The 102,630-nt window shown below is 55.0% G+C and carries 94 protein-coding genes, 2 tRNA genes, 1 other RNA gene, 3 pseudogenes and 1 other annotated feature (1 of these 101 only partly in view); of the genes and pseudogenes, 40 read left to right on the forward strand and 60 right to left on the reverse strand.

Translation table 11 applies throughout. From position 1 onward, the window contains the following. Positions 1–476, reverse strand: the 5' portion of a protein-coding gene (gene cysB / locus LRM19_RS07975; protein ID WP_008502814.1) for an HTH-type transcriptional regulator CysB. It extends 499 nt beyond the left edge of the window; the window shows 476 of its 975 coding nt (coding positions 1–476); it begins with the start codon at positions 474–476; the stop codon falls past the left edge of the window. Between the two features lie 187 nt (positions 477–663). Continuing rightward, positions 664–3,261, reverse strand: coding sequence for a type I DNA topoisomerase (gene topA, locus LRM19_RS07980; RefSeq protein ID WP_249576666.1), 2,598 nt, complete (start codon positions 3,259–3,261; stop codon positions 664–666). A 399-nt stretch (positions 3,262–3,660) separates the two neighbouring features. Between topA and LRM19_RS07985 the strand changes: the two genes are divergently transcribed. After that, a complete protein-coding gene (locus LRM19_RS07985) occupies positions 3,661–3,912 on the forward strand; it encodes a YciN family protein (RefSeq protein ID WP_003856804.1) in 252 nt (83 codons plus the stop codon). A gap of 34 nt (positions 3,913–3,946) precedes the next feature. Here LRM19_RS07985 and sohB read toward each other — a convergent pair whose 3' ends face one another. Continuing rightward, a complete protein-coding gene (gene sohB, locus LRM19_RS07990) occupies positions 3,947–4,993 on the reverse strand; it encodes a protease SohB (RefSeq protein ID WP_271368143.1) in 1,047 nt (348 codons plus the stop codon). A 251-nt stretch (positions 4,994–5,244) separates the two neighbouring features. Between sohB and LRM19_RS07995 the strand changes: the two genes are divergently transcribed. Further along, a complete protein-coding gene (locus LRM19_RS07995) occupies positions 5,245–6,006 on the forward strand; it encodes a YciK family oxidoreductase (protein ID WP_127731299.1) in 762 nt (253 codons plus the stop codon). Then, on the forward strand, positions 6,003–6,593 hold the full coding sequence (cobO, locus tag LRM19_RS08000; protein ID WP_045908891.1) for a cob(I)yrinic acid a,c-diamide adenosyltransferase: 591 nt from the start codon (positions 6,003–6,005) through the stop codon (positions 6,591–6,593). The genes LRM19_RS07995 and cobO overlap by 4 nt, the downstream gene beginning before the upstream one ends. 35 nt (positions 6,594–6,628) lie before the next feature. On the opposite strand, the gene rluB is transcribed toward cobO, so the two are convergent. From rluB to rnm, 3 genes are all read right to left on the reverse strand, one after another. Beyond that, positions 6,629–7,504 carry a 23S rRNA pseudouridine(2605) synthase RluB gene (gene rluB / locus LRM19_RS08005; protein ID WP_023312076.1) on the reverse strand — a complete coding sequence of 292 codons (876 nt, stop codon included), beginning with the start codon at positions 7,502–7,504 and terminating at the stop codon, positions 6,629–6,631. 96 nt (positions 7,505–7,600) lie between these two features. Continuing rightward, positions 7,601–8,221: an L-threonylcarbamoyladenylate synthase gene (locus LRM19_RS08010; RefSeq protein WP_003856793.1), complete on the reverse strand. Its 621-nt coding sequence runs from the start codon at positions 8,219–8,221 to the stop codon at positions 7,601–7,603. Beyond that, a complete protein-coding gene (gene rnm, locus LRM19_RS08015) occupies positions 8,218–9,099 on the reverse strand; it encodes an RNase RNM (protein ID WP_271368149.1) in 882 nt (293 codons plus the stop codon). Before rnm ends, LRM19_RS08010 begins: the two co-directional genes overlap by 4 nt. A gap of 139 nt (positions 9,100–9,238) precedes the next feature. Here rnm and trpL point away from each other — a divergent pair, with 139 nt between their 5' ends. From trpL to yedF, 8 genes are all read left to right on the forward strand, one after another. Continuing rightward, a complete protein-coding gene (gene trpL / locus LRM19_RS21200) occupies positions 9,239–9,283 on the forward strand; it encodes a trp operon leader peptide (protein WP_106993556.1) in 45 nt (14 codons plus the stop codon). Then, positions 9,260–9,354: a sequence feature (Trp leader region), on the forward strand. (Overlaps the previous gene by 24 nt.) 23 nt (positions 9,355–9,377) lie before the next feature. After that, positions 9,378–10,940 (forward strand): anthranilate synthase component 1, encoded by a 1,563-nt coding sequence (locus LRM19_RS08020; protein ID WP_271368150.1) that lies wholly within the window; start codon positions 9,378–9,380, stop codon positions 10,938–10,940. After that, positions 10,940–12,535 (forward strand): bifunctional anthranilate synthase glutamate amidotransferase component TrpG/anthranilate phosphoribosyltransferase TrpD, encoded by a 1,596-nt coding sequence (trpD, locus tag LRM19_RS08025; protein ID WP_271368151.1) that lies wholly within the window; start codon positions 10,940–10,942, stop codon positions 12,533–12,535. The genes LRM19_RS08020 and trpD overlap by 1 nt, the downstream gene beginning before the upstream one ends. Positions 12,536–12,538: 3 nt before the next feature. Next, positions 12,539–13,897: a bifunctional indole-3-glycerol-phosphate synthase TrpC/phosphoribosylanthranilate isomerase TrpF gene (trpCF, locus tag LRM19_RS08030; protein ID WP_271368153.1), complete on the forward strand. Its 1,359-nt coding sequence runs from the start codon at positions 12,539–12,541 to the stop codon at positions 13,895–13,897. Positions 13,898–13,907: 10 nt separating this feature from the next. Further along, entirely contained in the window at positions 13,908–15,101 is a 1,194-nt protein-coding gene (gene trpB, locus LRM19_RS08035; protein ID WP_024907111.1) for a tryptophan synthase subunit beta, read from the forward strand. Further along, positions 15,101–15,910, forward strand: coding sequence for a tryptophan synthase subunit alpha (gene trpA, locus LRM19_RS08040; protein ID WP_252093087.1), 810 nt, complete (start codon positions 15,101–15,103; stop codon positions 15,908–15,910). Before trpB ends, trpA begins: the two co-directional genes overlap by 1 nt. Before the next feature lie 181 nt (positions 15,911–16,091). Next, positions 16,092–17,303, forward strand: a complete 1,212-nt coding sequence (yedE, locus tag LRM19_RS08045; protein WP_115875447.1) for a selenium metabolism membrane protein YedE/FdhT — start codon at positions 16,092–16,094, stop codon at positions 17,301–17,303. Continuing rightward, a complete protein-coding gene (gene yedF / locus LRM19_RS08050; RefSeq protein WP_003856774.1) occupies positions 17,300–17,533 on the forward strand; it encodes a sulfurtransferase-like selenium metabolism protein YedF in 234 nt (77 codons plus the stop codon). The genes yedE and yedF overlap by 4 nt, the downstream gene beginning before the upstream one ends. 156 nt (positions 17,534–17,689) lie before the next feature. On the opposite strand, the gene LRM19_RS08055 is transcribed toward yedF, so the two are convergent. The 3 genes from LRM19_RS08055 to LRM19_RS08065 form a co-directional block, all read right to left on the reverse strand. Continuing rightward, the gene (locus LRM19_RS08055; RefSeq protein ID WP_158285465.1) at positions 17,690–17,899 is read right to left on the reverse strand and encodes a hypothetical protein; all 210 of its coding nucleotides are present in this window, start codon (positions 17,897–17,899) and stop codon (positions 17,690–17,692) included. 145 nt (positions 17,900–18,044) lie between these two features. Further along, a complete protein-coding gene (gene ompW, locus LRM19_RS08060; protein WP_115875450.1) occupies positions 18,045–18,677 on the reverse strand; it encodes an outer membrane protein OmpW in 633 nt (210 codons plus the stop codon). 114 nt (positions 18,678–18,791) lie between these two features. Beyond that, on the reverse strand, positions 18,792–19,067 hold the full coding sequence (locus tag LRM19_RS08065; protein ID WP_168707998.1) for a hypothetical protein: 276 nt from the start codon (positions 19,065–19,067) through the stop codon (positions 18,792–18,794). Between LRM19_RS08065 and LRM19_RS08070 the strand changes: the two genes are divergently transcribed. From LRM19_RS08070 to yciA, 4 genes are all read left to right on the forward strand, one after another. After that, positions 18,960–19,364, forward strand: coding sequence for a YkgJ family cysteine cluster protein (locus LRM19_RS08070; protein ID WP_021240310.1), 405 nt, complete (start codon positions 18,960–18,962; stop codon positions 19,362–19,364). The two genes, LRM19_RS08065 and LRM19_RS08070, sit on opposite strands and share 108 nt — an antisense overlap. A gap of 25 nt (positions 19,365–19,389) precedes the next feature. Further along, positions 19,390–20,133 (forward strand): YciC family protein, encoded by a 744-nt coding sequence (locus tag LRM19_RS08075; protein WP_033145752.1) that lies wholly within the window; start codon positions 19,390–19,392, stop codon positions 20,131–20,133. A 56-nt stretch (positions 20,134–20,189) separates the two neighbouring features. Further along, the gene (locus tag LRM19_RS08080) at positions 20,190–20,729 is read left to right on the forward strand and encodes a septation protein A (protein WP_025756566.1); all 540 of its coding nucleotides are present in this window, start codon (positions 20,190–20,192) and stop codon (positions 20,727–20,729) included. Between the two features lie 104 nt (positions 20,730–20,833). Then, a complete protein-coding gene (gene yciA, locus LRM19_RS08085; protein ID WP_008502796.1) occupies positions 20,834–21,229 on the forward strand; it encodes an acyl-CoA thioester hydrolase YciA in 396 nt (131 codons plus the stop codon). Between the two features lie 38 nt (positions 21,230–21,267). Here the strand turns inward: yciA and tonB are convergent, their stop codons facing one another. Further along, complete coding sequence (gene tonB / locus LRM19_RS08090; protein ID WP_271368234.1) at positions 21,268–21,990, reverse strand: TonB system transport protein TonB; 723 nt, start codon at positions 21,988–21,990, stop codon at positions 21,268–21,270. A 220-nt stretch (positions 21,991–22,210) separates the two neighbouring features. On the opposite strand from tonB, the gene LRM19_RS08095 reads away from it, so the two are divergent. Next, on the forward strand, positions 22,211–22,507 hold the full coding sequence (locus LRM19_RS08095) for a YciI family protein (protein ID WP_023327637.1): 297 nt from the start codon (positions 22,211–22,213) through the stop codon (positions 22,505–22,507). A 108-nt stretch (positions 22,508–22,615) separates the two neighbouring features. Further along, a complete protein-coding gene (locus tag LRM19_RS08100; RefSeq protein WP_271368161.1) occupies positions 22,616–24,832 on the forward strand; it encodes a phosphoglycerol transferase I in 2,217 nt (738 codons plus the stop codon). A gap of 45 nt (positions 24,833–24,877) precedes the next feature. Here the strand turns inward: LRM19_RS08100 and leuE are convergent, their stop codons facing one another. Then, on the reverse strand, positions 24,878–25,513 hold the full coding sequence (gene leuE / locus LRM19_RS08105) for a leucine efflux protein LeuE (RefSeq protein WP_271368162.1): 636 nt from the start codon (positions 25,511–25,513) through the stop codon (positions 24,878–24,880). 110 nt (positions 25,514–25,623) lie between these two features. Then, on the reverse strand, positions 25,624–25,797 hold the full coding sequence (locus tag LRM19_RS08110; RefSeq protein WP_086379783.1) for a YciY family protein: 174 nt from the start codon (positions 25,795–25,797) through the stop codon (positions 25,624–25,626). A gap of 144 nt (positions 25,798–25,941) precedes the next feature. On the opposite strand from LRM19_RS08110, the gene cls reads away from it, so the two are divergent. Together cls and LRM19_RS08120 are read left to right on the forward strand one after the other, a co-directional pair. After that, complete coding sequence (cls, locus tag LRM19_RS08115) at positions 25,942–27,402, forward strand: cardiolipin synthase (protein WP_008502791.1); 1,461 nt, start codon at positions 25,942–25,944, stop codon at positions 27,400–27,402. Between the two features lie 33 nt (positions 27,403–27,435). Beyond that, the gene (locus LRM19_RS08120; protein WP_006810881.1) at positions 27,436–27,765 is read left to right on the forward strand and encodes an HI1450 family dsDNA-mimic protein; all 330 of its coding nucleotides are present in this window, start codon (positions 27,436–27,438) and stop codon (positions 27,763–27,765) included. Between the two features lie 31 nt (positions 27,766–27,796). Here the strand turns inward: LRM19_RS08120 and LRM19_RS08125 are convergent, their stop codons facing one another. From LRM19_RS08125 to LRM19_RS08155, 7 genes are all read right to left on the reverse strand, one after another. Continuing rightward, positions 27,797–28,666 carry an ion transporter gene (locus LRM19_RS08125; protein ID WP_181574057.1) on the reverse strand — a complete coding sequence of 290 codons (870 nt, stop codon included), beginning with the start codon at positions 28,664–28,666 and terminating at the stop codon, positions 27,797–27,799. A gap of 14 nt (positions 28,667–28,680) precedes the next feature. After that, positions 28,681–29,685 (reverse strand): murein tripeptide/oligopeptide ABC transporter ATP-binding protein OppF, encoded by a 1,005-nt coding sequence (gene oppF, locus LRM19_RS08130; RefSeq protein ID WP_045404928.1) that lies wholly within the window; start codon positions 29,683–29,685, stop codon positions 28,681–28,683. Continuing rightward, positions 29,682–30,695 carry an ABC transporter ATP-binding protein gene (locus LRM19_RS08135; protein WP_045404931.1) on the reverse strand — a complete coding sequence of 338 codons (1,014 nt, stop codon included), beginning with the start codon at positions 30,693–30,695 and terminating at the stop codon, positions 29,682–29,684. The genes oppF and LRM19_RS08135 overlap by 4 nt, the downstream gene beginning before the upstream one ends. 11 nt (positions 30,696–30,706) lie before the next feature. Then, positions 30,707–31,615, reverse strand: a complete 909-nt coding sequence (gene oppC, locus LRM19_RS08140) for an oligopeptide ABC transporter permease OppC (RefSeq protein WP_008502787.1) — start codon at positions 31,613–31,615, stop codon at positions 30,707–30,709. 12 nt (positions 31,616–31,627) lie between these two features. Further along, positions 31,628–32,548, reverse strand: a complete 921-nt coding sequence (gene oppB, locus LRM19_RS08145; RefSeq protein WP_008502786.1) for an oligopeptide ABC transporter permease OppB — start codon at positions 32,546–32,548, stop codon at positions 31,628–31,630. Positions 32,549–32,632: 84 nt separating this feature from the next. Further along, on the reverse strand, positions 32,633–34,264 hold the full coding sequence (oppA, locus tag LRM19_RS08150) for an oligopeptide ABC transporter substrate-binding protein OppA (RefSeq protein WP_271368167.1): 1,632 nt from the start codon (positions 34,262–34,264) through the stop codon (positions 32,633–32,635). A 770-nt stretch (positions 34,265–35,034) separates the two neighbouring features. Continuing rightward, positions 35,035–35,682 (reverse strand): YchE family NAAT transporter, encoded by a 648-nt coding sequence (locus LRM19_RS08155; RefSeq protein ID WP_008502784.1) that lies wholly within the window; start codon positions 35,680–35,682, stop codon positions 35,035–35,037. 478 nt (positions 35,683–36,160) lie between these two features. On the opposite strand from LRM19_RS08155, the gene adhE reads away from it, so the two are divergent. After that, positions 36,161–38,839 carry a bifunctional acetaldehyde-CoA/alcohol dehydrogenase gene (gene adhE, locus LRM19_RS08160; protein ID WP_059446810.1) on the forward strand — a complete coding sequence of 893 codons (2,679 nt, stop codon included), beginning with the start codon at positions 36,161–36,163 and terminating at the stop codon, positions 38,837–38,839. Between the two features lie 68 nt (positions 38,840–38,907). Here the strand turns inward: adhE and tdk are convergent, their stop codons facing one another. Then, entirely contained in the window at positions 38,908–39,522 is a 615-nt protein-coding gene (gene tdk, locus LRM19_RS08165) for a thymidine kinase (protein ID WP_271368168.1), read from the reverse strand. A 549-nt stretch (positions 39,523–40,071) separates the two neighbouring features. On the opposite strand from tdk, the gene hns reads away from it, so the two are divergent. After that, positions 40,072–40,485: a histone-like nucleoid-structuring protein H-NS gene (gene hns, locus LRM19_RS08170; protein ID WP_008502781.1), complete on the forward strand. Its 414-nt coding sequence runs from the start codon at positions 40,072–40,074 to the stop codon at positions 40,483–40,485. Between the two features lie 202 nt (positions 40,486–40,687). Here hns and galU read toward each other — a convergent pair whose 3' ends face one another. From galU to rssA, 3 genes are all read right to left on the reverse strand, one after another. Then, positions 40,688–41,596 carry a UTP--glucose-1-phosphate uridylyltransferase GalU gene (galU, locus tag LRM19_RS08175; protein WP_008502780.1) on the reverse strand — a complete coding sequence of 303 codons (909 nt, stop codon included), beginning with the start codon at positions 41,594–41,596 and terminating at the stop codon, positions 40,688–40,690. 200 nt (positions 41,597–41,796) lie between these two features. Then, positions 41,797–42,810 (reverse strand): two-component system response regulator RssB, encoded by a 1,014-nt coding sequence (gene rssB / locus LRM19_RS08180; RefSeq protein WP_127731313.1) that lies wholly within the window; start codon positions 42,808–42,810, stop codon positions 41,797–41,799. Between the two features lie 91 nt (positions 42,811–42,901). Then, positions 42,902–43,804: a patatin-like phospholipase RssA gene (gene rssA / locus LRM19_RS08185; protein ID WP_271368170.1), complete on the reverse strand. Its 903-nt coding sequence runs from the start codon at positions 43,802–43,804 to the stop codon at positions 42,902–42,904. A 113-nt stretch (positions 43,805–43,917) separates the two neighbouring features. Between rssA and LRM19_RS08190 the strand changes: the two genes are divergently transcribed. The 5 genes from LRM19_RS08190 to LRM19_RS08210 all read left to right on the forward strand — a co-directional run bounded on the left by LRM19_RS08190 (position 43,918) and on the right by LRM19_RS08210 (position 45,804). After that, a complete protein-coding gene (locus LRM19_RS08190; protein WP_111965930.1) occupies positions 43,918–44,376 on the forward strand; it encodes a YchJ family protein in 459 nt (152 codons plus the stop codon). A 46-nt stretch (positions 44,377–44,422) separates the two neighbouring features. Further along, the gene (purU, locus tag LRM19_RS08195; RefSeq protein WP_023312104.1) at positions 44,423–45,265 is read left to right on the forward strand and encodes a formyltetrahydrofolate deformylase; all 843 of its coding nucleotides are present in this window, start codon (positions 44,423–44,425) and stop codon (positions 45,263–45,265) included. Positions 45,266–45,424: 159 nt separating this feature from the next. Then, positions 45,425–45,509 (forward strand) — tRNA-Tyr (locus LRM19_RS08200). A gap of 35 nt (positions 45,510–45,544) precedes the next feature. Beyond that, positions 45,545–45,629, forward strand: a tRNA-Tyr gene (locus LRM19_RS08205). 44 nt (positions 45,630–45,673) lie between these two features. Further along, positions 45,674–45,804, forward strand: a non-coding RNA gene (locus LRM19_RS08210) — RtT sRNA. Positions 45,805–45,904: 100 nt separating this feature from the next. Here the strand turns inward: LRM19_RS08210 and LRM19_RS08215 are convergent. Then, a complete protein-coding gene (locus LRM19_RS08215; protein WP_271368173.1) occupies positions 45,905–46,348 on the reverse strand; it encodes an Lrp/AsnC family transcriptional regulator in 444 nt (147 codons plus the stop codon). Between the two features lie 107 nt (positions 46,349–46,455). On the opposite strand from LRM19_RS08215, the gene LRM19_RS08220 reads away from it, so the two are divergent. Then, positions 46,456–47,352: a DMT family transporter gene (locus LRM19_RS08220; protein WP_271368235.1), complete on the forward strand. Its 897-nt coding sequence runs from the start codon at positions 46,456–46,458 to the stop codon at positions 47,350–47,352. Here LRM19_RS08220 and narI read toward each other — a convergent pair. From narI to LRM19_RS08245, 5 genes are all read right to left on the reverse strand, one after another. Further along, a complete protein-coding gene (gene narI / locus LRM19_RS08225; protein ID WP_271368174.1) occupies positions 47,349–48,026 on the reverse strand; it encodes a respiratory nitrate reductase subunit gamma in 678 nt (225 codons plus the stop codon). The genes LRM19_RS08220 and narI overlap by 4 nt on opposite strands. Further along, complete coding sequence (narJ, locus tag LRM19_RS08230) at positions 48,026–48,736, reverse strand: nitrate reductase molybdenum cofactor assembly chaperone (protein WP_271368176.1); 711 nt, start codon at positions 48,734–48,736, stop codon at positions 48,026–48,028. The genes narI and narJ overlap by 1 nt, the downstream gene beginning before the upstream one ends. Continuing rightward, a complete protein-coding gene (gene narH / locus LRM19_RS08235) occupies positions 48,733–50,268 on the reverse strand; it encodes a nitrate reductase subunit beta (protein ID WP_271368177.1) in 1,536 nt (511 codons plus the stop codon). The genes narJ and narH overlap by 4 nt, the downstream gene beginning before the upstream one ends. Beyond that, on the reverse strand, positions 50,265–54,008 hold the full coding sequence (locus LRM19_RS08240; protein ID WP_271368178.1) for a nitrate reductase subunit alpha: 3,744 nt from the start codon (positions 54,006–54,008) through the stop codon (positions 50,265–50,267). The genes narH and LRM19_RS08240 overlap by 4 nt, the downstream gene beginning before the upstream one ends. 381 nt (positions 54,009–54,389) lie before the next feature. Then, the gene (locus tag LRM19_RS08245) at positions 54,390–55,787 is read right to left on the reverse strand and encodes a NarK family nitrate/nitrite MFS transporter (protein WP_271368179.1); all 1,398 of its coding nucleotides are present in this window, start codon (positions 55,785–55,787) and stop codon (positions 54,390–54,392) included. Between the two features lie 309 nt (positions 55,788–56,096). On the opposite strand from LRM19_RS08245, the gene narX reads away from it, so the two are divergent. Both narX and narL read left to right on the forward strand, forming a co-directional pair. Beyond that, entirely contained in the window at positions 56,097–57,893 is a 1,797-nt protein-coding gene (narX, locus tag LRM19_RS08250) for a nitrate/nitrite two-component system sensor histidine kinase NarX (RefSeq protein WP_271368180.1), read from the forward strand. Continuing rightward, on the forward strand, positions 57,886–58,536 hold the full coding sequence (gene narL, locus LRM19_RS08255) for a two-component system response regulator NarL (protein WP_008499531.1): 651 nt from the start codon (positions 57,886–57,888) through the stop codon (positions 58,534–58,536). The genes narX and narL overlap by 8 nt, the downstream gene beginning before the upstream one ends. 3 nt (positions 58,537–58,539) lie before the next feature. On the opposite strand, the gene LRM19_RS08260 is transcribed toward narL, so the two are convergent. From LRM19_RS08260 to nasR, 7 genes are all read right to left on the reverse strand, one after another. Further along, positions 58,540–59,946 carry a YchO/YchP family invasin gene (locus LRM19_RS08260; protein WP_271368181.1) on the reverse strand — a complete coding sequence of 469 codons (1,407 nt, stop codon included), beginning with the start codon at positions 59,944–59,946 and terminating at the stop codon, positions 58,540–58,542. Between the two features lie 47 nt (positions 59,947–59,993). After that, positions 59,994–62,519, reverse strand: a complete 2,526-nt coding sequence (locus LRM19_RS08265; RefSeq protein ID WP_271368182.1) for a nitrate reductase — start codon at positions 62,517–62,519, stop codon at positions 59,994–59,996. Further along, complete coding sequence (gene nirB / locus LRM19_RS08270; RefSeq protein WP_271368183.1) at positions 62,516–66,502, reverse strand: nitrite reductase large subunit NirB; 3,987 nt, start codon at positions 66,500–66,502, stop codon at positions 62,516–62,518. The genes LRM19_RS08265 and nirB overlap by 4 nt, the downstream gene beginning before the upstream one ends. Before the next feature lie 13 nt (positions 66,503–66,515). Then, positions 66,516–67,304 carry an ABC transporter ATP-binding protein gene (locus LRM19_RS08275; protein ID WP_033145769.1) on the reverse strand — a complete coding sequence of 263 codons (789 nt, stop codon included), beginning with the start codon at positions 67,302–67,304 and terminating at the stop codon, positions 66,516–66,518. A gap of 9 nt (positions 67,305–67,313) precedes the next feature. After that, positions 67,314–68,192: a nitrate ABC transporter permease gene (gene ntrB / locus LRM19_RS08280; protein ID WP_271368184.1), complete on the reverse strand. Its 879-nt coding sequence runs from the start codon at positions 68,190–68,192 to the stop codon at positions 67,314–67,316. Positions 68,193–68,194: 2 nt separating this feature from the next. Next, on the reverse strand, positions 68,195–69,442 hold the full coding sequence (locus tag LRM19_RS08285) for a CmpA/NrtA family ABC transporter substrate-binding protein (protein ID WP_223579138.1): 1,248 nt from the start codon (positions 69,440–69,442) through the stop codon (positions 68,195–68,197). A gap of 227 nt (positions 69,443–69,669) precedes the next feature. Next, the gene (nasR, locus tag LRM19_RS08290) at positions 69,670–70,854 is read right to left on the reverse strand and encodes a nitrate regulatory protein NasR (protein WP_271368186.1); all 1,185 of its coding nucleotides are present in this window, start codon (positions 70,852–70,854) and stop codon (positions 69,670–69,672) included. Between the two features lie 72 nt (positions 70,855–70,926). Between nasR and LRM19_RS08295 the strand changes: the two genes are divergently transcribed. The 3 genes from LRM19_RS08295 (at position 70,927) to LRM19_RS08305 (ending at position 73,622) form a co-directional block, all read left to right on the forward strand. Continuing rightward, positions 70,927–71,280 carry a DsrE/DsrF/TusD sulfur relay family protein gene (locus LRM19_RS08295; protein WP_271368187.1) on the forward strand — a complete coding sequence of 118 codons (354 nt, stop codon included), beginning with the start codon at positions 70,927–70,929 and terminating at the stop codon, positions 71,278–71,280. A 106-nt stretch (positions 71,281–71,386) separates the two neighbouring features. Further along, on the forward strand, positions 71,387–73,171 hold the full coding sequence (locus LRM19_RS08300) for a methyl-accepting chemotaxis protein (protein ID WP_271368189.1): 1,785 nt from the start codon (positions 71,387–71,389) through the stop codon (positions 73,169–73,171). Positions 73,172–73,382: 211 nt separating this feature from the next. Beyond that, entirely contained in the window at positions 73,383–73,622 is a 240-nt protein-coding gene (locus LRM19_RS08305) for a DUF1883 domain-containing protein (RefSeq protein ID WP_111965917.1), read from the forward strand. A gap of 30 nt (positions 73,623–73,652) precedes the next feature. Here the strand turns inward: LRM19_RS08305 and LRM19_RS08310 are convergent, their stop codons facing one another. Further along, the gene (locus tag LRM19_RS08310; protein WP_061097960.1) at positions 73,653–74,348 is read right to left on the reverse strand and encodes a gamma-glutamylcyclotransferase; all 696 of its coding nucleotides are present in this window, start codon (positions 74,346–74,348) and stop codon (positions 73,653–73,655) included. 177 nt (positions 74,349–74,525) lie between these two features. Next, positions 74,526–74,756, reverse strand: a complete 231-nt coding sequence (chaB, locus tag LRM19_RS08315; RefSeq protein ID WP_271368191.1) for a putative cation transport regulator ChaB — start codon at positions 74,754–74,756, stop codon at positions 74,526–74,528. A 270-nt stretch (positions 74,757–75,026) separates the two neighbouring features. On the opposite strand from chaB, the gene chaA reads away from it, so the two are divergent. Further along, positions 75,027–76,127 (forward strand): sodium-potassium/proton antiporter ChaA, encoded by a 1,101-nt coding sequence (gene chaA, locus LRM19_RS08320; RefSeq protein WP_039024239.1) that lies wholly within the window; start codon positions 75,027–75,029, stop codon positions 76,125–76,127. Positions 76,128–76,218: 91 nt separating this feature from the next. Here chaA and kdsA read toward each other — a convergent pair whose 3' ends face one another. The 6 genes from kdsA to hemA are packed head-to-tail and all read right to left on the reverse strand — an operon-like array spanning position 76,219 to position 81,522. Continuing rightward, positions 76,219–77,073 carry a 3-deoxy-8-phosphooctulonate synthase gene (kdsA, locus tag LRM19_RS08325; protein WP_104950756.1) on the reverse strand — a complete coding sequence of 285 codons (855 nt, stop codon included), beginning with the start codon at positions 77,071–77,073 and terminating at the stop codon, positions 76,219–76,221. A gap of 36 nt (positions 77,074–77,109) precedes the next feature. Next, a complete protein-coding gene (gene sirB1, locus LRM19_RS08330) occupies positions 77,110–77,919 on the reverse strand; it encodes an invasion regulator SirB1 (protein WP_024907069.1) in 810 nt (269 codons plus the stop codon). Positions 77,920–77,922: 3 nt separating this feature from the next. Next, positions 77,923–78,315 (reverse strand): invasion regulator SirB2, encoded by a 393-nt coding sequence (gene sirB2 / locus LRM19_RS08335; protein WP_111965916.1) that lies wholly within the window; start codon positions 78,313–78,315, stop codon positions 77,923–77,925. Next, a complete protein-coding gene (gene prmC / locus LRM19_RS08340; protein ID WP_271368195.1) occupies positions 78,312–79,142 on the reverse strand; it encodes a peptide chain release factor N(5)-glutamine methyltransferase in 831 nt (276 codons plus the stop codon). Before prmC ends, sirB2 begins: the two co-directional genes overlap by 4 nt. Continuing rightward, positions 79,142–80,224 carry a peptide chain release factor 1 gene (gene prfA, locus LRM19_RS08345; protein ID WP_021240360.1) on the reverse strand — a complete coding sequence of 361 codons (1,083 nt, stop codon included), beginning with the start codon at positions 80,222–80,224 and terminating at the stop codon, positions 79,142–79,144. Before prfA ends, prmC begins: the two co-directional genes overlap by 1 nt. Positions 80,225–80,265: 41 nt before the next feature. Further along, on the reverse strand, positions 80,266–81,522 hold the full coding sequence (hemA, locus tag LRM19_RS08350; RefSeq protein WP_024907067.1) for a glutamyl-tRNA reductase: 1,257 nt from the start codon (positions 81,520–81,522) through the stop codon (positions 80,266–80,268). A 201-nt stretch (positions 81,523–81,723) separates the two neighbouring features. On the opposite strand from hemA, the gene lolB reads away from it, so the two are divergent. From lolB to dauA, 4 genes are all read left to right on the forward strand, one after another. Beyond that, on the forward strand, positions 81,724–82,335 hold the full coding sequence (lolB, locus tag LRM19_RS08355; protein WP_047651182.1) for a lipoprotein insertase outer membrane protein LolB: 612 nt from the start codon (positions 81,724–81,726) through the stop codon (positions 82,333–82,335). Continuing rightward, positions 82,332–83,201, forward strand: a complete 870-nt coding sequence (gene ispE, locus LRM19_RS08360) for a 4-(cytidine 5'-diphospho)-2-C-methyl-D-erythritol kinase (RefSeq protein ID WP_271368198.1) — start codon at positions 82,332–82,334, stop codon at positions 83,199–83,201. Before lolB ends, ispE begins: the two co-directional genes overlap by 4 nt. A 125-nt stretch (positions 83,202–83,326) precedes the next feature. Continuing rightward, positions 83,327–84,274: a ribose-phosphate diphosphokinase gene (prs, locus tag LRM19_RS08365; RefSeq protein WP_003856663.1), complete on the forward strand. Its 948-nt coding sequence runs from the start codon at positions 83,327–83,329 to the stop codon at positions 84,272–84,274. Positions 84,275–84,398: 124 nt separating this feature from the next. Then, positions 84,399–86,078: a C4-dicarboxylic acid transporter DauA gene (dauA, locus tag LRM19_RS08370; protein WP_271368207.1), complete on the forward strand. Its 1,680-nt coding sequence runs from the start codon at positions 84,399–84,401 to the stop codon at positions 86,076–86,078. On the opposite strand, the gene LRM19_RS08375 is transcribed toward dauA, so the two are convergent. Both LRM19_RS08375 and ychH read right to left on the reverse strand, forming a co-directional pair. Continuing rightward, positions 86,064–87,122, reverse strand: a complete 1,059-nt coding sequence (locus tag LRM19_RS08375; protein WP_115875495.1) for a MerR family transcriptional regulator — start codon at positions 87,120–87,122, stop codon at positions 86,064–86,066. The two genes, dauA and LRM19_RS08375, sit on opposite strands and share 15 nt — an antisense overlap. A 122-nt stretch (positions 87,123–87,244) precedes the next feature. Next, on the reverse strand, positions 87,245–87,520 hold the full coding sequence (ychH, locus tag LRM19_RS08380) for a stress-induced protein YchH (protein ID WP_111965910.1): 276 nt from the start codon (positions 87,518–87,520) through the stop codon (positions 87,245–87,247). 274 nt (positions 87,521–87,794) lie between these two features. On the opposite strand from ychH, the gene pth reads away from it, so the two are divergent. Both pth and ychF read left to right on the forward strand, forming a co-directional pair. Further along, positions 87,795–88,379, forward strand: a complete 585-nt coding sequence (gene pth, locus LRM19_RS08385) for an aminoacyl-tRNA hydrolase (RefSeq protein WP_023336005.1) — start codon at positions 87,795–87,797, stop codon at positions 88,377–88,379. A gap of 126 nt (positions 88,380–88,505) precedes the next feature. Continuing rightward, the gene (ychF, locus tag LRM19_RS08390; RefSeq protein ID WP_010432886.1) at positions 88,506–89,600 is read left to right on the forward strand and encodes a redox-regulated ATPase YchF; all 1,095 of its coding nucleotides are present in this window, start codon (positions 88,506–88,508) and stop codon (positions 89,598–89,600) included. A gap of 61 nt (positions 89,601–89,661) precedes the next feature. On the opposite strand, the gene LRM19_RS08395 is transcribed toward ychF, so the two are convergent. From LRM19_RS08395 to LRM19_RS08410, 4 genes and pseudogenes are all read right to left on the reverse strand, one after another. Next, positions 89,662–89,847: a hypothetical protein gene (locus tag LRM19_RS08395; protein WP_271368209.1), complete on the reverse strand. Its 186-nt coding sequence runs from the start codon at positions 89,845–89,847 to the stop codon at positions 89,662–89,664. A gap of 12 nt (positions 89,848–89,859) precedes the next feature. Then, positions 89,860–90,087, reverse strand: coding sequence for a hypothetical protein (locus LRM19_RS08400; protein WP_271368210.1), 228 nt, complete (start codon positions 90,085–90,087; stop codon positions 89,860–89,862). 113 nt (positions 90,088–90,200) lie between these two features. Then, positions 90,201–90,764: a hypothetical protein gene (locus LRM19_RS08405; RefSeq protein WP_271368212.1), complete on the reverse strand. Its 564-nt coding sequence runs from the start codon at positions 90,762–90,764 to the stop codon at positions 90,201–90,203. 61 nt (positions 90,765–90,825) lie between these two features. Beyond that, positions 90,826–91,828 (reverse strand): annotated as a pseudogene (locus LRM19_RS08410) (RHS repeat domain-containing protein); the annotation flags it as partial. Between the two features lie 2 nt (positions 91,829–91,830). Between LRM19_RS08410 and LRM19_RS08415 the strand changes: the two are divergent. Next, positions 91,831–91,932, forward strand: a pseudogene (locus LRM19_RS08415) (DUF933 domain-containing protein); the annotation flags it as partial. A gap of 54 nt (positions 91,933–91,986) precedes the next feature. Here the strand turns inward: LRM19_RS08415 and LRM19_RS08420 are convergent. From LRM19_RS08420 to LRM19_RS08465, 10 genes and pseudogenes are all read right to left on the reverse strand, one after another. Further along, positions 91,987–92,281, reverse strand: a pseudogene (locus tag LRM19_RS08420) (YciI family protein). 99 nt (positions 92,282–92,380) lie between these two features. Next, entirely contained in the window at positions 92,381–92,746 is a 366-nt protein-coding gene (locus tag LRM19_RS08425) for a hypothetical protein (RefSeq protein ID WP_111966189.1), read from the reverse strand. Between the two features lie 16 nt (positions 92,747–92,762). Continuing rightward, positions 92,763–93,143 carry a hypothetical protein gene (locus LRM19_RS08430; protein ID WP_111966188.1) on the reverse strand — a complete coding sequence of 127 codons (381 nt, stop codon included), beginning with the start codon at positions 93,141–93,143 and terminating at the stop codon, positions 92,763–92,765. Between the two features lie 1,005 nt (positions 93,144–94,148). Beyond that, positions 94,149–94,640 carry a hypothetical protein gene (locus LRM19_RS08435; RefSeq protein ID WP_111966187.1) on the reverse strand — a complete coding sequence of 164 codons (492 nt, stop codon included), beginning with the start codon at positions 94,638–94,640 and terminating at the stop codon, positions 94,149–94,151. 2 nt (positions 94,641–94,642) lie between these two features. Then, entirely contained in the window at positions 94,643–99,052 is a 4,410-nt protein-coding gene (locus LRM19_RS08440) for an RHS repeat-associated core domain-containing protein (protein ID WP_271368213.1), read from the reverse strand. A 3-nt stretch (positions 99,053–99,055) separates the two neighbouring features. Continuing rightward, complete coding sequence (locus LRM19_RS08445; RefSeq protein WP_111964743.1) at positions 99,056–99,496, reverse strand: DcrB-related protein; 441 nt, start codon at positions 99,494–99,496, stop codon at positions 99,056–99,058. Between the two features lie 258 nt (positions 99,497–99,754). Next, positions 99,755–100,465, reverse strand: coding sequence for a hypothetical protein (locus tag LRM19_RS08450; RefSeq protein WP_271368214.1), 711 nt, complete (start codon positions 100,463–100,465; stop codon positions 99,755–99,757). Between the two features lie 3 nt (positions 100,466–100,468). After that, a complete protein-coding gene (locus LRM19_RS08455; protein ID WP_271368215.1) occupies positions 100,469–101,035 on the reverse strand; it encodes a hypothetical protein in 567 nt (188 codons plus the stop codon). A gap of 63 nt (positions 101,036–101,098) precedes the next feature. Continuing rightward, a complete protein-coding gene (locus LRM19_RS08460) occupies positions 101,099–101,596 on the reverse strand; it encodes a hypothetical protein (protein WP_271368216.1) in 498 nt (165 codons plus the stop codon). Next, positions 101,589–102,630 (reverse strand): type VI secretion system Vgr family protein (locus tag LRM19_RS08465; RefSeq protein ID WP_271368217.1); only part of this gene is annotated, 1,042 nt, incomplete at its 5' end. The genes LRM19_RS08460 and LRM19_RS08465, both read right to left, overlap by 8 nt.

Genomic DNA, 102,630 nt, shown 5'->3' on the forward strand with positions numbered 1-102,630 from the left:
ACCAGATCGTCATAGAGGTGAAGCGCTTCGGTGGCGATGGCAAAGTCTGCATTCCCCTTGGAAACGGCTTCAGCGATTTGTGTTGGCGACCCCTGGTGCATATGCAAAGAGACGCGAGGATAACGCTCTATAAAGCCTTTGATGACGCCGGGTAACGCATAGCGCGCCTGAGTATGCGTCGTGGCAATATACAGCGAGCCTTTATCCGGCCAGGTATGCTCCCCCGCCACAGACTTGATCGCATCGACTTTAGAGAGAACTTCCCGCGCAATGCGGATGATTTCCTGCCCCGCAGGCGTCACCTGGGTAAGGTGCTTACCGCTGCGGGCAAATATCTGGATACCTAGTTCATCCTCCAGCATACGAACTTGTTTGCTGATGCCCGGTTGCGAGGTATACAACCCCTCGGCGGTAGAAGAGACGTTAAGGTTATGATTCACCACCTCAACGATATAACGAAGCTGCTGTAATTTCATGCCAGACCATCCGATTTAGCGCATGCGGTCAATCGCTTAAGACGATTTAATAATAAGAAACAGGTTAACTATAACCACTATATCATTTATAGCCTGACTGTATAGTACGGAACAAAAAATAATAACAAGGCAATAAAAAAGGGCCGGAAATCCGGCCCTTTTACAGGTAAGTTACGGTAAGGGAAGATTATTTCTTGCCTTCAACCCATTTGCCATCGACAAAGAAGGCTGACCATCCGGTCGCTTTACCCTCTTTCTCTGCCGCAACATACTGCTGCTTGGTTTTACGGCTAAACCGCACCACGGTTTTGTTGCCTTCCGGATCCTGCTGTGGCGCGTCGGCCAGATAACGCAGTTTCTCAGGCAGACGATCGCGGAAGCGATGCAGCTCTTCCACCAGCGGCGCGCGCGTTTCACGCGATTTCGGGAAGGTGTTGGCGGCGAGGAAGACACCCGCAGCGCCGTCACGCAGCACGAAGTACGCGTCGGATTTCTCACAAGGCAGCTCTGGCAGCGGAACCGGATCTTCCTTCGGCGGAGCCACTTCGCCGTTTCGCAGAATTTTGCGCGTGTTTTTACAGTCGTCGTTGGTGCACGCCATGTACTTACCGAAACGCCCCATTTTAAGGTGCATTTCAGAACCGCACTTCTCACACTCCACAATCGGGCCGTCATAGCCCTTAATGCGGAACTCGCCCTCTTCGATCTCATATCCGTCACACGTTGGGTTATTACCGCAGACGTGCAGCTTGCGTTTTGGATCGATCAGGTAACTGTCCATTGCCGTGCCGCATTTCTTGCAGCGGCGTTTGGCACGCAGAGCATTCGTTTCCGCATCGTCACCTTCCAGCACGTTGAGAACTTCGTTCTCAGGCACCAGGTTGATGGTGGTTTTGCAGCGCTCTTTTGGCGACAGCGCATAGCCGGAGCAGCCAAGGAATACGCCCGTCGTGGCAGTACGGATCCCCATCTTGCGACCACAGGTTGGACAGTCGATGCTGGTCAGAACCATCTGGTTAGGCAGCATGCCGCCCTCTTCAGGATCCTTCTCCGCTTTTTCAAGCTGGTCGGTAAAGTCGCTGAAGAAGCTGTCGAGTACCTTTTTCCATTCCGCCTGGTGGCTGGCAACCTGGTCGAGGCTGTCTTCCATTTGCGCGGTGAAATCGTAATTCATCAGCTCGCGGAAGTTTGCTTCCAGACGGTCGGTGACGATCTCACCCATTTTTTCCGCATAGAAACGGCGGTTTTCAACGCGCACATAGCCACGATCCTGAATCGTCGAGATGATGGACGCGTAGGTCGAAGGACGACCAATACCGCGTTTTTCCAGCTCTTTCACCAGAGATGCTTCACTGAAGCGCGCAGGCGGCTTGGTGAAGTGCTGAGCAGGCACGAGGTCAACCAGCGAGAGTTCATCCCCTTTGTTCACCGCCGGCAGCGTTCGGTCTTCATCGCCTTTACGCAGCGCAGGCATCACTTTCGTCCAGCCGTCAAAACGCAGGATACGACCGCGAGCTTTAAGACGGAACTCACCCGCGCCTACGGTCAGCGTGGTGGAGTCGTACTGCGCTGGCGTCATCTGGCACGCCACGAACTGGCGCCAGATCAGCTGATACAGCTTCTGCGCGTCGGCTTCCATATCCTTCAGCGATTCAGCCAGGACAGAGACATCAGAAGGACGAATCGCTTCGTGCGCTTCCTGAGAGTTCTCTTTGCTGGCAAACTGGTTAGCGCTCTCCGGCAGGTATTTCTTACCGAAGTTGTCGCTGATGTAGCCACGCACCATATTGACCGCGTCCTGGCTCAGGTTGGTCGAGTCGGTACGCATGTAGGTGATGTAGCCCGCTTCATACAGACGCTGGGCCATCATCATGGTCTTCTTCACACCGTAGCCCAGACGCGTGCTTGCAGCCTGTTGCAGGGTGGAGGTGATAAACGGCGCACCAGGCTTACTGCTGGTCGGTTTGTCTTCACGTTCCAGCACCTGATAGCGTGCCTTTTCAAGCAGCGCCACGGCGGCCATGGTCTGGTCGCGGTTTTCCGGACGGAAAGGCTTATCGTTCTGATGGCTGACCTGCAGCGGCAGAGCGTCACCGCCCGGCGTGGTCACATTGGCGTCAACTTCCCAGAACTCTTCCGGGACGAAGGCTTTAATCTCGCGCTCACGCTCAACGACCAGACGCACGGCGACGGATTGCACACGCCCTGCGGACAGGCCACGGGCAATCTTCTTCCACAGCAGTGGAGAAACCATGTAGCCCACAACGCGGTCCATAAAGCGACGTGCCTGCTGGGCGTTTACACGGTCAATATTCAGTTCGCCCGGCTTCTCAAACGCCTGACGAATCGCATTCTTCGTAATTTCGTTAAACACTACACGGCTGTAGCGTTTGTCATCACCACCAATCACTTCCCGCAGGTGCCACGCAATGGCTTCCCCTTCGCGGTCAAGGTCGGTTGCGAGATAGATGTGGTCTGCTTTTTCAGCAAGCTGCTTCAGCTCGTTAACGACTTTTTCTTTCCCTGGAAGCACTTCATATTGTGCATCCCAGTTATGCCATGGGTTAACACCCATGCGGTTGACAAGCGCGCTACGTTCATCCTTTTTAGGCTTTTTAGCCCCTTTGGTGGAGGTAGAGTCTGCGCTCTTTTTGCTGGCTGAGCCACTGGTCGGCAAATCGCGGATATGACCAACGCTGGACTTAACCACGTAGTCATTACCCAGATACTTATTGATCGTTTTGGCTTTTGCCGGGGACTCAACGATGACGAGAGCTTTACCCATATTCACCTTTACCTAATTTAATTCTTCCAGGAATACGCCGCACGTTGATTTCCCTTCCGCTGACGACGAGCCAATGATATTGCGACTGCGTCAGGAGATATCAACCCCTTTGTCTTACCGGGCGTTAAAGAAAAGACGCCCAGGTGATTGAGTTCTCGGGTATTTTTCTCACATCTCGTGTAATTCGTGACGAATTCCCGGTTGAATGTCAAGCAATTCTGTTGCCAGAATGACGAAAGCGCACACTCTACCTGATAAAATTCGTTACGCAACTTTATTAGCATGCAAAAGCAAATCCCGCCAGCCAGGCCCCTGCAGCTTATCCCCTCACATTACAGGGAAAATTTGCCCCCAAAGCGCCCCCGGCGTAGACTATTGTCACTGTTTAAGGAGTGGATTATGCAGAATACGACCCAACCTATTGACCGAGCCTCTCTGCTTATCGAAGCAAACAAGCTTATCCGGGACCATGAAGATACGCTGGCGGGTATTGAAGCCACCGGCGTAGAACAGCGCAATGGGGTGCTGGTTTTCAGCGGCGAATACTTCCTTGACGAACAGGGGTTGCCGACCCCGAAAAGCACCGCCGTGTTTAACATGTTTAAATATCTGGCGCATACGCTTTCAGAGAAATATCACCTGGTCGATTAACGCAAAACGCGAGGCATAAGCCTCGCGTTTTTGTTTACAGCAGCGGTTTTTGTCCGCGCTGTAGCCAGCGCAGCAGCAGGCGGTCAGCACTTTCTGCCGCACTGTTGGTAAAGCGGTCCATCAGTCGTTTGCGCTGTGTAAAGCGCACGCCAACCAGTTCCCGGCCTTCCATCAGGTTGAGCAGAAGATCGTCGCTGGTTCCGACTTCATCCACCAGCCCTTTCTCCTGCGCCTGAACGCCGTACCAGTGCTCGCCAGTCGCGACCTGCTCAATGTCCAGCGTCGGGCGCATACGGTGCACAAAATCTTTAAAGAGATGATGCGTTTCGTTGAGATCCTCACGGAATTTTTGGCGCCCTTCCTCCGTATTTTCCCCCAGCAGCGTCAGGGTACGTTTGTACTGACCCGCGGTGTGAAGTTCAATATCAATCTCTTTATTTTTCAGAAAGCGGTTAAAGTTCGGGATCTGCGCTACCACGCCGATCGAGCCGATAATGGAGAACGGCGCGGCCACAATTTTGTCCGCCACGCAGGCCATCATGTAGCCACCGCTCGCTGCCACTTTATCTACGGCCACGGTCAGCGGGATCTGTTTTTCACGCAGGCGCTGCAGCTGTGAGGCAGCCAGCCCGTAACCGTGAACCACCCCGCCCGGGCTTTCAAGACGCACGACAACCTGATCCTGCGGTGTCGCCACGGCCAGAACGGCAGTCACCTCCTCCCGCAGAGAAGAAACCTCATGCGCATCCATGCTGCCTTTAAAATCGAGCACATAGACCCGTGGCGTGGCCTTATCCTGCGGCGCATTGAGTTTTGCTTTTGCTTTTGCCGCTTTAGCTTCCTGTTTATGCTTTTTCTTCTGCGCTTTCAGCCACAGTTTCTGTTGATGACTATCAAGCAGCGCCAGAGACATATCATCCTGCATCTCTTTATACTGCTCGCTCAGGCGGGTGATGCGTAACTCCCCACGCTGACGCTTGCGCTGCGTCAGGTTGACAATCAGAACGGCAACTACCGCAATGGCAACCACCACCGTCGCGATTTTGGCCAAAAACAACCCATATTGAGAAAGTAATTCCACGCGTTCCACCTTGATTTAACCACGAATCTTTCACGGCAGTGTACAACAGCCCTGCCCATGCGTCTCGCTCGTGACATTACCTCTGCGAGCCGCCTTCAGGAATCCCCGGGCTGGTCTTTAAATATTTGCAAATTGTTAATTTTACTGTAACGCGTCCTGTAGACTGATTGAATTATCAGGCGAATTCGGGCATAAAGCCGAAAAGTCATCATAAAGGCGCCATTGCGTTACCGGTCGCCTGAGGAGTCACCGTGCATTATCAACCGCAAAAAAATCTGCTGCAAAACCGGATTATTCTTGTCACCGGTGCCAGCGACGGGATTGGTCGCGAGGCGGCCCTGACATACGCCGAATATGGCGCGAACGTCATTCTGATTGGGCGCAACGAAGAAAAACTGAAAAGCGTCGCTCAGGAGATTGAGTCGGTATCTGGTACGCCAGCCCCGTGGTATACCCTCGATTTACTGACCTGCACGCCCGCAGTGTGCCAGGAATTAGCCCAGCGCATTAGCGCTCACTATCCGAGACTCGACGGCGTACTTCATAACGCCGGCTTGTTAGGTGAAGTGCGTCCGATGGATGAACAGGATCCTGATATCTGGCAGCAGGTGATGCAGGTCAACGTCAACGGCACTTTTTTCCTTACGCAGGCATTGCTTCCTTTATTACTCAAATCCGAGTCAGGGTCTCTGGTCTTTACCTCTTCCAGCGTTGGTCGTGAAGGACGTGCAAACTGGGGAGCCTATGCCGTATCCAAATTCGCGACCGAAGGCATGATGCAGGTACTGGCGGAGGAGTATCAAAGCCGCCATCTGCGCGTAAACTGCATTAACCCGGGTGGTACGCGCACCAAAATGCGCGCCAGCGCGTTCCCGAGCGAAGATCCGCAGAAGCTGAAAACCCCGGCAGACATTATGCCGCTCTATCTCTGGCTGATGGGCGACGACAGCCGCCGCAAAACCGGGATGACCTTCGACGCCCAGCCGGGCCGTAAACCAGGAATTTCGCAATGAGTGAAGAACGTCATCAGCAGCGCCAGCAGCGTCTGAAAGAACAGGTCGATGCGCGCGTCGCGGCAGCACAGGACGAGCGAGGGATCGTCATCGTCTTTACCGGCAACGGCAAAGGCAAAACCACCGCCGCGTTTGGCACCGCTACCCGCGCCGTCGGCCACGGGCAGAAGGTCGGCGTTATCCAGTTTATTAAAGGTGAGTGGCCTAACGGCGAGCGTAATCTGCTTGAGCCCCACGGGGTTGAGTTTCAGGTGATGGCGACCGGATTTACGTGGGACACCCAGAATCGTGAAACCGACACCGCCGCCTGTCTGGCCGTCTGGGAGCACGCTAAAAGAATGCTGGCCGATCCTTCACTCAATATGGTTCTGCTGGATGAGATCACCTATATGGTCGCCTACGACTATTTGCCGCTGGAAGACGTGCTTAATGCACTGAAAGACCGTCCCGCCCATCAGACGGTCATCATCACGGGCCGCGGGTGTCATCGGGATATTCTGGAGCTGGCAGATACCGTCAGCGAGCTGCGTCCGGTTAAACATGCGTTTGATGCGGGCATCAAAGCGCAAATTGGGATTGATTACTAAAGAAAAAAGCCCGGTGACTTCACCGGGCTTTTACGTTAACCGTTGTTATTACGGCTGCCGGAGCGGCGGCTGCTGCTCACCTGGCTGTGACGCTTCACCGCACGGCGAATCTGGTTCGCCTTCATGCGGCGACGATCTTTTTCCACCGCCACTTTAGAGGTGGTTTCCGGCGTCAGGCCGACCAGCTCGCGCAGGTAGTTGGTTTGGGTCAGATCCAGTTCGGTATAACCCCCACGCGGCAAACCTTTCGGCAGCAGGATGTCGCCGTAGCGGACGCGGATCAGGCGGCTAACCTGCACGCCTACCGCTTCCCAGAGACGACGCACTTCGCGGTTGCGGCCTTCGGTCAGGGTCACGTTGTACCACTGGTTAATGCCTTCCCCACCGGTAAACTTGATGGTTTTGAACGCCGCAGGACCGTCTTCCAGCTGAACGCCACGCGAGAGATCGCGCAGTTTATTCTCATCAACCTGGCCGAACACGCGCACCGCGTATTCACGTTCCACTTCACGGCTTGGATGCATCAGACGGTTTGCCAGTTCACCATCGGTGGTAAACAGCAGCAGACCGCAGGTATTCACGTCCAGACGACCAACGGCAATCCAGCGAGCGCCACGCAGTTTAGGCAGACGGTCAAACACCGTCGGGCGACCTTCCGGGTCATTGCGGGTACACAGCTCGCCTTCCGGCTTGTAGTAAGCCAGCACGCGGCAGATTTGTTCAGCGGACTCTTTCACGGAGATAAGATGACCGTCGATACGGATCTTCAGCCCCGGTACGATTTCTACGCGGTCACCCAGCGTGGCGATTTTACCATCCACACTCACGCGGCCCGCTTCAATAATGGCTTCGATTTCACGGCGTGAACCGTGGCCGGCACGCGCCAGCACTTTCTGTAACTTCTCGCTCATTGAGCTTCCTCAGGTGTCGCCTTCACAGGCGTCGAATCAGGTCAAAAGAGGGCTTAGCCCTGCTTTGATGGCCGCGTAGTATATCTGCTTATACCACTACAAGAAAGGCTTTACGTCACCCACGCCTTCTCGAATCACTTCCGGCGCATCTTCGGTTAAGTCGACCACGGTAGTGGGCTGCTGGCCGAGATAGCCGCCGTGAATAATTAGCTCGACCACCTTTTCCAGACGATCTTTGATCTCTTCCGGATCGGACTCGGTAAACTCGCTGCCGGGCAGCATCAGCGAGGTAGACAGCATCGGTTCGCCGAGGGTTTCCAGCAGCGCCTGCGCTATCGGGTTCGACGGCACGCGCATACCGATAGTCTTACGCTTTTCCTGCAGCAGGCGGCGCGGCACCTCTTTCGTCCCTTTCAGGATGAAGGTGTAGTTACCCGGCGTATTGTTCTTGATCAGGCGAAACGCCACGTTATCGACGTAAGCATAGGTCGACAGCTCAGAAAGATCGCGGCACATCAGGGTAAAGTTATGGCCGTCCGGCAGCTGGCGAATACGGCAAATACGCTCCATTGCCCCTTTGTCTTCAATTTTGCAGCCCAGCGCGTAGCCTGAATCGGTCGGGTAGACAATCACGCCGCCTTTGCGGACGATCTCCACCGCCTGGTTAATCAAACGTGGCTGCGGGTTATCCGGATGGATATAGAAAAACTGACTCATACTTCCCTCTCTTCAATTTGCTGCGGCTGTTCCCAGAGCTGCCAGACCGGCTCAACGCCAGCGGGCAGCCAGAGCTTGCGCCCAAGTTCGATCCACGCGCAGGGCTGATGAAAATCAGATCCCTGTGACCCAAGCAGGCCGAACTGGCGGGCATAGGTCGCGAGCTGGGCGCGCTCGTTGGGCGCCTGCTGACACTGGGCGACTTCCATCGCCTCGCCACCGCATTCGGCAAAATGTGCCAGCAGCCTTTTCAGCCATTTAGCAGAAAGATTATACCGGCCCGGATGGGCCAGCACGGCCTTACCGCCAGAATGATGAATCACATCAATAGCTTGTTTTATTGTACACCACTGTGGCGGAACGTATCCGGTTTTCCCGCGCGCCAGATATTTTTTAAAGACATCCGCCATCGTCGTGGCTTTACCCGCCTCAACCAGAAAACGGGCGAAATGACCGCGCGTGACCGCCCCGCCGTTCGCCAGCTTTTTGGCACCTTCCAGCGCGCCCGGAATATGCGCCTTTTCCAGACGCTCGCCGATCATCTCTGCGCGCTGGTTGCGGCGCGTTTTTTGTTCTTGCAAAAAGGCAGTAAGTGCCGGATGGTCTATATCGATGTTCAGGCCAACGATATGAATCTCATGGTTTTCCCAGACGGTCGAAATTTCGACGCCGGACACCAGATTGAGCGCCAGCCCGCGGCGGGCGATCTCGGCGCGCGCCGCCGGTATTGCATCCGTCGTATCGTGATCGGTTATCGCCAGCGTACCGACGCGCATTTCAACGGCACGATGAACCAGGGCTTCGGGTGTCAGCAGGCCATCAGAGGCCTGAGTATGGCTGTGTAAATCATAAATAATAGCGTAGGTGGTATCGCTCAAAGCACTTCCCATAACAGGTTGGAGACATCCGAAAACGCCATGATACCGACTTATATCGAAATTCTGAAATCAAGGGTTGACAACACGCCATCGAACTAGTTAACTAGTACGCAAGTTCACACGAGAAAGGTATCTGAAAATGACAGCGCATTTCACTCTGCACGGTTGGTGGCGTACTTCCTGATCTTCGGGCAGTGTCACGCGTCTGCGAAATGCAAACAGATACCCAGCCCGCTTCCAAGCGGGCTTTTTTTTGAACAGAAAATGAGAACAATATAATGCAAACAGCCAAACCACACCTCGAACTGCTGACCTGCGAGGCGGCCTACCGCCACAACCCGACAGCGCTGTTTCATCAGGTTTGCGGCGCACGTCCGGCGACGCTGCTGCTGGAATCTGCGGACATCGACAGCAAGGACGATCTCAAGAGCCTGCTGCTGGTCGACAGCGCGTTGCGCATTACCGCTCTAGGTGACACTGTCACAATTAAGGCCTTATCAGACAACGGCGCATCGCTGCTGCCACTGCTGGATGCCGCCCTGCCGTCAGGCATTGAAAACGAACGTCATCCAGAAATGCGTATTCTGCATTTCCCGCCGGTTAGCCAGCTGCTGGATGAAGACGCTCGCCTCTGCTCCCTGTCCGTCTTTGATGCCTTCCGCCTGCTGCAGAACCTGGTCACCGTTCCGCACGATGAGCGTGAAGCGATGTTCTTTGGCGGGCTGTTTGCCTACGATCTGGTCGCCGGCTTTGAAGATTTACCGGAAACCGAGCAGGGCAATCGCTGCCCGGACTATTGTTTCTATCTGGCCGAAACCCTGCTGGTGATCGACCATCAGAAACAATACACCCGCATTCAGGCCAGCCTGTTCACGCCTTCGACCGCTGAGAAAAACCGTCTTGAGCATCGCATCGCGCAGCTTCAGCAGCAGATGACGGAAGCGCCTCCTGCGCTTCCGGTGCAGCGAGTGGAAAAAATGACCTGCGATGTGAACCAGACCGACGATCAGTATGGCGCCGTGGTTCGCCAGATGCAAAAAGCGATTCGCGCCGGGGAAATTTTCCAGGTCGTGCCGTCCCGTCGCTTCTCGCTGCTCTGCCCGTCTCCGCTGGCGGCCTACGACGTGCTGAAGAAAAGCAATCCAAGCCCGTACATGTTTTTCATGCAGGACAACGAATTCACGCTGTTCGGCGCCTCGCCGGAAAGCTCGCTGAAGTACGACGCCACCAGCCGTCAGATTGAGATCTACCCGATCGCCGGAACCCGTCCACGCGGACGTCGCGCAGACGGCTCGTTGGATCGCGATCTCGACAGCCGCATCGAGCTGGAAATGCGTACCGACCATAAAGAGCTCTCCGAGCACCTGATGCTGGTTGACCTGGCGCGTAACGACCTGGCACGCATTTGCACCCCGGGCAGCCGCTACGTGGCGGATCTGACCAAAGTTGACCGCTATTCGTTCGTGATGCACCTGGTCTCTCGCGTGGTCGGTGAGCTGCGCCACGACCTCGACGTGCTGCACGCCTACCGCGCCTGCATGAATATGGGCACCCTGAGCGGTGCGCCGAAAGTGCGTGCCATGCAGCTGATTGCCGCCGCCGAAGGGCGTCGTCGCGGCAGCTACGGCGGCGCGGTGGGTTACTTCACCGCCCACGGCGACCTCGATACCTGCATCGTGATCCGCTCCGCCTATGTAGAAGACGGCATTGCCACCGTCCAGGCGGGAGCCGGGATTGTTCTTGATTCCGTTCCGCAGTCTGAAGCTGACGAAACGCGCAGTAAAGCCCGAGCGGTCCTTCGCGCCATTGCTACCGCACACCATGCACAGGAGATTTTCTGATGGCTGACATTCTGCTGCTCGATAATATCGATTCCTTTACCTACAACCTGGCAGATCAGCTGCGTGCGAATGGCCATAACGTCGTTATCTATCGCAACCACGTGCCGGCCCAGACCTTGATTGACCGTCTGGCAACCATGCAAAACCCGGTGCTGATGCTCTCTCCTGGGCCTGGCGCACCGAGCGAAGCGGGCTGTATGCCGGAGCTGCTGACCCGTATGCGCGGCAAGCTGCCGATTATCGGTATCTGCCTCGGCCATCAGGCGATTGTTGAAGCCTACGGCGGCTACGTTGGCCAGGCGGGAGAGATCCTGCACGGTAAAGCGTCCAGCATTGAACATGACGGCCAGGCAATGTTTGCCGGGCTGCCGAATCCGCTCCCGGTCGCGCGCTACCACTCGCTGATCGGCAGCAACATTCCCGCCGGGCTGACCATTAACGCCTCGTTTGAAGGGATGGTGATGGCGGTGCGTCACGACGCGGATCGCGTCTGCGGGATGCAGTTCCATCCGGAATCCATCCTGACCTCTCACGGTGCCTGCCTGCTGGAGCAGACGCTCGACTGGGCGTTACAGAAGCTGGAGCAGACCAACACCCTGCAGCCGATTCTGGAAAAACTGTACCAGGCGCAGACCCTGAGCCAGCAGGAGAGCCACCAGCTCTTCTCCGCCGTGGTTCGCGGTGAGCTGAAGCCGGAACAGCTGGCGGCCGCGCTGGTGAGCATGAAGGTCCGCGGCGAAAGCCCGCAGGAGATCGCCGGTGCCGCTACGGCCCTGCTGGAAAATGCCGCCCCGTTCCCGCGCCCGGACTATCAGTTTGCCGATATCGTCGGTACCGGCGGTGATGGCAGCAACAGTATCAATATTTCAACCGCCAGCGCCTTCGTAGCGGCAGCGTGTGGTTTAAAGGTCGCGAAGCACGGTAACCGCAGCGTGTCCAGCCGGTCAGGTTCTTCCGATCTGCTCGCCGCATTCGGCATTAATCTCGATATGAACGCCGAACGTTCCCGTGAAGCGCTGGATGACCTGGGCGTCTGCTTCCTGTTTGCGCCGAAGTATCACACCGGTTTCCGCCACGCGATGCCGGTTCGTCAGCAGCTTAAAACCCGCACGCTGTTTAACGTGCTCGGCCCGCTGATCAACCCGGCGCACCCGCCGCTGGCGCTGATCGGTGTCTACGGCCCGGAGCTGGTCCTGCCGATTGCCGAGACGCTGCGCGTGCTGGGTTACCAGCGTGCCGCCGTGGTGCACAGCGGCGGAATGGACGAAGTGTCACTGCATGCGCCGACGCTGGTGGCCGAACTGCGCGACGGTGAAATCCTGAGCTACCAGCTCGAAGCCGATGACTTTGGTTTAACTCCGTATCACCAGGAAGCGCTGGCAGGCGGTACCCCGGAAGAAAACCGTGACATTCTGACGCGCTTATTACAAGGTAAGGGAGAGGTCGCTCATGAGGCCGCCGTTGCCGCCAACGTCGCCATGCTGATGCGTTTGCACGGTGAGGAAGACCTGAAGGCCAACGTTCAAAAAGTTCTGGATGTACTGCGCTCCGGTGCAGCTTACGATCGCGTTACCGCACTTGCGGCAAGAGGGTAAAGAATGCAGACCGTTTTAGCGAAAATCGTTGCCGATAAGGCCATCTGGGTGGAAGCCCGCAAGCAACAGCAGCCGCTTGCCAGTTTTCAGAACGACGTCGTCCCTAGCAGCCGTCGTTTCTATGACGCCCTGCAGGGTGCGCGCACCGCGTTTATTCTGGAGTGCAAAAAAGCGTCCCCGTCCAAAGGCGTTATCCGTGACGATTTCGACCCGGCGCGCATTGCCGGTATTTATAAGCATCATGCCTCAGCCATCTCCGTGCTGACGGATGAGAAATATTTTCAGGGCAGCTTCGATTTTCTGCCGATCGTCAGCGGCATCGCGCCGCAGCCGATCCTGTGCAAAGACTTTATTATCGACCCTTATCAGATTTGGCTGGCGCGCTTTTACCAGGCCGACGCCTGCCTGCTGATGCTCTCGGTGCTTGACGACGAGCAGTACCGCCAGCTCTCTGCCGTGGCGCACAGCCTGAAAATGGGCGTGCTGACCGAAGTGAGCAACGAAGAGGAGCTGGAGCGCGCGATTGCGCTGGAAGCCAAAGTGGTTGGCATCAACAACCGCGATCTGCGCGATCTGTCAATCGACCTGAACCGCACGCGCCAGCTGGCGCCGCGTCTGGGCGCTGGCGTCACGGTGATCAGCGAATCCGGCATAAACAGCTACGCCCAGGTGCGCGAGCTGAGCCACTTCGCCAACGGTTTCCTGATTGGCTCCGCCATGATGGAACATGACGATCTCAATGCGGCAGTGCGTCGCGTGCTGCTGGGTGAAAACAAAGTCTGCGGCTTAACCCGCGAACAGGACGCCCAGGCCGCGTATGAAGCCGGAGCGATTTATGGCGGGCTGATTTTTGTGGATTCCTCTCCTCGCGCGGTGAGCGAAGAGCAGGCGCGTAAGATCATCGCCGCGGCACCGCTCAGCTATGTTGGCGTGTTCCGCAATGCGGATATCGCAGAGATGGTTGTAAAAGCCGACGCGTTATCCCTGAGCGCGGTGCAGCTGCACGGCGATGAGGATCAGGCCTATATCGATGCCCTGCGCGCCGCGCTGGCGCCGCAGGTACAGATCTGGAAAGCGCAAAGCGTTAGCGATACGTTGCCCCCGCGTAACCTGAACCACGTGGATAAATACGTCCTCGATAACGGCCAGGGCGGAAGCGGCCAGCGTTTTGACTGGTCTCTGCTGAACGGCGAAAAGCTGGACAACGTCCTGCTGGCGGGCGGATTAAGCCCGGACAACTGTGTAGAAGCCGCGAAAACCGGCTGCGCAGGCCTCGATTTCAATTCAGGCGTAGAGTCCCAACCGGGTATCAAAGATGCCAGCAAGCTGGCCTCGGTTTTTAAAACTCTGCGTGCATATTAAGGAAGAGAAGATGACGACATTACTTAACCCGTATTTTGGTGAGTTCGGCGGGATGTACGTCCCGCAAATCCTGATGCCCGCGCTGCGCCAGCTGGAAGAAGCGTTTGTCAGCGCGCAAAAGGATCCGGCGTTTCAGGCTGAATTTACCGACCTGCTGAAAAATTACGCCGGTCGTCCGACCGCGCTGACCAAATGCCGCAATCTGACGGAAGGTACGAAAACCACGCTGTATCTTAAGCGTGAAGACCTGCTTCACGGCGGCGCGCACAAGACTAATCAGGTGCTGGGCCAGGCGCTGCTTGCGAAGCGTATGGGCAAAACCGAAATCATCGCCGAAACCGGCGCAGGCCAGCACGGCGTGGCCTCGGCGCTCGCCAGCGCCCTGCTCGGCCTGAAATGCCGCATCTATATGGGGGCGAAAGACGTTGAGCGTCAGTCTCCGAACGTCTTCCGTATGCGCCTGATGGGTGCGGAAGTGATCCCGGTACACAGCGGCTCCGCGACGCTGAAGGATGCCTGTAACGAAGCGCTGCGCGACTGGTCCGGCAGCTATGAAACCGCGCACTATATGCTCGGAACCGCGGCGGGCCCGCACCCGTTCCCGACCATCGTGCGCGAATTCCAGCGCATGATCGGGGAAGAGACCAAAGCGCAGATCCTCGAAAAAGAGGGTCGCCTGCCGGATGCGGTGATCGCCTGCGTCGGCGGCGGGTCAAACGCCATCGGCATGTTCGCAGACTTTATCGACGACACCAGCGTGGGTCTGATTGGCGTTGAGCCTGCCGGTCACGGCATTGAATCAGGTGAACACGGCGCGCCGCTGAAGCATGGCCGCGTGGGGATCTACTTCGGCATGAAATCCCCGATGATGCAGACCGATGAGGGCCAGATTGAAGAGTCTTACTCTATCTCTGCCGGCCTCGACTTCCCTTCCGTCGGGCCGCAGCACGCCTATCTGAACAGTACGGGTCGCGCGGACTATGTCTCCATTACCGATGACGAAGCGCTGGAAGCGTTCAAAACGCTGTGCCGCAGCGAAGGGATCATCCCGGCCCTGGAGTCTTCACACGCTCTGGCCCATGCGCTGAAAATGATGAAAGACAATCCGGAAAAAGAACAGCTGCTGGTGGTAAACCTTTCCGGACGCGGTGACAAAGATATCTTCACCGTTCACGATATTCTGAAAGCACGAGGGGAAATCTGATGGAACGCTACGATAACGTATTTGCAGAACTGAAATCCCGCCAGGAAGGCGCGTTCGTTCCCTTCGTCACCCTGGGCGACCCGGGCCCGGAACAGTCGCTGAAGATTATCGACACCCTGATTGAGGCCGGTGCCGACGCGCTGGAGCTGGGGATCCCGTTCTCTGACCCGCTGGCGGATGGCCCAACCATTCAGAATGCGACGCTGCGCGCGTTTGCCTCTGGTGTGACGCCAACCCAGTGCTTTGAGATGCTGGCGGCAATTCGCCAGAAGCACCCGACCATTCCGATTGGCCTGCTGATGTACGCCAACCTGGTGTTCAACCGCGGTATCGATGAGTTTTACGCCGAGTGCGCACGCGTAGGCGTCGACTCCGTTCTGGTCGCCGACGTGCCGGTCGAGGAGTCCGCGCCGTTCCGCCAGGCTGCGATGCGTCACAACGTCGCCCCGATTTTCATCTGCCCGCCGAACGCGGATGACACACTGCTGCGCCAGATAGCCTCTTACGGGCGCGGCTACACCTACCTGCTCTCCCGCGCAGGCGTAACCGGTGCCGAGAATAAAGCCGCCCTGCCGCTGCATCATCTGGTGGAAAAGCTGGCCGAGTACCATGCCGCGCCGCCGCTGCAGGGCTTCGGGATCTCCTCTCCGGATCAGGTCACCGCGGCGATTGACGCGAAGGCTGCGGGTGCCATCTCCGGCTCTGCGATTGTGAAGATCATCGAGAAGAACGTGGACAAACCCGAGCAGATGCTGGCCGAGCTGAAAGCGTTTGTGACGGCCATGAAGGCGGCGACGCTTAAAGCCTGACCCCTCCACCGTCTGGCACCCCTGCCAGACGGTTACCCTTTCTTCCCCGCCATCAACAAAGGATTACGTCAAAATTGATCCTTTCGATATTTTCGGTGTGAATGGCTTTTCAAACTGTTATGTAAGCGTATGATCTGGACTCTTTTTTATCTTTAATCCTTCTGAGTTCAGAGGCTTATTCATGTCATGGCAATCCTTCAAACAGACTTACCTGGTTAAGTTCTGGTCACCCGTTCCGGCTGTTATCGCGGCTGGCATTCTCTCTACCTACTATTTCGGCATTACCGGCACCTTCTGGGCCGTGACCGGCGAGTTCACCCGCTGGGGTGGTCAATTGCTGCAGCTCGCTGGCGTGCATACCGAAGAGTGGGGTTACTTTAAACTCATCCATCTGGACGGCACGCCGCTTACCCGCATCGACGGGATGATGATCATCGGCATGTTCGGCGGCTGCTTCGCGGCGGCGCTGTGGGCAAACAACGTTAAGTTGCGTATGCCCAAAAGCCGGATCCGCATTCTTCAGGCAGTTGTCGGCGGTATCATTGCCGGGTTTGGCGCCCGTCTGGCGATGGGCTGTAACCTGGCCGCTTTCTTTACGGGGATTCCTCAGTTTTCGCTTCACGCCTGGTTCTTTGCCGTCGCCACGGCCATCGGCTCTTACTTTGGCGCAAAATTTACCCTGCTGCCGCTGTTTCGCATTCCAGTGAAAATGACCAAAGTCAGCGCAGCGTCTCCGTTAACCCAGAAGCCCTCTCAGGCACGCCGCCGTTTCCGTCTCGGAATGCTGGTCTTTTTCGCTATGGTGGCATGGGCGCTGTGTACGGCTCTGAACCAGCCCAAACTCGGTCTGGCGATGCTGTTCGGCGTGGGTTTTGGTCTGCTCATTGAACGCGCGCAGATCTGCTTCACCTCCGCGTTTCGCGATATGTGGATCACCGGCCGCACGATGATGGCGAAGGCGATTATCGCCGGGATGGCGGTCAGCGCCATCGGCATCTTCAGCTATGTTCAACTGGGCGTCGAACCGAAAATCATGTGGGCCGGCCCTAACGCGGTCATTGGCGGCCTGCTGTTCGGCTTCGGGATCGTGCTGGCCGGCGGGTGTGAAACCGGCTGGATGTATCGCGCCGTCGAAGGACAGGTGCACTACTGGTGGGTGGGTCTTGGAAATGTGATTGGCTCGACGGTCCTGGCGTACTTCTGGGACGATTTGTCCCCGGCGCTTGCCACAAGTTGGGACAAGGTCAACCTGCTGAGCACCTTCGGCCCTCTCGGCGGCCTGCTGGTCACCTACGCCCTGCTGTTGGTTGCTTTTTTACTGGTCGTCGCACAGGAGAAACGTTTCTTCCGCCGTGCGGGCGTTAAAACAGAAACGCAGGAGAATGCTGCATGAAAGAGATCGTGCCTGATTATCGTCTGGATATGGTTGGCGAGCCCTGTCCATATCCGGCGGTGGCTACGCTTGAAGCGCTACCGCAGCTAAAGAAAGGGGAAATTCTGGAGGTGGTGAGCGACTGCCCGCAGTCCATCAACAACATACCGCTGGATGCAAAAAACCACGGTTATACGGTGCTGGATATCCAGCAGGATGGCCCAACCATTCGCTATCTGATTCAAAAATGATCCCTAAGGGCCTCGCCAGGGGCCTTTATCGTATTGAATTATAAGACATCTTGATCCACGGCAAAAACGGGATTTTTGACTTAAGTAAAATCTCATTTCCCTTTTGAAGGAGGTTTTCGCGATTTGATGTATTTACGAGCTTTACTGGTTTTCGCCTTATTGATTCCCTTCCATGCGCTGTCCCTGAATTTCTCTTCCACCTTCCTGCGCCTTGATTGTCCGCAAAGAGGACTTGTCGAGGTTATTCTGCACGTCTATGACCATACCCAGGAACGGTGGCGCGGCCATTTTGAAACCGGCGCGGGACATAAACGTGCGGGTGATACCGAAATTATCCCGTTTGCCAATGGCGATATTCTCTTCCATTCCCTGTCCAGCGACGCTTTCAGCTATTTATATGATGGGGAAACGATCCTGAGGCACTGCGTAAAGCTTGATGAGCGGCCGGTTTATCCGTCGTTTTGAAGTGAGCAAAGCAAACTGGCCACCCTGTGGCCAGTTTGACGGGGGATCAGAAACGATAACCCGCAGAGAACATAAACACCCACGGATCCAGTCGCGTGTTGATGCTTTGCTGCTGACCGCCCGCCTTGAAGCGTACGTCCGTATCAATATCCATATACCAGACGGAGGCGTTAATTAACCAGTCGCGGTTAATCAGGTAATCCAGACCGACCTGCCCCGCCATGCCCCACGAATCTTTCAGGCTGAGGTCAGTCAGACCGGCCTCTTTACCGGTATCGTTAAACTTCTCGTCAAAGAAGGTGGTGTAGTTCAAACCAGCGCCAATATAAGGGCGCACCTTGCTGCTTGAGTCGCCAAAGTACCATTGCGCCATCAGCGTTGGCGGTAAATGGTGAACCGTTGCAATATCACCGGTTGCGCCCAGACCCACGCGATGACGGAACGGCGTTGCAGCAAGAAGCTCAACACCAACGTTTTCCGTCGCCATATAGGTGAACGTTAACCCTAACTGGGTGTTATTACTGACGTTAAAACCGCCCATACCCAGCACGTTATCCGATCCTTCAGTTGGGCGAACCGTAGCCGAACCGGCACGAATAAAGAATTCGCCTGCTTCATGCGCGTACGCGCCGCCAGAGAGACTGCTTAATACAAGGGCTGCCACCGCTAATTTTTTCATATCCGCTCCATCGTTGTGGTTTTAATCGCGGATGAGAATATACTCACAAAAGGGTAATAAGTGATCTGCCACAGATCACATTAAAACCAGTAACTTAACATTCATTGATCTGGGTTAATTTTTTGTGGCGCGTTCAAAAGCGATAAGTTGTTTCCATGTCAATTTTTGGCATTTCACGGTTACAAAATTTTCCCTTTCCCCCCTCTTGCTCTTCCTCTGGCGGCTGGATAATTTATCGCTCTCACAAATTGATTTGATGCGTTCTTCTTTTGCAGGTGTGCCATGAGTGATATCAACCCGTGCATGACGTGCGGAGCCTGTTGTGCGTATTTTCGAGTCTCTTTCTACTGGGCCGAAGCCAGCGATGGCGGCGGTACCGTTCCGGTTCATCTCACCGAGCCGTTAACCCCCTTTCTGCGCTGCATGAGCGGCACGAACCAAAAGCAGGCTCGCTGTGTGGCGCTACAGGGTGAGCCTGGGGTCTCTACCCGATGTTCCATCTATGAGGATCGCCCCAGCCCGTGCCGGGAATTTGCCATGTCGGGGGAAGATGGCCAGGTCAACGAAGCCTGCAATCGCGCACGCGCACGCGTGGGATTACCGCCGCTTTACAAAGATATGCTTTTCCATACAAGCCTTGATGCTGCCACAGCAGGTGCATCCGGTGTACAATTGCCGGCTAATTAACACCTGCAATACTCAAGGAGAGTGCATGTCTATCACGGCGAAGTCTGTCTACCGTGACACGGGAAACTTTTTCCGCAATCAGTTCATAACCTTTTTACTGATCGCGTTGCTTTGCGCCTTTATCACGGTGGTGCTGGGTCATGCGTTTTCACCGAGTGAAGAACAGATTGCCAGCCTGAGCCAGGGCGACCATCTTGCGGGTAGCGTGGGGTTGTTTGAGCTGGTGCAAAACATGACGCCGGAACAGCAGCAAATCCTGCTGCGCGCCTCTGCCGCGTCCACCTTCTCGGGCCTGATTGGTAATGCAGTTCTGGCGGGCGGCGTTTTGCTGATGATTCAGCTGGTATCGGCGGGTCACCGGGTCAGCGCCTTACGGGCGATTGGTGCCAGCGCGCCGGTCTTACCTAAGCTGTTTATCCTGATCTTTTTGACCACCCTGCTGGTGCAGATGGGGATAATGCTGGTCGTGGTGCCGGGCGTACTGCTGGCTATCGTGCTCTCGTTTGCGCCTGTGATGGTCGTGCAGGATAAGATGGGTATTTTTACCGCGATGCGCAGCAGCATCCGACTGGCATGGGCTAATATGCGTCTGGTGGCGCCTGCCGTGATCGGCTGGCTGCTCGCCAAAACGCTCCTGCTGTTGTTTGCGCCGAATTTTGCGGTATTAACGCCGAACGTTGGCGCGGTAGTGGCGAATACGCTGAGCAATCTGATTTCAGCGGTGCTGCTGGTCTATCTGTTCCGCCTGTATATGTTAATTCGTCAGTAATCCTGAGGCGGGTGGCATCGCTGCCTCCCGCCCCGCTCAGAAGATGGAATCACAGAATGAAGCAGTTTCTTGATTTTTTACCGCTCGTGGTCTTTTTTGCTTTTTATAAGCTGTACGATATTTATGCCGCGACCACTGCGCTGATCGTTGCAACGGCTGTGGTCCTGATCTATAGCTGGGTTCGCTACCGTAAAGTCGAAAAAATGGCGCTGGTCACCTTCGTCTTGGTCGCCGTATTCGGCGGACTGACTCTGTTCTTCCATAACGATGAATTTATCAAGTGGAAAGTGACCGTGATTTACGCCCTGTTTGCGGGCGCATTATTAATCAGCCAGTGGGTGATGAAAAAACCGCTGATCCAACGCATGCTGGGCAAAGAGCTGACGCTGCCTCAGGAAGTCTGGTCCCGTCTGAATATCGCCTGGGCGGTCTTCTTTATTCTCTGCGGTCTCGCTAACATCTATATTGCTTTCTGGCTGCCGCAGAATATTTGGGTCAACTTTAAGGTCTTCGGCCTGACCGCACTGACCCTTATCTTCACGCTGTTAAGCGGCGTATACATTTATCGCCACATGCCGCAGGACGACAAGCACTGATTAATGACTGACCAGAACGTCAGCGACAGGCGTTCTGGTCTATTCTCTCTGCTGTAAAATCATAGTAGCATCCCGCCTGAAGTCTTCCGTTACGAGTTAAAACAATGACAACAACTAACGCCCCGCAGGGCGAACTGGTTTTACGCACACTGGCAATGCCCGCTGACACCAATGCCAATGGCGATATTTTTGGCGGCTGGCTGATGTCGCAGATGGATATGGGCGGCGCAATTCTGGCAAAAGAGATCGCCCACGGGCGCGTGGTGACTGTGCGAGTGGATGGCATGACCTTCCTGCGCCCGGTTGCGGTAGGTGATGTGGTTTGCTGCTACGCTCGCTGCGTCAAACGCGGCAATACCTCTATTTCAATTAACATCGAAGTGTGGGTTAAGAAAGTCTCTTCTGAGCCGATTGGGCAGCGTTATAAGGCCACTGAGGCGCTGTTTATTTATGTCGCAGTGGACAGCGAGGGTAAACCTCGTCAACTTCCTCAGGCCTGATCGACAGGTAAAAAAAAGCCTCCTTTCGGAGGCTTTTTTTATTCCATCTGCGCCCCGCCGTTCAGGCGGAAAACGATATTCACAATCAATCCGCTGCCCGGCTTGCCTGGCTCATAACGCCATCTGCGCATTGCAGATTTCACTTCGCGCTCAAACATATTAGAAGGCTGAGCGGACAAGATTTCCACGTTATCCACTCGGCCATCCGCAGTCACGTCAAATTTCACCCTTACGCGGCCTTCAATACGCAAGGCCTGAGCTCGCGCCGGATACTGAGGCTGGTTGCGGCTTACGGCACGCGGGCCCGCTGGCGCACTAACCGTTGGCTTTGATGTCGTTGCCGTATTGTTCATCACTGGACGTGAAGGCGCTGCATTTTCAACCGGCTGGGTCGCACGCGGTTCAACCGGACGTTCCTCACGTTTCGGACGCTCCTCCACCTTCTTCACCGGCTTTGGCTTCGGCTGAGGTTTTGGCTTCGGTTCAGGCTTGTGGATCACCACCGGCGCTTCCTTCGGTGGCTCCGGAACGGGCTCGGGTTCTGGCTCAGGTTCAGCCACCGGCTGTGGTGGTGGAGGGACAACCTGCGGCGGTTCAAGATCCGCTGGCGAGACCATCGTTACCGAAATCGGCTGCGCGGGCGCGGGCATTTCAATAACCTGATGAACCGAGGTATACAGCAAACCCGCAACAACGGCACCGTGAATCACGACAGAAAGCAGCGTCGGCCAGGGAAAGCGGCGAGGTAAATCAAGGGTCATCGAAGTCATATTCATCAACGTTAAAAAACCGAACTATGATTTTAAATGCAAATAGCAATCATATTCAATAAGACACTATGCTCTGGCGCAACTTTAGCGCCTGAGAGGCCAAAAAAGACGCAGTCAGATCAGGGTATTAACATTGTTTTTATTTTACATTGCAGTCGTTTGCCCTTTCACATAACGTAACTGACACTTTTACCGGTTAAGGAGCTTCGCCGTGTTTTACGTAATTTACTCTGAAGATGTTGCTGATTCGCTCGAAAAACGCCAGTCTGTGCGCCCTGCGCATCTGGCACGTTTGCAGCTGCTCCAGGATGAAGGCCGATTACTGACCGCTGGCCCCATGCCCGCAGTCGACAGCAACGATCCGGGTGCTGCCGGTTTTGCCGGCTCCACGGTTATTGCTGAATTTGAATCCCAGGAAGCCGCTCAGGCCTGGGCTGACGCAGACCCGTACGTTGCAGCGGGTGTGTATGCAAAAGTGACGGTGAGACCGTATAAGAAAGTGTTTTAAATCAATCGTGTAAATGTAGGGCAGCAAACTAACGTTGCATTGCCCTACTACCTTTTTGAATGAAAAAAGATATAATCCATTCATCTCTTTTACTTAGAAAAGTTTGTTATGGATTATATCTTATTAGTATTATTATTGGCCGTTTGTTTTGCTAATGCTACATTTATCAGAATCAAATCGATTGCGGTGGTTATTGCATTACTGATATTTGCTTTCTGGTTTATATCAAATATGTTTACCGGAAATGGTGTAAATGATGCAGTTTATTATCATCTGAGAAGTAATGTTCACGGGACGTCTATTGATGATATATTGCCTAAAGTTTTTGCAGCCAGCATATTTATTTTGATTTCTATAGCGATAATATTTGCGTCATTCAAATTTCGAAAAAAATTGCCACGGCGCAATGCCACATTCTATAATGTTTTATTTATTTCATCCCTTTTATTTTTCGTTTTTCAATCTAATGCAACCCAAAATATATACAACTCGCTTCAGAACTTATCCTATGGGAATGGTGTAAAAGTGGCCAGGCAGTATAACAGCGTTGATTACGAAATGAATAAAAAGTACAACTATGTTTTTATTTATGCTGAGAGCCTTGAACGTTCACTGAGAAACATTGATGGCATCAATTATATACCACAAATAAGTAAACTTGCAGATCAATATCTTGAATTCACTGACATACGTCAAATTCCGGGTATGGGGTGGACAATGGCAGGTATGGTCAATACCCAATGTGCTATTCCATTAGTCCTCCCTCAAGGTAATTCAGCGAATAATATGTCACATTTCTTGGGTGGGGCTGATTGCATTGCAACACATTTGAAAAAAAGTGGATACACTACGGAATTTATACGTGGGAGTGATAAAGAATTTGCTGGAGGGGATAAGTTCTTTTCTCAGCATGGCTGGATTTATCAACATGATAAACAATATTTGCTTAATCATCACGTAGTAAATCAAAATGACATTAGCGGATGGGGTGTTCATGATGATTCGCTCATTGACCATGTATATAATGAATTTGAAAAGTTATCGACCTCAAAAGATAATTTTCTCCTCTCATTCTTAACCGTCAATACTCATCCGCCAGCAGGTACCTATTTATCTGCTTGTGATGGACATATTAATGCTGCCATCACTAACCCTATGTTTAAATCAGCAAGTTGTTCTGATTATCTTATTGGTACATTTATTAAAAAAATCATCGACTCAGACCATTTTGACAATACAATCATTGTTCTTGTTTCAGATCATTTGATGATGGCTAACGCTGCTAGTAAAGAGCTTGACAGCATTCAGGACAAGCGTAGGAACAATTTTATTATTATAAAAAAAGGAATTAAACCCACTAAAATCGCCAAACCAGGAACATTGCTGGATGTCTGGCCGACTATACTTGATATCTCTTCGGCTGATAAACCTGATTTTGGATTTGGTCACAGTTTACTTCGGAATGAAAAAAGCCAGATTTTACAATCATGGGAAAAATCTAAAAACATTAGTGATTATCTAGGGTTTTCGTCTTCACTATGGAATTACCCTTCCCTAAATGATAAATTCTCATTTAAAGATGGCAAATTGACAATTGGCCAACAAGAATACAAATGGCCTCTCTTCGGAACCGCTGATAAGAATAAAAACATCAAGAGCATTTATTTTGAAGCCTTTGCCTTAAACGCGCAAAGAATTACTGCCGAAGATAATATTCTTTTTTATATAAATAATTGTTCAGTAACATCGAAAAGTAAACAAGGCTTATGTGGTTATGAACTAACACATAATAGTACGACACAGTACCAAATAAATGAAAAAGGTATTTTCAATAGAAGAGAGCTTAACGCTGTATCTCCTTTATTTTCTCAGGAACTTATCGGCATTTCGTCTGGGCCACTTAATGTCCAGACAGGCATTAATGATAATATTCAAGAGCAAACCATGCCATATGGGATTAATTTTTACAAACTTGAAGGAGAAAATAAAAAAATAAAACTCTTGGCCAATTTTAACACATGCAATAACGTTCCAGTTGATGTGAATGCAGTAAAAAACTTGATTGGTAAAGATAGTTCGACTCTCATCATTGCTTCAAATGAGTCTGTTTTTTGTATCCCTTATGAAACCAGACCATCAGTTAATGAATTATTGCGCGCGAATGCGGCTACTGACCTGGCCCCCAGACAGCAAATAATAGGAACTTATACTAAAAGCGATACTAAGTTCATTTTAGGGAGCCCTGATATCCCATTAGATGTGTTTATAAACAAAACAAATTATAAACTCAACGAGTTATGTACCATTTTCAAAGACTGTAGCTAATTTTTATAATCTGTTGAAAGGCTCCTTCAGGAGCCTTTCAAACCATCAATGCAGCGACGCTAACCTCGCCGCAAATCCGACAAATAGCAGCCCTATCAGCCCGTTCCCCAGCTTTGCCAGTTTCTTTTTTGTTTTCAGATAACGTGTGACAAACGCGCCGGAGAAGATCAGGAAGCTCATGTACATAAAGCTTATCAACTCCAGCGTCGTCGCAAGGATCAGGAAAGAAGTGCCGGTACTCTTCGCATTCACGTCAATGAACTGAACGAAGAACGATACGTAGAACAGAATCGCTTTGGGGTTGGTCAGGCTTAACACCAGGGAACGTTTCATGATCATACTGGCAGGTTCGGGGCCGCTCTCATGCGCGTTTTTTTGACGGTTTACCACCGACCAGAGCATTTTGCCCCCCAGCCAGAGCAGATAGAAAGCCCCGAGATAGCGCACGATATTAAACAGTACCGGCGTGGTCTGGATTAATGCCGCGACGCCCGCCCAGGCGAGAAACATCAGCACCGCATCGCCAATAAATACGCCCATAGCGGCGAGATACCCTTTTTTAACACCGTGACCGATCCCGGTTTTTAGCACGAACAGGGTATTCGGTCCCGGCACCAGAACGATAAAAAATGCGCCAACAACATACGTCCAGAAATTCAGTACGCCAAACTCCGCAAACACTTCTCCCTCCTTTTGCTAAACACAACAGGAACAACGCTGCAAATACGCTATCCCCAAAAAATCAGACGCAATAAAATCAGCGGGCACCAGTTACGGTGCCCTCATGGTTCTCAGATATCCTGGACTGCGAACAGCAACGCATTGCGGTGCCGCGTCAATCCACATTTTCTGATGGCGTGAATACGCATATTGCGGCGGGATTGTGCTTCCAGCCAACGAGCCTTGCGACGACTCACCTGTCGCAACATGCGCCAGCGCCCTACTTCTGTTCTACTGCGCTTCATGTCTACAACTCTTAAACTAACTGAGCCGCCATTATAAACCCAACCCGGCAGCAAACCAGCGCTTTTACCTGGCGTTTTTATTTGCCAGATGAATCCTGATGCGTACACTCATAACAATACGCTTTCAAAAGGATTTTTTTACCTATGACAACCTTCTACACCGTGGTGAGTTGGCTGGTCATTCTGGGATACTGGCTGTTAATCGCGGGTGTGACGTTACGCATCCTGATGAAGCGCAGAGCCGTACCCTCTGCCATGGCCTGGCTTCTGATCATTTACATCCTCCCGCTGGTGGGAATTATTGCCTATCTCTCTTTTGGTGAGCTTCATCTGGGTAAACGCCGTGCCGAGCGCGCCCGTGCCATGTGGCCCTCCACCGCGAAGTGGCTGAACGATCTTAAAGCCTGCAAACATATTTTTGCCGAGGAGAACAGCAGCGTCGCCTCCTCACTGTTTAAGCTGTGCGAGCGCCGCCAGGGGATTGGCGGCGTTAAGGGCAACCAACTGCAGCTGCTGACCTCCTCCGACGACGTCATGCAGGCGTTAATCCGCGATATTCAGCTGGCTCGTCATAATATCGAGATGGTTTTTTATATCTGGCAGCCCGGCGGGATGGCTGACCAGGTCGCTGAATCGCTGATGGCCGCCGCACGGCGCGGCATTCATTGCCGCCTGATGCTTGACTCCGCGGGTAGCGTGGCATTTTTCCGCAGCCCCTGGGCGGGCATGATGCGTAATGCCGGGATCGAAGTGGTTGAAGCGCTGAAGGTGAATCTCCTGCGCGTGTTTCTGCGCCGGATGGATCTCCGCCAGCATCGCAAAATGATCATGATCGATAACTATATTGCCTACACCGGCAGCATGAACATGGTCGACCCGCGCTTCTTCAAACAGGACTCAGGAGTAGGTCAATGGGTTGATTTGATGGCGCGAATGGAGGGGCCGATTGCCACCTCGATGGGCATCGTTTATTCCTGCGACTGGGAGATTGAAACCGGCAAGCGTATCCTGCCGCCGCCGCCGGACGGCAATATTATGCCGTTTGAAGAGGCCAGCGGTCACACTATTCATACCATTGCTTCCGGGCCGGGCTTCCCGGAGGATTTGATTCATCAGGCGCTGCTGACGGCGACCTACTCGGCGCGTGAATATCTGATCATGACGACGCCCTACTTTGTCCCCAGCGACGACCTCCTGCACGCCATCTGTACAGCCGCGCAGCGCGGTGTCGATGTGAGCATCATTTTGCCGCGCAAAAATGACTCTCTCCTGGTGGGCTGGGCCAGCCGGGCATTCTTCAGCGAACTGCTGGCCGCCGGGGTGAAAATTTACCAGTTTGAAGGCGGATTGCTCCACACCAAGAGCGTGCTCGTCGACGGTGAGCTGAGCCTGGTGGGCACGGTCAACCTGGATATGCGCAGCCTGTGGCTCAACTTTGAAATCACGCTGGTCATTGATGATGCCGGCTTTGGCGGCGATCTCGCGGCGGTGCAGGATGATTATATCTCCCGCTCGCGTCTGCTGGATGCCAGACTGTGGGTAAAACGTCCGCTGTGGCAGAGAATTGCCGAACGACTGTTTTACTTCTTTAGTCCGTTGCTGTAAAACGTGCCCAACGATGTTAAACAGGTAGTCATCATGGAAATGGATCTGAACAATCGCCTGACCGAAGACGAAACGCTCGAGCAGGCCTATGACATTTTTCTCGAACTGGCGGTTGATAACCTCGATCCCGCAGACGTGATCCTTTTTAATCTGCAGTTCGAAGAGCGCGGCGGTGCCGAGCTGTTTGACCCTTCAGAAGACTGGGCTGAGCATGTGGATTTCGACCTGAACCCTGACTTTTTTGCCGAAGTGGTGATTGGGCTGGCAGATGAAGACGGTGGCGAAATTAACGATATTTTCGCTCGCGTCCTGCTGTGTCGAGAGAAAGACCATAAGCTGTGCCATATACTCTGGCGCGAATAATAAAAAAGGCTGCGATTGCAGCCTTTTTTATTTACTCCGGCAATTTATTGCCACAGCGATGACAAAACCGCGCGTCGTGATCATGTTCACCCTGCTGGCAATGAGGACACTTGCGCTGCTGCTTGCGGCTCTGAAACGCGCTGCTCATGTGTGTGGTAATAAGTCCAGTCGGAATGGCAATCACCGAATAGCCAATCAAAATCAGCACTGACGCCACAATGCGGCCCAGCGGCGTGTGGGGCGTAATATCACCATAACCCACGGTCGTGACGGTCACAATCGCCCAGTAGACGGAGGCATTGAGCGTCGTAAAGCCATATTTGGGACCTTCTATTAAATACATCAGCGCGCCGAAAACAATCATGACGATGGCAATAAACGAGTAGAACAGAATGAGCTGATGCCGTGCGCTGACGATTGCACTCCAGAACACGCGCAATGAGGGCATAAAACGCAGTAATTTCAGAATACGTAATACGCGAATAACGCGCATCGCTCGCCAGGCAAAGACATAGCTCAGGCTGATTTCCGGCCACAGCCACATGACGTAGAGCGGCAAAATGGTGGCTAAATCAATAAATCCCCAGAAGCTGAAAACATATCGGGCCGGGTTGGGCCAGGCTATTACCCGGAGGAGATATTCAGCGGTAAAAACCAGGGTAATCGCCAGCTCAAGCCAGACAAAGATGTGCCATTCGTCAAACGTCAGGTGATATTGCGTCCCGGCACCCGATTCAATAAAGATGACGACCACGCTGAGAAGCGCAAATAAACCGCAAAGACCTTCGAAGCGACGTCCGGATACCGTTTCAGGATCGAATAAAAAATGATAAAGCCGCCGACGGGCTGACGTTAATAAACGCGACACAGTAACCTCGCAAAAAATAAGGGCTGACATCATGTCAGCCCTTGCGATTATAACGGGTCTACTTTCAGGCAGGAAACCGCATGTCGGAAACTGCCTTCCAGAACTGGACGCGTTTTCGCACATTCCGGACCGGCCATTGGGCAGCGCGTGCGGAAGACGCAGCCCGACGGCGGGTTAATCGGTGAGGGCAATTCACCTTCCAGCAGCTGGATGGTCTTATTCTTTTCCAGATCCGGATCGGGGATCGGTACCGCCGACATCAGCGCTTTGGTGTAAGGGTGCAGCGGATTGTGGTACACCTCGTCATAGGTACCCAGCTCCACGGCGTGACCCAGATACATCACCAGCACGCGGTCTGAAATGTGTTTCACTACGGCCAGGTCATGCGCGATGAAGATCAGCGACAGCCCCATTTCACGCTGCAGCTTCTGCAGCAGGTTAACCACCTGTGCCTGAATGGACACGTCCAGCGCAGAAACCGGCTCGTCGCAGATAATCAGCTTCGGTTCGAGGATCAGCGCACGGGCGATACCAATACGCTGGCACTGGCCGCCGGAGAATTCGTGCGGGTAGCGGTTGATGAGGTTAGGCAACAGGCCGACTTTCATCATCATCGCCTTAACGCGATCGCGCACTTCCTGACGAGACATCTTCGGATGATAGGTCCGCAGCGGCTCGGCAATAATCTCACCGATGGTCATACGCGGGTTAAGGGATGCCAGCGGATCCTGGAAAATCATCTGGATATCGCTGCGCACCTCGCGCCACTCGTCGGGTTTCATGCCCAGCAGATCTTTACCCAGCCAGGCCACTTTGCCGTCGGTCGCTTTTACCAGACCGATAATGGCGCGCGCAAAGGTCGATTTACCGCAGCCGGACTCTCCGACCACGCCCAGGGTTTCCCCTTCGTACAGGCGCAGCGTAACGCCATCCACCGCTTTCAGGGTCTTCGACGGCTGCCAGAACCACTGTTTTCCGTCTTTAATGTCGAAATGCACCTTAAGGTCAGCAATTTCGAGCAGCACGTTGCGTTTTTCATCTAATGCGTTCATACCAGCTCCTCCTGCGGCTTAAAGCAGGCGCGCAGACGGCCTGGTGCAAACTCTTCCAGCGGCGGAGCGCTGTTGCAGATTTCCATCGCGTGCGGGCAGCGCGGCTGGAACGGACAGCCTTTCGGCAGGCGCAGCAGGTTTGGCGGGTTGCCAGGAATGGTGAGCAGGGATTCCCCTTCCGCATCAAGACGCGGCACCGCGTTCAGCAGGCCAATGGAGTACGGGTGAGCAGGCTGATAGAAGACATCGCGCGCTTTGCCATATTCCATCGTTCGCCCGGCGTACATCACCAGCACTTTGTCACAGATGCCCGCCACCACGCCCAGGTCGTGGGTAATCATGATAATCGCCGTGTTGAACTCACGCTTCAACTCGTTCAACAGGGTCATGATTTGCGCCTGAACGGTAACGTCCAGCGCGGTAGTAGGTTCGTCGGCAATCAACAGTTTTGGCCGACACAGCAGCGCCATCGCAATCATCACGCGCTGACGCATACCGCCAGAGAACTCGTGCGGGAACATGCGCATGCGCTTGCGTGCCTCCGGCATTTTCACCGCATCGAGCATTTTGACCGACTCTTCAAAGGCTTCGGCTTTGCCCAGACCTTTGTGCAGCATCAGGACTTCCATCAGCTGCTCACCAACGCGCATGTACGGGTTCAGCGAAGTCATCGGATCCTGGAAAATCATCGAGATCTGTTCGGCGCGCAGCTTGTTCAGCTCGTGCTCCGGCAGGTTAAGGATTTCACGCCCGTTGAATTTCGCGGAACCCCCAATCACGCCGTTAGCAGCCAGCAGGCCCATTAACGCAAAGGCGGTCTGAGATTTCCCGGAACCGGATTCACCGACGATGCCGAGCGTTTCACCCGCGCGCAGGTTGAAGTTGAGATCGTTCACGGCGGTGACATCCCCGTCCGGAGTCTTAAAGGTGACGCGAAGATCTTTTACGTCCAGCAGAAGGTCGCTCCGCTGCTGCGCCTGTGGCGCGGTTGCCGTTTCAATAATTGTCATGACGGCGCTCCTTAACGGTCTTTCGGGTCGAGGGCATCACGCAGGCCATCGCCGATAAAGTTAAAACAAAACAGGGTAACGACCAGGAAACCCGCCGGATAAAGCAGCAGCCACGGAGACACTTCCATTGAGTTTGCGCCATCGCTCAGCAGCGCGCCCCAGCTGCTCAGCGGCTCTTGTGTACCGAGACCCAGGAAGCTCAGGAAAGATTCAAACAGGATCATGCTTGGCACCAGCAGCGAGGCATAGACCACCACCACGCCCAGCACGTTAGGAACGATATGGCGAACCACGATATTCCCGGTAGAGACACCGCCTACCTGCGCCGCTTCGATAAACTCTTTGCGTTTGAGGCTCAGCGTCTGGCCGCGGACGATACGCGCCATATCCAGCCAGGAAACCATCCCGATGGCCACGAAGATCAACAGGATATTCTGACCAAAGAAGGTCACCAGCAGGATGACGAAGAACATAAACGGGAAGGAGTTCAGGATTTCAAGCAGACGCATCATCACCGAGTCCACTTTGCCGCCAAGGTAGCCGGACAGAGAGCCATAGAGCGTCCCCACGATCACCGCCACCAGAGCGGCAGCAATACCGACCATAAGAGAGATACGACCACCGATAGCGACACGCACCAGCAGATCGCGTCCGGATGAATCCGTGCCAAAATAGTGGCCTGATTCCATATCCGGCGCGCTGGACATCATGCCCCAGTCGGTGTCGAAATAGGTAAATTGCGACAGCATCGGCGCCAGGGTCACAAACAGCGCGATGATCACCAGAACCACCAGACTCGCAACCGCCGCGCGGTTGTGCATAAAGCGACGGCGCGCGTCCTGCCAGAGGCTACGACCTTCCACTTCCAGTTTTTCACTGAAGTTTTCCAGCGCCTCGCTGTTTTTCTTACTCAACATCATGGCGTGCTCCAGTTAGTAACGGATTTTCGGGTCGATGACGGCATACAGCACATCAACGATAGCGTTAAAGAGAATGGTCAGCGCACCGACGAGAATAGTCAGGCTCAGTACCAGCGAATAGTCGCGGTTAAGCGCGCCGTTAACAAACAGCTGGCCGATGCCCGGCAGGCCGTAAATTGTTTCGATAACCATCGAGCCGGTAATGATCCCGACGAATGCCGGTCCCATGTAGGAGAGCACGGGCAACAGTGCCGGCTTAAGCGCGTGGCGGAAGATAATCCGACGCATCGGCAGCCCTTTAGCACGCGCGGTACGAATGAAGTTCGAGTGCAGCACTTCGATCATTGAACCACGGGTGATACGCGCGATACTGGCGATGTACGCCAGAGATAATGCCACCATCGGCAAAATCATGAACTTCAATGCCCCGCCGTTCCAGCCGCCGCCAGGCAGCCACTTCAGCGTAATGGCAAATATCATCACCAGTAATGGCGCAACAACGAAGCTGGGTATGACTACCCCGGTCATTGCCACCCCCATTACGGCATAATCCCATTTGGTATTTTGTCTGAGCGCGGCGATAACGCCTGCGGTGACCCCGAAAACGATCGCCAGAATGAATGCCGCAGCACCCAATTTCGCCGAAACCGGGAAGCTGGAGGCCACCAGGTCGTTAACGGAATAGTCTTTATATTTAAATGACGGTCCAAAATCACCGTGGGCCAGCTGCTTCAGGTAATTGAAGTACTGGGTAGAGATAGGATCGTTTAAGTGGTATTTCGCTTCGATATTCGCCATGACTTCTGGCGGCAGCGTACGCTCACCGGTAAATGGACTTCCCGGCGCGAGGCGCATCATGAAGAAGGAAATCGTGATAAGAATAAATAGCGTTGGAATCGCTTCAAGACAGCGACGTAGGATAAATTTCAACATTGCCCGTACCTTCTGGCGTGTGCCTATATAGTGTGACGTTGGTTAGACACCGTGGGGCGAGCGAACTCGCCCCACTCATTGCCATTAATGCTTGATAATATACAAGTTTTTAACGTAGATATTATCCATCGGGTCTTTACCGGTATACCCACCTACCCACGGTTTCACCAGACGGGCGTTAACGTAGTAGTAAACCGGAACGATCGCGGAATCTTTATCCAGCTGCTGCTCGGCTTTAGAGTACAGTTCAGTACGCTGTGCTTCGTCAGTGGTTTTCAGCGTGTCGCCAATCAGCTTGTCGAATGCCGGGCTCTTATAGTGCGCGGTATTGTTTGAGCTGTCACTCAGCATGGTGTTCAGGAAGGAGGTCGGTTCGTTATAGTCCGCACACCAGCCAGCACGCGCCACGTCAAAGGTACCCTGATGACGGCTGTCGAGGAAGGTCTTCCACTCCTGGTTCTCCAGCTTCACGTTCGCGCCCAGGTTCTTTTTCCAGATCGAGGCGACGGCGATAGCCAGTTTTTTGTGCAGATCGGAGGTGTTGTACAACAGGCTGAAGGTCAGCGGCTTATCTGCGGTGTAGCCCGCTTCGGCCAGCAGTTTCTTCGCTTCTGCGTTACGCTGTTCCTGAGTCTGTTTGAACCAGTCTGGCTCGGTCAGTTTTGCGCCATCGGTGTATGGAGGGGTATAGCTGTACGCAGGCAGATCGCCCTGGTTTTTCACTTTGTTGACGATGATATCGCGATCCAGTGCCAGCTTCAGCGCGGTACGAACACGTACGTCGGTAAACGGTGCTTTCTGGTTGTTGATTTCATAGTAATAGGTGCACAGGTACGGATCGACGTGAACTTCTTTAGGGATCTCTTTCTTCAGTTTCTGGAACAGCTCAATCGGCATGTTGTTATAGGTCATGTCGATTTCACCGCTGCGGTAGCGGTTAACGTCAGTCACTTCGGACGAAATTGGCAGGTAGGTCACCTGATTAATAACGGTTTTAGCGTTGTCCCAGTATTGCGGATTACGCTCAAGCACCATACGCTCGTTGACCACCCAGTCTTTCAGCTTATAGGCACCGTTGGTCACGATATTGGCAGGCTGGGTCCATTTCTCACCAAATTTTTCCACGGCAGATTTTGGCACCGGGGAGACGGACGGGTGAACCAGCAGCTTATAGAAGTACGGAACAGGTTCGCTCAACGTCACTTCGAAGGTATTGGCATCGATCGCTTTAACGCCCAGATCGGTGATTGGTTTTTTGCCCGCGATGATGTCATCAATATTGGCGATGTGGCCATATTGCAGGTAGCTCGCATACGGAGAGGCGGTAGTAGGATTCGCCAGACGCTGCCAGCTATAAACGAAATCTTCAGCCGTGACTGGCGTACCGTCGGACCATTTCGCATCCTTACGCAGATGGAAGGTCCAGACTTTGAAATCTTTGTTTTCCCATTTTTCTGCTACACCCGGTGCCGGGTGGCCGTCTACGTCTGTCACCAGCAGGCCTTCGAACAGGTCGCGGTTAACGTTAGACTCAGGAACACCTTCAATTTTGTGCGGGTCAAGAGACTGAACTTCCGCACCGTTGTTACGCACCAGCGTCTGTTTCTCAGCCAGTTGAACACCTGCAGGAACGTCCGCAGCCATTGCAGCGTTGCCCGCGATTAGCGCAGTTAAAATCCCCGCCGCTACCAGATTTTTTTTTGTGATGATGGACATTGTGTTGGTACTCCACTCATTATAATGACTGGCCTTCGCCAGCTGTGTAATCCCCTATTGGGGCCTGTACAGCGCAGGAGTTTTTTTTGCTGCTGTCAGGTTCTTCTTTTACTGCTTGCTATCACCGACTTTTTTATTACTGACCGCTCGTATGGCCGTCTTGCGTCGATTCTTTACAGGCCTCCCCTGTTTGAGGCCTGGGCTGGATATCTGAGATGAGAACCATATGAAAATAATTCTCATCTGCTTGTTTTATGCTGCAAAATATTAGGCCGGAAAGTATCAAATGGCGTTAACGTGCGCCAATACATTTTGCAAATTTGTTAAGCAATTCTCTTTTACGGTGAGTACCGTATCGTTGAGGGCAGCCTTGCCGGACATCGAACATCACTAAAAAAACATGATATTCAATAGGATAGAGAAAATTTTCTCTACAAGCGCGTCGCTGCGCTATCATCGAGTGATTTTGTACAAAAATTTAACAACTGGTTATTATTTAGCACATTCATCTAGGGGAATGTTGAAATTACTAATATCATTTCGGTTATCTCTCAGCAAGCCCCAGAGTATCATGTGAGTAAAATAACAGAGCGATCGAAGATTTTCTGTGCAGGTGGGTTTTAGGGGGATTAATAACTTATTGAAATACAAGTAATGAACATTATTAGTAGAATTTATTATGATATGTGAGCATTTCAACTTTAGTTATAGGATTTACTGATAATGACGTAAAAAAACGGAGCCGTTGCTCCGTTCTTTCATACGAAATATCAGTGCAGCAAACCGGGGAAAATGCTTTTAATTCCCGTCACGATAAATTCAATCCCTAACGCCATCAACAGCAGGCCCATGATACGCGTTATGACGTTAATTCCCGTCTGCCCCAACAGGCGTACAAGCCAGGGCGCCATGCGGAACACTCCCCAACAGCAGAGCGCAAAAATAGCAATTGCGACGGAAAAACCGATCAGGTGCATCAGGCTATGGTATCGCGTCCCCCAGACAATGGTTGAACTGATGGCACCAGGACCGGCCATCAGCGGTAAGGCCAGTGGCACCACGCCAATACTTTCGCGGATGGCGGTTTCTGACTTCTCCTGCTTGTTCTGTTTATCCTCGCCGAGCTTACCGCTGATCATGGACATAGCGATGGTCACGACCAGGATCCCACCAGCAATGCGGAAAGAATCAATTGAAATCCCGAACAGCTGAAGAATCGTGTCTCCGAGAAAAAGGGAGGTCAACAATATGATAGCGACCGACAGGTTAGCGGTAAGGTTTGTCTTGTTCCTGGCCGCCGCCGTCTGGTAACTCGTCATACTAATGAAGACTGGAATGATCCCCACCGGGTTGACCAGGGCAAACAAACCAATAAAAAATTTAAAATACGTTGGAAAATCAAAGAGCGTTTGGATCACGTTTTGCTCCGCTTATACACATGCCCGGGACTGACAATTTGTCGTGAGAAATCGCGCTGAAGATACCCTTTTTATCAGCATACTTCACTTGAAATCTGTACCAAAACGTTATCATTTCAGGATGTTAAACAGATGTATAATCAATGATAGCGCCGCTTCCAATACTTACTTAATTATTTAACACTGGAAAAATCTCAAAGAAATAACCCTGCTGAAAGGTATCAGCTTGGGGAAAAATTGACACAGATCATGATTTCAGTACTCAGAAGTGAGTAATCTTGGTTACACCCCCAGGGAGGTCACCTGACAAAAAGGGATGATGCTAAGGTAAGGCTCTTTTAGTAAATTAGTGTGCTAATGCAGAAAGTAACTCTTTGTTTTACTTTGTGTTACGCAAGTCGTATCGGCTCTGTCTATACTGTGTGACGTATCGAGCGCTGGTTTACTAAAAGAGTTTAAACATTATCAGGAGAGCATTATGGCTGTTACTAATATCGCTGAACTGAACGCCCTCGTCGAGCGCGTTAAAAAAGCCCAGCGTGAATATGCCAATTTCACCCAAGAACAGGTTGATAAAATCTTCCGCGCGGCCGCACTGGCTGCTGCAGATGCTCGAATCCCTCTCGCTAAAATGGCCGTTGCCGAATCCGGCATGGGTATCGTGGAAGATAAAGTGATTAAAAACCACTTCGCTTCCGAGTATATCTACAACGCCTATAAAGATGAGAAAACCTGTGGCGTGCTGTCCGAAGACGACACCTTCGGTACCATCACCATCGCTGAACCTATCGGCATCATCTGCGGTATCGTTCCGACCACTAACCCAACGTCTACTGCTATCTTCAAATCACTGATTAGCCTGAAGACCCGTAACGCAATCATCTTCTCTCCACATCCACGTGCGAAAGATGCGACTAACAAAGCTGCGGATATCGTCCTTCAGGCGGCGATCGCTGCTGGTGCACCAAAAGATCTGATTGGCTGGATCGACCAACCTTCCGTTGAGCTCTCCAATGCGCTGATGCATCACCCGGACATTAACCTGATCCTGGCGACCGGTGGTCCTGGCATGGTTAAAGCCGCATACAGCTCCGGTAAACCAGCGATCGGTGTTGGCGCCGGTAACACACCTGTTGTTATCGACGAAACCGCTGACATCAAACGTGCCGTTGCGTCTGTACTGATGTCTAAAACCTTCGATAACGGCGTTATCTGTGCATCTGAACAGTCTGTTGTTGTCGTAGACTCTGTTTACGACGCCGTTCGTGAACGTTTCGCCAGCCACGGCGGCTACCTGCTGCAGGGCAAAGAGCTGAAAGCAGTTCAGGACATTATCCTGAAAAATGGCGCGCTGAACGCCGCTATCGTGGGTCAGCCAGCGTACAAAATCGCTGAACTTGCAGGCTTTACCGTCCCGGCTACAACCAAAATCCTGATCGGTGAAGTGAAAGTTGTCGACGAGAGCGAGCCGTTTGCACACGAAAAACTGTCTCCTACACTTGCCATGTACCGTGCGAAAGATTTCGAAGACGCGGTAGAGAAAGCTGAGAAGCTGGTTGCCATGGGCGGTATCGGTCACACGTCTTGCCTGTACACCGACCAGGATAACCAGCCAGAACGCGTCGCTCACTTCGGTCAGATGATGAAAACTGCGCGTATCCTGATCAACACCCCTGCTTCCCAGGGTGGTATCGGTGACCTTTACAACTTCAAACTCGCACCTTCCCTGACTCTGGGTTGTGGTTCCTGGGGTGGTAACTCCATCTCTGAAAACGTTGGTCCAAAACACCTGATCAACAAGAAAACCGTTGCTAAGCGAGCTGAAAACATGTTGTGGCACAAACTTCCGAAATCTATCTACTTCCGCCGTGGCTCACTGCCAATCGCGTTGGATGAAGTGATTACTGATGGCCACAAACGTGCGCTCATCGTGACTGACCGTTTCCTGTTCAACAACGGCTACGCTGACCAGATTACCTCTGTGCTGAAAGCGGCTGGCGTTGAAACTGAAGTGTTCTTTGAAGTTGAAGCTGACCCTACCCTGAGCGTTGTACGTAAAGGTGCTGAGCTGGCTAACTCCTTCAAACCAGATGTGATTATCGCACTGGGCGGTGGTTCCCCAATGGATGCCGCGAAAATCATGTGGGTCATGTACGAGCACCCTGAAACCCACTTCGAAGAACTGGCGCTGCGCTTTATGGATATCCGTAAACGTATCTACAAGTTCCCGAAAATGGGCGTAAAAGCCAAAATGATCGCGGTAACCACTACTTCCGGTACCGGTTCAGAAGTTACACCATTTGCGGTAGTAACAGACGATGCGACAGGTCAGAAATACCCGCTGGCTGACTACGCGCTGACCCCAGACATGGCTATCGTTGATGCAAACCTGGTCATGGAAATGCCTAAGTCACTGTGTGCGTTCGGTGGTCTGGATGCGGTAACTCACGCCCTGGAAGCCTACGTTTCTGTACTGGCATCTGAGTTCTCTGACGGTCAGGCTCTGCAGGCTCTGAAACTGCTGAAAGAAAACCTGCCAGCGTCCTACAATGAAGGGTCTAAAAACCCGGTAGCACGTGAACGCGTTCACAGTGCAGCAACCATCGCAGGTATCGCGTTTGCCAACGCCTTCCTGGGTGTTTGCCACTCAATGGCGCACAAACTTGGCTCACAGTTCCACATTCCTCACGGTCTGGCGAACGCCCTGTTGATCAGCAACGTTATCCGTTATAACGCTAACGACAACCCAACTAAACAGACTGCTTTCAGCCAGTACGACCGTCCACAAGCACGTCGTCGCTATGCTGAAATCGCTGACCACCTTGGTCTGAGCGCACCGGGCGACCGTACTGCTGCGAAGATTGAGAAACTGCTGGCATGGCTGGAAAGCCTGAAAGCTGAGCTGGGTATTCCTAAATCTATCCGTGAAGCAGGCGTTCAGGAAGCTGACTTCCTCGCTCATGTAGATAAGCTGTCTGAAGATGCCTTCGATGACCAGTGTACTGGTGCTAACCCGCGCTACCCACTGATCTCCGAGCTGAAACAGATTCTGCTGGATACCTACTATGGTCGTGAGTTCAAAGAAGGTGATGTTGCCGCTGTGAAAACAGAAGTTCCTGTCATCAAAGCTGACAAGAAAGCGAAGAAAAGCGCTTAATTGACAGCAGCAGATGAAAAACCCGCCTTATTGGCGGGTTTTTTTATGTCTGAATAACAAGACTGACATTATTTTCTGTTGTCGTGCTGAATCGCCGTCAGCGAGCCTACAGACAACGCTTCTTTATAATGCTTACGGCAGACCGAAACATAGCGTTCATTACCGCCTATCACCACCTGCTCACCATCTGCATAAGGTTTACCGGCCTGGTCAAGACGAAGCACCATACTGGCTTTACGACCGCAGAAGCAGATTGTTTTCAATTCAACAAGTTTATCCGACCAGGCAAGCAAATACTGACTCCCGGCAAAGAGTTCACCGCGAAAATCCGTGCGCAGGCCGTAACAAAGAACGGGGATATCAAGCTCATCGACCACTTCTGACAGGGCATATACCTGTTCACGCGTCAGAAACTGGCTCTCATCGACCAGGACACAGTGAATCGGCTTTGCAGCATGTTCTGCATGAATGTCTTCAAACAGATCGGTTTTCGGGTTAAAAAGCCTCGCAGGCGACGAGAGTCCTATTCTTGAGCTCACCTTACCTGCACCAAAGCGATCGTCAATTTCAGCCGTATAAACAACGGTACGCATCCCGCGCTCCTGGTAATTGTACGAGGATTGCAGCAACGCGGTGGATTTCCCGGCATTCATTGCCGAATAGTAGAAATAAAGTTGTGCCATTGGCCGTAAAACCCTAATCAATGTGTAATATTCCCGATGAGTCATTGTACCATATTTTGTCTGGTCATCAGCGATGTAGCACACAGGGGAAGCGTTTCAGCGCGGAGTTTACAACCTTCTTTTCATGAAAATAACCCGTTAAAACATGTAGTAAACGCCCCCTCCTCGGCCAATATGTTATATGTTCAGCAAAACATAACACTGCTTTTTATAGTGGAATCCCCGTTCATTAAAATTCACTATTTATTAACTATTTCAGTCTTAACATCACGGAGGGGAACTAATACAAAAGTCTGATATTTCTCCGCCGCAACTATAATTCCTGCGGGAAATGTCACAAAAAAAAGACACAATCGACCGGGTTAAGCAGCTTCCGGTGATAACAACCGAGACTGCCGGGTGGTGAAATTTAAGTTAGCGTAATTAATAATAGCGCCTTTATTTAGTATTTTTTGAATTCCTTACATTCCTGGCTATTGCACAACTGAATTTATGGCTCTATTATTAGGTCAACAAACCACCCCCCATTATAAGTTTGAGATTACTACAATGAGCGAAGCACTTAAAATTCTGAACAACATCCGTACTCTTCGTGCGCAGGCAAGAGAATGCACCCTCGAAACGCTTGAAGAAATGCTGGAAAAATTAGAAGTTGTAGTTAATGAACGTCGTGAAGAAGAAAGCGCTGCTGCGGCTGAAATCGAAGAACGTACTCGTAAACTGCAGCAATATCGTGAAATGCTGATTGCTGATGGTATCGATCCAAATGAATTGCTGAACAGCATGGCTGCCGCTAAAACCGGTACTAAAGCCAAGCGTGCGGCACGTCCTGCTAAATATAGCTACGTTGACGAGAACGGCGAAACTAAAACCTGGACTGGCCAGGGTCGTACTCCTGCTGTAATCAAGAAAGCGATGGATGAGCAGGGTAAACAGCTGGACGACTTCCTGATCAAGGATTAATCGAGCCATATTCAGAAAAATCCCGCATATTGCGGGATTTTTTTTAACCTAAATTTGTCGCATACATCCTCTTACACTCTGTCATAAAGCATTATTTAGCAATTTCATCGACTGTACTTTCAGACAGGTTTTTGGGAGTGTTATGGGCATAAAAAAACCGGTGGGCAATGCCTCACCGGTTTCGAACATTTACAACCGTGGCTTATTTCTTAATACCTACGCTCTCTTTGAGCCAGGTTTTAAATTCTTCACCAAGGGTATTGTGGCGGATACCATATTCAACAAATGCCTGCATATAACCGAGCTTATTACCGCAGTCATGGCTCTTACCTTTCATATGGTAGGCCTCAACGGTCTCTTTCTCGATCAGCATATCGATGGCATCCGTCAGCTGGATCTCATCACCCGCGCCTGGAGGCGTTTTAGCCAGCAGAGGCCAGATTTCAGCACTCAGGACATAGCGACCTACAACGGCAAGGTTTGAAGGCGCTACGTCGGCTTTAGGCTTCTCTACGACACCAACCATTGGCACACTTTCGCCCGGCTCAAGGTTAACGCCTTTGCAGTCAACCACACCGTATGCCGTTACGTCTTCAACAGGCTCAACCATAATCTGGCTACTGCCGGTTTCGTCGAAACGTTTGATCATTTCAGCCAGGTTATCCTGAGAAAGATCGGATTCGTATTCGTCCAGAATTACGTCGGGCAGAATTACCGCTACAGGCTCATCACCTACAACAGGATGCGCACACATAACAGCGTGGCCCAGACCTTTAGCCAGGCCCTGACGAACCTGCATAATGGTGACGTGTGGAGGGCAAATAGATTGAACTTCTTCTAAGAGCTGACGCTTAACACGCTTTTCCAGCATGGCCTCAAGTTCAAAGCTTGTATCGAAATGGTTTTCGATAGAGTTTTTAGATGAATGCGTAACCAGCACAATTTCAGTGATGCCGGCTGCGATACATTCATTAACGACATACTGGATTAATGGCTTATCAACCAGAGGCAGCATCTCTTTAGGAATCGCCTTAGTTGCTGGTAACATCCTGGTCCCCAATCCCGCTACCGGGATAACGGCCTTTCTGACTTTCGAATTTAGGGCAGCCATTCAAATTCTCCTGAGCTGTTCAAGTTTTGAACTTTTATGCAATAAATAACGCGTTGAGTATATCAGCCTCGCCCCGCAGTCCGGGTCTGAAAAGAACGCGTTGCCGATCAATTAGGACAAATACGCATGAATCTGGGCAGCGATAGTAGCACTCCCCGTAAAACACAGGTAAAGCAATCTTAAAATTAAGATCCAATTGCTTATTCCGTGGACAACATTAAGCGTAGCCGTCCCCCGGCGCCCCAAATTTGGCACTGCCAGGAGGAACAGCGGTGGCTAATTTGATTAAGATAAGCCGTTCCCAATGTCCCAAGCGGCACGCCGTTACTCACCTGAATATGATGTTCACCGGTATTCAGTGAAGCGTTGAGACCTGCTGAGACGAGGATCAGATTTTTTAAACCGCTGTGGTAATAGCCGACCAGAAGCGGGAACTGTCCAGGTAAATTGGCCTGACGAAAAAGCTGGTTTACTTGTTTGAGTAAACTGCCTAACTCCGGTAGCCGTTGTCCCTGATGCGATAACTGTTCCTGCAACAAACCATTAAATAGCGCGCGAAGAAGTAACGCGGCTAATACACCGTTATCCCCTGCCCGGGTGACATCCAGAGAATAAAACGCAAGGTCGGTATCAGATAAAGGTGCGATATCCAGCACCAGTCCGGGCTGGTCAGCCGCTACCAGCTGGCGATAATTTACGCGACAGTGTGAAATAGTTTGCTGTACAGGCGGCTGGAGCTCTTGCAATAGTTTCGCCGCAGCAGGCGGATTACTCACCAGGGCATCCCAGTCCTGGAAAAGACGTTCCTCTTCCTCTACCCGGGAATTAAACATATTGGGATAAAGGCACGCCAGGACCGTTTCACGCAGCCGGTTCAGATCCTTGACCGGTTTAAGCAGAATATCCTGGACGCCAAGACGTAATGCTTTGGCAATATCCGCCATATTCTCTGTGGCAGAGATCACCAGAATCGGCGTCTGGTTACCTTCGTTACGCAGATGTTCAACCAGCTTCAGTCCATTCATGCGCGGCATCGCTATGTCGCAAATCATCAAATCGGGCGTAATGCCGATCATTTTTTCCAGGGCGTCGATGCCATCTTCAGCCAGTGACGTCATTGCGCCCAGCGAGGATAACCACGAATCCAGTAGCGATCGGAAAACGGGCTCGTCTTCAACAATCAAAATGTGTTTTCCGGCCAATGGCTGCGTCATGGTTCCTCCCCTGGCTGACAGTAACTAAATAGTGGCATGCGATCGGCACTATCGCCTGTCAGATTTTGCTGAAGTAGTCAAAAAAAGGTGCTTAACGTGCGGTCTGCACAAAAGGCAACAATTCGTCCATTTTCTTTTCGACGGCTAACGAGCCCGCTGCGATGGCGGCCTCAGCCCGATGGAAATCAAGAGTAGAGATTTGCGGACAGTACGGCTGAATAAGGATATCCGGAGGGTCGCCTGCCATACGGTTACGTTTAAGGCGATTCTCGAGTACCTGTATTGACGTGGTCATGATTTCTATCGCCGTCGGCGCGGTAACCGAGCGTCGCGCGGCCATACGCCCGATTCTGCCGCGCAGGCGCTCGTGCCAGGCCAGTTTCTCGTCCTCGGCATCTTCGCTCTGCAGATTGACCGGCATGAGGTCCTGTTGCATCAGGTGGGCATCGTGCTGCAGATCGACGGCAATCACGATATCCGCCCCCATTGCACGGGTCAGAGAAATGGGAACCGGGTTAACGACGCCACCATCGACAAGCCAGTAACCGTTGTGTGGGACAGGCGCCATGAGCCCCGGCATACTGCAGGAGGCGCGCACGGCAAGATGGATATCCCCTTCGGTTAGCCAAAGTTCGCGTCCTGTACTGAGGTTCGTCGCGACGGCGCCGAAAGGCATCTGACAATCAGTGAAGTCTTCAAGAGGCATAACCTGGCGGAACTGGTTAAAAACGCGTTCGCCGCGCAACAGTCCACCACGCTGCCAGGAGAGGTCCATCAGACGCAGCACGTCCCAGTAGCTGAAGGAACGCACCCAAGTCTCGAGTTCCGTAAGCTTTCCGCACGCGTAAGCGGATCCGACAAGCGACCCGATTGAACACCCTGCGACAATATCTACGTCAATGCCCATCTTGTTTAAGGCATTAATCACGCCGATGTGTGACCATCCCCGGGCTGCACCTGAGCCCAGCGCCAGTCCAATTTTAACCTTTCTCATTAGCCCTGTTTTACTTCCCCTGGATTCCTGACATAGCGTCAACGCAACAGCTCAGTTAACATAGTGCTACCCGAAGCGTTTTACGCCTTTATTTTTGTTCCAGGAAGAGAATCGTGTCTCAACTCTGCCCTTGTGGTAGCGCTCTGGAGTATAGCCTATGTTGCCAGCGATATCTGTCTGGCGATCAGGTTGCACCAGACCCGTCACACCTCATGCGTTCACGTTACACCGCTTTTGTGATCAAAGACGCAGACTACCTGATTAAAACCTGGCATCCCTCCTGCCACGCTGCCGAATTCAGAAAGGACATCGAAGCCGGCTTCGCGAACACGCAGTGGCTTGGCCTCACCGTCTATGAATCCTCAACTGGCAGTCATGTTGATGAAGGTTACGTCAGCTTTGTAGCCCGTTTTAACGAGAATAATAAACCGGGGGCCATTATCGAACGTTCCCGGTTCTTAAAGGAAAGCGGGCAGTGGTATTATATTGACGGAACGCGCCCACAGTTTGGTCGTAACGATCCCTGCCCGTGTGGTTCAGGTAAAAAATTTAAAAAGTGTTGCGGGCAGTAATGCCTGACAACCCAGACTTCGCAAATACAAACAGGATTTCCCGGCGATGCAATCATTACAACGTAAAGTTCTGCGCACCATCTGTCCCGATCAAAAAGGGCTGATCGCACGAATTACCAACATTTGCTATAAACATGAACTGAATATCGTGCAGAACAATGAGTTCGTTGACCACCGTACCGGCCGCTTCTTTATGCGTACCGAACTGGAAGGTATTTTCAACGACACCACTCTGCTGGCCGATCTGGACAGCGCGCTTCCGGAGGGTTCCGTGCGCGAACTGACTCCAGCCGGTCGACGCCGCATCGTGATCCTGGTGACCAAAGAAGCACACTGTCTTGGCGACCTGCTGATGAAAGCAAACTACGGCGGTCTGGACGTCGAAATTGCTGCCGTTATTGGCAACCACGAGACGCTGCGCACGCTGGTCGAACGCTTTGATATTCCGTTCGAGCTGGTCAGCCACGAAGGCCATACGCGTGAAGAACACGACGATTTGATGGCCCAGGCCATTGAAGCGCATAACCCGGACTACGTGGTGCTGGCGAAATACATGCGCGTGTTAACGCCATCTTTCGTGGCGCGTTTCCCGAACAAGATCATCAACATTCACCACTCGTTCCTGCCGGCCTTTATTGGTGCGCGTCCATACCACCAGGCGTACGAGCGTGGCGTTAAGATTATTGGCGCGACAGCCCACTACGTGAATGACAACCTGGACGAAGGTCCCATCATCATGCAGGACGTGATTCATGTGGATCACACTTACACCGCTGAGGACATGATGCGTGCAGGGCGTGACGTTGAGAAGAATGTGTTAAGCCGCGCGCTGTATCAGGTGCTGGCCCAGCGTGTCTTCGTTTACGGCAACAGAACCATCATTCTTTAATCTTTCGGAAAATGAATTGATTAGCTTTGCGCCTTTACGAATAAAAAGCAGGCAAACAGCTTCATTTCCCTAAAGGAATGCTTTACAGGGGCGTCTCATTTGATATGATGCGCCCCGCTTCCAGCAGGAAGCAGGCCAGTAAAAAAAGCATTACCCCGTGGTGGGGTTCCCGAGCGGCCAAAGGGAGCAGACTGTAAATCTGCCGTCATCGACTTCGAAGGTTCGAATCCTTCCCCCACCACCATCTCTCAGCACGACCTCAAAATTTGAATTACCCCTGGTGGGGTTCCCGAGCGGCCAAAGGGAGCAGACTGTAAATCTGCCGTCATCGACTTCGAAGGTTCGAATCCTTCCCCCACCACCATCACTTTCAAACGACACGTAACATTCTGCTCGCACCGTGCATCATGTATTTCCGCAAGGGGAAGGATGAGAAGCTTCGACTAAGGTTCGATTCGAGCGCAGCGAGAAAGCGTTGCCGCAGGCAACGACCCGAAGGGCGAGGCGCAACGCGCCGAGTAATCCTTCCCCCACCACCATCACTTCCAGCAACATCCCAAGTCATATTAAAACCAAACACTCAACCGAATCCGCCTCTGTAGGCCGGGTAAGGCGCAGCCGCCACCCGGCAACAGAGGGCTACATCGGCGGCAAACGACGCCTGACCGGTGAACTTTTCACAATCGACGTATTACACTGGGCATGTTCCGCCAGCCCATCCAGCAGCGCATCAAGCTGTTCGATTGACCGCACCACCAGCCTGATAACAAAGCAGTCCTCCCCGGTCACCTTGTCGCTCTCAATACACTCCGGCATCGCCTGAATATACTTATCCACCTTATGCAACAACCCCGGCAAAGGCCGCACGCGCACCAGCGCCTGCAGCGTATACCCCAGCGCCGCCAGGTTCACCCGTGCACCATAACCCTCAATCACACCGCGCTCTTCCAGCCTTTTAAGACGTTCTGCCGTGCTGGGAGACGTCAGACCGATGCGGCCGCTGAGCACCTTCAACGACATGCGCGCGTCCTCAACCAGGCAGGCTAAAATTTGCCGGTCGATATCATCGATAAGGTAATCCATCGCTTTCACCTAATTTTAATAAGCCATTGCTGCATTTCACCTTATCTCAACCCTGTAAAACCCGACAGCGATTTTCGACAATAACGTCATTACTCAGGAGGTGGATGATGCGTGATTTACATAAAGGCGTCTGGCAAATGAGCCTGGCGATGTTAATTTCCGGCTCTATCGGTGCGTTTGTTTTGCTCAGCGGCCTGCCGGTGACGGAAGTAGTGTTCTGGCGCTGTCTTATCGGGGCAATGGCGCTTTTTATTTTTATCCGGGTGAGTCAAAAGCCCTTTAGCCCCCTCACACGCACCTCGCTGATGCTGGCTATGCTCGGCGGCGTAGCGCTCGTGGTGAACTGGCTGCTGCTCTTCGCGGCCTATGAACGGGTCTCGATTGGTCTTTCGACCGTGGTCTATAACACCCAGCCGTTTATGCTGGTCCTGATGGGGATGTTTTTAGGCGAGCGCGTCAGCCTGGTGAAATGGGGCTGGTTGTTCCTCGCCTTTGGCGGCGTGGTGATCTTGCTCTCCAGCGAGCTGACCGGCGCGCATGGCAGTGAATGGCTCGCCGGAATCGGCCTGGCAATGGCCGCGGCCTTCTTCTACGCGCTGACGGCAATCATTGCGCGCAAGCTGAAAACAATCGCGCCGCAGCATATTGCCTTTATCCAGGTGCTGACGGGCGTCGTGATGCTTTTGCCGTTTGCCAGCATGCCGTCATTTACCGGTGATTTTCCCTGGCCTACCCTGCTGACGCTGGGCATCGTCCATACCGGCATTATGTACCAGCTGCTCTACAGCGCAATTCAGAAGCTGCCGACGCCCATAACCGGCTCCCTGTCGTTTATCTATCCGGTGGTGGCGATCGTTGTCGATAATCGGGTGTTCGGACACGCGCTTAACCTGACGCAGCTGGCGGGCGGCGCGCTGATCCTGTTTGCTGCCGCAGGCAACAACCTGGGCTGGGGCGAAAAAAAACCCCGCGAGTGCGGGGTTGGTATCAAAACGGCGAATTAGCGACGGGCGCGCACAATCTGGTATTTGCGCGTCAGGTACTCTACCGGCGCGCTCCAGATGTGGACCAGGCGGGAGAACGGGAACAGCACAAACAGCGTCATCCCCAGCACCAGGTGAACGCGGAAGATAAACGCCACGCCGTCCAGGTGCTCAGATGCTCCGCTGTGGAAGGTCACCACGGACTGCGCCCAGCCGACCAGCTTCATCATTTCGCTGCCGTCCATATGCTGTGCCGAGAACGGAATGGTCAGCAGGCCCAGCGCACACTGCACCATCAGCAGGGAGAGGATCAGAATATCCGCTGCGGTCGTGGTCGCACGCACGCGCGGGCTGAACAGGCGACGTTTCAGCAGCAGCAGGCCACCGACTAAGGTCATCACCCCGCAGGCACCGCCGGCGATCATCGCCATCTTCTGCTTCACCTCAATCGGTAGCCACGCTTCATACATCCAGTGCGGCGTCAGCATCCCCAGGAAGTGACCGGCAAAAATGCCCAGAATACCGATGTGGAACAGGTTAGAGCCCACATGCATCCCTTTACGATCCAGCATCTGGCTGGAGGCCGCACGCCAGGTGTACTGGCCGTAGTCGTAGCGCAGCCAGCTTCCCACCAGGAACACGGTGCCCGCGATATACGGGTAAATGTCAAAGAAGAACATATTCAGGAAGTGCATTAGTGCCGTCCTCCGTTAGAGATATTCAAATATTGCGGGGCAACCGCGCCGGCAAAACGACGCTGGTGGGCAGAGATTTCAGACTCGCCGCAGTTCTGGTCAGCAAAGAATTTCACCTGCTCTTCTTCCCAGACCGCATCCAGCGCTTGTGGAGTATCGTCCCGGGCTTCATCCGCGATTTTCTCCGCCACTTTTTCGCTGTCGACCGAGGCGTTGGCCAGCTTCACCAGCAGATCGAACAGCACCTCATAGCGGCTCTCGCGCTGCTGAAGGCGCGCGCCGAGCAGCGCCAGGATCGGCGCGATGTCCTGCAGACCACCCAGCGCCTCCTCTTTCGGCAGCTGCGCCAGATACTCCAGATAGAGCGGCAGATGGTCCGGCAGCTCGCGGCTGTCGAGCTGCAGGCCGTGCTGTTCGTACTGGGCCATCAGGTCCACCATCGCCTGACCGCGGTCGCGGGATTCACCGTGAACGTGTTCAAACAGCAGCAACGAGGTTGCGCGCCCCCGATCAAACAGCTGGCTGTAGTCCGCCTGGGCATCCAGAAGGTCGCGCGCCAGCAGATCGCGGAGGAAAACGCCAAGCCGCTGGGCATCGTCTTTATCCAGGTTTTCAGATGACGCGAGCGCGTCAAAAAGCTCCTGCTGATGCTGCGCAAGCGCAGCATCCGGGTACTCGAGCAGACGCGAAACAATGACAAGTTCAATCATGAGTGCGGCTCCGTTTTACTGGTCACATCCATGGCGTCGATGCGGCGGCTGTTGAACAGGTTGAATTTACTGTCTGACCCGTGGCAACCGTCGCCAAATGTAAAGCCACAGCCATTTTTTTCCGGGAAGGCTTCGCGGGCCAGCTCTCGGTGGCTGCTCGGCACCACGAAACGGTCTTCGTAGTTGGCAATCGCCAGATAGCGGTACATCTCCTGCGCCTGCGCTTCGGTCAGGCCGACCTCTTCCAGCGCGCGGGTATCGGTTACGCCATCCACGGTTTCGGCACGCTTGAAGTGGCGCATCGCCAGCATACGCTTCAGCGCCAGCAGTACCGGCTGGGCATCGCCTGCGGTCAGCAGGTTAGCCAGGTACTGAACCGGGATACGCAGGCTTTCCACGTCCGGCAGAATGCCGTTACTGCCCAGTTCGCCCGCGTCAGCCGCAGACTGAATCGGCGACAGCGGCGGCACGTACCAGACCATCGGCAGGGTGCGGTATTCCGGATGCAGCGGCAGGGCCAGCTTCCAGTCCATCGCCATTTTGTACACCGGAGACTGCTGCGCGGCGTCAATCACGCTCTGCGGAATGCCGTCCTTCAGGGCCTGCTCAATGACCTTCGGATCGTTCGGATCGAGGAACACGTCCAGCTGACGCTGATACAGATCTTTCTCGTTCTCGGTGCTCGCGGCGTTTTCAATCGCGTCCGCGTTGTACAGCAGCACGCCGAGGTAGCGAATACGGCCTACGCAGCTTTCGGAACAGACGGTTGGCATCCCAGCTTCAATACGCGGGTAGCAGAAGATGCACTTCTCTGACTTGCCGCTCTTCCAGTTGAAGTAGATCTTTTTGTACGGGCAACCGGTTATGCACATACGCCAGCCGCGGCACTTGTCCTGGTCGATCAGCACGATACCGTCTTCTTCACGCTTGTAGATCGCGCCGCTCGGGCAGGTCGCCACGCACGCCGGGTTGAGGCAGTGCTCGCACAGGCGCGGCAGATACATCATGAAGGTGTTTTCGAACTGGCCGTACATCGCCTTCTGCATATTCTCGAAGTTCTGGTCTTTGGCGCGTTTCTCGAACTCGCCGCCCAGAATCTCTTCCCAGTTTGGACCGCTGGTGATCTTGTCCATGCGCTGACCGGTGATCAGCGAGCGAGGACGGGCAATCGGCTGGTGTTTGCTTTCCGGCGCGTTGTGCAGGTTCTGGTAGTCGTAATCAAACGGCTCGTAGTAATCGTCGATGCCCGGCAGGTGCGGGTTGGCGAAGATTTTTCCCAGAAGCCAAGCGCGGTTGCCCATGCGCGGCTGCAGCTTGCCGTTGATTTTACGGATCCAGCCGCCCTTCCACTTCTCTTGGTTTTCCCAGTCGGTCGGGAAGCCGGTGCCCGGCTTGCTTTCCACGTTGTTGAACCAGGCGTATTCCATACCTTCGCGGCTGGTCCAGACGTTTTTACAGGTGACCGAGCAGGTATGGCAGCCGATGCATTTATCCAGATTCAGCACCATGCCGACTTGTGAACGAATTTTCATTTTACGCTCTCCTGTACCTGGTCATTACCTTCGCCGTCTAACCAGTTAATGTTCTTCATCTTACGTACCACCACGAACTCATCGCGGTTCGATCCTACGGTGCCGTAGTAGTTAAAGCCGTAGGCCAGCTGTGCATAACCACCGATCATGTGGGTCGGCTTAGGCGTAATGCGGGTCACGGAGTTGTGGATCCCGCCGCGCTGCTCGGTAATTTCTGACCCCGGCAGGTTAACGATACGTTCCTGCGCGTGGTACATCATGGTCATCCCGGCCGGTACGCGCTGGCTCACCACCGCACGCGCCGTCAGGGCACCGTTGCTGTTGAACACTTCGATCCAGTCGTTATCTTCAATACCCAGGTCTTTGGCGTCCGTTTCGCTCATCCAGACAATCGGACCGCCGCGCGACAGGGTCAGCATCAGCAGGTTGTCGCTGTAGGTGGAGTGGATACCCCACTTCTGATGCGGCGTCAGGAAGTTCAGCGCCTTCTCAGGGTTACCGTTCGATTTCGCGCCCATCACCGCTTTCACGGAGCGGGTGTCGATTGGCGGGCGGTAAACCAGCAGGCTTTCACCGAAGTCGCGCATCCACTGGTGATCCTGATACAGCGACTGACGGCCTGACAGGGTGCGCCATGGGATCAGCTCGTGAACGTTGGTATAACCCGCGTTATAGGACACGTGCTCATCTTCCAGGCCTGACCAGGTCGGGCTGGAGATAATCTTGCGCGGCTGGGCCTGAATATCGCGGAAGCGGATTTTCTCTTCCTCTTTATTCGTCGCCAGATGCGTATGGTCGCGACCGGTGAACTCGCTCAGTGCCGCCCAGGCCTTCACGGCAACGTGGCCGTTGGTTTCCGGTGCCAGGGTCAGGATCATCTCCGCCGCATCAATTGCCGTATTCAGCATTGGCTGGCCTTTCGCCGGACCGTCCGCTTTGGTGTAGTTGAGCTTGCGCAGCAGGTCCATTTCGCTCTGGGTGTTCCAGGCGATCCCTTTCCCGCCGTTACCGATTTTCTCCATCAGCGGGCCGATAGAGGTAAAGCGCTCGTAAGTTGCCGGGTAGTCGCGTTCAACCGGAATAATGTGCGGTGCGGTCACGCCCGGGATCAGGTCGCATTCGCCTTTTTTCCAGTCCTTCACGTCCAGCGGCTGCGCCAGTTCGGCGGCAGAGTCGTGCTGGATTGGCAGCGTCACCACGTCGGTCTCTTTGCCCAGGTGACCTACGCAGACTTCGGAGAATTTCTTCGCGATGTCTTTGTAGATATCCCAGTCGCTTTTCGATTCCCACGCCGGGTCAACGGCGGCAGACAGCGGATGAATAAACGGATGCATATCCGAGGTATTCATGTCGTCTTTTTCGTACCAGGTCGCGGTTGGCAGCACGATGTCGGAGTACAGGCAGGTGCTGGACAGACGGAAGTCGAGGGTCACCACCAGATCCAGCTTGCCGTCGAGACCGTTGTCTTTCCACTCCACCTCTTCCGGCTTCACGCCGCCCTGCTTGCCGAGATCTTTCCCCTGGATACCGTTTTCAGTACCGAGCAGATACTTCAGCATGTACTCGTGGCCTTTACCGGACGAGCCCAGCAGGTTGGAGCGCCAGATGAACAGGTTGCGCGGGTGGTTTTTACCGTTTTCCGGCTGTTCCGCCGCGAAGCGGATTGAGCCATCCTTCAGCGATTGCACGGTGTAATCCACCGGTGACATACCCGCCTGCTTCGCCTCTTGTGCAATGCGCAGCGGGTTAGTGCCCAGCTGCGGTGCCGACGGCAGCCAGCCCATGCGCTCGGCGCGCACGTTGAAGTCAATAAGGTGGCCGCTGTAGCGGGATTTATCCGCCATCGGCGAGAGCAGCTCCTGCGCGGTGACCGTCTCGTAGCGCCACTGGCTGGAGTGGTTATAGAAGTAAGAGGTGCTGTTCATGTGGCGTGCAGGACGCTGCCAGTCGAGGGCAAACGCCAGAGGCTGCCAGCCGGTCTGCGGACGCAGTTTCTCCTGGCCAACGTAGTGCGCCCAGCCGCCGCCGCTCTGACCGACGCAGCCGCAGAAGATCAGCATGTTGATCAGTCCACGGTAGTTCATATCGAGGTGATACCAGTGGTTCAGACCGGCACCGACGATGATCATCGAACGGCCGTGCGTTTTGTCCGCGTTTTCTGCGAACTCGCGTGCGATACGGGTAATGTGCGCGCGAGGAACTCCGGTAATCTGTTCCGCCCAGGCCGGGGTGTAGGCCTTCACGTCGTCATAGCCGGTTGCGCAGTTTTCATCGCCCAGGCCGCGTTCCAGACCGTAGTTCGCCATGGTCAGGTCATAGACGGTGGTGACCAGCGCGGTAGAGCCGTCGGCAAGCTGCAGGCGTTTCACCGGCAGCTTGTGCATCAGTACGTTTTTCAGTTCAACCTTTTTGAAGTGCTCGGAACCTTCGCCGCCGAAGTACGGGAACCCGACCTCGGCGATCTCGTCCTGGCTACCCAGCATGCTGAGGCGCAGCTCAGTCTCTTCGCCGGTGGTGCCGTTACGTTGCTCAAGGTTCCACTTGCCCTTCTCGCCCCAGCGGAAGCCGATAGAGCCGTTTGGCGCCACCAGCTCGCCGTTGCTGTTATAGGCAACGGTTTTCCACTCAGGGTTATTTTCCTGACCCAGCGCGTCCACCAGATCGGCGGCGCGCAGCGTACGTCCTGCGGCATAGTAGCCGTCACGCTCTTCCAGCATGACCAGCATTGGCATGTCGGTGTAGCGGCGGACGTAGTCGGTGAAGTACTGGCTTGGCTTATCAAGATGGAATTCGCGCAGCATGACGTGGCCCATCGCCATCGCCATCGCGGCATCGGTACCCTGTTTCGGTGCCAGCCACAGATCGCACAGCTTGGCGATTTCCGCGTAGTCAGGGGTGACCGCCACGGTTTTGGTGCCTTTGTAACGGACTTCGGTAAAGAAGTGCGCATCCGGCGTGCGCGTCTGCGGCACGTTAGAGCCCCAGGCGATGATGTAGCTGGAGTTGTACCAGTCGGCGGACTCCGGCACGTCGGTCTGTTCGCCCCAGGTCTGCGGAGACGCCGGCGGCAGGTCGCAGTACCAGTCGTAGAAGCTCAGGCAGGTACCGCCGATAAGTGACAGATAGCGCGCGCCGGAAGCGTAAGAGACCATCGACATCGCCGGGATCGGCGAGAAGCCCGCCACGCGGTCAGGACCGTAGGTTTTCACGGTGTAGACGTTGGAGGCGGCAATCAGCTCGTTCACTTCTTTCCATGAGGAACGCACAAAGCCGCCGCGGCCGCGAGCCTGCTTGAAGCTTTTCGCTTTATCCGCGTCTTCAATGATGGAGGCCCAGGCATCAACCGGATCGCTGTGCTGCGCTTTCGCTTCACGCCACATTTTCATCAGACGCTTGCGCATCAGCGGATATTTCAGACGGTTAGCGCTGTAGAGATACCAGGAGTAGCTGGCGCCACGCGGGCAGCCACGCGGTTCATGGTTTGGCATATCCGGGCGGGTGCGCGGGTAGTCGGTCTGCTGCATTTCCCAGGTCACCAGACCATTTTTAACGAAAATCTTCCAGCTGCATGAGCCAGTACAGTTCACGCCGTGGGTCGAACGGACGACTTTGTCATGCTGCCAGCGCTGACGGTAACCGTCTTCCCAGTCCCGGTTGGTATCCAGAACCTGGCCGTGCCCATCGGCAAAAGTTTCACCCTTCTGTTTGAAGTAGCGAAACCGGTCCAAAAATTTGCTCATCGGGTATCTCCTGTATGGAGCCTGTGGCTCTCTAAATCGACATTGCTGATTTGCAGCGAAGGTAACGCCCTGAAAGAGGGGGATAATTGATAACGATCAAGACGAGGATGGACTCTCAGGCGAGGGGTTACACCGAATACCACCAAAGCGGTATCTTCAAAAAATCCATATCAATATGAAAAATAACGTTAATTTTATTTCATCGTACAAAAAGCCAGTCGAAATTTAACATCTCAGGTATTAAGGGGTAGACCCACCTGCAAAGCGATGGCGATCGCAGTGTCACCGCAGGCGTCCGCCGTAAAAGCCATAAGTATGTTGTAACTATTATTCAGGCAAAAAAAAACGCGGCCCGAAGGCCGCGTAAACGGATAATCACACTTACTTATTTTTCTTGGTATTTCGGCCATATACCAGCCACGTAATCACAACGCAGGCGATATAGAAGACGAGGAAAACTTTCATGGCGCCAGCCGGAGAGCCGGTCAGATCCAGAGAGATACCGAACGCTTTCGGGATAAAGAAGCCGCCAATCGCGCCGATGGCTGAGATAAAGCCCAGCGCCGCAGCCGTATCCGTCGCCGCTTCGCGCATTGCCTGCTCTTCGCTCCCGCCCTGCGCTTTCACGCGATCCATCGTCAGCTTACGGAAGATCACGGAGATCATCTGGAAGGTGGACGCACTCCCCAGCCCCGCCGTCAGGAACAGCACCATAAACACGCCGAAGAAGGCGATGAAGTTACCGCCCTGCCCGTCGGCCGGCAGCGTGAGGAACAGCAGCGCGCAGAACACCGCCATCACGATGAAGTTAACCAGCGTCACGCGGGTACCGCCCAGACGGTCAGAGACCATGCCGCCCAGCGAGCGAGCAAGGGCGCCAATAAATGGGCCGAAGAAGGCGAATTGCAGGATCTGCACGTCCGGGAACTGCGTTTTCGACAGCATCGCGAAGCCCGCAGAGAAGCCGATAAACGAACCGAAGGTGGCCAGATACAGCAGCGCCATCACCCAGAGGTGTCCACGCTTCAGCACCGGCAGCTGTTCGCTCAGCGACGCCTTCGACGCGGACAGGTCGTTCATAAAGAACCAGGCTGCGAGGGTGAAGACCACCAGGAAAGGTACCCAGATCCAGGCGGCGTTCTGCAGATAGAGGGAAGAACCATCCGCCTGCTCAACGCCACCGCCGCCAAAGGCCGCAAAAATAGAAACAGAGATCGCCAGCGGGGCAATCAGCTGCATCACGCTCACGCCCATATTGCCCAGACCGCCGTTAATACCCAGCGCGCCGCCCTGCTTCGCTTTCGGGAAGAAGAAGCTGATGTTTGCCATGCTGGAGGCGAAGTTCGCACCCGCAAAACCGCACAGCAGGGAGATAGTCACGAATACGCTGAACGGCGTAGAGGTATCCTGCACCGCGAAGCCGAGCCAGACGCAGGGGACGATCATGATGCCCGTACTGAATGCCGTCCAGCGACGGCCGCCAAAGACCGGCACCATAAACGCGTAAGGCACACGCAGCAGCGCGCCTGACAGCGACGGCAGCGCGGTCAGCATAAACAGCTGATCGGTCGTAAACGTAAAACCCACTTTCGGCAGGTTTACCGCCACCGCGCTAAACAACATCCATACGCAAAACGCCAATAACAAACACGGCACGGAAATCCAAAGATTCCGGCTTGCTACACGATGGCCGCGCTGTTGCCAGAACGCCGGATCCTCTGGACGCCAGTCTGTAATAACGGCACCATTTTCCCTTTCGGGAGCGGATGAGTGACTCATAGACACCTCTGATTCTCGAATGATGCTGCAAACATTAGGGTTTTAGGACGGCGGTAAGTTGATATAAATCAAAGGAAAAGTGGGAGGATTTGCGGCGCAAAATAAGGTCTCACCCTTAATGAGTAGGCTAATTCGGTAAAAAAGACGTGGTTTTTCACGGCACTGACGGTTCCTGGCTACTCCCACCTCCTTCCCCCTACTCCGTTGGCAATTTAGGGGTAATCCTTTATTGGTATGGGTATACTCCAGGGTATGCACCAGAATAGCGCCATTCCTGCAAGCAGGCCACGTCAGGAGCACGCCACCTCTATGTTAAAAAGATGTTTATCTCCGCTGACGCTCGTAAATCAGCTAGCCCTGATTGTTTTGCTGTCCACCGCCATCGGCGTGACCGGCATGGCGATCTCCGGCTGGCTGGTACAGGGAGTACAGGGTAATGCGCATGCCATCAACGAGGCAGGCTCGCTACGCATGCAGAGTTATCGCCTGCTGGCGTCGGTCCCCCTGACGCAGGACGATCGGCCTCTGATTGATGAAATGGAGCGCACGGTCTTCAGCCCCGAGCTGGAAAACGCCGCCATCCGCGCCGGTCAGGAGTCCCAGCTTAACGCCCTTCAGGGTTACTGGCACACCCAGCTGCAGCCCGGGCTGAAACAGGCTCGCAGCACGGAAACCGTTGCGCAGGACGTTGCGGGGTTCGTCTCACGTATTGATGCGCTGGTCTCCGCTTTTGACCAGACGACCGAATTACGCATCGACCGGGTGGTGATGGTGCACCGCGCAATGGCGCTGTTTATGGGGCTGCTGCTGATCTTCACCATCGTCTGGCTCCGCGCGCGGCTGCTGAACCCGTGGAAACAGCTGCTGGCGATGGCCCGCGCGGTGACCGCACGCGATTTTACCCAGCGCACGCACATCAGCGGGCGCAACGAGATGGCCATGCTTGGCCAGGCGCTCAACACCATGTCGGCAGAGCTCTCCGAGAGCTACGCGGTACTGGAACAGCGCGTTCAGGAAAAAACGGCGGGACTGGAGCAGAAAAACGAGATCCTCTCCTTCCTGTGGCAAGCCAACCGCCGTCTGCACATGCAGGTGCCGCTATGCGAGCGCCTCTCTCCGGTGCTGAACGGCCTGCAAAATCTGACCCTGCTGCACGACCTTGAGCTGCGCGTCTACGACGTGGAAGACGAAGATAACCATCAGGAATTTACCTGCCAGTCGGATATGTCGTGCGATGACAAAGGCTGCCATCTTTGCCCTCGTGGCCTGCCGCCGCTGACGTCCGGCGGCACCACCCTGAAGTGGCGCCTGACCGACAGCCACACTCAGTACGGTATTCTGCTGGCAACGCTGCCAGCCGGGCGTCACCTGAGCCACGACCAGCAGCAGCTGGTCGATACGCTGGTCGAACAGCTAACGGCCACGCTGGCGCTCGACAGACATCAGGAAAAGCAGCAGCAGCTTATCGTCATGGAGGAGCGCGCAACCATCGCCCGCGAGCTTCACGACTCTATCGCCCAGTCGCTCTCCTGTATGAAAATGCAGGTGAGCTGCCTGCAGATGCAGGATGCAGAGATGCCGGAAAGCAATAAGCAGCTGCTTAGCCAGATCCGCAACGAGCTGAACACCTCCTGGGTACAGCTTCGCGAGCTGCTGACCACCTTCCGCCTGCAGCTGACCGAGCCGGGCCTGCGCCCGGCGCTGGAAGCCAGCTGTCACGAATTTAGCGCCCGGCTGGGGTTCCCGGTGAAGCTTGACTACCAGCTGCCGCCGCGGTTTGTCCCCTCCCATCAGGCCATACATTTACTGCAGATCGCCCGTGAAGCGCTGAGCAACGTGCTCAAGCACTCCGGCGCGACGGCGGTAACGGTCACCGTCAGCCAGCACAACAACCAGGTGAAGCTTACGGTTCACGACAACGGCCGCGGCGTGCCGGAAAATGCCGAACGCACTAACCACTATGGTTTAATTATTATGCGAGACCGCGCCCAAAGCCTGCGCGGTGATTGCCAGGTTCGCCGGAGAGAGACGGGCGGCACGGAAGTTGTCGTCACCTTTATTCCCGAGAAACCGCTTACAACTGCTCAAGGAGAAACCCATGACTAATCAGGAACCGGCATCCATCCTGTTGATCGACGACCATCCGATGCTGCGTACTGGCGTGAAACAGCTGGTCAGCATGGCGCCCGATATCACGGTGGTTGGCGAAGCCAGCAACGGCGAACAGGGCATTGAGCTTGCCGAATCCCTCGATCCCGATCTGATCCTGCTCGATCTGAATATGCCGGGCATGAACGGTCTGGAGACCCTCGACAAGCTGCGGGAAAAATCGCTTTCCGGGCGCATCGTCGTCTTTAGCGTCTCGAACCATGAAGAGGATGTGGTCACGGCGCTGAAGCGCGGGGCGGATGGTTATCTGCTCAAAGACATGGAGCCGGAAGACTTGCTTAAGGCGCTGCAGCAGGCTGCGGCAGGCGAGATGGTTCTCAGCGAAGCCTTAACGCCGGTGCTGGCCGCCAGCCTGCGCGCCAACCGCGCCACCTCTGACCGCGACGTCAGCCAGCTAACGCCGCGCGAGCGCGACATTCTCAAGCTCATTGCCCAGGGGCTGCCGAACAAAATGATCGCCCGGCGCCTGGACATCACGGAAAGTACGGTCAAAGTGCACGTGAAGCATATGCTGAAGAAAATGAAGCTTAAATCCCGCGTCGAAGCCGCGGTGTGGGTGCATCAGGAACGCATTTTTTAAGGGCTACTCATCCGGCAGCAGCTTCCAGCGCGGATCGTCGTCAGGCAATGCGACCAGCGGCTGCACCACAGCAAGCGCGATCTCATTGGACGAGACGCGCTGGCCTTTCTCATCTTCCACCACCGCCGACAGGTGCCAGCGGTTTGTCGCCCCTTCGCTGTCATCCCAGGCAGGCATAATCACGCTCCAGCCGTCTGTGCTGTTGCTTTTCGCCGGTGACGTCAGGCTCAATGCCTGCGTATCCCCCTGCCAGTGGATATGACGAATGCCGTGCGTGCTGCGGACCTGGAGCTTCAGCATGACGGTCTCGCCCCCTTTCAGATCCCACGGAGGCGTTGCCAGCCACACGGACAGCGTTTTGCGCTGACGGAACTCCATCACCAGCAGGCTATTGCGCTCCGGCGAGTCGTAGCGGCTTCCGCGCAGGGATCGCGTGGCGGCGACTTCACCGGCGGAAAGCTGTTTCACCAGCGGCACGCCAAAGCGATAGTTGAGCTTCAGCCCGAGGTTATTCTGGCTCGCGCCGCTTTCACCCTGCTTATGCCCGGCAGTCAACGTGACCAGCGGAACGGGGGTGTAGTTAAGCCCCAGATTCACCGCTACCGGATTGTGGTAGCCGGTTCCGCTGTTGAAGAGATCGACGTTATCGCCAAAGTATTGCTCGAAGCTGACGCTGGTGTTCAGGTGATGGAACCACGGCAGCCAGGCTTTAGCGGTGACGTCATAGCCGCGCGCCATGCGCTGCTCCTGGACGTCAGAGCGATCGCGCCAGCCGGCAAAGGGCTGATAATAGTTGGCTGACAGGCGCAGATTTTCCCCCCACGCTTCCGCGCCCAGCCCGGCACGCTGCAGGTTTTCATCCAGCAGGTTATCGTAAAAGGTGTTGTAACCCAGCAGCCATTTCCCGGCGACCCAGCGCTGGCCTATACCGGCGTTACTGACCAGGCCATCCGTCTGCTGGGTCAGGCCAAGCTGGCTCCAGCTCAGGTAACGGCTGTTATCGTTCCAGGGGATAAACCAGCTCCCGCTGCTGCCGTTAAATTTGCCATCGTTATCCACCAGTAAGTTCACGCTGGCGTTCCCCCAGGGCGAAAGCCAGGACTCAATCTGCTGGTTCACTTCGCCGCTTACCGCGTCGCGCACCTGGCCAAACGCGAACTGACGCGCCTGCTCGCCGGTCGTCAGTCCATTGTCGGTCATGCTGGCTTCACCAAAGGCTTTCGCCATTTCGGCCAGATGCTTCTCCCCCTCGCCGGTTGGCGCCGCCATGCCGAGGTCGGGCAGGTTATCCCCGTCGTTATCAAAGGGATTTTGTGCCTGCTGGATAAAGGAATTCGGCGCACCGTGAACGGCTCCGACCGTAAGAAGGGGGAGTAAAAACAGCAAACGAATGCGGGACGATACAGCCATCAACGTCGTCAATAAGAACCTGTGTTTATGAATAAACTCTTATTATGTTAACGCGATAAGCCCTGAAATGCAGTCCTGGCGGACATTTCAGGATTATCCTGAAACAGCCCTTTCAGCTCCGGCACGCAGGAACCACAGTTCGTACCACAGCGCAGCTTCGCCCCCAGCGCGTTGACGGAATCACACCCTCCGACGATCGCCTCCCGTATCGCATTCTCCCCGACGCTGAAACAGCTGCAGATGATGCGTCCCGGATCCGCTTCATTCCCGACGCTCTGTCCGTTCAGCAAGGCGTGACGTTCTGAGGCCAGCACGGGTGGTGATTGAAAAGCGGCTTCAATCACCGTATGCGCCAGCGCCGGTAACGCGGTGCCCTCCCAGAAGCCCAGCATCAGCTGGCCTTCATGCCAGGCCAGCACGCTGCTGCGTTCGCCGGTTTGGGCAACCTGCAGCTGCCAGCCCCGGACGCCGGCGTATTCCATTACCCACGACAGCAAAGGTTTATCGCACGCCACCTTCAGACGTGAGGCTTTGCGCCACCAGTAAACCGAAGAAGGCATTTCCGGCCATTCCCTGGCATAGAATTCCCCCTGCCAGGCAGGCTGCCACGGCAGAATTCTGACCGCAGTTTGTTTACTCTCCGGCTGGCCCGAAACCGGATCGCAGCGCCCTTCCACCAGCGCATTCACCTTTCCCTGGCGGGCAAACTCAGCGTTCCAGTGCATCGGGGCAAACGCCTCGCCTTCCCGTATCCCGTCATTGATTCGTACTCTGACGACCATCACGCCGCGCGGCGAGCTAATTCGCGCCAGCTGGCCGTCGCACAGGGAAAGCCGAACGGCGTCTGCGGGGCAAACCTCAACAAACGGTTCGGCGATATGCTGCATCAGTCTGGCTACGTATCCCGTTCGGGTCATGGTATGCCACTGATCGCGGATGCGCCCCGAGTTAAGAATCAGCGGGTACAACGCGCTGACCGTCGCACCGTGCGACAGAGGGTTAACGGGAACAATGTTTCGGCGCGGGAAATCCCCTGTCGGCCACTGATAAGGCTCAAGCTGCTCCCACTCCTCACGGGTTAGCGCAGCCAGGTCATGAAGGTTTAACGCACGCGCGCCGTCATTTTCAAAGGCCGTCAGCGCCGCATGTTCGCAAAAAATCTCGTGCGGATGTTGCCAGGCAAAGGCCTCGCCGTAGCCCAGCCGCTTCGCCATCTGCGCGACGATCCACCAGTCCGGCTTCGCCTCGCCCGGCGCAGGCAGAAACGCGCGCTGGCGTGAAATGCGCCGCTCGGAATTGGTCACCGTCCCGTCCTTTTCTCCCCAGCCCAAAGCCGGAAAACGGATATGGGCGAACCGGCTGGTGTCGGTATCGTTCATCACTTCAGAGACCATCACCAGCGGGCAGCTCGCCAGCGCCTGACACACCGCGTGGCTGTCCGGCAGCGACACGGCAGGGTTGGTGCCCATGATCCACACCGCCTTCACCTCGCCGCGGGCAATGGCGTCAAACAGCTCCACCGCCATCAGGCCCGGCGTCTGCGCCAGCCGTTCCGTTCCCCAGAAACGCGCCACCCGCGAAAGATCGTCCGGCTCAAAGTTCATGTGTGCCGCCAGCTGGTTCGCCAGTCCGCCCACCTCCCTTCCTCCCATCGCGTTTGGCTGTCCGGTCAGCGAAAACGGGCCGCAGCCCGGACGGTTGAACTTCCCGCTGGCAAGATGAACGTTAATAATAGCGTTACACTTGTCGCTGCCGCTGGCGGACTGGTTGATACCCATGGTGTAGAGCGTAATTGCGCGAGGCGCGGTGATAAACCAGTCGTAAAAGGTACCAATGTCTTCTGACGGAAGATCGCAAAACGCCGCCACGCGGGCAATCGGCCACGCCTCGGTCCCCTGAATCAGATTGAGCAATCCTACAAACAGACCGGCGTCGCTGCCGGGGGCGAGCGCCAGATGCAGGTCAGCAATATCACAGGTGGCGGTTCTGCGCGGATCGATTACCACCACCTTCATCTGCGGGTTGTTGCGCTTCGCCTGCACCAGCCGCTGATAGAGCACCGGATGCGTCCAGGCCGCGTTTGAACCCACCAGCACCACCAGATCGCTGTTTTCGACGTCCTCGTAGCTGCACGGCACCACGTCTTCGCCGAAGGCGCGCTTGTAGCCCACCACCGCCGAAGACATGCAGAGCCGGGAGTTGGTATCGATGTTTGCCGCACCGATAAACCCTTTCATCAGCTTGTTGGCGGCGTAGTAGTCCTCGGTAAGCAATTGTCCCGAGGCGTAAAACGCCACCGCCTGCGGTCCCCATGTGTCGATAATCTCCCGCAGACGCTCCCCTGTCGCGTTCAGCGCCTGCGCCCAGTCCACCTCAAGTCCGTCAACAACGGGGCGCAGCAATCGCCCCTGTAATCCCGTCGTTTCCGCCAGGGCCGATCCTTTCACGCACAGGCGCCCCAGGTTCGCAGGATGGGTTTCATCTCCCCGAACGCTGACCGCTTCACCTTCCACGCTGGCAACTACGCCGCAGCCGACCCCGCAGTAGGGGCACGTTGTCCGGGTTTCCGTCATGAAGCCTCCGCACGCATTACCAGGGTGTCGCTGCCAACCCATACCTTGCCGTTTTCAATTTTCACCGGCCAGGCGCGCACCGCGGGTTCGCCGTTCTCTACCTGACAGCCGTCGCGCAGGCGAATGCGCTGCTTATACAGCGGTGAAATCACCACCGGCTCGCCCGCAGCATCGCCAAGAATGCCGCGTGAAAGCACGTTCGCATTACCGCCCGGTTCCCGATCGTCGAGGGCGTAAACGGTTTTGCCAAAACGGAAGAGCGCAATCGGCTTACGTCCAAGCCGCGCGCCGATGCCCGCCTGCTCGGGGATATCGTCGATGCCGCAAATTTCCTGCCAGCGCTTGCTTTCATCCGGCGCGGTGTCGTTCACCGTCGTGCGGAACAGCGCCAGCCGGTTGGGATCGTTAAGCGTGGTTTGCCATTCGCACTGATAGGTTTCCACCACCCGGGCCATCTCCTGCTCCAGCTCGTGGGCGATACCCAGGCTGTCGTTGAGGATCACCTCCCGCAGGTAGTCGAGACCGCCTTCCAGGTTATCCATCCAGGTGCTGGTGCGCTGCAGGCGATCCGCCGTGCGGATGTAGAACATCAGGAAGCGGTCGACGGTGCGGATTAACGTTTCGTCATCCAGATCGCTGGCAAAGAGATCCGCATGGCGCGGCTTCATCCCGCCGTTGCCGCACAGATAGAGGTTCCAGCCTTTATCGGTAGCAATGACCCCCACATCTTTGCTCTGCGCCTCCGCGCACTCGCGGGTGCAGCCGGAGACCGCCATTTTGATTTTGTGCGGCGCACGCAGCCCCTTGTAGCGGTGCTCAAGCCTGACCGCGAGGCCGGTGGAGTCCTGCACCCCGTAGCGGCACCAGGTTGAACCGACGCAGGATTTCACCGTGCGCAGGGATTTCCCGTAAGCGTGCCCGGTTTCAAACCCGGCCTCCACCAGCGCCTGCCAGATCGCCGGCAGCTGTTCCAGAGTGGCGCCGAAAAGGTCGATACGCTGTCCGCCGGTAATTTTGCTGTACAGGCTGTAGCGTTTCGCAATCTGCCCGATGGCGATCAGCCCGTCGGCGGTCACTTCTCCCGCCGGCATGCGCGGCACGATGGAGTAGGTACCGTCCTTCTGGATATTGGCGAAGTAGCGGTCGTTGGTGTCCTGCAGCGGCAGGTGTGCCGGTTTCAGCAGATACTCGTTCCAGCACGAGGCAAGCACCGACCCCACCAGCGGCTTACAAATTTCGCATCCGTGTCCCTGTCCGTAGCGGCTGATAAGCTGGTCAAAGGTGCGAATATGGTTGACGCGCACGAGGTGGTAAATCTCCTGGCGCGAGTACGGGAAGTGCTCGCAGATGTCCTTTTTCACCTCCACGCCCTGCTCCGCCAGCTGGAACTCCATCACCTGCTTCACCAGCGCGCTACATCCCCCGCAGCCGGTCGCCGCTTTGGTGCACTGCTTAACGGCGCCGATATCCGTCGCGCCCGAGCTCACCGCCCGGCAGATATCGCCTTTGCTGACGTTATGACACGAACAGATTTGCGCGCTTTCCGGCAGCGCCGCCACGCCGAGCGCTTTCGGCGCGCTGCCTGACGACGCGGGTAAAATCAGCGTTTCCGGCTCTTTTGGCAGGGCTATCCCGTTAAGCATCATCTGCACCAGCGTGGCGTATTCGCTGGCGTCACCCACCAGCACGCCACCGAGCAGCGTTTTGCCGTCGTGGCTGACCACGATTTTCTTGTAGATTTGCTGCGGACCGTGCGTCCACTGATAGCTCTGCGCCCCCGGCGTGCGCCCGTGAGCGTCGCCGAACGAGGCGACGTCCACGCCGAGCAGCTTGAGCTTAGTGCTCATATCCGCGCCGGCGAAGGTTTTATCCTCACCCGCCAGCGCGGCGGCGGCCACCCGCGCCATCTGATAGCCGGGCGCGACCAGACCGAAGATTTTCCCTTCCCACAGCGCGCATTCACCGATGGCCAGCACGTCTGGATCGGAGGTCTGGCAACCGTCGTCAATGCAGATCCCGCCGCGTTCGCCGATAGCCAGCCCGCAGCTGCGCGCCAGCGCGTCCTGGGGACGAATGCCGGCAGAAAAGACCACCATGTCCGTTTCCAGCTGTTCGCCATCGGCAAAGCGCAGCACCAGCCCGCCGTCCGCCGTGGCGATCTCCGTTGTCGCTTTACTGGTGTGAACGCCGACGCCCAGCGCCTCAATTTTCTTGCGCAGCATCATCGCGCCGTCGTTGTCGAGCTGGACCGCCATCAGGTTAGGCGCAAATTCCACCACGTGGGTTTCCAGCCCGAGCTGCTTCAGGGCATTCGCCGCCTCCAGCCCGAGCAGGCCGCCGCCAATCACCACGCCGCGGCGCGAGCCCGCCGCGTGCGCCGCAATGTTGTCCAGGTCGTCAAGGGTGCGGTAGACAAAACAGCCCGGCAAATCGTTGCCCGGCACGGGCGGCACGAACGGGTATGATCCGGTCGCCAGCACCAGCTTGTCCCAGTGGGTTTCGTGCCCGCTGGCGGTACGCACCACGCGCGCGTCGCGATCGATAGCGACGACCTGCTGCGACAGGCGAAGCTCAATGCCGTTGTCGGCAAAGAAATCCCCCTCCACCAGCGAAAGCGACGCCGCGCTGCGGCCGCCAAAATATTCCGACAGATGCACGCGGTCATAGGCGGCATAGCGCTCCTCGCCAAAGACAACGATCTGATACTGCTGATGCAGATTGCGGTTAACGCAGTCTTCGAGGAAATGATGGCCGACCATACCGTGCCCAACCACCACCAGAGTAGGTTTTGTCATAGCATTGTGTCCTGCAACCTGCGGTTGCGTAGTGAAACGATCGAACAGCCAGTCCGCGTGGGCGGGCGCAGCCGTTGCCAGTAAATCGGTAAATGTCGCCGCGCTGCGGCAGTCCCCCATCAGCAGCACGCCAGCCAGCGCCCCCTGATGGATCAGTAAACGACGATAGTAACGGGTCAGCGGATCCCATGCGCTCCAGACCACGTCGCCCTCCTGCTCTGCCGCGCGACCGAGGCTGAACAGCTCCACGCCGGTCACCTTGAGGCGTACGCCGCTGTCAGTCAGGACAAACGGCGCGGTGACGTCCCCGGCCAGCCGCGCGGCAAGAATATCCGCCTGCGCCAGACAGGGGGCGACCAGGCCAAACGTCTGGCCGTCGATTTCGCAGCACTCGCCAATGGCGTAGACGTCCGGCTCGGAGGTTTGCATCTTGTGATCCACCACGATGCCGCGCGCGCAGCGTATGCCGCTGGCCTGCGCCAGCGCGACGCTGGGCTGCACGCCCGTCGCCAGCACCACGCGCGCGGCGGCGATACTGCGTCCGTTTATCAGCGTCACGCTATTTCCGTTCACCGCTGCGATGCCAGAGACGAGCTCACAGCGCACGCCCCGCGCCGCCAGCGCCTCTTCCAGCAGCATTCCCGCCTGCCGATCCAGCTGCTGCTCCATCAGCCACGGACCGCGATGAACAAGCGTGACCTCGTCACCTGAACGCGCCAGCGCTGCCGCCGCCTCAACCCCGAGCACGCCGCCGCCCAGCACCACCGCCGGACCGACGATCGCCTGAATGGCCCGGGTATCTTCCAGGGTACGGAAAGTGAACACATGCGGCGCATCGCAGCCGGGGATTGGCGGAATAAAGGGCGTTGATCCGGTGGCAAATACCAGCGCATCCCAGTCCAGCGTGCGGGCGGCGGTTTGCACTTCCCGCGTGTCCACGTTTACGGCGATCGCCTTTTCGCCCCGCAGCACCGTCACGCCGCGCGCCTGGTACCAGTCGTCATCCTGAAGACAGATGTCTGCAGCCTGCTTTTCACCGCCCAGCACCGGCGAAAGCTGGATGCGGTTATAGGCATGTTCCGGCTCGTCACCGATGACGGTGATAGCGAAACGACCGGCAGCACCCCCGGTGAGCGAGGCAATCAGCCGCGTGGCCGCCATGCCATTTCCGATAATGACCAGTCGCATCAAAGCCCCCTCGCTACGCCGCTTTTGGCTGCTTTTCATAGAGGAAATGAAGGATCTGCTGGCGCATGTGGTGATAGCGGCTGTCGTCCGCCAGCTGCACCCGGTTGCGCGGGCGCGGCAGATCGACGCGCAGGATCTCCCCGACGGTCGCCGCAGGGCCGTTGGTCATCATCAGCACGCGATCGGAGAGCAGCACCGCCTCGTCCACGTCGTGGGTAATGAGCACGATGGTGGTGTTCAGCGCCTGCTGGATCTGCATCACCGAGTCCTGCAGATGGGCGCGCGTCAGCGCATCCAGCGCGCCGAAGGGTTCATCCATCAGCAGGACTTTCGGCTTCATCGCCAGCGCGCGGGCAATCCCGACGCGCTGCTTCATGCCGCCGGAGATCTCCCCCGGGCGCTTGTGCAGGGCGTGCCCCATCTGCACGCGGTCGAGATTGTGTTCAATCCACTCCCTGCGCTCCGCCTTGCTCATGCTGTGGCGAAACACGTGATCTACCGCCAGGGCCACGTTGTCGAAGCAGGTGAGCCACGGCAGCAGCGAGTGGTTCTGGAACACCACCGCGCGCTCCGGCCCCGGCCCGGCGATTTCGCGGTTGTCACAAATCAGCCCGCCTTCCGTCGGCAGGGTAATACCGGCGATGAGGTTCAGCAGCGTCGATTTGCCGCAGCCGGAGTGCCCAATCAGGCTCACGGTTTCGCCCTCGTGGATATCAAAAGAGACGTTCTGCAGCGCCAGAAACTCGCCGCTGGCGGTGGAAAAACGCTGGCTCACGGCCTGGACCTGAATTAATGGTTTCATGTTCGCTCCTTATTTTTCCTGCCAGCTAAAGCGCCGGGCGATCAGCATCAGCCCCTGCTCCAGCAGCAGCCCGACCACGCCAATGATGACGATGGCGATGAGAATGTTTTCGACGTTGAGGTTGTTCCACTCGTTCCAGATCCAGAAGCCGATCCCCAGCCCTCCGGTCAGCATCTCGGCGGCGACAATCACCAGCCAGGCGATGCCGATGGAGAGGCGCACCCCGGTCAGCACCGCGGGCAGCACCGCCGGGAAGAGAATGCGGCGCAGGATGGTCCACTCGGAAAGCTGCAGCACCCGGGCAACGTTGAGGTAGTCCTGCGGAATGCGGCGCACGCCTTCGGCGGTGTTGATCACCATCGGCCAGATAGAGCAGATAAAAATGGTCCAGCTCGACGCGGGCTCCGCTTTCTGGAACAGCAGCAGGCCGATGGGCAGCCAGGCCAGCGGGCTAACCGGGCGTAACAGCGCGATCAGCGGGCCGAACATGCGCGAAAAAAAGGTGAAGCGGCCAATCAGGAAGCCGAGCGGGATCCCGGCGAACGCGGCCAGGCCAAAGCCCACCGCCACGCGCTGTAATGAGGCGAGCACGTTCCAGCCGATGCCCATATCGTTAGGCCCGTCGCGATAAAACGGATCGGCAAACAGAGTAATGGCGGAATCGAGCGTGCTGAGCGGCGTCGGGAAACCTTTGCTGTTAATCGCCGCCAGCTGCCACAGCACGACCAGCAGTCCCAGACCGAGTAACGCCGGAATGATGCGTTGAATGATCGCGTTAATCCGACGCGCAAACGTCGGCGTACGGCGACGAACCTGCACCGGAGGGAGGACAATCACCTCCCCACTCTCTGGCGTATCTGGTGATTTCGTCTTTTGCAGATGCTGCATAATCAGGCCCCTTTACGATGAATGGCGAAACGGCTGGCGTATCCTTCCGGGTCGGTACCGTTCCAGACGGTGCCGTCCATCAATGTGCTGCTGCGTAATGGTGAAGTCGGTGTGGTGATGCCCCCCACCGCCGTGGCGGCATCCTGCCAGACAGCGGTCTGGTTAATGCGCTGTGCAATACCCGCGTAGTCCGGCGCGGTTTTGAGCAAGCCCCAGCGGCGGAACTGGGTTAAGAACCACATACCGTCGGAGAGATATGGGTAGCTGACGGCCCCCTCGTTGAAGAAACGGATCGGGTGCGCGTCCTGCCAGCGCTGGCCCAGGCCGTTGTCGTACTCGCCGAGCATTCGCCCGGTGAGAAACTGTTCCTTGCAGTTGAGCCACGCCCGGCGGGAGAGGATCCGCGCGGTCTCGCGCTTGTTTTCCGGGGAGGCTTCGATCCAGCGTGCGGCCTCCAGCACCGCGCTGACCAGCGCCCGCGCGGTGTGCGGGTTTTTCTCCACCCAGTCGCGACGCGTGCCGAGGATTTTTTCCGGATGGTCGGCCCAGACAGACTGTGACGTCGCGGCGGTAAAGCCGATGCGGTCGTTAATCGCCCGCGCGTTCCACGGCTCGCCGACGCAAAAGCCGACCATGTTGCCAATGCGCATGTTCATCACCATCTGCGGCGGCGGCACCACCACCGTGCGCACGTCGTCAAAGGGGTTAATGCCCGCGCTGGCCAGCCAGTAGTAGAGCCACATGGCGTGCGTCCCGGTCGGGAAGGTGTGCGCGAAGGTGTAGGTGCCGGGCGCCTGCTGACCAATTAGCTTTTTCAGCCCGTCAAGGTCTCGAACGCCCTTCTCCGCCAGATCGCTGGAAAGCGTAATCGCCTGGCCGTTCTGATTAAGCGTCATCAGGTTTGCCATCTGCTGCGGCTTGCCGGCAATGCCCAGCTCCAGGCCGTACAGCAGGCCGTAGAGAATGTGCGCGGCATCAAGCTCGCCCGCCACCAGCTTGTCGCGCACCGCCGCCCAGCTCGCCTCTTTGGTGGGCACGATGGTAATGCCGTATTTTTTATCAAAGCCTTTCAGCGCCGCGATAACCACGGGCGCGCAGTCGGTCAGCGGGATAAACCCGATGCGCACTGTTTCCTGCTCCGGTTTATCCGAGCCTGCCGCCCATGCGGCCTGCATGATACCCGGTAACAGCATTGCTCCACTCGCCAGCATGCTGGCCTGCAAAAAACGCCGTCTCGACAAATCCGCCATGACCACTCCTGAATAAAAACCAAAAAAAAGCGCCCACGATGCCGAAGCACCAGTGGACGCCTTTATCCCGAAGACGAATGCACCGCCGTTGGCGCATCGTCAAAAATGGTTAATCTGATAATGCAAAGCGAATGCCAGGTTTTAACACGCGGTTTTTGCGGTGTATTCCGCTTTACCCTCAGTTTTACGCACCTCAATCAGGCACAAAATGCCCGCTGACCGTGCAGCTACTCCTTTGGTATTACCTGCCACAAATTCTTCACCATGAGCAGCGCGCGGGCGATATCCACCATCCTTTGGTTCTTATCCATCGCCATTTTGCGCAGCGCCGTCCAGGCCTGTTCCTCACTCATATTCTGGTGGGTCATCAAAACGCTTTTCGCTTTATCTATGACTTTGCGCTCTTCAAGCGTATCGCGCAGCGACGCCAGCTGGCGCGAGAGCTGTTCTATCTCGCGCGCCTGCTGGCGCACCAGGGTGAGCAACGGTTTTTCCGGGTACTGTATCAGCGGATCGTCCTGCTCATCGGCGGGAGGCACGTACTCATCGTTACGGTAAATACGCTCGTCCACCGCCGTCATCAGATCGGCGATGAGCGTCTCCTCCAGCGCGCGCAGATGCTCAAGGCGCGCGGTTTGCAGAGCAAACCAGGCCAGTGCGGTATGGCCGTTATCGGCGGCGGGCTGGCGGGTGCAGGCCACCCTTCGTAGCTGCTCCGTTTCACGATCGGGCTGGCAGTTTAAGGCAAAGGTGGCCTGTACCTCAGCGTGGCTGTGCGAGAGAAAGATTTCAAAGCAGGCCTGCTGCCCGTCGATGCGGTCAACCAGCCTCTGGCGAGTCACATCATCGAAAAAACCCTGCGTGAAGCCAATCGCCCCCAGCGCCCGCTCCTGTCCCGCCAGCTCTTTCCCCTGCATCAGGCTATACAGGGCGACAAAACGCCCGGCTATTTGCGGATCGTCAATGCTGTCATTAAGCTGCGGTACGATACTGAGCAGATGGCGAAGCATGCGGGAGTAGTGTTCCATCGCCTGTGGTGCCGTTACCGTTTGCTGAATCACACCGTCGCGCAGCGCGGAAAGCATATCCAGGCTCAGGAGCGCGCCGCCGATGCGTTCACAGACCGTACTTCCCGGGATCGGCGACTGTTTTTCAAGAATCACATAAAGTGCAGCGAGGTTTTCATCCACCAGCGCCCGGCTGGCTTTGCATTCGGGGGCGTAAAGCTTACCCTGTGAGCAGAGCCAGACGTTGGACGCCCCACGCTCGCACTGTAACATGTGCACCAGTTGGCTAATGCCGTGCACAAGCTCGCCAAGCTGTGCCAGCTTGCTGAGCTGCTCCCGGCGCATCATCTTTGCGCGCTCGAGCCATTCGGCAGCGCCTGGCGAAATGCCAGCCATTAATGTCATGCTTTCTCTCCGGAACAGCGAAACTCGGGAAAGCTAAGCAATATTCGTGCCTTTATAAGAACAGGAGTCAACATGCAAAAGATTGTGATCGTCGCCAACGGTGCGGCCTACGGCAGCGAATCCCTTTTTAATAGCCTGCGCCTGGCGATTGCGCTGCGTGAAAAAGAGAGTGACCTCGCGTTACGACTCTTTTTAATGTCGGACGCGGTCACCGCGGGGCTGAAGGGACAAAAACCGGCAGAAGGCTATAACATTCAGCAGATGCTGGAGATCCTGACCGCGCAAAACGTGCCGGTGAAGCTGTGCAAGACCTGTACCGACGGCCGCGGTATTACCGGTCTGCCGCTGATTGATGGCGTAGAGATTGGTACGCTGGTTGAGCTGGCCGAGTGGACGCTGTCCGCGGATAAAGTATTAGCTTTTTAATAATAAACCCGTAAAAATATTATTTTCTTATGGACGCGGTTTCAGCATCAAGTTTACCTGCGGGGATGCCGATAGGCATGGAAACAACACAGCAGGTATTTCACTTATGTTCAGATCGATTCGTGCACGCATCATCGCGACGACGGCAGGCTGTCTGGTCGTCGCACTTCTCCTTAATACCGTTATTAACTTCCAGGTCACGCGCCAGGATAACCAGCAGTCCCAGCGCGATATTCTGACCAGCACCAGCGCCAGCCATAACATGGCGATTGCCGACTGGGTAAAAAGCAAGATGGCGGTGATCGCCTCAGCGCAGACCGTTGCGCTGAGTGACGATCCGGTACCGGTGTTTAAACAGCTTGCGCAGGCGGGTGGCTTCACCAACGTTTATGTTGGCTACGCCAGCAAAACGGCGAAATTCTCTGAACCGGCGGGTGTCCCGGCGGACTATGACCCGACTATCCGCCCGTGGTATCAGCAGGTGGTCAGCACGGACGGTCCGGTCGTCACCGCGCCCTACGTTGACGCGGGGACCGGCAAACTGGTGGTAACCTTCGCCGTGCCGGTAAAAGAGAATGGTACGCTGAAAGCGGTGGTGGCGGGCGATGTGGCGATGGACAGCGTGGTGGCTAACGTGCGCGGGATCCATCCAACACCGGCCAGCAGCGGGTTGCTTCTGAACAGTGACGGCAGCGTGATTGCCGCTAACGATCCGGCGCTCACGCTTAAACCATTCGCTGAGACGATCAAAGGCATTGATTTTGCTGCACTGAAAAGCGGTAACCTCGTCGACGGAACGCTGAACGACGCTGAAAAAACCTTCGTGGCGACAGCCGTGCCGGGTACAAACTGGCTGTTAGTCGTCGCGCTCGACAACGGTGATGCCACCTCCGGCATGCGTTCCCTGCTTAAAGCCTCGGCGATTTCGCTGGTGATCCTGGCACTGCTGAGCGCGGCCATTGTGCATTTCCTGATTGCCCGCCTGCTCAAGCGTTTGTCAGACATTCGCGACGCGATGCACAACATTGCTAACGGGACTAACGATCTGTCCCAGCGCCTGCCGGACAACGGCGAGGACGAGGTTGCGCAGATTGCGCAGGCCTTTAACGCCTTCAGCGATAAGCTGTCGGTGGTGATGGTGCAGCTCCGTGATGCCAGCGAGTCGGTGAAAAACGCCGCTCAGGAGATTGCGGCGGGTAACCAGGATCTTTCCGGACGTACCGAGCAGGCCGCATCCAGCCTGCGCGAGACGGCCAGCGCCGTGGAGCAGATCACCGCCTCCGTGACCCAGTCGAACGAATCGGCGGCAGAAGCGAATGACCAAGCGAGCAAGGCCTCCGCGGCCGCTGCGCGCGGCGGCGAGGTGGTATCCCAGGCGATCAGCACCATGCAGTCCATCGAAGTCGCGTCGGCTAAAATTGGCGATATCACCAGCGTGATTGACGGCATCGCGTTCCAGACCAACATTCTGGCGCTGAACGCCTCCGTCGAGGCGGCGCGTGCGGGTGAGCAGGGACGCGGGTTTGCCGTGGTGGCAGGCGAAGTGCGTAACCTGGCGAGCCGCAGCGCCCAGGCGGCGAAAGAGATCAAATCCCTGATTGACTCCACCACCGACAGCGTGGCGACCGGCTCCCGCTACGTGCATCTGGCCGGGGAAAGCATGGATGAGATCCGCTCCAGCATCGGCAGCGTCTCCGGCATTATGCGCGAAATTTCCATCGCCACCAGCGAGCAGATGAAAGGGATTCATGAGATCAACCACGCGGTGACCCATCTCGACAGAATGGTTCAGCAGAACGCCGAGCTGGTCGTGCAATCCGCCGCCGCTGCGGGTGCCCTGCAGAGCCAGGCGGGCGACCTTGCTGAAACAGCCGGTCATTTCCGCATTTAATTTTCTGGCGGCGCGCGTTTAGCGGGTAAAACGCGCGCCAGCTGAAATTTTGAGGAATTTTGTCATTTTTGTTTAATCGTTATGCCATTTTTTGATCAAAATCAGCATCTCACCCCCTCCCCTTTGGTGTTATGCCATGAGTGAATTGTGAACAACATCACGCTCGGATATGGCTGCAGGGAGAGCGTTGTTTAAGACTACGGGGTAAAAAATGGCACTGGTAAAAACAAGTTTGAAGCTGTTTGGCGGGGATACGGTGGTGGTGCGTTGCTCAGAACGCTGTCGTATTCATTTGATGAGTTCGAAAGCACAAAAACAGTCCCAGGCGGATATTCTCACCGTACAGGATGATAAGGCCTGGCTTACAGTGCCCTACACCGGCACATGGGATGTGCTGATTGACAGCCACAGTCAGTCTCTGGAGCATTCCATCAGCTACGTGGCAGCATAATATTAAACGCCCGGCAAGCCGGGCGTAATATCAGGCAAAACCCGGTCGCAGCGTGCCGTTGAGCGGGTTCCCTTCCAGCAACGCCTTCACCTTCACCACCAGTTCATTCAGACAATCGTCCTGCATGCCGAGGCGGGTCAACTCCTGATCGAGGGAGAAGAGATACTGCGCGTTGGTACCCAGCGGTCCGCTGGCGGCGGCAATTAACGGAGCAATCACCTGCGTGCGGGTATCCGCTTCATACAGCGGATGTCGGGGGTCCATGATAAACACCAGCGCATTGACGGTGCGTCCGTCGTCCAGTTCCAGCTTGCACCAGCTTGGCATGTAGCAGCCGGTGATCATCTCGCGCTTCCAGAGCAGCGTAAGCTCCTCTTCCAGCGTGGCATCCGGCAGGCGATACGCCACGCCAGTGGTGCGCCCGCCCTCTTTCAGTGCAAGCATGCGCCCGGGCTGGCACGCGCTGCCGCGTCCGGCCGTCAGACGCAGGCAAAATGCGCGGTGCCAGCCAGGCAGCGTTCCCGTTGCCGATTCGACAAATTCGAGCGCCGGGTTCCACATCAGGGAGCCGTAGCCAAAAATCCATACCGGGCCATCATCCGGGCGGCAGGCAAGCGTGGCAGCGAGCGACGCCGCACGTTGTTCAGCTGACCAGAGAAGCGATTCCTCAATAGCACCAAATGCCGTCTTACAATCTGCCTTCATTAAGAAATCACGCGTTAACACTTTCCACCTCCGCCACTGCATGCTTCCTTGCGACATCTGTAATTCGCCTTCCCGGCCTTAGGTGCTGGTCATTTTGCCAGCAGTTAAATAACGATAAGCAATTAGCGGACCAGTTGCAATACAACGGCAGTTCAACCGCCTGAAAAGTCAAAATGAAGGCAGCGAATTATTTCAGGGCTATTTCTTTTTATGCCATTTATCGTCGTCTCCTTTTTCATATTCATGTTTTACGGCGGCCCAGGCGACTTTGTGGGCCGTCTCTTCACGGCTGGCATCATCCCGGCGATCTTTCTTGTCTTTGTATTGATCCCAGGCGCTGTTAAACGCCTCTTTATAGATATCCTGCGCGTGAGCGGGCAGCACGTTTTGCACGTTATCGGGTAATTCGCGTTTCGTTTTATATGGCATCACTCACCTCTCTTTTGCTTAAAGAGATAAGTGTGGACGACGATATAGCATAGTGCCACCCGGACTTAATTTATGCATTGATTAAAACTCTAATTTATTGTTATTTAAAATCTATTTTAGAGATAAAGTAAATTATATGGGTCAGGCGCAAATTTCAAAGAAAAGGGTAAAATTAAGTAAAAAATAAAGGGTATTTAACAGAGATCTGTTAGTTTAATGCCCTTAAAAATCTATCTATAATTACAAGCACCTGCATTGATGGAGAAGCACATGACAGCAACACACGAGGCGGTAAAGACCCGCCACAAGGAGACGTCACTCATTTTCCCGGTTCTGGCACTGGCTGTGCTGCTCTTCTGGGGAAGCAGTCAGTCACTGCCAGTGGTGGTTGGTATCAATATTCTTGCCCTGGTCGGCATCTTAACCAGCGCATTTAGCGTCGTTCGCCATGCGGACGTCCTGGCCCACCGTCTGGGCGAGCCGTACGGTTCTTTAATTCTCAGCCTTTCCGTTGTTATTCTCGAAGTTAGCCTGATTTCCGCGCTCATGGCGACCGGCGATGCCGCGCCGACGCTGATGCGCGATACGCTTTACTCGATCATTATGATTGTGACGGGTGGTCTGGTGGGCTTCTCTCTGCTGCTGGGTGGGCGTAAATTCGCGACCCAGTATATGAACCTGTTTGGCATCAAACAGTATCTGATTGCCCTCTTCCCGCTTGCCATTATCGTGCTGGTCTTCCCGATGGCGCTGCCGGGTGCAAACTTCTCCACCGGTCAGGCGCTGCTGGTCGCGCTGATTTCCGCCGCCATGTACGGCGTGTTCCTGTTGATTCAGACCAAAACGCACCAGAGCCTGTTTGTGTATGAGCATGAAGACGACGGCGACGACGATGATCCGCACCACGGTAAGCCGTCGGCCCACAGCAGCGCGTGGCATACGGTTTGGCTGATCGTGCATCTGATTGCGGTGATTGCCGTTACCAAGATGAACGCTAACCCACTGGAGACGCTGTTAACCGAGCTGAACGCGCCGGTGGCGTTTACCGGCTTCCTGGTGGCGCTGCTGATCCTGTCCCCTGAAGGGCTGGGCGCGCTGAAAGCGGTGTTGAATAATCAGGTGCAGCGCGCAATGAACCTGTTCTTCGGCTCCGTGCTGGCGACGATTTCACTCACCGTACCGGTGGTGACGCTGATTGCCTTTATGACCGGTAACGAGCTGCAGTTTGCGCTGGGTGCGCCGGAGATGATCGTGATGGTAGCATCATTGCTGCTGTGCCAGATTTCGTTCTCCACCGGGCGCACCAACGTGCTGAACGGAGCGGCGCATATGGCGTTGTTTGTTGCGTATCTGATGACGATATTTGCGTAAGAGTGGGCCGGTGCGGGCTGATGCCCCCACCCCAACCCTCTCCGCCAGGGAGAGGGAGGCATAAAAAAACCCGCCGAAGCGGGTTTTTTTATTATTTGCTGGTATCCAGCTCGTCGAAGCTCTTCACCAGATCGTCAATCGCTTTGATCTGTTTCAGGAACGGCTCAAGCTTATCCAGCGGCAGCGCGGATGGACCGTCGCATTTTGCGTTATCCGGATCCGGGTGCGCTTCAATGAACAGGCCAGCCAGACCGGTTGCCATACCGGCGCGCGCCAGTTCGGTCACCTGAGCACGGCGGCCGCCGGACGCGGCGCCAAACGGGTCGCGGCACTGCAGGGCATGGGTCACGTCGAAAATCACCGGAGACTGGTTAGAGACGTTCTTCATTACGCTGAAGCCCAGCATATCCACGACCAGGTTGTCGTAACCGAAGTTTGCACCACGGTCGCACAGGATGACCTGATCGTTACCACCTTCGATAAACTTATCGACGATGTTACCCATCTGACCCGGGCTGACGAACTGTGGTTTTTTCACGTTGATCACGGCACCGGTTTTCGCCATCGCGGCCACCAGGTCGGTCTGGCGAGCCAGGAATGCCGGGAGCTGAATCACGTCCACCACGTCTGCCACCGGCTGCGCCTGGGAGGCTTCATGCACGTCGGTGATCACTTTCACGCCAAAGGTCTGCTTCAGCTCCTGGAAAATTTTCATACCCTCTTCCAGGCCCGGGCCACGGTAAGAGTTGATGGAGGAGCGGTTGGCTTTGTCAAAAGAGGCTTTAAACACGTACGGGATGCCCAGCTTCTGGGTCACGGTCACGTAGTGTTCGCAGATACGCATGGCGAGATCGCGGGATTCCAGCACGTTCATGCCGCCAAACAGTACGAACGGCAGATCGTTTGCTACCTTGATATCACCAATGCTAACCACTTTTTGTTTCATAGGATCGCCTTATTCAGGTGTGAATCGGAATTAAGATTAATGCAGTGTAATTTGTTTGTGCGAGATCGCGTTGATCTGCGCACGAATCATTTCGCTAATAGGGTCTTCCGGGCATTGCTCGACGAAATAGCTCAGATCGTTCAGCGCCACGTGCTCGCAGTCGAGCTGGGCATAAATCAGCCCTCGGTCGCGGATTTCGTACGGATCTTCCGGGTTGAACTGCAGCAGTACTTCACTGGCGCGCAACGCCAGCTCCATCTGACGCTCTTCCATTAACGCGGACTTTAGCGTGTCCAGCAGCTTACGAATGACCTCTGCGTTATCCGCCTCGTCGAGATCTTCGTTGAAGAGTTCAGCAACCGGGCTAATATTGCCTTTCAGCCATACGTCCAGCGTATGTTCATCCAGCGTGTCGCCGTTGAAAGGATTAATGAGCCACATTTCGCCGTCCAGCCACTCAGCACGCAGGATCATCTGCGTCGGGAAAATGACCGGGACCAGCGGAATATCCAGACGGTGCGCGACCCACAGCAAAATAGAGCCCAGCGCCACGGCGCTGCCCTGACGATTTTTTAAGACCTGGTCCAGCCATAATGCGTCAGACAGGCGATACACGCCCCGCGTGTCGCAGAAACCCCATTCGCCGTAGAAAAGCTCCAGCAGCTTCTCTAATTGCCAGTCTTGCGGGCGAGCCTGATTAATCTCTTCACGCGCCAGGCTGACCAGATTCTCCAGCTCATCGTAGACAAACTGCGACGTAAAATCGTCGCGAATCATCTCTGAAATCAGGATCATGCCATCGCAAAGCGGCACTTTATTAAATTCGAAATCGGCTAAGGACCTCATGACTTACCCCAGTAACGGTATTCTTGTGGTGGCGAGTTTAATGATGATGTACAGCACCACCAGACCCAGCAGAAAGGCGATAAACCCGACCTGCTGGCTGCGCGGACGACGACGCCCAAGCGCGATAAAACCCAAAACGATGTAGATGATAACGCCAAACAGCTTTTCAGTCAGCCATGCGCCTTTATCAGTAAATGGCAGATAGCCGGTCTTCCACATAAGCCCGGCACCGGAGAGGAGCAACACCGTGTCAATACAGTGTGGCGCGATACGCACCCAGCGGGCATCCATCAGCGGATTGTTGCTGTAGCGCCACCAGTAACGGACGATGAAAAAGGTGATGGTCAGCGCAACGGAAATCAAGTGGACGGTAATAAGTACGGTAAACAGGCTCATAACCACTGCCCCAGCGTCAGGCGCTCGTTGCCGCCGTAGTCGCGGCAGGTTTCAACAGCGGCGTAGCCTGCTTGCATAAACAGCGCTCGCACGGCTTCCCCCTGCGTCCAGCCATGCTCCACGAGCAGCCAGCCACCGGGAAGTAAATGTTGTCGTGACGTTGTCACAATGTGATCAAGATCGGCTAATCCCGCGTTGGCAGCAACCAGCGCCGTGAGCGGTTCAAAGCGAACATCTCCCTGCGCAAGGTGCGGATCATGTTCGTCGATGTAGGGAGGATTGCTGACAATCATCGCAAATGAACGATTCTCAAGCGCGGCAAACCAGCTGCTTTGCAGCACTGTTACGTTGCTGAGCCCGAGACGTTCCACGTTACGCTGCGCCAGCGCGACCGCATCAGGCATCACGTCCACCGCCGTAACGGTGCAGTCCGGCCGCTCGCTGGCGAGCGCCAGCGCGATGGCCCCGGTGCCTGTACCGAGATCGAGAATGCTGCAGGCCTCCGCAGGTAAACGCGCCAGCGCCTGCTCAACCAGACACTCGGTGTCCGGACGCGGGATCAGCGTTGCCGCCGAAACGTACAGCGGTAACGACCAGAACTCGCGCTCGCCGACAAGATGCGCCACCGGCTCGCCGGTTTTACGGCGGGCAAGCAGCGCGGCGAGCTGTGCTTCCTGTTCCGCGGTCAGTTCAGTTTCGCCGAAGGCCAGCAGGTACGTGCGGGCTTTACCCGTCACATGCTCAAGCAAAATTTCGGCATCGCGTTTAGGGCTTTCACTTTCGGAAAGCTCACCGGCAGCCTCACGTAACCAGCGCTGAAAATCCATTATTCCTGCTCGGACAGTGCCGCCAGCTGGTCGGCCTGGTATTCCTGCACGATAGGCTCAATCAGCATGTCCAGCTTGCCTTCCATCACCTCGTCCAGACGGTACAGCGTCAGGTTGATGCGGTGGTCGGTTACGCGCCCCTGCGGGAAGTTGTAGGTGCGGTTTCGGTCGCTGCGATCGCCGCTGCCCAGCAGGTTACGACGCGTGGATGCTTCCGCCTGCTGGCGTTTCGCCATTTCGGCCGCGTGGATACGCGCGCCCAGCACCGACAACGCTTTGGCTTTGTTTTTATGCTGGGAACGCTCGTCCTGACATTCGACAACTATACCGGTTGGCAGGTGGGTAATACGAATGGCGGAATCGGTGGTGTTAACGTGCTGACCGCCCGCGCCAGAGGAGCGGAAAGTATCAATACGCAGGTCCGCCGGATTGATGTCCGGCAGTTCCGCTTCCGGCAGCTCCGGCATCACCGCCACCGTACAGGCGGAGGTGTGAATGCGGCCCTGAGATTCGGTGGCCGGTACGCGCTGCACGCGGTGACCGCCGGATTCAAACTTGAGACGTCCATACACGCCGTCGCCGCTGATCTTGGCGATAACCTCTTTATAGCCACCGTGTTCGCCTTCGTTGGCGCTCATGATCTCCACGCGCCAGCGACGCGACTCGGCGTAGCGGCTGTACATGCGGAACAGATCCCCGGCAAACAGCGCCGCTTCGTCACCGCCGGTACCGGCGCGAACTTCCACAAAGGCGTTACGCTCATCGTCCGGATCTTTCGGCAGGAGAAGTACCTGAAGCTGCTGCTCCATCTCTTCAGAACGCGCTTTCGCATCCTGCAGCTCTTCCTGCGCCATCTCGCGCATTTCAGGATCGTCGAGCATCATCTGCGCGGTTTCGATATCTTCCTGAACCTGTCGCCAGTCGGTAAAGCATTTAGAAACATCACTTAACTGCGCGTATTCACGTGAAAGCGCGCGAAAACGTTCCTGGTCCGCAATGGTCCCGGCATCCCCGAGCAGCGCCTGTACTTCTTCATGGCGCTCGTGCAGAGCTTCCAGTTTAGCGACGATAGAAGGCTTCATAGGCGTAAGTGCACCTTGTCTTAGAAAATGGGTATAGGGCGCTATTCCAGCCCGAGGCTGTTGCGCAGAATAGTCAGGCGTTCATCATCCCCGTCACGGGCGGCCTGCTGAAGAGATTTGGTTGGTGCATGGATAAGGCGGTTGGTCAGTTTCCACGCCAGATCCTGCATAATTGCGTGCGCGTCACCGCCCTGTTCAAGGGCCGCTAACGCTTTGGCAGTCAGGTCGTCACGCACCTGCTCCGCCTGTCCGCGATACTCGCGGATGGTCTCGCTGACGCTTTGCGCGCGCAGCCAGGCCATAAACTCACTGGTTTCCTGCTCAACGATGGTTTCCGCCTGAACCGCCGCCGCTTTACGCTGGGCAAGGTTGTGCGAAATGATGCTTTGCAGGTCATCCACGCTGTAGAGGTAGGCGTTAGGCAGCTTGCCCACTTCCGGTTCAACATCGCGCGGGACGGCGATATCCACCAGCAGCATTGGCTGATTGCGACGGGACTTCAGCGCACGCTCCACCATCCCTTTTCCGATAATCGGCAGCGGGCTGGCGGTAGAGCTGATGATAATGTCCGCCTCTTTCAGGCGTTCATCGATGTCGCTCAGGGCAACCACCTCTGCCCCCACTTCATCCGCCAGCACCTGCGCGCGTTCGCGGGTGCGGTTAGCGATGATCATCTTTTTCACTTTATGCTCGCGCAGATGGCGCGCCACAAGTTCGATGGTTTCGCCCGCGCCCACCAGCATCACGGTGACGGTAGAAAGGGATTCAAAGATTTGGCGCGCAAGGGTGCAGGCCGCGAAAGCAACGGAAACCGCACTGGCACCAATGTCGGTTTCGGTTCGCACACGCTTCGCCACGGAGAACGACTTCTGGAACATGCGCTCCAGTTCGCTGGCCTTCAGATGCCCTTTTTGTGAATCGGCAAACGCTTTTTTCACCTGACCGAGAATTTGCGGCTCGCCCAGCACCAGCGAATCCAGACCGCTGGCCACGCGCATCAGATGGCTGACGGCATCGTTGTCCTGATGCCAGTACAGGCTGTTACGCAGCTCGTCTTCGTTGAGATTGTGGTAGTCGCATAGCCAGCGGATCAGCGCTTCGTGCAGGTTGTCCTGCTCTTCCACGCTTAAATAGAGCTCGGTACGGTTGCACGTCGAGAGCACCACGCCACCCTGCACCATCGGCTGTGCAAGCAGGCTGTCCAGCGCCAGGTCAAGCGTATCCGGCGAAAACGTTACGCGTTCTCGCAGCGAAACCGGGGCTGTTTTGTGGTTGATACCGAGTGCTAATAGGGTCATGTTGAGCGGGAGTAGTACCAGCGTTAATAAGGTTAGCAGAACGCATCATACAGGATGCGCGAGATCAATAAAAGAGACAGCCCCCTTTCGGAGTAATAGGTTACACAGCGCTTTGAGATAATTTGAACGTAGACGGTAGCCCCCTTCGACGCTAGCATTAACAGTCATAACTGCAACGTATCTCAAGGATTTGTCCTCATTATGACCCGACTGATTCGCCTGCTGCCGCTGGCAGCACTGGTTCTGACCGCCTGTACCGTCACCCAACCAAAAGGCCCGGGCAAAAGCCCTGATTCACCGCAGTGGCGTCAGCACCAGCAGGACGTCCGTAATTTGAACCAGTACCAGACCCGCGGCGCTTTCGCTTATCTCTCTGACGAACAAAAGGTTTATGCCCGCTTCTTCTGGCAGCAGACGGGGCAGGACAACTACCGCCTGCTGCTGCTGAACCCGCTGGGCAGCACCGAGCTGGAGCTTATCGCCAAACCTGGCGAAGCGCAGATCACCGATAACAAAGGCCAGCACTATACCGCGACCGATGCCGAAGAGATGATTGGCAAGCTGACCGGGATGCCTATCCCGCTCAACAGCCTGCGCCAGTGGATCCTGGGCCTGCCGGGTGACGCCACCGACTACACCCTGGACGACCAGTACCGTCTGAGCCAGGTGAACTACACCCAGAACGGCAAAACCTGGAAAGTGGTGTACAGCGCCTATGACAGTAAGAGTAAACCGTCGCTGCCATCGAATATGGAACTCACTCAGGGAAGCCAGCGCATCAAGCTGAAAATGGACAACTGGATCGTTAAATGATGACCCACTGGCCCTCTCCGGCAAAGCTAAACCTGTTTTTATACATTACCGGCCAGCGCGCTGACGGCTATCACACGCTGCAGACGCTGTTTCAGTTTATTGACTATGGCGACACGATCTCCATTGAACAGCGCCAGGACGGGCAGATTTGCCTCCTGACCCCGGTCGAAGGCGTGGCGCATGAGGACAACCTGATTGTGCGCGCAGCGCGTCTGCTGATGAAAGCCGCAGCGGAATCGGGTCGCCTGCCTGCGGGAAGCGGCGCGGATATTCGTATCGAGAAACGTCTGCCGATGGGCGGCGGTCTGGGCGGTGGCTCATCCAACGCCGCCACCGTGCTGGTTGCGCTGAACCATCTCTGGGGCTGCGGGCTGTCGAAGGATGAACTGGCAGCACTGGGCTTGACGCTGGGGGCTGATGTCCCGGTGTTTGTGCGCGGTCATGCGGCCTTTGCCGAGGGCGTGGGGGAAATCCTCTCCCCTGTAGAACCGCCGGAAAAATGGTATCTGGTTGCCCATCCTGGCGTAAGCATTCCGACCCCGGTCATCTTTAAAGATCCTGACCTGAAAAGGAATACCCCGGTTCGGTCAATAGAAACGTTATTAAATTGTGAATTCAGCAACGATTGCGAGGATATCGCAAGAAAACGTTTTCGCGAGGTTGATGCGGTGCTTTCCTGGCTGTTAGAATACGCGCCGTCGCGCCTGACTGGTACAGGAGCCTGTGTCTTTGCTGAATTTGACACCGAATCCGCCGCTCGTCAGGTGCTTGAGCAAGCGCCGGTTTGGCTGCATGGTTTTGTAGCACGTGGGATGAACACCTCCCCCCTACAGCAGGCCATTCTGGCGCAGACTGAGTTTCGGTGACAACGTCACCCTGTTCCAGACGTTGCATCGCGCTCTTTAATACACCGCCTGGATAGCCTTTGCCTGGCCCGCACAGTTTACGGCGAACGCTATCCACCACTGGACGCATGCCTGAGGTTCTTCTCGTGCCTGATATGAAGCTTTTTGCTGGTAACGCCACCCCGGAACTAGCACAACGTATTGCCAACCGCCTGTACACTTCCCTCGGCGACGCCGCCGTAGGTCGCTTTAGCGACGGCGAAGTCAGCGTACAAATTAACGAAAATGTACGCGGTGGTGATATTTTCATCATCCAGTCCACCTGTGCTCCAACGAACGACAACCTGATGGAACTGGTTGTTATGGTCGACGCTCTGCGTCGCGCTTCCGCAGGCCGTATCACTGCTGTAATCCCTTACTTCGGCTATGCACGTCAGGACCGTCGCGTCCGTTCCGCGCGTGTGCCAATTACCGCTAAAGTTGTCGCTGACTTCCTGTCAAGCGTCGGCGTTGACCGCGTACTGACCGTTGACCTGCACGCTGAGCAGATCCAGGGCTTCTTCGACGTCCCGGTTGATAACGTATTCGGCAGCCCAATCCTGCTGGAAGACATGCTGCAGCTGAACCTGGATAACCCAATCGTGGTTTCTCCGGACATCGGCGGCGTGGTACGTGCCCGTGCTATCGCTAAGCTGCTGAATGATACCGACATGGCGATCATCGACAAACGTCGTCCGCGCGCTAACGTTTCTCAGGTGATGCACATCATCGGTGACGTGGCTGGCCGCGACTGCGTGCTGGTCGACGACATGATCGATACCGGCGGTACGCTGTGTAAAGCAGCTGAAGCGCTGAAAGAGCGTGGTGCCAAGCGCGTGTTCGCGTACGCGACTCACCCGATATTCTCCGGTAATGCGGTAAACAACCTGCGCAACTCCGTCATTGACGAAGTTGTAGTATGCGATACCATCCCACTGAGCGACGAGATCAAGGCACTGCCAAACGTGCGTACCCTGACCCTGTCCGGGATGCTGGCCGAAGCGATTCGTCGTATCAGCAACGAAGAATCCATCTCTGCAATGTTCGAACACTAATCGAACACGGCCGAAAAACCCGCTGCGGCGGGTTTTTTTGTCTCCGGGTTTTATTTGTATGATTAATGCCTCCTTCACCTGCCATTCATATGACAGATGATGCGCATACGGATGATAGATAATTGTGAAAAACGTAGCCTCCTCACATGTTCTGCCCTTTCGCGCCCTCATCGACGCCTGCTGGAAAGAGAAGTACACCTCGTCACGCTTTGTCCGTGACCTGATTGCCGGGATCACCGTCGGCATTATCGCCATCCCGCTGGCGATGGCGCTGGCAATTGGCAGCGGCGTTGCGCCGCAGTACGGTCTGTACACCTCGGCCGTTGCCGGGATCGTCATTGCCCTGACGGGCGGCTCGCGCTTCAGCGTCTCCGGCCCGACTGCCGCCTTTGTGGTGATCCTCTACCCCGTTTCGCAACAGTTTGGTCTGGCAGGCCTGCTGGTCGCCACCCTGATGTCCGGCGTCTTTTTGATTCTGTTTGGCGTGGCTCGCTTTGGTCGCCTGATTGAGTACATTCCCCTTTCCGTGACGCTGGGGTTCACCTCTGGGATTGGTATCACCATCGGAACCATGCAGATCAAGGATTTCCTCGGCCTGCAGATGCCCCACGTACCGGAGCACTACCTGCAAAAAGTGGGGGCGCTGTTTATGGCGCTGCCAACTGCGAACCTGGGCGACGCCGCCATTGGGATTGTGACGCTGGGCACGCTGATCGTCTGGCCTCGTCTGGGTATCCGTCTGCCGGGTCACCTGCCCGCGCTGCTGCTGGGCTGCGCGGTGATGGCCATCGTCAATATGTTCGGTGGTCATGTCGCGACTATCGGCTCGCAGTTCCACTATGTTCTGGCAGACGGCTCACAGGGTAGCGGCATTCCACAACTGTTACCGCAGCTGGTGCTGCCGTGGGACATGCCCGGCTCCAGCTTTACCCTAAGCTGGGATTCCCTGCGCGCCCTGCTTCCCGCCGCGTTCTCGATGGCGATGCTGGGAGCGATTGAATCCCTGCTCTGCGCCGTCGTTCTGGACGGCATGACCGGCACCAAGCACAAAGCTAACAGCGAACTGGTCGGTCAGGGATTGGGGAACCTCGTCGCGCCGTTCTTTGGCGGTATTACCGCAACGGCTGCCATCGCCCGCTCTGCGGCCAACGTGCGCGCGGGTGCAACGTCACCCGTTTCGGCGGTTATCCACTCCGTGCTGGTGATCCTTGCCCTGCTGATCCTTGCCCCGCTGCTCTCCTGGCTACCGCTTTCCGCCATGGCCGCCCTGCTGCTGATGGTGGCCTGGAACATGAGCGAGGCGCATAAGGTCGTGAACCTGCTGCGTCGCGCGCCGAAAGACGACATCATCGTGATGCTGATCTGCATGTCGCTGACCGTGCTGTTCGATATGGTTATCGCCATCAGCGTCGGGATCGTGCTGGCTTCCCTGCTGTTTATGCGCCGTATCGCGCAGATGACGCGCCTTTCCCCGGTAAACGTCGAGGTGCCTGACGATGTGCTGGTGCTGCGCGTGATTGGCCCGCTGTTCTTCGCCGCGGCGGAAGGTCTGTTCAGCGATCTGGAGTCCCGCATCGCGGGCAAACGGGTTGTGGTGCTGAAATGGGATGCCGTACCGGTGCTGGATGCAGGCGGCCTGGATGCCTTCCAGCGCTTTGTGAAACGTCTGCCGGAAGGCTGCGAGCTGCGGGTGAGTAATCTGGAATTCCAGCCCCTGCGCACCATGGCCCGTGCGGGTGTCCAGCCTATCCCTGGCCGACTCTCCTTCTATCCTAACCGTGAAGCCGCGCTAGCGGATATGTGAGTTATCTGATGCAGAGAAACGTCTCTGCATCATCACTCCGATCGCCTGCTGGAGCCATGCAAGCACGGCAGGCGTCATCCAGGTTCCTTTCATCAGGTGCGGCTCCTGCTGCATGGCAGCGCGAAATTTTTGCTGAGTTTCCGGGCTGGTGCCCGCGTAAGACTGGAACAATGCCAGCCAGTTTTCAGCCAGCTTTTGCGCCTCCTCCGAGGCAGGATCGATATTTTCCCGCTGCGCCTGATGCAGTTTCGCCACCAGCGGCGGCCACTCCATCATACGGTCAAAATAGTGCTTCCGGGTAAAGGCCATCTCCTCGGCAGAAAGATATTTCTCCCAGATAATCAGCTTCGACTCGGCAAACGCCCGCGTAATGTAATCGGTCATCTCCGGCGTGATGCCGGTCTGCGCCTGCATCTGCGGTTCAACGCTGTGCATCTCGTTCAGCCGGGTGAGAAACTCAGGCTTGCCCGCCGTGTCCTGCTCCAGGCGTTCCATCCAGCGCGTCGCCAGATCCATCGCCCGCGCGTCCGTAGCGGGTATGCGCTGCTCCAGCAGCGTGTTGGCCTCTGCAACCAGCCCTGACCAGATAGCCGCCAGCGCATCCTTCTGCACCGCAAACGGCAGCTGCTGTAACTCTTCTTTGCTAAACCAGCGATCGTACATATTCATTAACTCCAGAGTCTGTAGCCAGGATTCCAGATCAGGCGTCGCATCGTCGAGAAGCCCGGCTCGCAGCTCCACCAGCCGGTCGCGCAGCGTATGTATGCTGCGCAGCTGTTTATCCAGCAGCGTGATTTGCGCATCGAGTAACTCGGTTAACGACAGCGACTCCTGTTCCAGGAAATCCCTGATTTCAGCAAGTTCCAGCCCCGCTTTTGCCAGCGCCTGGATCATGTGCAGACGCTGGACATCCGCCAGGTTGTAAAGCCGGTAACCTGCCGCGCTTCTGGCAGAAGGCAGCAACAACCCTGTTTGCTCATAGTGGTGCAATGTCCGCACGGTGATCCCGGCACGTTTCGCCAGCTCACCCACCTGAATCAACATAACTGCTCCTTTTTCTTTGCCAGTAGCGCCACTCTGGAGCCTTACGTTACGTGAGGGTCAACCCCTGATGCAAAAAAAAAACGACTCCCTCGGGAGCCGTTTCGGTGTTCTTTATCGCAGCACTAGCTGTGCTTATGCTGGTCGCGACGACAGCGTTTGTCGTAGTGGCGCACCCACCAGTATTTATCGCACACTTCCTCATGTCCGCTCATGCGCGCCCCGGCGAGCCACAATACCGCACCGAGGAAGATGCTCAGTATCGCGCCATGGGCGAAGTATTGCGGGAGATCAAGCTGCGGCAACTGGTTCAAAATGGAATAACCCACGCCGCCTACCATCACGAACAGCCCCAACCCCATCAGCACGTTACCGAGTAACGAAGCGTTTTTGCGTTTCATGTGTCACCTCCGGAACTTTGGGTTGTCAGGGGAAAAGCCCCTAATCCTTGTGTGTAAAGTATAGACAACGCCCCTTTTATGAGTTGCGTGAATGATCACAATTACAGATAACTCCCAAACAAAAGTTTACAAATAAGACTTTGAACAGCTTGAAATTCTAATTGTTCAAACAAGTAATTATTCGTATTTCGCTGCGACGAACGCAGAATTTTGTCAAGCGGCGCGCCAGACAGTAAACTACGCGCCAGATCTGGAACCCATTAGGAATTGAATCGTGACGATTAAACTGATTGTCGGCCTCGCCAACCCGGGCGCAGAATATGCGGCTACCCGCCATAATGCCGGTGCATGGTACGTCGATCTGCTGGCCGAGCGGTTACGTGCGCCCCTGCGTGAAGAACCTAAATTCTTCGGGTATACCTCACGTATCAACCTTGCAGGCGCGGACGTTCGTCTGCTGGTACCCACCACGTTTATGAACCTGAGCGGTAAAGCCGTGGCGGCGATGGCAACGTTTTATCGCATCAATCCGGATGAAATTCTGGTCGCCCACGATGAGCTGGATCTCCCCCCTGGTGTGGCGAAATTCAAGCTGGGCGGCGGCCACGGCGGCCACAACGGTCTTAAAGACATCATCAGCAAGCTGGGCAATAACCCGAATTTCCACCGTTTGCGCGTGGGAATCGGCCATCCGGGCGATAAAAACAAAGTTGTCGGTTTCGTGCTCGGTAAGCCCCCGGTTTCCGAACAGAAACTGATTGACGAGGCGGTAGACGAAGCGGCGCGCTGCACTGAAATCTGGCTGAAAGACGGCTTAACCAAAGCGACAAACCGCTTGCACGCTTTTAAAGCGCAATAATCCGCCCGATACGGCTTTTTTACCGCGCGTCATGCGGGTTACGTGTATAATAGGCGTAGTTATTTACTTTTCATCAATCGGTTATGACTAACGGATTGATTATCAAGATATTAAGGTGATTTAGAAATGGGATTCAAATGCGGTATCGTCGGTCTGCCAAACGTGGGCAAATCCACCCTGTTTAACGCGCTTACCAAAGCGGGTATCGAAGCGGCGAACTTCCCGTTCTGTACCATCGAACCTAACACCGGCGTTGTGCCAATGCCGGACCCGCGTCTGGATCAGCTCGCGGAAATCGTGAAGCCGCAGCGCATTCTGCCAACCACTATGGAATTCGTAGACATCGCGGGCCTGGTAAAAGGCGCATCCAAAGGTGAAGGCCTGGGCAACCAGTTCCTGACCAATATCCGTGAAACCGAAGCGATCGGCCACGTTGTGCGCTGCTTCGAGAACGACAACATCATCCACGTTAACAACAAAGTGGATCCGGCTGACGACATCGACGTTATCAACACCGAGCTGGCGCTCTCTGACCTCGACACCTGCGAACGCGCGATTCACCGCGTGCAGAAGAAAGCCAAAGGCGGCGACAAGGACGCGAAAGCGGAACTGGCTGCGCTGGAAAAATGCCTGCCACAGCTGGAAAACGCCGGCATGCTGCGCGCGCTGAAAAACCTGACTGAAGAAGACAAGGCGGCGATCAAATACCTGAGCTTCCTGACCCTGAAGCCGACCATGTACATCGCCAACGTTAACGAAGACGGTTTCGAGAACAACCCTTACCTCGACAAAGTGCGTGAAATCGCCGCGGCGGAAGGTTCTGTGGTTGTTGCCGTGTGCGCTGCCGTTGAATCCGACATCGCCGAGCTGGACGATGCCGACCGTGAAGAGTTCATGGCCGAGCTGGGTCTGGAAGAGCCGGGCCTGAACCGCGTAATTCGCGCAGGCTATGAGCTGCTGAATCTACAGACCTACTTCACCGCTGGCGTGAAAGAAGTGCGTGCGTGGACGATCCCTGTAGGTGCGACCGCGCCTCAGGCGGCCGGTAAGATCCACACCGACTTCGAGAAAGGCTTTATTCGTGCGCAGACTATCGCGTTTGAAGACTTTATTACCTACAAGGGTGAGCAAGGCGCGAAAGAAGCAGGCAAGATGCGTGCGGAAGGGAAAGATTACATCGTTAAAGATGGCGATGTGATGAACTTCCTGTTTAACGTTTGATTGGTTTTGAATGAAAAAAATCCACGCTTTGGCGTGGATTTTTTTTCATAAATTACCGATTTTACGCCTTCTTGTGCAGATAGAACTCAAGGTATTTTTTAGGTCTATCCTGAAACGCACGCTCTTTGCCGTAGTTATAAGCATCGTTGAAATATTTATACGCTTCATCGAATTGATTCAACTCGTAACAGACCATGCCGAGGTCGATTGATGGTGCGGTGTCTATATCCGATCCACGTGTGCGCAAAGTCGTCTCTCCTCATTTCTTCGCCTCATCGTAATCCTCAAGATCAAAGTAAGCGCTGTACATGCACGCAGCGATCCAGTTAGCAAATTCCGATTCAAACTTTGGCTCAGGAAGAGCTTGCCAGGCTTTTTGGTATTGCTCTAAAGCTTCGGCGTATTTTTGGTTGTCGTGAAACTCGTTTCCTTTTTCTACAAGAGATGTAACTCTTTTTTCATCGAATTTATAGCATACGTTTTTCATATATTTATTCATTATCATTCGAAAAGAGACCTCCTTGCTTATATAAAAGGGATATAAGCAATAAATGCCTTCAGAAGCATGGAGGTCTCTAAAAGAGTAAGTTTTTATTGTTACTAACCAAAAAAGAAATATTTAAAAGCTTCTGCCTCAACATCCTTAAGCTTGCTTTTTAGCATTAAATCGATATCTTCCAGAAAGTCCTCTCTGAAATTAAAATCATCATCTGTAGCATCACCATCATATTTACTTTGTTCTATCTCAATGGCAGAACAAAAAGCATCCAAAAAGTCGGCTAACGAATTGGAAATAATGAAATTTCTTTTTTGAATACTACCATAAACAGGAGATGTAATATTTTGGGTATCACAAAAAAGAACATCTCCATTTCTTTCAGCAAAGATTATATATTCATCGCGCCAGGTCATGTCATTTTGAACTCGCCAGCCTGATAACATTTCATTAAGCTCTTGGGGCTCAACAATCTGTATAAAGAAAGTACCATCAAATGTTGGGTGGTCATTTAAAATCAAATGGCTATAAAAAAAACGAATTTCGCCATTTAAACTCACTGGAAAAGAAGTTTCATTTTCATCGTCTGTATAGTCTATCTCTCCCATATTTAAATCATTCATTTTGAATTTGCTAACAAAGTCTTGGACTGCATTTTTTATGTTCATCTTTCCCCCTATAATTGCTTACAAGAGAATCGTGTGGGCGGTAGCGAATCAGATCTTCAGGAGTTAACCCCCACGGATCCACCCACCCCAGCGCATTCGGCGCATACTGGTAAAAGGTTTATCCCCCCCGCCAGCCCTATCGGGTCCTGCTGCGTAAACCTTCCGCAGTCCGGGTCGTAATACCGGAACAGATTGTAGTGCAGCCCTGTCTCACGGTCCAGGTATTGCCCCTGCATGCGCAGGTTCTGGGAATATCCTGATACCTGCGTCTCGCTTTCCCGCAGCAGCTTGCCCCAGGCGCTGTTGACCCCTTCCCAGCGCACCTGCCCTTCGACATCCGTCATCCGCTCCGGCGTGCCGTTCGGCTGGCAGTGGAACCAGAAAATCTCCGGCGCTTCCACACCGTCAATACGTGCCAGAGGGTCGTAGCTGTCCTGGTCGCTGTAGACGTAGGTCAGCGGCACATCTCCGTGCTGCTCCTGCAGCAGGCGGAACCCTTCCCAGACAAACCGGGTGGTGACCGGCTTGCCGGTTGGCTGTCCGCCCAGCACCTGGCGGCGCGTTTTGCTGATGCGGCGCCCGAGCGGATCGTAGCGGAAGCTGACCTGCGTCTGCGGCTTGTTGCGATCCCGCGGCTGGCTGATGACCTCCGTCAGGCGATGTTCGCCGTCGTAGCGGTAGTGCCAGCGCGTCTGGCCGTTATCCTTCTCCACGGTGCGGCCGTGGATGTCATAGCGCCAGCGAATGCCGTTCAGCTGCGTACGGCGGTTGTGCGTGACCTTCTCAGCAGCCCCTTCGAGCGGGTTACCGGCAGTATCCCAGCGCCACTGCTCCTGGCCAGGCAGCGTGCCGTCCTGAACGAGCAGGCGCCCGGCTCTGTCGTACTGCCAGCGGCGGGACCAGCGGCGCGGCGACGGACGCTGGGCATTGCCGGTAAAGACGTCCCGGCGATGCAGTCGGCCAAGACGATCGTATTCGCTGCGGGTGGTCAGCAGCCCCTGGGTGCGGCTGGTCTCGCGGTGGAGTTCGTCGCGGGTAAAGTCGGAGACCGACAGCTTATTGAGAACAAGGTGAGCAAGGCGCGAAAGAATCAGGCAAGATGCATGCGAATGGGAAAGATTACATCGTTAAAGATGGCGAAGTGATGAACTTCCTGTTTAACGTTTGATTTGTTTTGAATGAAAAAAATCCACGCTTTGGCGTGGATTTTTTTATTGCGGGGTTAAAACACATTTTCCAGGAGTTCGGTTTTCATGCTGGGTTCAAAGGGAATGATTTCAGCAGTCGCAAGTTTTAACCTCTAAAAAGGATCCTCGCGCAAGCGCTCTTCAAGAGAGGCAAGACTCTCACATTTAGCGAGTCTGACTCCACCGGTCCTTGGGATCCGTCTACCCGATGCCAGAAATATCCCCTCTGCATACCCCCTTTTTTAGCCACTCCACATGAGTAGGTTTCGCTGCGTCGATTTCTTCGTGTGTTTTTATATAGGTCAAAATGACAATGTAAACCGTGCTCATCCTTTGCCACTCAGTTCAGTTTTAAACCGCTTGTTGGAACTGCTTATGCGGCCCTCTTTGGCTACCGGTTATTGTTATCGTTTTTTGGCGCTTTTGATGTTAATACGCAGGGCCCAATTGAGACAAAGCATTACGCTTCATATCCCAGGAATAAAACCAATCATGCCAGCCGTTTTGCTTTTCCGCATAGCTACAGACCACAACCACTTCCTTTGACAGGTTGAAGGTTAAGTAATAGAAAAATGCGCCTTCAGGAGGTGCTGACCAAAATAGTTTTTTGCCCTGCGCATTGAAGATGGTCAAAACGGTTGGTAATGGCTTTGGCTTGCTTAACACAAAGACTAACTGGCGTGTTGAGTCGACCATTGCATAGTCTAAAAATGGCATACTAACCAGTATGTTACTTTCGCCACGCGCCCATTGAAGCAGGTCATTTTCTTTAATACAAATGAGATTTTCAATCATTGGTAAACCTCAACTTTTAAAGTTTGATCTGTTTCAAATCACCTTCAAAAAGCCCCACAAGATATACCCGGTATCGGGCTGGCTGCACTTCTTTATACGTTAATACAGTAGAAAACTCTTTCAAACACTTTGTACATGTATTTTTCGAAACATCTAATTGGCTATCGTCATAGCTATATTTCTTATGTTCACTGACAAGCTTCACACCTCTCATTTTCTTTACCAAAAAGCATTTTACCTCTTCAGTGAGCGTGTCAAAATCATATGAGTTTACGATAGAATAGACTATTACTCCCTCGCATTCAGGGCATGCTATTTCCTTTCCATACTCTATGAAATCATTGTCAATGCCATCGAGGACTAATAACTTCTTTTTTAGTCGATTAGTTATTTTCATTTTTTGAGCTTATTAATAAAAAAGTAAGACGAGAAGAAAAATGAGGGATTTTATTAATTAATAACAGTATTTATGTCAAACATTCCATTCGATATAAATACCACAATCGAAGCTTTTTTCATTAGACTGCACAACAATACTTCCCCATTCATGCACCCAGTGAATTCCATATGGTGGGGTTGTAATTTTAAGTTTAGGGTTCGAGGTTATTTCATTCTCAACCCATGCTGTCAAACGCTGCCGCTCCTCCGATAAATTACTCAGATTAGCCCTTTTATCCCAATCATCTAGAGTTTTATAAAAACTTCCATCCTTACTAGTAAGGAATATTGATGGGGAAAAAGAAAATACTGAAGGCCTCAGTTCCAAAATGAAAACTTGATCTTTCCATTTAATATTATCGATAGAGAAATAAAAGGACCTATCGAAGTAAATGGCGAGAAGGATTTGTAAAATATGGAATATTTAAAAGTATCAACATCTTTTAACTGGAGGGGGTGGTTGTTAATTGCCACAAAACCATTGTGAACATCAAGGTTCATTTCTAACATATCTAAACCACCTTGTCTGGAAGTGACTACGTTGTATTCCAAACCATATATATCCCATGATTAAATGACTTTTTCTCATATGAGACTGAAACCCGCCACCACTCAAAGTTCCACCTAATCATGTCTCTTTCCGTGGTATCAGGAGTGTCCAGTTTAGTGATTCTTTCTGCCAATCAGACAAGTTTTTTACTGAATTAATTTCCGGTTGGCACTCGCAACCCTGAACGATTATTAACATAAAGCCTTAGATGATTATAAAAAATAATTACATTTAAATCTGACATTTTTAGCTTTTGGAATACTACAATTGTTTAGTTAATTTTTATTGGCAACTGTCTTTGGCATGACGAAATGGCCTCCCACAGGGTCAATTTCAATTCTATTTACCCGATGTGATTTTCTACACCGCATAATTAAATAATTGCGAGTATTTTTACACCCATACGCAGACAATTCATAACTTTATATTATTCCATCTGCAATAATCCTTCCAGGATTTTTCATCTCTAAAACCAGAACGATAATTACAATAAATTGCACCTGAACAATTCCAGTGGTCATAAGCCGCATTTATATGGCCCCATGCTCCATGAACTGGGAGATCAACATTCGTTTTATCTTTGAACCAATCCCTTAATTTTTTTGTAACTTTCCCCTCCGGTTTTTTTTGTTCTCCATCGATTAATTTATAAGGTGCGAAACTCCAACTGCCAATAATAGCATTTTCATCATTAGGTTGAATAAAATTAACTATCAAATAAATATCACCATGCGCGTTTCCTTTTATGTTAAAAATAGCTCTATAGGAGACTGTTTCACATCCCTTATCTGGCCAAGCCTCCCAATTTAAATTATCATTATTCATTATTTCTTTTTTGATTGTAAATGGTGTCAGGGTGAGTATTTTATTGAAGAAAAAAGCGCCTGTATCTACATCAAGATTCATAGTTACATTCCGATATCAAAAGGCTTGCCAATAGGCTCAAGCACAGTTTTATAATTTGAAAGGAAAAATTGTGTTCCTCCTCCCTGACCAAAAACAACAGGATCTTGTGATAAGGCTTGTCCTGTTCCAGCTACTGCATCACGTTTTACACGGTACGCCTGAATTTTGCTACGGAATCCAAAAATTCTATGTGGCTGTACCTGCAAACTCTCCCATAATTTTTGTCTACTACCGCCAGCGGCATCAAGAGTTGCCTTATCAAAATAAAAGCCAGATTGTCCAGGAGCACCACCGTAGATGACATCACCCTCTTTTAACATTGTGTTAGACCATAAGTCGCGTCCTTTGTACTCCCCATGACCTTGCCACTGCCTTCCGAAAGCAGCCTGATTATGGTCATTTGCTTTCGTCGGTGCACATCTTGGTTTCAACCCCCACGGATCCACCCACCCCAGCGCATTCGGCGCATACTGGTAAAGGTTTATCCCCCCCGCCAGCCCTATCGGGTCTTGCTGCGTAAACCGCCCGCAGTCCGGGTCGTAATACCGGAACAGATTGTAGTGCAGCCCTGTCTCACGGTCCAGGTATTGCCCCTGCATGCGCAGGTTCTGAGAATATCCTGATACCTGCGTCTCGCTTTCACGCAGCAGCTTACCCCAGGCGCTGTTCACTCCTTCCCAGCGCACCTGCCCTTCGACATCCGTCATACGCTCCGGCGTGCCGTTCGGCTGGCAGTGGAACCAGAAAATCTCCGGCGCTTCCACACCGTCAATACGCGCCAGCGGGTCGTAGCTGTCCTGGTCGCTGTAGACGTAGGTCAGCGGCACATCTCCGTGCACCTCCTGCAGCAGGCGGAACCCTTCCCAGACAAACCGGGTGGTGACCGGCTTGCCGGTTGGCTGTCCGCCCAGCATCTGGCGTCGCGTTTTACTGATGCGTCGCCCGAGCGGATCGTAGCGGAAGCTGACCTGCGTCTGCGGCTTGTTGCGATCCCGCGGCTGGCTGATGACTTCCGTCAGGCGATGTTCGCCGTCGTAGCGGTAGTGCCAGCGCGTCTGGCCGTTATCCTTCTCCACGGTGCGGCCGTGGATATCATACCGCCAGCGAATGCCGTTCAGCTGCGTCAGGCGGTTGTGCGTGACCTTCTCAGCAGATCCTTCCAGCGGGTTACCGGCAGCATCCCAGCGCCACTGCTCCTGGCCGGGCAGCGTGCCGTCCTGAACGAGCAGGCGCCCGGCGCTGTCGTACTGCCAGCGGTACCAGTTGAACGGGTTATCGTCCCGCTCTTCCCGCACCAGGTTATTGCGATAGTCGTAGTCCCAGCGGCGGGACCAGCGGCGCGGGGACGGACGCTGGGCATTGCCGGTAAAGACGTCCCGGCGATGCAGTCGGCCAAGACGATCGTATTCGCTGCGGGTGGTCAGCAGCCCCTGGGTGCGGCCGGTCTCCCGGTGGAGTTCGTCGCGGGTAAAGTCGGAGACCGACAGCTTATCGAGAGCAATGCTGAGCAGATGCCCGCTGCCGTAGTAAAACTGCTTGAGCTCGCGACCATCGGGCAGCGTGACGGAGGTGCGGTTGCCCAGCGTGTCATACTCCCACGCCAGCTCACCGTGCTCGCCCGCTTCGCGCGTCACGCGACCGAGCGCGTCATACTCAAAGGCAAGCTCCTGCTCTGCCTCGGTGGTCCACGCGTCGGCTGCAAGTGCAGGATGCAGCCCAATCCGGCTTAATAGCCCGGACGGCGTGTAATGGTAGCGGGTCTGCCCCTCCGGCGTGGTGCGGGCGACCAGCTGGCCGCTCGCGCTCCAGGCGAAGACGTGGGTGATGGCCTCCGGATGACCGGCGGCAAAGGTGCGCGCAATCGTGCGCCCGCAGGCATCATAGCGATACTGCGAGGCCACGCCATCGAGCCCCACCTCTTCCAGCAGCAGCGAGTCTGGCCCCCAGCGGAACTGATACGCTTCGCCGTTCTCGTTTTCCAGGGCAATCAGACGCCCGCGGCTGTCCCAGCGGCGTCGCACTTCTTCACCCTGCGTATTACGGGTGGCGGTTAAGCGCCCCGCCTCGTCGTATCTGAACTCACTTTCTTTCCCGTCAGCACCCGCATGCTTCACCGGCAGGCCACGTTCGTTCCATTTGAGCGATTCCATCCAGCCTTCCGGGCGATCGAGCTGCACCGGACGCCCTGCGGCGTCGTAGCGGTAGCGCGTCTCTTCACCGTCGGCGCCAGTCTCAGCCACCAGCCAGCCCAGCGGATGATAGCGATAGCGGGCAATACGCCCGGAACAGTCCGTCGAACGGACAATCTGCCCGGCCTCGTTGTACTCCTGGTAACGGCTGTTGCCAGCGGCATCGACCTCTTCCACGACCTGGCCAAACTCGTCCCGGCGCAGCTGCGTCGTCTGCCCCATCGGGTCTACTACGCGCTTGAGCCCGTGATGTTCGTCGTACCAGAACCGGGTGGCGCTGCCGTCGGCTTCAATAATGGCCGCAGGAAGCGCGCGGTGCTCCAGCCAGGTGGTGGTGCGGGTGTTGCCGTCGGCATCGGTCTCCTGCACCCGGTTGCCCATCTCGTCGTAGACAAAGGTGACGGCGTTGCCGAGCGGATCGATGCGACGCGTGAGAAGCTCGTTTTCGTCCCACTCGTAGCGCCAGTTTTCACCGCGCTCGTCAACGTAGCGGACAATAAGATTCTGCGCGTTCCTGTAGTGACGGCGCGTCTGACCATCGTAGTGCTCGACGGTCGTCAGCCCGGCGGCTAAATCGTAGCTAAAGCGGCACCCGTCGCCGGTGCTGGTACGGTTTTCCACCACGCGCCAGTGGTCGAATTTTTGCCACCGGTATTCGCTCTCCAGACCGCCCGGCATCCGGTGCCAGACCATCAGGCCGTGGTCGTTGTAGCGGTATTCACGCGTCACCACGCCTGAGGCATCCGTCGCGCTCGCCAGCTGGCCGCGCGCGTCGTAGCCCCACTGCATCAGCGGCCAGGTCTGGTTGCCGTCGAAATGGCTGGCTGCGGTCACGCGCTGCGGGAAACGTTCATCGTCATAGCGCAGGGTGACGTCGATTGCCCGCGGCTCGTCGTGAATACCAGTCAGCCTGCCGTGCTCGTCCCACTCCGTCAGCAGCGCGTTGCCGTATTCGTCGCTGAGGGAGGCCAGACGCAGGATGGAGGGGTTCGCCCGGGTTGGTTTATACAGACGCCACACCGCGCCGTCATCGTCAGCAATCGCCACGTCGCCGCTCTCGTTGCGGCGGATAATAATGCCTTCGCTGATGCTGTAAAATGCCCGGTCGACCGGCGGCAGCTCGAAGCTCAGCTCGCGTCCGGTTTCGTCGAACCAGGTCGCGTTGTCTTCTTCCAGCGCCAGGTAGCTGTCAAAAGTGGTTGCCCAGCCCAGACCAAACAGCCCTTCGCGGGTGGTCAGGCTGTTGTAGCTGCGCTGCCAGCGAAGCGGGAAGCGCCCCGGCAGCGAGAAGTCGAGTTCGTCGTCGTCATTCAGCACCTTCACGCCGGTGGCGGCGTGAACCGGGTGCGATGAGCCAAACACGGCGTTGACGGCCATATCGGCCAGCATCCCGCCGCCGGCCGCCGCCAGCGCGCAGGGCATGTTTTTCAGGATCTTGCCCGGACGCCCGCGCAGCAGGGAGAGCGCAATCATCCCCAGCGCCAGACCCGGCGTTTTACCGCTTTTGATATCGCGAACCGTGAGCGTATCCCCGCCGATGATTACGTTCGGGGAAACATCGTCGGACACGGTACCTTCGCAGGTGGTGCGATCTTTCGCACGCACCGCGGGCTGCCCGTTGATGAAGACGCTTTTAGAGCCTTCCGCCAGATACTGCGGCCCGGAGTGCTTTTCGCACGCCACCTTGTCTTCTTCCATCGGCGAGGTTCCGGCAGCGGCAGAGGCCACGCTCGGCTGCCACATTTCGCTGCCAAACTGTCCGGCGGCAGAAAGCAGCATGCCCGCGTAATCGGCAAAGCTGCCCGGCGACTGCGGCTCAGGTGAAGGAGTATCTGCGGGCGTCAGCGTGCCCGCCGCGCGTGCGGCGGGGATTGCGTTGGTGAGAACGTTACTGGAACCGGTCGTGATTTTACCCGCAGGCGACGGCGGGAAAAGCGCATTACCTAACCCCTCAGCGGCGTTGCTGATATCGTCGGTGATCCCCGCGACGTTCGCCATCACGCCGCCAATGATGCCGCTTAACAGACAGCTGGATCCAATTGCTGCCACGCCTGCAGCTGCTGCCCCGGCCCCCAGCAATGGCGCCGCTACGGTTGCTGCTGCGCCTACCGCCGCGCCGATCACCGCATAGGCGGCACCTTCCGCCACAATGCTGGTGATGTCAGCAAAAATGCTGGAGTGAATAATCTCGTCGCCCTTACGGGCCGCGTTGTTATCGCTCATGCCTTACACATTCCGGTTGTCGTTTAGCGTCAGACTCTGCTTAAGCGCGCTCCAGCGCACCTCGTCCTCTTCGGTAAAGGCTCTGAGTGCCGAGAGGGTAAAAATCATCAATACCGGTTTGCCCGGCGTCTGCACGGCCAGCTGTTTTTGCCACAGGCGCTGCCCGTTACGGTCAAACGTGGTCTCAACTTCCAGCCCGTTAATGTTGCCGTCAGGCCCGGCCTTTACGTTCCTAAATTCGCTCTGGGCGATCTCACCCATCTGAGGACGCAGTACATCCCACTGGCGGTGGAACTCTTGTTCATAGTCGCTGCCATCGGGGATCACGCCGCGGCTGACCACCACGGACAGCCCGCTTTCGTCATCGCGAATAATGTTCATGCTGTTATCCTGCCAGGCAGCAGGAAAAAGGGAAAACGAACCTTCCTGGAGGGTGTATTTCATAAGTGAACTCGGGATGATTGATATTGAGAGAAACAAGAAGGCCAATCCATGCTGGCCTTTTGGCTGGCTGTATAGTTATTTAAGCCACTGTCCTGACTGCTCGACTAAAACATGGTTGCCTTTGCTGACAACCAGATTCACGGGGGCGTACGTTACGGTATAAGCGACCTCGCCATTCTTGTACGTTGAGCCGATTATTTTACCTGCGGAGTCGCGTAACGTTTTTCCCTTTAAGGAGATCGTACTGTTATCGCTTTTTCACACGCCGAGATAGACCATCTCGTCACATTCGCTCTCAAAATGACCGCACCTGTTTATCAGAGAAATAGCGAACTTTTCGGTATCCAGTTTTCTGGTTTCAGCGTGATGAACCGAAGCGGCTTTACGTAACGTATAGGGCTGTGGAGCATAATCATTTCCTTTTTGAGGAGGCGTTACCAGACGCCATTCCATTTCACTCCCCTTTATTTCCAGAACAGCCCGTCCGCCTGCGCCGCCTGCCCAAACCCCGTCAAACGCAGGTCTCGACTGGCTGTTCGTTGCAAACTGCATCGTATTGAACCTGGCGGCCCATTGCTGGATATCAACATTAATACCCGGGCTATTATCAGAGGATTGGTAATGGATTACGTCCGACTCCGGAACCACCCAGGCCGCAAAGATTTTGCCGTCAGGATTGATAACCAGCGCTGACGCGTTCTCCAGATAAAGATCTTTTAGCCAGCCTTCAACAAACAATCCTCCACCTGTGGTGGTATGCGGTTCGCCGAAGACGTCAAAGTTATCAATAAAGGTTTGGTAGTGATTTCCCAGCAGCGTCCTGAGATTGTCTGTCACTTCACTGTCGTTAAGGATGCGACCTACCGTATCGAGCTTATTATATTGCGATAATTCAAGTGCCGATGACGTTTCAACGACGCCTGTCAATAAAGCCGTGAACAATACGACTGCCAGATATTTTTTGGTCATAAATTATTCTTGAGAATCATTTTTGTAATTCATCGTTATTTTTATAACGTTGCCGCCTTTTATCTCAAAAGAGAGCACTTCTTTATCCAATTCGTAGGTAATCCACTGCTCCCCCGCATCATTGTCGACCTGACCGGTACCGTATGCGCTGTTCAGTTCCTTTCTCGTTGAACCCACATGGACACCACGCGGCGTTGCGAATTCTTCGGCAGTCAGCGTAATCTGCGACACGATATAATCATCAACGCTTCGTTCAGCTTTATCCCACCAGAGATTGGAAGTGAATATCTCTACTCCAGCGTTTTGATGCTGAAAGAATTTATATTGGACTCCATCAAAAAGAACCTCACCGGTAAAACTGCCTTCCACCGGCACGCCAATTTTACGGGCAATATCAGGCGTCCATCTGTCGCCCAATGCGACAGGCTGGTCTTTGATCTGCACAGAAAAATCCCGTTTTGTCAGAACGGGAGGCATCACCTGAGCCAAAACCACATTGCTGCCGAGACAGGTAAACATCAGGGCAGAAAAAAGAAATGTCGGCGTGTGTTTTTTCACGTTAATCGTCATTTATTGAATGTGTATTGCAATTATTATCCAGAAGAAACCGCCAGGACATGAGTGCAGTATTTCTTAGTCTGCGCTAATGACGACTGAACCCAGACAGTGAGGATTTTTCACGGTGAAGCTGAAGCTCACCTTTTGTCCATTCATATCTTTTAGGGCTGTATAGCTGGTCACTTCGTTCTCCGAACGGCCGCGCGGATAATCAGTTAACCTCAGCTGCGGATAGTGCTTTTTAACGGTATCAAGCGTTATGCATTGACCTGAGGAGGGTGAAAAGTTCAGTAAAGGCGCCATGCCGTCGTTATCTTTGCTTAAACGTAACTCAATTGCGGTTATGTTCGTTCCATCCGCCAGTTTGATATCGTCGGCATTGTAGAAATTGATATATTCATTTTGCCTGCTCATCTTAAACGATAACGGCGCGTTACTAAGGGTTGTAACGGATAACGTCTTAAGCGATGCACTCATCCCGGAAATAAACATCCAAAGATCCTTTTTCTGCGCATCTCCTCCAGCCATTCCCGTCGTTAGTAACGCGATAAGCACCGCACCTGCCTTACTCATCTTTGGCCGTAAATTTTGCCTGCACCGCCGCATCAATATCCCCTTTATGCCCTGACCCCGGCGCCGTTGTGCCCGGCTTGGTGCCAGAGGTATTCAGATGCAGCTTACCGCCCGTGGTGATATAACCATCCCCTTCCACGAAGAAGTTAAACTCTTTGCCGATCAGGTTAATCTTGCCGTTAGCGTTCAGCTCAATGGCGCTCTCACCGGAGACCAGCCGCAGCTTCGTCCCGGAAGCAATGACGTACTGCTCCACCGCCGCATCCAGCTTGCCTTTCCCCGTCAGGATCTCGGTGCCACCTTTCACGGCCTGAGTCTGATTCGCTTCCACGCGGTGCAGTTCATTTTTCTTCACGTAATGGCTGCGCGCCCCGCCGACGCTGTGCGTTTCATCGTTTTTAACGCTGGTGTCCATGTTGCGCTCGGCCTGGATCCACACCTGCTCTGCGCCCGCTTTATCCTCAAAGCGCAGGGCGTTGGCATTGTCGACGGAACCGTCTTTCGTGCGGCTCATAAAGCCCATCTGCGTCGCCGCAGCCGGCAGCGCCCACGGCGGCATGCTAGCGTCGTTGTACACGCGCCCGGTAATAATCGGACGGTCCGGATCGCCGTTGATGAAGTCCACCACCACCTCGTCGCCGACGCGCGGGATCTGCACCCCGCCGTAGCCCTGGCCCGCCCACGCGCTCGACACGCGCACCCAGCAGGAGCTGGTGTCATCGCCCTTCGCCAGGCGGTCCCAGTGGAACTTCACCTTCACCCGACCGTATTTGTCCGTCCAGATGCTCTCGCCCTTCGGCCCCACCACTTTTGCGGTCTGCGGACCGTAGGTGCGCGGCCACGCCGTGGCCTGCGCCGGACGGTAGACCACCGCCGACGGGATCACCGTGAAATCGGTGCGGTGAATAGTTTCACCCTCGCCGCTGGCGTAGCGGTTCTCTTCGAGGTGGTAACCCGCCGCCGTGACCAGATACTCACCGTTGTCGCTGAAGAACGGCGCGTTTGTTAACGTGAAGGTGTGCCCGGGCGCAATC

Source organism: Enterobacter sp. PI-10, assembly GCF_027947695.1.
GTDB lineage: Bacteria > Pseudomonadota > Gammaproteobacteria > Enterobacterales > Enterobacteriaceae > Enterobacter > Enterobacter vonholyi.

Bases quoted from the DNA above. Each gene is read 5' to 3' on its own strand.
- LRM19_RS08065 (WP_168707998.1), bottom strand. From the start codon at position 19,067: ATGAACCGGAACGGTACCGCCGCCATCGCTGGCTTCGGCCCAGTAGAA.
- LRM19_RS08220 (WP_271368235.1), top strand. From the start codon at position 46,456: ATGCGTGATTTACATAAAGGCGTCTGGCAAATGAGCCTGGCGATGTTA.
- LRM19_RS08445 (WP_111964743.1), bottom strand. From the start codon at position 99,496: ATGAAATACACCCTCCAGGAAGGTTCGTTTTCCCTTTTTCCTGCTGCC.
- trpB (WP_024907111.1), top strand. From the start codon at position 13,908: ATGACGACATTACTTAACCCGTATTTTGGTGAGTTCGGCGGGATGTAC.
- oppB (WP_008502786.1), bottom strand. From the start codon at position 32,548: ATGTTGAAATTTATCCTACGTCGCTGTCTTGAAGCGATTCCAACGCTA.
- LRM19_RS08305 (WP_111965917.1), top strand. From the start codon at position 73,383: ATGGCACTGGTAAAAACAAGTTTGAAGCTGTTTGGCGGGGATACGGTG.
- purU (WP_023312104.1), top strand. From the start codon at position 44,423: ATGCAATCATTACAACGTAAAGTTCTGCGCACCATCTGTCCCGATCAA.
- kdsA (WP_104950756.1), bottom strand. From the start codon at position 77,073: ATGAAACAAAAAGTGGTTAGCATTGGTGATATCAAGGTAGCAAACGAT.
- ompW (WP_115875450.1), bottom strand. From the start codon at position 18,677: ATGAAAAAATTAGCGGTGGCAGCCCTTGTATTAAGCAGTCTCTCTGGC.
- lolB (WP_047651182.1), top strand. From the start codon at position 81,724: ATGACCCGACTGATTCGCCTGCTGCCGCTGGCAGCACTGGTTCTGACC.
- LRM19_RS08055 (WP_158285465.1), bottom strand. From the start codon at position 17,899: ATGGAAGAGAATATCGCCATTGGCAAACGGGATAATTTCGGTATCACC.
- yedF (WP_003856774.1), top strand. From the start codon at position 17,300: ATGAAAGAGATCGTGCCTGATTATCGTCTGGATATGGTTGGCGAGCCC.
- yciA (WP_008502796.1), top strand. From the start codon at position 20,834: ATGACAACAACTAACGCCCCGCAGGGCGAACTGGTTTTACGCACACTG.
- LRM19_RS08260 (WP_271368181.1), bottom strand. From the start codon at position 59,946: ATGGCTGTATCGTCCCGCATTCGTTTGCTGTTTTTACTCCCCCTTCTT.
- nirB (WP_271368183.1), bottom strand. From the start codon at position 66,502: ATGCGACTGGTCATTATCGGAAATGGCATGGCGGCCACGCGGCTGATT.
- hns (WP_008502781.1), top strand. From the start codon at position 40,072: ATGAGCGAAGCACTTAAAATTCTGAACAACATCCGTACTCTTCGTGCG.
- topA (WP_249576666.1), bottom strand. From the start codon at position 3,261: ATGGGTAAAGCTCTCGTCATCGTTGAGTCCCCGGCAAAAGCCAAAACG.
- sirB1 (WP_024907069.1), bottom strand. From the start codon at position 77,919: ATGAGGTCCTTAGCCGATTTCGAATTTAATAAAGTGCCGCTTTGCGAT.
- LRM19_RS08100 (WP_271368161.1), top strand. From the start codon at position 22,616: ATGGATTATATCTTATTAGTATTATTATTGGCCGTTTGTTTTGCTAAT.
- LRM19_RS08010 (WP_003856793.1), bottom strand. From the start codon at position 8,221: ATGAGTCAGTTTTTCTATATCCATCCGGATAACCCGCAGCCACGTTTG.
- LRM19_RS08300 (WP_271368189.1), top strand. From the start codon at position 71,387: ATGTTCAGATCGATTCGTGCACGCATCATCGCGACGACGGCAGGCTGT.
- LRM19_RS08215 (WP_271368173.1), bottom strand. From the start codon at position 46,348: ATGGATTACCTTATCGATGATATCGACCGGCAAATTTTAGCCTGCCTG.
- LRM19_RS08275 (WP_033145769.1), bottom strand. From the start codon at position 67,304: ATGAAACCATTAATTCAGGTCCAGGCCGTGAGCCAGCGTTTTTCCACC.
- narJ (WP_271368176.1), bottom strand. From the start codon at position 48,736: ATGATTGAACTTGTCATTGTTTCGCGTCTGCTCGAGTACCCGGATGCT.
- LRM19_RS08120 (WP_006810881.1), top strand. From the start codon at position 27,436: ATGGAAATGGATCTGAACAATCGCCTGACCGAAGACGAAACGCTCGAG.
- LRM19_RS08125 (WP_181574057.1), bottom strand. From the start codon at position 28,666: ATGATGTCAGCCCTTATTTTTTGCGAGGTTACTGTGTCGCGTTTATTA.
- LRM19_RS08375 (WP_115875495.1), bottom strand. From the start codon at position 87,122: ATGTTGATTCAGGTGGGTGAGCTGGCGAAACGTGCCGGGATCACCGTG.
- narL (WP_008499531.1), top strand. From the start codon at position 57,886: ATGACTAATCAGGAACCGGCATCCATCCTGTTGATCGACGACCATCCG.
- LRM19_RS08295 (WP_271368187.1), top strand. From the start codon at position 70,927: ATGCAAAAGATTGTGATCGTCGCCAACGGTGCGGCCTACGGCAGCGAA.
- rssA (WP_271368170.1), bottom strand. From the start codon at position 43,804: ATGAGAAAGGTTAAAATTGGACTGGCGCTGGGCTCAGGTGCAGCCCGG.
- LRM19_RS08070 (WP_021240310.1), top strand. From the start codon at position 18,960: ATGAGTGATATCAACCCGTGCATGACGTGCGGAGCCTGTTGTGCGTAT.
- trpA (WP_252093087.1), top strand. From the start codon at position 15,101: ATGGAACGCTACGATAACGTATTTGCAGAACTGAAATCCCGCCAGGAA.
- LRM19_RS08020 (WP_271368150.1), top strand. From the start codon at position 9,378: ATGCAAACAGCCAAACCACACCTCGAACTGCTGACCTGCGAGGCGGCC.
- prfA (WP_021240360.1), bottom strand. From the start codon at position 80,224: ATGAAGCCTTCTATCGTCGCTAAACTGGAAGCTCTGCACGAGCGCCAT.
- tdk (WP_271368168.1), bottom strand. From the start codon at position 39,522: ATGGCACAACTTTATTTCTACTATTCGGCAATGAATGCCGGGAAATCC.
- rssB (WP_127731313.1), bottom strand. From the start codon at position 42,810: ATGACGCAGCCATTGGCCGGAAAACACATTTTGATTGTTGAAGACGAG.
- LRM19_RS08400 (WP_271368210.1), bottom strand. From the start codon at position 90,087: ATGAAAAACGTATGCTATAAATTCGATGAAAAAAGAGTTACATCTCTT.
- LRM19_RS08455 (WP_271368215.1), bottom strand. From the start codon at position 101,035: ATGACGATTAACGTGAAAAAACACACGCCGACATTTCTTTTTTCTGCC.
- chaA (WP_039024239.1), top strand. From the start codon at position 75,027: ATGACAGCAACACACGAGGCGGTAAAGACCCGCCACAAGGAGACGTCA.
- cls (WP_008502791.1), top strand. From the start codon at position 25,942: ATGACAACCTTCTACACCGTGGTGAGTTGGCTGGTCATTCTGGGATAC.
- oppC (WP_008502787.1), bottom strand. From the start codon at position 31,615: ATGATGTTGAGTAAGAAAAACAGCGAGGCGCTGGAAAACTTCAGTGAA.
- cobO (WP_045908891.1), top strand. From the start codon at position 6,003: ATGAGTGAAGAACGTCATCAGCAGCGCCAGCAGCGTCTGAAAGAACAG.
- trpCF (WP_271368153.1), top strand. From the start codon at position 12,539: ATGCAGACCGTTTTAGCGAAAATCGTTGCCGATAAGGCCATCTGGGTG.
- prmC (WP_271368195.1), bottom strand. From the start codon at position 79,142: ATGGATTTTCAGCGCTGGTTACGTGAGGCTGCCGGTGAGCTTTCCGAA.
- sirB2 (WP_111965916.1), bottom strand. From the start codon at position 78,315: ATGAGCCTGTTTACCGTACTTATTACCGTCCACTTGATTTCCGTTGCG.
- adhE (WP_059446810.1), top strand. From the start codon at position 36,161: ATGGCTGTTACTAATATCGCTGAACTGAACGCCCTCGTCGAGCGCGTT.
- ispE (WP_271368198.1), top strand. From the start codon at position 82,332: ATGATGACCCACTGGCCCTCTCCGGCAAAGCTAAACCTGTTTTTATAC.
- hemA (WP_024907067.1), bottom strand. From the start codon at position 81,522: ATGACCCTATTAGCACTCGGTATCAACCACAAAACAGCCCCGGTTTCG.
- ychF (WP_010432886.1), top strand. From the start codon at position 88,506: ATGGGATTCAAATGCGGTATCGTCGGTCTGCCAAACGTGGGCAAATCC.
- LRM19_RS08405 (WP_271368212.1), bottom strand. From the start codon at position 90,764: ATGAACATAAAAAATGCAGTCCAAGACTTTGTTAGCAAATTCAAAATG.
- LRM19_RS08450 (WP_271368214.1), bottom strand. From the start codon at position 100,465: ATGACCAAAAAATATCTGGCAGTCGTATTGTTCACGGCTTTATTGACA.
- LRM19_RS08285 (WP_223579138.1), bottom strand. From the start codon at position 69,442: ATGGCGGATTTGTCGAGACGGCGTTTTTTGCAGGCCAGCATGCTGGCG.
- LRM19_RS08440 (WP_271368213.1), bottom strand. From the start codon at position 99,052: ATGAGCGATAACAACGCGGCCCGTAAGGGCGACGAGATTATTCACTCC.
- ychH (WP_111965910.1), bottom strand. From the start codon at position 87,520: ATGAAACGCAAAAACGCTTCGTTACTCGGTAACGTGCTGATGGGGTTG.
- yedE (WP_115875447.1), top strand. From the start codon at position 16,092: ATGTCATGGCAATCCTTCAAACAGACTTACCTGGTTAAGTTCTGGTCA.
- LRM19_RS08110 (WP_086379783.1), bottom strand. From the start codon at position 25,797: ATGAAGCGCAGTAGAACAGAAGTAGGGCGCTGGCGCATGTTGCGACAG.
- chaB (WP_271368191.1), bottom strand. From the start codon at position 74,756: ATGCCATATAAAACGAAACGCGAATTACCCGATAACGTGCAAAACGTG.
- LRM19_RS08430 (WP_111966188.1), bottom strand. From the start codon at position 93,143: ATGAAAATAACTAATCGACTAAAAAAGAAGTTATTAGTCCTCGATGGC.
- narH (WP_271368177.1), bottom strand. From the start codon at position 50,268: ATGAAAATTCGTTCACAAGTCGGCATGGTGCTGAATCTGGATAAATGC.
- rluB (WP_023312076.1), bottom strand. From the start codon at position 7,504: ATGAGCGAGAAGTTACAGAAAGTGCTGGCGCGTGCCGGCCACGGTTCA.
- nasR (WP_271368186.1), bottom strand. From the start codon at position 70,854: ATGACATTAATGGCTGGCATTTCGCCAGGCGCTGCCGAATGGCTCGAG.
- oppF (WP_045404928.1), bottom strand. From the start codon at position 29,685: ATGAACGCATTAGATGAAAAACGCAACGTGCTGCTCGAAATTGCTGAC.
- narI (WP_271368174.1), bottom strand. From the start codon at position 48,026: ATGCACTTCCTGAATATGTTCTTCTTTGACATTTACCCGTATATCGCG.
- LRM19_RS08135 (WP_045404931.1), bottom strand. From the start codon at position 30,695: ATGACAATTATTGAAACGGCAACCGCGCCACAGGCGCAGCAGCGGAGC.
- LRM19_RS08460 (WP_271368216.1), bottom strand. From the start codon at position 101,596: ATGAGTAAGGCAGGTGCGGTGCTTATCGCGTTACTAACGACGGGAATG.
- LRM19_RS08080 (WP_025756566.1), top strand. From the start codon at position 20,190: ATGAAGCAGTTTCTTGATTTTTTACCGCTCGTGGTCTTTTTTGCTTTT.
- LRM19_RS08240 (WP_271368178.1), bottom strand. From the start codon at position 54,008: ATGAGCAAATTTTTGGACCGGTTTCGCTACTTCAAACAGAAGGGTGAA.
- LRM19_RS08265 (WP_271368182.1), bottom strand. From the start codon at position 62,519: ATGACGGAAACCCGGACAACGTGCCCCTACTGCGGGGTCGGCTGCGGC.
- LRM19_RS08245 (WP_271368179.1), bottom strand. From the start codon at position 55,787: ATGAGTCACTCATCCGCTCCCGAAAGGGAAAATGGTGCCGTTATTACA.
- trpD (WP_271368151.1), top strand. From the start codon at position 10,940: ATGGCTGACATTCTGCTGCTCGATAATATCGATTCCTTTACCTACAAC.
- LRM19_RS08425 (WP_111966189.1), bottom strand. From the start codon at position 92,746: ATGATTGAAAATCTCATTTGTATTAAAGAAAATGACCTGCTTCAATGG.
- narX (WP_271368180.1), top strand. From the start codon at position 56,097: ATGTTAAAAAGATGTTTATCTCCGCTGACGCTCGTAAATCAGCTAGCC.
- oppA (WP_271368167.1), bottom strand. From the start codon at position 34,264: ATGTCCATCATCACAAAAAAAAATCTGGTAGCGGCGGGGATTTTAACT.
- LRM19_RS08435 (WP_111966187.1), bottom strand. From the start codon at position 94,640: ATGAATCTTGATGTAGATACAGGCGCTTTTTTCTTCAATAAAATACTC.
- galU (WP_008502780.1), bottom strand. From the start codon at position 41,596: ATGGCTGCCCTAAATTCGAAAGTCAGAAAGGCCGTTATCCCGGTAGCG.
- tonB (WP_271368234.1), bottom strand. From the start codon at position 21,990: ATGACCCTTGATTTACCTCGCCGCTTTCCCTGGCCGACGCTGCTTTCT.
- ntrB (WP_271368184.1), bottom strand. From the start codon at position 68,192: ATGCAGCATCTGCAAAAGACGAAATCACCAGATACGCCAGAGAGTGGG.
- LRM19_RS07985 (WP_003856804.1), top strand. From the start codon at position 3,661: ATGCAGAATACGACCCAACCTATTGACCGAGCCTCTCTGCTTATCGAA.
- LRM19_RS08075 (WP_033145752.1), top strand. From the start codon at position 19,390: ATGTCTATCACGGCGAAGTCTGTCTACCGTGACACGGGAAACTTTTTC.